The organism is Hymenobacter defluvii, from assembly GCF_017589435.1.
In the GTDB taxonomy this organism is placed as follows: Bacteria; Bacteroidota; Bacteroidia; order Cytophagales; family Hymenobacteraceae; genus Hymenobacter; species Hymenobacter profundi.
Genome location: NZ_JAGETX010000005.1, coordinates 57,672 through 173,014 on the forward strand (window position 1 = coordinate 57,672; position 115,343 = coordinate 173,014).

A 115,343-nucleotide genomic window follows, 5' to 3' on the forward strand; every position below is an offset into this window, starting at 1 on the left:
TAGCGACATTGCCGGCGGGCGCTTGTTGCTGCGTACGCGCAGTTTCCCGGCTGCCAGCTGCGATGAGCCAGCCATGCTACCCGCACCGCTCACCCGGTTTACCGCCACTGGCCCCATCCTCACCTGGACCACCCGCGACGAGTGCTTTATACAGGAGTTTGTAGTCGAGCGTACCAGCGCAGATACCACTGCTCGCAACTGGCAAACTCTGGCTACCATAGCTGCTGGCGCCACCGGCAACAACTATGGCTATGCCGATGCGCAAGCGCCTACCAGCAGCTTGCTCTACTACCGCCTGCGCATACGCCGCCCCGATGGCTCACTGGACACCACCACACCCATTGCCACCACTTCCGACGCCTCATCCCTCACGGGCCTGGCGCTCTACCCCAACCCGCTGAGCAACGGCCCCTTACAATTTCAATACAACACTGGCGCTGCCACCACCTTACGACTATACATCTACGATGCCCTTGGCCGGTACATCCAGGGTAGGGCTATTTCGCTGCAAACCGGCCTCAACTTATTTACCCTGAATGCAGATGGTCTGCACCCCGGCTGGTACGCCGTGCGCTGGACCGATGAAACCGGCCGCAAAGGCACCGTGCGCTTTATTCGGCTGTAAGTGAGTTGTTAGGTTGCCAGTAAGCAAAGAAGCGTCTGTCATCCTGAGCGCAGCGAAGGACCTTATCACGTCAGCACGATTCTCGTAACAACGACTCGTTCTACCATGAAAAGGTCCTTCGCTGCGCTCAGGATGACAGGCGCTTTTCTGCTTACTGGCAACATAACAACAACTTATTTTTCCAGCAGCATAGCGCCGTAGGAATAGCCACCGCCGAATACAGTGATGACTACCCGGTCGCCTTGTTGGAGGTTGGGCCAGGTATCGGCTAGGCCGATGGCGGCGCCGGCGCAGCCCGTGTTGCCCAGGAACTGAATATTGGATACGGCCCGGTCTTCGGGTAGGCCTAGCTGTTCTACCACATTGCGCGTGATGCGCAGGTTGGCCTGGTGCGGAATCAAGTAGCGCACGTCGCTAACGTTCAAGGTATTGCGCTCCAGCAACTGCGTGGTTACGCGGGCCATGTACTGGCAGGCATGAATAAACACGTCTTTGCCGAAGGGCATCACAATGCCTTTCTCCACCGGCTTCAGCGTGACGGCAGTGCTGGCTTTGCCACGGGTAGCGGCGCCACCGGTCATCACGTCCACAATACGAATATCATCTGGGCTCAGGCGCTCTTTGCTGATGAGTAGGGTAGCGGCCCCATCGCCCCAGAGGTGGCCGGCCATGGTATCCTGCTCGTTGTTGTAGGCCGTGTTGTGTTCCGACACTACTACAATGGCGCGTGTGGCTTTGCCCATGGCAAAATAGCCTTCTACAATTTCCACCGCATTCAGCAGGGAAGAGCAAGCCGAGGAAATACTTACCGTCGGGATATCATCGACGCCCACGGCTATTTGCACGGCGTGCGCTACCGTGAAAATGGTGTCGTGGGGCGTGTAGGTGGCGCCCACAATAAGATCGAGACCGGCCGCAAAGTCCGGCGCGGCAGCCAGGGCACGCTCGGTGGCCTCTACGGCCATGGTATTGGTATTTTCGCCGGGAGCCGCTTTGCGTCGCTCCCGAATGCCAGTGCGCTCAATAATCCACTCGTCCGACAGCCCGTTGAGTTGAGTGAAATGCTCGTTGGTTACTACTTGCGTCGGTAGATAGGTGGCTACCTGATGAATATACACGGGAAAGGAACTAGGGAAAGCAAGAAAAAAAGAAGGGGCCACACATCAAATCAGACCCAGGGCATCGTTTTGCCGAAGCGGCCCGTACTTTGTAGGCTCCGCCCCAACAAACGCCACTCCCTAGGCTGAGTTCACGCTTTGCCGTTACAAGATTATGACTTTTCCCGCTTTCCCCCCACGTATTGCCCTAATTCTATTCATGCTACTGCTGGGCGTGGCGCCAGCGGCACGGGCGCAGAAATACCGCACAGCAGCCGGCGTGCGTTTGGGAGCCGGCAACTACGGCCTCACCCTACAGCAGAAAATCTTTGAAAAAACAACTCTGGAAGGACTTGGTTTGGTAGGCAACCGCGAGGTGAGTGCCGCGCTACTGGCTGAGCGTCACTTCGGTATCCTGGGGCCTAGCCTCAACTACTATCTGGGCGCAGGCGGCCACGTAGGCAACCACAAAGACGACGGGGCCTTTGGCGGCGTAGATGTTATTGTGGGCTTGGAATACAAATTGCCCATTACCCGGCTGGTTTTGTCCGCCGATTTCAAGCCCAGCGTGGAGTTCGGCTCCTCCGACTGGGCCCGCTTTCCCACAGCTATTTCAGTCCGCTACATTTTGGTGAAGGAAAGGAAAACCGGCTTCCTCAACAATGTTTTCGGCGGAGATAAAGACAAGAAAAAGTCGAGAAGCCGGGAGAAAAGCGGCACCCGCCGCGGCCTGTTCGATTTTTAACGAGCGTGACCCTACCCCCAGCCCCTCCCCTCCGGGAGAGGGGTGCCAGGCGTAAAGGAGAACTTGTGGAATTGTGAGGAGTGAGTTTTCACTTTTCACAACGTTACTACTACTAGACCCCACCCCTCTCCCGGAGGGAAGGAGCCGGGGGTGGGGTCACGCCGTCCTACCCTTAGCTGCGGTGCACGCGGCCGCTGCCGGCTACGGAACTGCTCACTTGCGGATTGCCGCTCACGTATACGCTGCCCGAACCGGCGATGCGAGCGTCCAGCGTTTTGGAGGCATACACGCGGGCATTGCCCGAACCGGCAATACGCACGCCGCACGTTTCGGCGCGCAGCTTGGTGGCCTGAATGCTGCCCGAGCCACTGATGCTCACGTTGGTATCGGTGCTGACGCCTGCTACGTTTACGCTGCCCGAGCCCGAGATGGAAATATCCGTTTTGTCGGCCTGCATTTCGGGCAGTTCAATGTCGCCCGAGCCGCTAATGGACAGTGCCAACACGTGGCTTTGCACATCAGTCATGGCCTTGATGCTACCCGAACCGCTCACGGCCAGCGCGTTGATGTCGGGCATGGTGATGTAGACGGTGATTTTGCCCTGGTAGTCGCGGCCGCGGAAGTTGTTTTCTGGCTTGCGCCGAATGCGCAGGCGTTTGCCTTCGACGATAGTTTCGAGGCGTGCTATGTCTTCGGAGCTGCCTTCTACCTCTACCTTTTGGGGGCTACCCTGGCGCAGTATCACGTTGGCTGAGCCTCCCAACCCAATTTCAGAAAAAGCGCTTACCTGCCGCGTTTCGCGGGTATCGGCTAGCGCTGGCTGCGTCAGGAAGGCAGCAAATAAGAGCAGGCAAAGAAAGGTCAGCGTTTTCATGGGGGTACGGTTAGTGGTGAGGTATGTTTGGTAGATGCAACTACTTGCACAAGGGTTGCCCCGCTATTTTACAGCAGGTACGTATTCAACTCCAAAAGCCTATTGCACCCCGCTTTCTACCTTTCTCTACCATGTCTCTCCTTACCCTACTGCTGCTCAATGGCGCCCTTACGGCCTATCTCACCGGCGTTATCTGGACGGTGCAGCTGGTGGTGTATCCCGCGTTTGCGGAGGTAGCGCCGGAGCGGTTTGCGGCGTTTCACCAGCGGCACTCCACCCGCATCAGTTGGGTGGTGCTGGCCCCAATGGTGGCCGAGCTGGGCCTGGCCTTGTGGCTGGCGTGGCAAGGACGGGCTACCCTAGGCGCGGCGGGTTGGGTAGGGCTGGCGCTGGTGGTAGCCATTTGGGCCGCCACGTTTTTTGTGTCGGTGCCGTTTCACAACCGGCTGGGGCAGCACGGTTACGATTACGTGACCATTGATGGGCTGATACGCACCAACTGGCTGCGCACGGTGCTCTGGAGGGTGCGGCTGGCACTGCTGGGCTGGTTGCTGATGCAGTACCTCGTCGTATAATTCAGTATGGGGTAGGCCACAAGATTTTCGTCCCACTTCCCTACCTTCCAGCGCTTAATTCACCTGCTATGGTTTTCCGCTGGATCAAGTTTGCCGTTGCTTTTGTCATCACCATTGCCCTCACGTGGGTGCTGCATACCAGCCACGGTACTGTGCCACCGTTTGGCAAGTTTCTGAGTCCGTATGTGGGTTTTTGGCGCGAGGGCGAAACGGCGGCCGACTTTCCCAAGCGGCAGGAGCTGGCCCTACCTGCCCTGGAGCAACCAGTACAAGTGCGCTTCGACGACCAGCGCGTGGCGCACGTATTCGCCCAAAACGACCACGACCTGTACTACACCCAAGGCTACCTCACAGCCCGCGACCGGCTCTGGCAGATGGACTTTATGACCCACGTGGCGGCCGGCCGGCTGGCTGAGATTGTGGGGCCGGAGCGCCTGGAGATGGACCGCTTTTTCCGGCGCATGGGCATGGTCTACGGCGCGCAACGCTCCCTCGACTCGATGCTGGTGGACCCGCGCACCCGGCTGGCCCTCACGGCCTACTCCGATGGGGTGAATGCCTACATCAACGTCCTCAATCCCAAAGACTACCCCTTCGAGTATAAGCTCTTGAACTACGCCCCCGAGCCGTGGGCGCCGCTGAAAAGTGCGTTGCTGCTCAAGCTGATGGCCTTCGATTTGAGCGGCCGCTCCGATGATTTGCGCCTGAGCAACGCGCTGGGCAAATACGGGCCGGAGGTAGTGAAAGACCTGTTTCCGGACTATCCGCGGCTGGAAGACCCGATTGTACCGGTAGGCTCGCCCCGCAACTTCACGCCGGTGCCGGTGCCGCCTACCCCGGCAGGGTTCGAGGCGGCTATGTCGGGGAAGGTACCGCAGCATGAGCCGGCGCCGGATTTGGGCTCCAACAACTTTGCGGTGGGCGCGGCGAAGTCGGCCACGGGCTACCCCATCTTGGCCAACGACCCGCACTTGCAGCTGAATCTGCCCAGCATTTGGTACCAGATGCAGCTCTCGGCGCCGGGCGTAAACGTGTACGGCGTGTCGATTCCGGGGGCGCCTACCCTCATTATCGGCTTCAACCAGGATGTAGCCTGGGGCGTGACCAACACCGGCGCCGACGTGATGGACTGGTACCAGATCAAGTTTAAAGACGCTACCAAGCGCGAATATCAATACGCTGGCCGCTGGCTGCCGGTGCGCCGGGTGGTAGAGCGCATCCAGATAAAAGGGCAGCCCGACCGCCTCGACACGGTGCTCTACACCCGCCACGGCCCCATCGTGTACGACCACGACGAGAAGCCCTTCTCGCCCCAAACGCCCGTGCACCACGCCCTGCGCTGGACCGCCCACGACGGCGCCAACGAGGTGCTCACCTTCTACCTGCTCAACCGCGCCCACGCCTACCCCGACTACCTGGCAGCCCTCACGCACTACGGCTCACCGGCCCAGAACTTCATCTTTGCCAGCAACCAGAAGGACATTGCCATCCGGCCCAATGGTCGTTTTCCGTTGAAGTGGAACGATCAGGGCAAGTTTATTCTGGATGGTACCGACTCGGCCTACGACTGGCACGGCTGGATTCCGGCCCAGCAGAACCCATTGTCGTACAACCCGAAGCGCGGGTTTGTGTCGTCGGCCAACCAGACGCCGGTGGGGCCGGACTACCCCTACTACCTGGGGTGGCAGTTTTCGCTTTGGGACCGGGGGCACCGCATCAACGAGCGCCTGGCCCGCATGCAGCGCGCTACCCCCGACAGCCTGCGCCTGTTGCAGCTCGACAACTTCGGCATCAACGCCCAGCTGATGCTGCCGCGGATGCTGGCGTTGGTAGCGCCGGGCCAGCTGAAACCCGCGGAGCAGCGCGTATACCAGGAGCTGCAACGTTGGAACTTCTCTTATGACGCCGACGCGCTGGGGCCGAGCATCTACGAGCTGTGGTATAATCAACTTATCAAACGCATCTGGGAGGATGATTTCGGCAAGCAAACCGGCCTAGAAATGCGCTACCCCAACCGCGACCGGACGAACACGCTCATCCTGCAACAACCCAACTCACCGTGGATCGATGACAAGCTGACGCCGGAAAAGGAAACCCTACCCGACCTCGCCCTGCAATCGTTGCGCTGGGCCACCGACTCGCTCACGCGCAAGTTTGGCCCTCTGAACGACGACTGGCACTGGGCCAACCAAAAAAGCACCGACATCCTGCACCTGGCCCAGCTCCCCGGCTTCGGGCATATGAATTTGAACGTGGGCGGCGGCGTGGGCATTGTGAATGCCATCACGGAGCGCAACGGCCCCTCCTGGCGCATGGTGGTAGCGCTGGGGCCGCAGCCCAAGGCCTACGGCCTATTTCCCGGTGGGCAAAGCGGCAACCCCGGCTCGCGCTACTATGACAACATGATTGCTCCCTGGGTGCAGGGCAAGCTGCCAGAACTGGTGTTTCTGCAAAAACCCAACGAACGCAACGAACGAATCCGCGCTGCCTGGAAACTGACAACGAAATAAGATGCTTCTCTTCCTTCTGATTCTCATTGTAGCCACCGTGGCGCAGGTTTTCCTACCCTGGTGGTGCATAGTGCCCGTGGCGTTTGTGCTGGCGCTGCTAGTAGGCCGTACCGGTGGCAAGGCCTTTCTGGCGGGCTTTTTCGGGGTAGGGCTGGGCTGGCTGGTGCTAGCCATCTGGCTGAATGGACAGAACAATAGCGTGTTGGCGCATCGCGTGGCTGAGTTACTACCCCTCAGCGGCAGCATCGCACTGCTGCTGCTCGTGACGATGGTGGTAGGCGGACTGGTAGGCGGCTTGGCCGCGCTGTCGGGCTGCTGGCTGCGGCAGGCGCTGTGGCCAATTCAGCCGCCAGTTGCACCGGTTGTTGAGATGGAGCCGAAGTAGAAGATTCCACTTATTTGTCATTCTAAATTTTCTGTGTCATCCTGAGTGGAGCGAAGGACCTTTTGCCAGTTGAATGACAAGCGTAATAACGACTCGTTTCAACGTGATAAGGTCCTTCGCTCCGCTCAGGATGACAGAAAATTTAGAATCACAGATGGTGAGTGAATTATTCACTCAGCGACGAAATCCACTGGTTTTCCCTACCCCACGTTTCGTTCGGGGTGTCGCTGGCCACGAACACCAGTGAGCCACCCGCCGACAGTTCTTTGTGTGTAAGCCAGTTACGCTCCAAGGGTTTGCCATTCAGGCGGGCGCTTTGGATGTAGCGGCGAGTAGGCGTGTAATTTTCTACCTGCATTACCAGCTGCTTTTTATCCGCCACTTGCACCTTCACTTCCCGGAATAAGGGTAGGTTAAGGTAGTACACGGGCTGCCCCACGCAAGCAGGCATCACGCCGCAGGCCGTCAGGACAAACCACGCCGACATGGCGCCCGCATCGTCGTCCATGGTGCGCAGGTAGGCTTTGGGCTGGTTCTGGTAGATGCGGCCCACGTAGGGGTCGATGCCGCGGCTGTTGTCGTTGAAGTAGTGCTGCACCACCGTATCGACGGCCAGTTGGTGCATGAGCGCCTGCGACTGCCAGGGCTGGCGGGTGGCGTTATAGAGGGTAGGCGCTTGCAGGTCGGTTTCGTTGGCGTGGTTGTAGTAGTCGCCGCCGAAAAACGTATCGAGCTGCTGGCGAAATGCCGCCTCACCGCCTACCATCTCTTGTAAGCCTTTGATGTCGTAGGGCACGTTCCAGCGGTATTGCCAGATGGTGCCCTGGTACATGCCGCGGGCGGGTAGGCGGTCCACGTCGGAGCGGGTCATATCCAGGAAATCCTTCTTCCAATACTCTTTGTATTCCAGCGCTTTGCGTCGATACTGCGCACTCAGGGTTTTATCTTTCAGAATGCCCAGCAGCTCGCTCAGTGCCCAGGCGTCGTACGACGACTCCAGCGCCTTATCGGGGTGGGAGTAGTCGAGGCGGTTGACTTCCCGGATTAGCGAGTCGCGGATGCCGCGCAGGTCTACCCGGTAGCCTTTGCGCACGGCGTCGAGCAGCACCACAATGGCGTGCTCCGTACGCACAGTAGGCGAGGGCTCGTGCTGGGTCGCAAAGTCATTCTTGCCGTAGCGATACAAGCCCGCCAACGACGTGGCCACATCCTGAAACTCGGTGGGGTAGGCCAGCGAAAACAGCGGCAGCTGCGTGTGGTAGTTGTCCCAGATAGCCCACCCGTTATACACCGGCCGCTTCGATTTCTGCACCGACCCATCGGTGGCCCGGTAGCGCCCATCCGCCTCCGACACCACGTACGGCGACTGCAACGTGCGGTAGAGCAGCGAGTAAAACAGCTTTTCGCGGTCGGCATCGCCTTGCACCTGCACGCGGGTGAGCAGCGCGTTCCAAGCCTGACTGGCCGCGCGGCGCACTTCCGCCAACGAAGCTCTTGCCTGCCCTTGCACCGTGGCACGGGCATCATCCGCACTCATGGACGAGAAGGCCACGCGCACCTCTACGTCGGCGGTGCCGTTGGGTAAGCGGGCTACTACTTTGTGCTCACCCGCTGTTTCCCATTGCACGGGTTGGTTGATTTCGAGGAAGTAGTAGAGCCGGTATTTGCCCGCGCTACAGGTGGTACCGGCTTCAATCCAACCCGTAAGGGTAGCGTTTTGCGTCGTGTGTTCCTCTTGCTTGAAACCGTTGGCGAAGGAATGGCTCAGGTTGAAGAACAACCCTGGCGCGGCCCCGCTTGGAAAATGGTAGCGGTGCAACCCGAAGCGCTGCCCTACCGTCAGCTCAGCCCCTACCCCGTTGGCAAACGTGACGGCGTAGTAGCCCGGCTCGGCGTGCTCAGTCTTTTTCAGGAGTTGCGTTTGCGCCGGGTCACTCCCCAGAAATGGTTTCACCAGCAGATTGCCGCCCGCGCCCTGGCACCCTACTCCCTCAAACCGCGTGTGCGTGAAGCCCAGAAAGGTGCGGGCCAAGTGCTCATAGCCGGCGTGCAAATTAGGGTAGGTCTGCGGCCCCAGGCTCAGCATGGAAAATGGGTAGGACGCGGCGGGCGACATCTGACCATGGTCGCCGGATGAACCCAGAAAAACGTTGACCTGCTCGGTAGGCGACGTTTGGGCCAGCGCTGGCAGAGAGCAAAGAGCGAAAAAGAGCCAGAATAAGTGCTTCATGCGGAAAAATTACGCGATACAGGGTTATCTACTAGTTGCCAGCTTTATGGATCGAGCGGGTCAAACGGGTTGGGCTGGCGGGCCTCGGGCACCGGCAGGTAGCTGTTTTCTGTATCGGAGAGGCGTTGTAGGTCGCGGTAGGGCACATAGCCCAGCTCGCGGCGGCAGCGCTCGGCCATGTTCAGGATGTAGCGGCTCTGGCTGGCGTCGGTGACGGTCAGCACGGGCTTATCCGTGGGGAAGCCAAAGGCATAGAGCATCCGGCTAACGTTGCGCAGATTGGTGGTGGTGTGGCGGGCGTGGGGCTCAATGAACACTGCCGCATCGGGCAGCCCCAGCGTTCCGACCATGTATTTCTTCATCTCCACGGCCTCGCAGAAGGGCGTCTTGTTGGGGTGCACGTGCCCGCCCGACACCACCACAAACGGCGCCTGTCCCGCCCGGTAGCGCGCCGCCGCCATGCGGCAACGTAGCGCACTCATCGAGTCCAGTGCCACGCCGGGCTGCTCGGGTCCCATGCCCGGCACCAAGATCATGGTATAGGGGAAACGCGCCCACTCGGTGCCGGCCACGGCGGCGCTGGGAGCCGCATTAAGGCCCGCGCCAAGCGGCTCGTAGCGGGCGGCTTCGTCGCGGCCGTTCAGACGCAGTGCGGCCAAGGTAGCGTGTAGGGGCACCTCATAGAACGTAGCGGGCTGGCGGCGTTTCCGTAACGGCAATAGCTGTTGCTGTAGCGCCTGGGCAAACGCAGCATCCTGGCGCGGAAAGCTAATGGAGTCGATGACGGGGTAGCGCGGGCGCATGCTGGCCACGTACACTTGCAACGTGCGGTTGAGGCCCTGCACAGCATCTTGCCAGGCCAGGCGCAAGGTGGTCGTATCGGGTTGAGCAGCGTAGAGTGGGTAGCCTCCGCCTGAACCAAGCAACGGCTGCACCGCCACTTTAAACGCCTTGTCGGCCACATACAACCGCTGTAGCTCCTGCCCGATAGCGCGAATCTCCCGTGGCTGCCACACCAGCGAATCGACGTAGCGCTGCACGTTGGCGGGGCGCGCCGCGAGCAACGGGTAGCTGCGTTGGGCCTGCCGTTGCGCTACGCGTTGCAACACCTTATCGGCCTGTACTATTTTTCGCAGGGCTGGCTTTGCCTCCAGTAAGGCCAGCAGCGGGTAGGTTTTCGCCACCAACACCGAGTCGGTGCGTTGGGCCGGCGGTGGTGCCTGGGCGTAGCCGAAACGGCTGAGTAGCACCAACAGTAGAAAGGCAGAAGGTAGTCGCCACATCATCAAGAACTGTTTTTACGTTGTGTATTACACCTTTCCTTTAAGCGAAAACGTCATGCAGAAAGCTTCCCTGCATGACGTTTTCGCTTAGCGGCTGTTTGCGTTAACTAGCGTCTGGTCGTTCGCACTACCAGACCGACTTTCGTTCAACGACAAGACGCAAGTATGCGTCTCTACATCGTTCACTGGGTAACACAAACGGCTTAAAAGTAAAGAGGCTTAGTTATACCCTGGGTTCTGCGTCAATTGCCCTTTGCTCAGGTTGATTTGCGACTGCGGAATGGGCCAGTACTCGTGCGTGCCTTTTATGAAGCGCGCCGTGGACATAAACGTGCGGCGGCTTTTCTCGCGGTTGAAGTGGTCGTTCATCACCTCGTCGGCAATGCCCCAGCGCACTAGGTCGAAGAAGCGGTGGCCTTCCAGCGCCAGCTCCAGGCGGCGCTCGGTGCGTACGGCCTGGCGGGCAATGGCCGGGTCGGTCCAGGGAGTGGTGTACTCGGCCACATTGTAGGTAGCGGCGGGCGTGCCGTTGGCGCTCAGCACCTTATCGTTGTTGGCTCGCCGCCGAATCTGGTTCACAATGGCGCGGGCGCCCTCCAGGTTGCCGGTTTCCACCTGGGCTTCGGCCTTCAGCAGCAGCACATCGGCCAGCCGGATGATGTCGTAGTTCAGGGCACTCACCCACGGAAACTGGTTGAGGTAGAACGTGGAGCGGGAACTCACCATGCGCTTCTTGAAGCTGAACACCCCGTAGGTACCAGCGTCGCGGGCCCAGCTGGCAGCATACGGCGCCAGGTCCAGAAACTGAATGCCGGGCCGGGCCACCGCGTGGTCGAGGCGTGGGTCTACGGAGTCAGCAGCGCCCACGTCCGACTTATCGGTTTGGGGTAGGCCGGCGGCGGTGGTTTTGTAGGCATTCACCAGGTCCTGGCTCGGCATATCGAAGCCGTAGACGGGGTAGTATGGGCCACCAGGGTTCAGCAGGCGCTCATCCAGGCTACCCCGAAAGTTGCTGGGCGTACCGTCGCGGATGGAGCGCTCAATGGCAAACAGGCTCTCCGGGCCGTGCTCTTTGGTGGGGTCGAAGTTGTCGTGGTAGTTGTCGTTGAGGCGGTAGAGGCCCGAGGCCAGCACCGCATCGGCGGCGGCAATCACCTTGGGGTAGTCCTTGGTGTAGGCGTAGAGCTTGGCCAGGTAGGCCGTAGCGGCGCCCTTGCTCACGCGGCCCAGGTCAGTTTGTTTGGCGGGTAGGTTGGCTTGGGCCAGCAGAAAGTCGTTTTCAATGTTCTTCCACAGCGCCGCATCCGAGAGGTTGTTCGGAATGTCGTATTCCGTAATGTCCCGCGCCGTTTCGTCCACCCACGGTATGCGGTTGTAGATCTTTTTCAGATCGAAGTAGTAGTGCCCGCGCAGCAGGTGCAGCTCACCCAGCCGAATCTTTTTCAAGTCTTCGCTCATGCCCGCAAACCCATCCACGGCCCGAATAGCGCGGTTGGCGCGGGCAATGCCCTCGTAGCAAGCACGCCACTTCCGCTCCACATCAATGATGTTGGAGTTCGTAAGGAAAATCTCCATCAGGTGCATGCCGTTCTGGTCGCCTACCCCGCCGCCGCCTTTGTAGGCGTCGTCCGACACTACATCGCCAAACGTCCAGTTGGTACCGGGCGAGTTGAAAGCGTTGTTGGCATCGTCAATCTGTCCGCCCAGCGGCGCGTAGGCGGCCGTAATGAGGGCCTCTACTGCGGCCAAGTTATTCAGGTCCGTGGAGGAAAGGCTGGCGCGGGGCTGTTCGTCCAGGAAATCTTTATTGCAGCTAGCCAGCGACGTTGCCAGGGCCAGCAGGAGTACTTTATTTTTCATGACAAAGAGAAGGAGCGTGGAAGGTTAGAACCGAGCGTTGATGCCAAACAGCACCGCGCGGGGCTGCGGGTAGTAGCCACGGTCCACGTTCTGGTCGAGGTTGCGGTCCACGGCGCTGTAGTTTTGCAGGTTCACCTCGGGGTCCATGCCCGTGTAGTTGGTGATAGTGAAGAGGTTCTGCGCCTGCACGTACACCCGCACGCTGCTGGCCCGAATGGCCGAGGTCCAGGCCACCGGAATGGTGTAGCCCAACTGAATGTTTTTCAGGCGAGCGTAGGAGCCATTTTCAACGAAGTAGGTAGACGGCCGCAGTTCGTCGTTGGAGTTGGTTTTGCTGAGCTGGGGCAGCGAAGCGCCTGGGTTCTCGGGCGTCCAGGAGTCCAGAATGCGCGTGTTTTTGTTGAAGGGATCGAAGGCAAAATCAGTGTTGTACTTGCTGAAATTGTAAATATCGATGCCCTGCACCCCCTGGATGAACAAGCTCAGATCGAGGTTCTTGTAGGCGGCGTTGAAGTTGATGCCGTAGGTTAAATCAGGCTGAGGCTTGCCAATCTGCTGCTGGTCCTGCTCGTTCACGGTGCCGTCGCCGTTCAAATCCTGGTAGCGCCAACGGCCAATACCTTTGCCGCGCTGGGCCGGCGCCGCGTCCACCTCGGCTTGGTTCTGGAAGATGCCATCCACTACGTAGCCGTAGAAATACGCCACCGGCTTGCCTACCTCCGTGCGCGAGAGCGACAGGCCCCGCGTGAGGTTGTTGCTCACATAGCCCGGAATAAAGGAGTTGCCCTCGCCCAGCGACAGCACCTTGTTGCGTATCACCGACCCGTTGGCCGACACGCCCCAAGTGAAGTCCTTGGCGGCGTCGCTCTGGTAGCTGGCCTGAAACTCCAGGCCGCGGTTGCGGATGCGGCCCGCGTTTTCGTACGGCACCAGCACCTCGCCCGCCAGGGCCGGACGCGGCACCCGCACCAGCACGTCTTTGGTTACTTTATCGAAGAAATCGACACTGAAATTCAAGCGATTGCGCAGCACCCCGAAGTCCAGCCCGATATCGGTTTGAGTGGAGGTTTCCCACTTCAGGTTGGGGTTGCCAATGGCGCGGGCCGCGTAGCCGGTTTGCACCGTGCCGTTGCTACCCGTGATGGGGTAGTTGGTGTTGGTCGGGCTGATGCCGTAGATATCGAAGGCCGGGTAGTTACCGATTTCCTGGTTGCCGCTCTGCCCCCACGAGGCGCGCAGCTTCAAGTTGCTCAGCCAGTTCACCTCTTTAAAGAACGTTTCCTCCGACAAGCGCCAGCCCGCCGAGAAAGCCGGGAATACGGCGTAGCGGTTGTTGCTCGGGAAGCGGCTGGAGCCGTCGCGGCGCACCGAGGCCGAGGCCAGGTACTTGCTGGCAAAGTTGTAGTCGAGGCGGCCGAACTGCGAGAACAGGGCCCAGGCCGAGCCAGTACCGCTGTTGGTTTGCAGGCCCTGGCCCGCATCGAGGTAGCGGAAGTTGGGGTCGCTGATCAGGAAGTTTTCCCGGTAGGCCGCAAAGCCTTCGTTGGTGTTCCGAATGGCTTCCGTACCCACCACCGCGGCCAGATTATGCTTCCCAAAGTCGCGGCTGTAGCGCGCAATATTGGTCCACGTCCAGTTGATGGTGTAGGCGTTGTTGACGTTCAGGTTGGAAATGGGGTTGTTGGCAATGCCCTCGGTGTAGCTCGGCGAAAAACCCCGGAAGTTGCTCGACAGGTAGTCAATGCCGATGGACGAGCGCACGAACAGGTTATCGAGCACTTCCAGCTCGGCGTAGGCGTTGCCCAGGGCGCGCAGGTTGCGCGAGGCGTTGTCGCGGTTGTTGTAGAGGGCGCGCAGCGGGTTACCGGCGTCGCCCAGGCCCGCGGCCGGACCGGCAAAGTTGCCGTTTTCGTCGCGCACGGGCACAATAGAGGGTAGGCGGTAGGCGTCGTAGATGATGCCCCCGTTCACGGCATTGGAACCCGCCTGCACCGAGCGGGCGTAGCTGGTGGTAAAGTTCTCGCCTACCTTCAGCCGTTTCAGCACCGTGTACTCCGTGTTCACACGCAGCGACACGCGCTTGAAACCCGTGTAATCCAGGATACCATCTTGCCCGAAGTAGGTGAGGTTGATGGCGTGCCGGCTGGTTTCGCTCCCGCCCGATAAGCCCAGCGAGTAGTTCTGGATAGGTGCCGTGCGGAAGATGGTCTTAAACCAGTTGGTGCCGGCCACGTTGGCCCGCACATTGGGGTTGCGCTGCAAAAACTCGGGTAGCACAGGTTGCGCGCCGTTGCCGTACTGCGGGTGGCTGGGCGTCTGGCCGCTGTTGCGCTGGGCATCGAACTCCACCTGCGCCAGCTGGGTAGGCGACACCATGTCGGGCAGGTTGTACACCGATTGCAAGCCATAGTAAGAATCGAAGCTCAGCTGCGTCTTGCCCGATTTGCCCTGCCGGGTGGTGATAACCACTACCCCGTTGGAAGCCCGCGCCCCGTAGATGGCCGTGGAAGATGCATCCTTCAGCACCTGCATCGACTCAATGTCGTTGGGGTTCAACTGATTGATACCGTTCTTGGTAGGCACACCGTCGATGATATACAGCGGGTCGCTGTCGCCGAGCGTGCCAAGGCCGCGCACCCGCACCACGGCGCCACCACCGGGCGCGCCATCGGTGCTCACCTGCACGCCTGCCACCTGGCCTTGCAGCAGTTTCTCGGGGCTGGCTACCGGGAAGTTCTTCACCCGATCCAGCGGCAGTACGCCCACGGCGCCGGTCACGTCTTTTGCTTCCTGCGTGGTGTAGCCTACCACTACTACCTGATCCAGCGCGGTGGTGCTTTCGCGCATCGTTACGGCCAGGGTAGTCTGGTTGCCTACCTGCACCTCCTGGTTTTCGTAGCCAATGAAGGAGAATACCAGCGTGGGCTGCCCTACCTCGTCGGGAATGCTGAGCTGGAAGTTACCTGCGGCATCCGTTACGGTGCCTTGCGCGGTGCCTTTCAGGGAGATGGATACGCCCGGCAAAGCTTGCCCGTTGGTGTCCTTCACCTGTCCCTGAACAGTGCGGGCCACCACAGTTGCGGGGCGCACGGCATGCGTGGCGGGAAGCAGGACGGGTTTGGCCGTGGCGAGTGTGGTCCAGCTTAGCGCCAGCGCTACCCCGGTCAGGTAGTAGGGCCGGCGGTAGCCGGAACGTTTGGGTAGGGAGTGTTGCATGCAGGGAAAGGGTTTTGGTGGTGGAAGAAAGCAGCTGCGTAACCTCTAGGAAAGCGGGCACCTACCTATACTATGCAATAGGCCATTGACAGGCGCGTATCCGGCAACAGGCTGCGAATAGCAGCTATAAGTTGCACGATTATTCCCAGTAAGTGCGCCGCCGATTTGGTTGCTGGTTGGTTGCCACGTGTTGGCCACTACCGCGCTACTGGCTGTAGACAACCCGCTCTTGCGTGTTCACTTCGTCTCTACAGCTGCCTGGATTGGCTATTGGCGGCACAAAAGAAGCCCGTCTGGTTTTCGTTATTGTTCCCGACATGTTACCAAACTGTTGCCATGACCTGTAGCCATAGCCTTCCCTCTATCACGCATGCATCAAGAAACTGTACAACTATTTGATAATCAAATCCTATATTGTTACTTGCCGCTCCACTTTCTTTCGCCCGCATGAAGCAGAAAATACTAGCCTTCCTCCTGTTTCTGCCCGGCCTTGGCTACCATGCGGCCGCCCAAACCGGCTGCACCGATGCGCGGGCCACCAATTTTGCCCCCTCGGCCACTAGCAACGATGGTTCCTGCGTCTACCCTACCACCACTGCGCCCTTACCCAGCCGGGCTACCCTACCCTCGGAGGTACACGAAACCTCCGGCCTGATCTACACCAATCAGCAACTCTGGACGATCAACGACAGCGGCAACGAGCCCGTGCTCTACCGCCTCGACGCGGCCACCGGCGCCGTGCAGCAGCGCGTACGCATCAGCAATTTTGCTAACGTGGACTGGGAGGACCTGACTGCCGATGACCGCTACTTGTACATCGGCGATTTTGGCAACAACGCAGGCAACCGGCGCGATTTGCGCGTTTTACGCGTCCCGAAAGCGGCCATTGGCACCGCGCCCGATATAACCGTAGCGGCAGAGCCAATTGCCTTTTCCTACCCCCAGCAGACCAACTTTCAGCCTCCTGTCAATCAGCACAATTTCGATGCGGAGGCGTTTTTCGTCGCCAACGACTCCTTGCATATTTTCACGAAGAACTGGGCCGATCAGCAAACCAGCTACTACACCGTGCCGGCCACGCCGGGCACCTACGCGGCCCGATACCGTGCCATGCTCAACGTAAACGGCCTCGTGACCGGGGCCGCGCTCAATGCCGCAGGTACGGAGGCTACGCTATTGGGCTACACCGCCACGGGTGCTACGTTTGCCTGGCTGCTTTTTGATTTCCCAACGGGTCGCGTGCTGCAAGGCAACAAGCGCCGTATCGACCTTCCCTCGGCCCTGCTGGTAGGACAGGTAGAGGCCCTCACGTTCACCGACCGCTACTCGGTGCTGGTGTCCAACGAACGCCTCGCTACGTCTTTCCTCACGGTGCCGCCCCGCCTGTATTCGCTGGCGCTAGGCGAGTGGCTGGCGCCGGTGGCTACCACCAGCAATCAGTCGGCCGGAACGGCTAGTTTTGCCCTATACCCCAACCCGGCGCGCCACGTGCTGCGCGTGCAAACGCTGGCGCCTACCCCCGAAGACAGCCAGCTGACCGTGCACGACTCCAGCGGCCGCCTTGTGCTAGCAGCTCAGTTGCACGCCCGCAACCAGTCCCACGAGTTGAACCTTGCGCACCTGGCACCCGGTCTGTATGCTGTGCGTATCACCTCCGCGCACGCCACCTACTCGCAAACGTTGCTGATTGAGTAAGCAGCGTTGCGTCCTGTTTACACACCATAAGTGTATAGCAGGCTTCAGGTAGAAAAGAAACCCCTACCTTCTCAACACAGCCCACACTTTCTGCTGCTCTCTGGTTTAGTGTTCTGGGAGAGTTGACGGTTGCAAGCGGTCTGCTTGTAATTGTTGGTAGAGCAGCTTGGCAGCGGCTTCGAGCAACGGTTGGTCGGTGGTGCGCTCCTGGCAGCGCTGCATATCGTAGTGACACAGCGTACCAAAGGGCTGACCCTGAGCATCGCGCACGAGCACCCCGCAATAGGAAATGACAGGCGTATCAATCAGGCCCAACACGTGCGGGTCAATGGTAGCATCTGTTATTTCCAATGGCGCCTGCTGCCGCCCTACCAGGGAACAGTACGTAACGGCCATGGGCACATCGTCGCCCCGCCGCATGGCAGGTTGGTAGCGGTCAAACAAGGCCTCGTTGCGCAATACCTCCCCATCGAACCGAAATAGGCCCGTGTAGCGGTGCGGGGTCCGACTGTTGAGGTACTCCAACGCCGCATGTAGGCCCTGCTGCTGCATCACTTGCCCGAATACGCTGATTTCGTCCCGCATAGAATTTAGTGGTCAAAGGATACTACGTGTAAAGGTACGGTTTGCCTCTCCGAAGGCAGCGTTATATTAGGTTTGCCCCCTGAGCACAACCGTTTTTGCACCCTTGGCAACGACGGATCCGGAGGCGAGCATTTTCAACTTTTACCACGATGCCTTTCAGTCCGGCCAGCTGGAGCTGTGCCAGAAACTGCATTAGATGGCTTAGATGGTTGTCGCCTACCGGTCGGACGCCCTACGGCGTCGGACCGGTAGGCGACGTGAATGGTGGCTTCATCCGCTACACGCTAATACTGCGCAATGAACGCGTAGGCGGACAGCGTGTACACCGCCGCGGCCGTGAAGTGGTTGCCGCCTTCGATGGGGTGTAGCTCCACCTGGGTAGCCCCGCGGGCGCGCATGGCTTTGTAGGCATCTTCGGAATTGAAGAAGGGCACGTAGTCGTCGGCGGTGCCGTGGAAGAGGGCTACGGGCGCTGTGGGCTTCCAGTCGTAGATGTCGTTGTCGGTGAGGGTAGCAGACAGGGGCGCGTCGGTGCCGTTCAGTACCGCGTCACGGAAAGTAGTCGAGAACAGCTGGCTGGGCAGTTGCGGCACAGCGCTAAACTGATTGGCCTTTAACTGCGCGGCATACGGTGCTTTGTAGTAGTAGTCGAATGGCCGGTTCAGCTTATACACCCGGTCGTAGGTGCTCAGCACCCACACGTAGGTACTCAGAAAGTTTAGCGGCTGGTCGCTGCTGAGGATATAGCGCGCAAAGGCCGATTTGTGGTAGGCGCCCGCGCCGGGGGCGCTGGCCGTCACGGTAAACTCCTGGCTATTTTTCTCCTCGATGAGCTTGTGCAAGGCCATGGTTGCAAAGCCGCCCTCGGAGTAACCTACCAGAAAGTTCTTGTCGTTGCGCTGGATTTTCTGCTGGGCGCAGAACTCCCGCGCCGCCCGCAGCATATCCAACGACGAGGATGCCAGCGAGGCCGCGTGCTCGTAGGGGTGCGGCAGGTTTTTGCTGGCGCCGTAGCCAATATAATCCGGGGCCGCTACAATGTAGCCCGTGGAGGCCAGCACCGACACTGCCGAATACACTTCGCTGCTCTGGCTATAGTAAGAGGGTGCCCGGTTCTCATCGGCGGGGCGCAGGGTGCCGTGCTGGTAGCTGAGGAGCGGCAAGGCCACAGGCGCTGTAGGCACTAGCAGCGCCCCGGAGGCCGTCACGGTCTGGCCGTCGGTGTTTTGGGTGGTGTAGGTGAGCCGGTATACTTTGATAGGATATTTGGCCAGCGCCCCCACCAGCGGCACCTGCGACACGCGGCCGGCCAACGCCTGGGTGCTGTACTCGCCAATGAGCTTGCTGCCCACTAAATGGGTAGCGGCCGCCGGAGCCTCGGGGGTTTCGGTGGAGGTGGTAGGGGTAGGCGAATCGGAATTGCAACTGACGGCCGTACCAGCGCCCAGGGCAATACCCAGGAAACCAGTCAGCCACGCAAATCGGGTAGCAAGCTTAGGAAAACGCACGATACAGAATAGAATGAATTAAAGGTCTTTGTATAACACTGGGGCGCCCAAAAGATTCGATTTCGTAGTGGTAAGTCAGAACCACGGATTCGCTCGGATTTTTCGGATGACACCGATTTTGGGAATGATAGAAGATGTATGCCATGCACGAAATCGGTGTCATCCGAAAAATCCGAGCGAATCCGTGGTTCAGATTCCTCGCTGCGCTCGGAATGGCAGGCTACTTTTATTCTTTCATCTAAAAAATTAGTTGTATAACTAAAATATTAGTTATACCTTACTCTCCTTAACCACTGCTTATGGAAAATCTACCCGAACTCACCCGCGCCGAGGAGCAAGTCATGCAAGTGCTGTGGCAGCGGGGGCCATCGTTTGTGAAGGACATGCTGCCGGAGCTGCCCACTCCTACCCCCGCCTACACCACGGTGTCCACTATCATCCGCATTCTGGAGCAGAAGGGCTTTGTGGGGCACGAGGCCTTTGGGCGCACGCACCGCTACTATGCCCTGGTAGCACAGGATGCCTACCGGCGCTTCTCGCTCACCAAGCTGCTGGGCGGCTACTTCGGTGGGTCGTTCAGCCGGTTGGTCAGCTTCTTTGCCCAGGAGGAAAACCTGGATGCCCGCCAGCTCGACGAGCTGCTGCGCCACGCCCAGCAGGACCTCCCCCCTACCCCCTCGGACTCGCCCGATGACGACGCCCCAGCTGCTTAACTGGCTTCTGCTGAACACGCTCACGCTGGGCGCGCTGTGGCTGCTCTACCACTTGGCCCTGCGCCGCGAGCGGTGCTTCCAGTACAACCGCGCCTTGCTGCTGATGGCCCCGCCGCTGGCGGCGCTGTTGCCCCTGGTGCATCTGCCTGCCGCCTGGCTTCCGGCAACTCCCACGGCCCAGGCGCCCCTGCGCCTGCTGCTGCCAACCGTGACGGTAGGCGCTTCGGCTACCAGTGCGCCCGTTGTGCCGCTGCTGTTCTGGGTGCTGCTACTGTACGGCGCCGGTGTGGCCCTACTACTAGGTAGGCTAAGCTGGCAATTGCTGCTGCTTTGGCGCTTCACGCGCACGCTCCCTGCCGAGCAAAACGCAGAGTACACGCTGTACCGCACCGGCGGCCAGCGGCCTACCGGCTCCTTCGGTCGCGCCGTGTACTGGGACGATACCCTACCCCTCTCTACCGCCGAGGCTGCCCACGTGCTGCGCCACGAGCTGGTGCACGTGCGCCAGCATCACACCCTCGACCGGCTCTGGCTGCGCGTGTGGCAGGCCGTGCTCTGGCCCAACCTCTTCGTGCACCTGCTGCCCCGTGCCCTCGACCTCACCCACGAATACCTCGCCGACGCGGCCGTGGCTCCTACGGCTCCTACCGATTACATCCGTCTGCTGGCTCGCCAAGCTACCGGCTGGCTAGCGCCGGCGCCTACCCTTGCGCATTCCTTCTTTTCATCCTCCACCTTAACTCGTATTGCCATGCTGAACCGTTCGTCGTCTGTACCCCGCCGCTGGAAGCAGTGGCTGGCATTGCCCGTGTGTGCCGGGTCGTTGGTTATGGTTGCCTATGCGAAAAACACAGTAGCAGGTGAGGCAACCGTGCGCACGATGTATCCTAATCATCAAGCGCAAGCATCGATGCCGGCACCGCCCCTACCCCCAGCCCTGTATACTGCTGTTGATCAGATGCCTCAACCCGTAGGCGGGATGGATCAATTACTAAAATACTTTACGCAGAACATCCGCTACCCGGAAGCTGCAAAAGCACAGCATTTGGAAGGTAAAGTGCTCGTAAGCTTTATTGTGACTACCAATGGAAGCGTGCAGGCTGTAAAGATTCACGAGGGAATAGAGAAGGACCTCGACGCAAAAGCTACTCTAAATAAGTTGGTGGTAGTTGGCTACACGGCAACTAACGCTAAGCCTGGAACGGTGAATGCATCATCGGGTGCAAGGCAAGCCATGAATGAGGAGGCATTACGAATGGTACGGGCCATGCCTCAGCAGTGGAAACCCGGGCAGCAGAATGGAAAGCCCGTGGCCGTATTGCTTACGCTACCAATAGTTTATGTCCTGAGATAAACAGGTGTGCTAGTGCTTCACGCGCCCTAAATTATCTTCTCTTTTATTCCTTTCTGACTATGCTATTTCACTGGCTTTGGCTGAGCACCCTGCTGCTCGGTGCCCTCTGGCTGTTCTACTACCTCGGGCTGCGGCGCGAGCAAAGTTTCCGCTACAACCGGGTGCTACTGGTGCTGGCGCCGCTGCTGGCTGCCACGCTGCCGCTGCTGCCCCTACCCGCCCTGGAGCTGAGCACCCCACTGGCAGCGCAACAACCGTTGCAGTTTCTGCTGCCCGAGGCAACGGCCAACGCCGAGGCCAGCCATTCGGTGGCTACTGCCGTGCCATGGTTGGTGCTCTGCTATGGCATAGGAGTGGCGCTGCTGTTGGCGCGCCTGGGCGGGCAGCTCTGGCAGCTTTGGCGCTTCGCGCAGTCGCTACCAGTAGAGCAGCGTACGGGCTATACGCTGCGCCGCACCAGCGGCCGGCGCCCTACCAGCTCTTTCGGCCGCACCGTGTTTTGGGACGATTCCCTACCTCTCACGCCCGCCGAGGGCCGGCAGATACTGGCCCACGAGCTAGCCCACGTGCGCCAGCACCACACCCTCGACCGGCTTTGGCTGCGCGTGTGGCAGGCCGTGCTCTGGCCCAACCCCTTCGTGCACCTGCTGCCGCCCGCGCTGCACCTCACCCACGAGTACCTCGCCGACGAGGCCGCCGCGGCTACCGCGCCCACCCACTACGTTGGGTTGCTGGCCCGGCAGGCCACGCGCTGGTTGGGGCAGACGCCTACCCTTGCACATTCTTTCTTTTCATCTTCCACCTTAACCCGTATTGCTATGCTGAACCGTCCGTCCGTTACCCGCCGCTGGAAGCAGTGGCTGGCCCTACCCCTTGGCTGCGTCCTGCTGGGCGTAGTAGCCTGTGAGAAGAACACGCCCGCTGATGACGCTGCGCTTTCGCAGACTGCCAGTCAAGCCGCCTCAATGCCAGCACCGCCCCCACCACCGCCACCTGTTGTGCGAAACGCAAAAGGCGAACAGATTTATAACTACGTCGAGCAAATGCCGGAGCCCCCAGGCGGCATGGGAGGCTTATTGAAATATATCGGCGAAAACATTCAATATCCAAAAGCTGCTATGGCGGCAAAGCTGGAAGGAAGGTCATTTGTCAGCTTCACGATTAACAAGGAAGGCGATATAGAAAACGTGTATATTCAGAAAGGCATTTTCTCTCCCGAACACGAAGCAGCAGCTCAGGCGATGAATGATGAAGCTATGCGCGTCGTCAAACAACTGCCCCGCTGGACACCCGGCAAGCAAGACGGGCAGCCTGTGAATGTGTCTTTCACCATCCCCGTCACATATATGCTAGAGAAGTGAATGATTTATTGATCCGTATTAAACTCTATCCAGTATGCTTACTCTATCATTAGCAACTGATTTATCCCATTGGTTTTGGCTCAGCACGCTAGTGCTGGGCCTATTTTGGGTCTTCTATTATCTAGTATTAAGACACGAGCGACTCTTTCTCTACAACCGGGTGCTGCTACTGATGGCCCCTTTAGTAGCGGCTATATGGCCACTACTAAAGGTATCTGCTACCTACTTACCGACTATAGTAGATGCCACTACGAGTACAGAGTCATCGTTACCCTTGTTGCTTCCGGAGGCAACTATCGGAATTGAGCTGACAGCACCCACCCCTATATCGTGGTCGCTGCTCATCTACAGTGCAGGTGTAGTTTTTATGCTGGCGCGATTGATTTGGCAACTCTGGCAGTTGTGGCGCTTTACCTACTCCCTACCCACCGAGTACTACGAGGGCTACACATTGCGTCGCACTGGCGGCCGGCGGTCCACCGGCTCCTTTAGTCGCACGGTATATTGGGATGAAACTGCTCCGCTTACGCCAGCCGAAGCCAGCCAGGTACTTCGCCACGAGCTAGTACACGTGTATCAACGACATACGCTAGACCGATTGTGGTTACGCGTATGGCAGGCCCTGCTCTGGCCAAATCCCTTTATACACTTGTGTCTCCACGCCCTCGACCTCACCCATGAATATCTCGCCGATGCTGTCGTATCGGCTTCAGCTCCTGCTGGGCATTACGTCCGCCTATTAGCTGGTCAGGCCATTGGCTGGCGTAATCGCACGCCTATTCTCACGCATTCTTTCTTTTCATCCTCCACCTTAACCCGCATCGCTATGCTGAATCGCCTGTCCGCTCCTCATCGCTGGAAACAGTGGTTACTTCTACCTCTTGGCTGTGTATTATTAGGTTTGGTTGCCTGCGAGAAGAATAAGTCAATCGACAAGCAAAAGGCAGTTGATAAATACAACGCTAATTTATTCATGTCAACTATCGAAATAAAAGACCAACCCTTAATGCAAACGATAGAAGTACGCCGAGCACCTACTAGCAGTAAATACAGTACAACAAAGGGAGAAAGAAGAAAAATAGGCGCTCATAAAGATGACCTTATCACTATAATTGACGGTAAATCGGTACTAAATGGGCGGATTACCAATAGAATGCTAACGCGTTTTTCCACCCAACCCATGAGTGCGGATACAGGAGTTTATTCGGCTAGATTACCAGTCCCGGCAGGTGGCGTATCCAATTTATTGCAGTTTGTGGAGCAGAGCATTACCTATCCTAGGAGCGGTATAGATGCGAGATTAGAGGGGAAAGTTTGGGTTAATTTCATAGTCAATAAATATGGTCAGGTAACAGAGACAAGCATACGCCGTGGAATTTCTTCTTCAGAGCATCCCGAAGCCGCGGAGGAAATGAATGCAGAAGCGTTACGCGTTATAAAGTCATTTCCTAGATGGGTACCAGGTACATGTGATGGCGAACCAGTTGGCGTAGCATTCACCATTCCTGTCACCTACGCTTTGGAGTAGCCGTTTGCCCGCTACCCTGTCTGCATGGATAGGGTAGCGGGCAAACTTTATTCTCTACCTCCCGGAACGTCCTTTCTATGCAGCGCGTATCTTTAGCTTCCATATCAGCGCGTTCGTGGCATCTATCCGGCTTTTCTTTCTTTCTCCTACCCACTTATGCTGTTGGGTAGTATGGTTGCTGCTGAGTAGTAGTTGCTCGTCGCCGCAGAAGAAGTCCCGGCAGCCCAGCGCCGCCGAGCTGGCGCTAGCTCGGCAGCAGCAGCTACACCAAGACTCCCTACAGGCCGATTCTGTTGCCAAGGTGCACGGCGAGCTGCCGGGCGCCATTCTACCCGAATCGCGCATTGTGGCCTACTATGGCAACCCGTTGCACAAAAGCATGGGCATTTTGGGGCAGTACCCGCAGGATGAGATGCTACGCCGCCTCAGCGAGCAGATAGAAGAGTGGGAAGCCGCCGACCCCAAGCGCCCCGTGCGCCCGGCCCTGCACCTCACGGCCATCATCGCCCAGCGCGACTCCGGCGCCGATGGCAAGTACCGCGCGTCTCTACCCGATAGCACTATCCAGCGCATGATTGCGCTGGGCCGCCAGCAGCACGCGCTGGTATTTCTGGATGTGCAAGTGGGCTTGAGCACCTTGCCCGAGGAGTTGCCCCGCTTGGCGCCCTACCTGCGCCTACCCTTCGTGCACCTGGGCATCGACCCGGAGTTTTCGATGAAATCGGGCCGGCGACCGGGCACGGAGGTGGGCGAGTTTGATGCCCAGGACGTGAACTACGCCCGCCGCTTTCTGGCCGATATCGTGAGCGAAAACCACCTACCGCCCAAAGTGCTGGTGGTGCACCGCTTCCGCCAGGATATGGTGACCAACTACCAAGATATCAAAACCGACCCGCGCGTGCAGATTGTGATGGACATGGACGGCTGGGGCACGCCCAAAATCAAGCGCGGCTCCTACCGCAAGTTCATCAAGCAGCAACCCGTAGAGTTTGCCGGTTTCAAGCTCTTCTACAAAAACGACCAGCGCCCCGGCTCCCGCCTCATGACCCCCGCCGAAGTGGCCGCCCTCGACCCCAAGCCACTGTATATTCAGTATCAATAAATGGTGAAGTTGTGAATAGTCTGTCATCCTGAACGCAGTGAAGGACCTTCTCACGAGAGAACGAGTCGTTAATACGATTGTCGTTCACACGTGAGAAGGTCCTTCACTGCGTTCAGGATGACAGACTATTCACAACTTCACAAACTCACAACTTCACTACTCCTACCCTATCAACAAAAAGCCCTTACACCCGCACCGGTCTAAGGGCTTTTTATACCAGCAGGGTTGCTTCTTGCAGGACGAATGGTTTAGCTCGTCCGTAACCGGCGCGCCATGGCAACATCCTCAGCCACTTACCGAAGCTACATATCCTTATTCCTTGATCAATAGAATTTTTTGTTATCGAACTTCCTAGCTTTATGCCCGTAGCCCTATCATTTTGCCCCAACTACTCGCTGTGTTTGCATTCATATCTCGCCCAATTTTACCTGCGTTCTTTGTTAGCTCCGGTTTACTACTTGCCTTAACTGGCTGCGGCTCCCGCCAGGAGCGCGCCAACCCCGATGCCGCATCCACAGCCAGCGTGGAGCAGGTAGCCTCTACCCCGCCGCCCGTCGACTCGGTGCAACTGAAGCTGGAAGCCATGCGCCGCGATTCGCTGTGGGCCGACTCGGTGGCCCGCGTGAACGGGCAGCTACCGGGCGCCATTTTGCCGGGGCACCGTATTGTGGCTTTCTACGGTAACATCCGGGCGAAGGGCATGGGTATTTTGGGACGTGAGCCCAAGGAGCAAATGTTCCGCAAGTTTGATGGGGTGCTGAAGGAGTGGCAAGACGCCGACACTACCCTACCCGTGATGCCGGCGCTGCATAGCGTGACTATCACGGCCCAGGGCGCCCCCGGCAAGGACGGCAAATACCGCCTCATGAACTCCAAAGCCACCATTGAGGAAACCATGCGCTGGGCCAAGGAAAAGAACGCCATTCTGTTTCTGGACGTGCAAGTGGGTCTGAGCGACCTAGAGCACGAACTACCTAAGCTGGAGCCCTACCTCAAAGACCCCACTATCCACCTAGGCATCGACCCGGAGTTTGCTATGGCCACTAAAGGCGTGCGGCCGGGTAAGAAAATCGGCACCTACGATGCCAAGGACGTGAACTACGCCATCAGGTTCCTGACGCGCATTGTGCGCGAAAACAAGCTACCTCCCAAGATTCTGATGGTGCACCGCTTCACGCAGGGCATGGTCACGAACTACAAAAACATCAAGCTCGACCCGCACGTGCAGGTGGTGATGGACATGGATGGATGGGGCAACCCCATCCTGAAAAAGGATTCTTACAAAGCCTACATACAAAAGCAGCCTGTGCAGTACACCGGCTTCAAACTGTTCTACGAGTACGATGCCCGGCCGGCCCCCCACCATATCATGACGCCCAAGGAAGTCCTAGCCGAGTTGGACCCCAAGCCGCTGTATATTCAGTATCAATAGGGTAAGAGCGTGTAAGGGTAGGGGGGGTTTGAGTGTAAGAAGCGTGTCATCCTGAGCGCAGCGAAGGACCTTATGACAATAGAACGAGTCGTTATTACACTTGTCGTTCTATTGCCATAAGGTCCTTCGCTGCGCTCAGGATGACACGCTTCTTTTTCAACGCGCCTATAAACTCACAATTTCACAAACTCACCATTTAGTGTGCGGCGTTCAGGTCTACTTTCTCGCCGGGTTTGGCGCGCTTGATGAGTAGCACCAACGGCACGCAGATGAGGAAGAAGCCCCCGATCATCAGGAAGATTTCGGAGTAGGTGATGATGGACGTTTGTTTCATCAGGGTGCCTTCGAGAGCGGCGTAGGCCATTTGCTGTGCCTGTACCAGGTCGGCACCCTTGGCGCGGAAGTTGGCAATGAAGGCGTTGAGACGCGTTACCGTTTCGGGGTTGTAGAGCGAGATATTGGGCAGCAATGCGTTGCGGTTCTGGAAGATAGCGCGCTCCAAGTACGTACCGACCAGGGCTACCCCAAACGAGCCGCCCAATTGGCGAATCATACCGGTGAGGCCAGCTGCTTGGCCCGCATCTTTCCCACTCAGGCCGGCTAGCGACATGGTGGTGATGGGTAGGAACAACATGCTCAGGCCAAAACCACGCAGCATCAGCGGCCAAAAGAAGTCGCCCTCGCCAGCGGTGGGCGTGAGGCGCACGCTCATCCAATAAGAGAAGATAAAAAACACGGTGAAGCCCACCGGCAGGATAAATTTCTGCGAGATGCCCCGCTGAATCATCTTGCCCATCACCGGCATCATCAGGCCCGACACCACGGCACCGGGTAGGAGAATGTAGCCCGTTTGCTCGGCCGAGAAGCCCAGAATGCGCTGGCAGAAAATGGGAAACACGAACACCGAAGCGAACAAACCGAAGCCCAGCACAAACGATAGAAACGCGCCGATGGACAGGTTGCGGCTTTTAGTGAGCACGCGCAAATCCACGATGGGTTGCTTGGCCGTCATCTCGCGCACCACAAAGCCTACCAAGCCGATGATGGCCAGAATGGTACCCAGCACAATGTAGGGCGTCTCAAACCACTCTTCCCGCTCGCCTTGCTCCAGCACCAGCTGCAACGCGCCCACGCCCATAATCAGCAGGATAATGCCCGCCCAGTCGATTTGACGCAGAGGCCGCGGAATGGCGTTTTTAATACGCTCGGGGTCGCGGATAAACAAGAGGGTGAAGATGCTGGCCAGAATGCCCACGGGCACGTTCACGTAGAAAATCCAGGGCCAGTCGTAGTTGTCCACAATAAAGCCGCCGAGGGTAGGGCCAATAGTAGGCCCGATAATCACGCCCATACCAAACAAGGCCTGACCCAGGGCCAACTCCTCGGGCGGGAACGTATCAACCAGGATAGCCTGCGACGTAGCCATCAGGGCACCGCCGCCTACCCCCTGGATAAAGCGAAACGCCACCAGCTCCCAGATGTTGGTGCTCTGCCCGCAGGCCATGGAGGCCAGGGTGAAAAGAATAACGGAGGCGAGGTAGTAGTTTTTGCGCCCAAACTGCTCGGCCAGGAAGCCGGTCATGGGAATCACAATCACGTTGGCAATGGCGTAGCTCGCCACCACCCAGCTCACCTCCTGCTGCGTGGCCGACAGGTTGCCCATCATCTGGGTCAGGGCCACGTTCACGATGCTGGTATCAATCAGCTCCAGCAAGCAGCACATCACCACCGTAATGACGATGATCCACTTGGTAAATCCGGTTTCCATGAGGTAGTGTTTAAACTGTCATCCTGAGCTTGCGAAGGACCTTCTCACGTCAGATAGTACCTATCTATCGTTAGTTGTTCTCATGTGAGAAGGTCCTTCGCAAGCTCAGGATGACAAATAATTTTCCAGCTTATCTATTTCACCGCTACGGTGGCCGTCACGCTCATGCCGGCGCGCAGGGGGTGTTCGGGGTCTACTTTGTCGAGGGCGATTTTGACGGGCACACGCTGCGTTACCTTCACGAAGTTGCCGGTCGAGTTGTCGGGGGGCAGCAGGGCGAAGCGGGCGCCCGTAGCAGCCGACAGTGACTCCACGTGGCCTTCGAACTCCTCGTTGGGGTAGGCGTCTACCTCAATATTCACCTTCTGGCCCACTTTCATGTTTTCCAGCTGGGTTTCTTTGAAGTTGGCTACCACCCACGTACGGTCGCTGGCCACCAGGCCAAACAACTGCTGACCGGGCGCTACCACTTGGCCGGGCTGCACGTTCTTGCGGCTTACCACGCCGTTGGCAGGGGCCGTAATGGTGGTGTAGCTCAGTTGCAGCTTGGCGTTGTCGAGGTCGGCTTGGCGCTGCTTCACCACGGCTTGCGCCACGGCTACCTGCTGCTCGGCCGCGGCCACTTGCTGCCGGGCTACGGCTACTTGCTGCTCGGCGGTAGCGCGCTGGGCGGTAGTGGCTTGCAGGTTGGCCTGCACGGCGTCGTAGTCGCTCTGCGGAATGATATCCTCTTTGCGCAGGAAAGTGCTACGCTTCAGGTCTTTTTGGAGGCGGGCACGGTTGGCCGAACTCACACCAATGGTCGCCTGGGCGGCTTTCACATTGGCCTGCGCCGTACCAATGGAGGTGCGGGCAGCTACTACGTTGGCTTGGGCAGCAGCCAGGGCAGCCTCGGCAGCATTTACACGCTGCTGGTAGTCGGCGGGGTCGATGGTAACTACCACGTCGCCTTTCTTCACGACCTGGTTATCGTCGATTTTCACGTCGAGCACGGGGCCACCCACGCGCGGAATCACGGGATATACGTCGCCCTCTACCTGGGCGTCGTCGGTGTCTTCGTGGGCTTGGCCGAACTGGTAGCGCTGATAGCCAAAGTAGCCGCCCACCAGTAGTACAAGCGCCAAAATAATAAGGATAATCGGGCGCCGCGAACTGCTTTGCGGCTGCTCGTCGGTAGGCGTTACTACGGCGGCGTCTTGGTGAACAGAAGTTGCCATTAGAAAAGGGAGCTTAGAAAATGAGTATTGAATACAAAGTGACGTGAGTGCGACAAGCTGCGAAGTGCTACCGCCGCTACCCTACTGGTTAGGCCGATTGGCGGTATTCATCAGCCTGACAGTTCTTTACGAGAAGTGTGGCACAAGGGGCAGTGCGTACCACGGCTTCGGCGGTGCTACCCATCAGGAAGCGCGTGAGTCCGGTGCGGCCGTGCGCCCCAATCAGGATCAGGTCGGCGGGGTGGCGCCGGGCTTCGGCCACGATTTCCGTGGCCGCATCGCCCTGCACAATAGCTGTGCTAACCGCTACCCCTTCCTGTTCCGCCAGTAGTCGGTAGTTGGCCAACTGCAAGGCAATATCCAAGTCGAGGGGGCGCGCCAGTCCGGCCATGGGCAGCTCCGGCTGGGCTTCCAGCACGTGCAGCAACCGCAGCTCGGCACCGGTGGCCGCCGCCAGCGTTGTGGCGTACCGCACCAGCGGCGCCGAAGCAACCGAGAAATCAAGCGGACACAAAACGGTGGTGAGGGTCATCTGGTGAATTAGTGAGAGGATGCTATGGTGAGTGGCTCGTAGTATGGGTGAGAAGATGGGGTTTATCGTTACCGGAACGACAACTCACCCGTTCACTATTTCGCCGCTTCCCAAATCTGCTCGCCGGTGGCACGGCGGAGCTGGTATTGACCAATGGTGTAGTTGTAGATGGCTTGCAGGCGGGAGAGGCGCGACTGGGCCAACTGCGTTTCGGCATCCAGCACATCGAGGTTGTTGCCTACCCCGTAGCGGTAGCGGGCCTTGGCGCGGGTGAGGGCGTCGGTGGCCTGCCCAATCTGCACTTCCGAGTTATCGTAGCGAGCAGTGCTGGCCTGCATGTTGTTCACGGCTTGCAGCACATCGGCGCGCACTTGCTCCTGCGTGTCTTGGGTACGAGCTTGGGCCCCTTTGATGGCCGATTGCGCTTCGGCACGCTGCGTTTTGTTGCGGCCGCCGTCGTAAATCGGAATGGAAAGCTGAGCGCCGGCTACCGTGTTGAAGCGGAAGCGGTTCAGGTTGGGCACGATGTAGCCATTTTTGCCGCCGGCCTGGGCCAGCACGTTCAGTTGCGGCTTGTTGCTTACCTCAGCTACCCGCAACTGCGCCGTGGCTGTGGCTTCGTTGTCCCTGGCCAGCTTCACCTCGGGGCGGTTGGCAGCGCCAGCTTCTAGTGCCGCCTGCACATTCACGGTCTCCGGGTTGTATTCGAAGCGGCCGCGCACCGGCACCACCGCCGTTTCGGATTTGTGCAGCAGGCGAGCCAGCTGTACTTCCTGGTTGCGAAGCTGATTTTGCAGGTCAATCTTCTTGTCCTGGGCCTGCGCGATACGTACCTGCGTGGTAGTCACATCGAACTGCGTGCTCACGCCACCTTCTACCCGGCGCTGCATTTCGCGCTCGTGCTGTCGCAACGAGGCAATCTGCGCGTCCTGCACCCGAATGGCCTCGCGGGCAAACAAGATGCTGTAGTAGCTCTGCGCGGCGGCGTAGGCCAAGTCGCGGCGGGTCACGTCGATGTTGTCGGTGGCAGTAAGGGTACGGCTGCGGGCGGCTTCAATAGCGGCATTGGCCCGCCCGAAGTCCAGCAGCGTATACTGCGCGGCCACGTGGGTGTCGTAGTTGTTGTTGGGCGCCAGCTGGAAAGGCGCCTGCTCGGGGGTAAGGTTCAGCTTCACCTGCGGGTCAATGCGGGTATAGCTGGCCGTACCCGTTACCACTGGTTTGAGGTAGGTGCGCTGTTGAGCCAAGCGGCTCTGGGCCTGGTTTACTTCCTCCTGCAAGGCATTGATGGAAGGGTTGGCATCCAGCACCGAGCGGATGGTGGTTTCCAACGACAGCGAATCGCCAGCGGTGGCCGTAGATATAGGTACCTGCGCGTAGGCGGCGCTACCAATCAGCAACCCTAGAGTTGTGAGTAGCGGCGCAGCAAAGGTTGGTCGGAGATGCATAAGAAAACAGCGTATGGATGCTGCCCCTTATCCGAAAGATGTGCCAAGTGCTGATGTCCTCGTATACCAGCCTAAAAAGTAGTGTTTAAAGCCAAATGAAGCCGTTTTTGGATAGTAATGGCTGATAAACGGACTTGTGCCAAACTGCTATATTTCCTGATATTTTAGGAATACCTCATTTTTATTTCCTCATATATAAGGAAATAAGCACGTTTATTTTGTTGTTGCTTCGGTCATTTCGCCCTCCATTATGCCCCAGACTAACAGTCAGGACGAGTCGTTGCTGCTCTACCTCAACGATGCCATTGCGACTACCCGCAACAAGGAAGCTCTATTTCAGACCGTCACGGAAAAGCTACGGCTGATTTTCCCGTTCGACGCCATCACCATCATCACCCTCGACAACGAGCAGCAGTACCGGCGGGTATTTTTGCGCGACTACCTGGGCGAGACGCTACCCCCCATGGCTAACTTTCGCAAGTCCATTACGGGCTCGCCTATTTCGGAGTTTGTGGGCAGTGCCACCCAGCTTCGGCAATACGACCTGACGGAGTTGTTGCCGCGCTACAACAACTACGAGCCGCTAGCCCAAATGCTCAAGAAGGGCCTGCGCTACTTCACAGTGGTGCCGCTGCGCACGGGCGGGCGGTTGATTGGGCTGTTGTCGTTGGTGGCGCGGCGCCACCCGGCCTTCTCCCCCGACGACGTTTCGCTGCTCGAAAAGATTGGTAGTCTGGTAGCGGTGGCCGTGAACAACACGCTGGCGTTTGAGGACGTGGCACGGCGGGAGCAGGAGAAAAGCATGCAGCTAGCGCTTACCAATGCGCTGCTCACCATTAAAGAGCGCGGCGAGCTGTTTCAGCGTATTGCCACCGAAATAAACCGCGTGGTGCCGTGCACCTACTTTGGGGTGCGCGTGCAAGAAGCTGATGGCCCGATTCAGGTGTTTGCTGAGTTTATGAAGCAACCCGACGGCACGTTCCTCCCCACCGACCCTACCCGCTGGGACCACCTACCCGAATACCCCCAGCTGCAACAGCAGATAGCGCCGCTATTCTCGAAGCCGGGCGTGTACGCGGGGGCCGAGTTTCAGGCGCTGGCGGCGCGCTACCCCCTCATGCGCCACATCTGGGAGCAGCGCGGCACCCGTGCCCTTCTGTGCATGCCCCTCTGGGTGCGCGACGACCAAAGCGCCACGCTTATTCTATCCAGCAAGCAGGAAGATACCTCGCTGACCGAAGACGACCTCCGCCTGATCCGGCTACTGGTGCCCCAGCTCACGCTGGCCATTCAAAACGTGTTTGCTTTCGAGCAGATCGAGCACCTGCGCGCCCAGCTGGAGCGGGAGCGCACCTACCTCATCGACGAGATTAACACCACCGCCGCTGCCCGTTTCGCCGATTTTGTGGGCGGCAGCGAGGCCATGCAAGGCGTTTTCCAGCGCATCATGCAAGTAGCCCCCACCGACTCTACTGTACTGGTAACGGGCGAAACGGGCACCGGCAAGGAACTGGTAGCGCGCGCCGTGCACCAACAGAGTCCGCGCCGGACGCGGGCCTTGGTGAAGGTGAACTGCGCCGCCCTACCCGCCCAGCTCATCGAAAGTGAGCTGTTTGGGCACGAGAAAGGCGCGTTTACGGGTGCCATCGACCGGCGTATTGGCAAGTTTGAGGTGGCCGATGGTGGGAGCATTTTTCTGGATGAGGTAGGCGAATTGCCGCTGGATTTGCAGGCCAAGCTTTTGCGCGTGTTGCAGGAAAAGGAGTTTGAGCGCCTGGGCGGGCAGCGCGTGTTGAAGGCCGATGTACGCGTGATTGCCGCCACCAACCGCGTGTTGGAAGACGAGGTAGCCGCCGGCCGTTTCCGCGCCGATTTGTACTACCGCCTCAATGTATTTCCGGTGCGCCTACCCGCCTTGCGCGAGCGGCCCGAGGACATTGAACCCCTCACGCGTCACTTTCTGGAGCGCTTCACCAAGCAGATGGGCAAGCCCGTGCGCAACCTGCGCGAGCAGGACTTGCGCGCCCTGCGCGCGTATGCCTGGCCCGGCAACGTGCGCGAGTTGGAGCACGTGGTAGAGCAGGCCGTGATTGTATCCAGCGGACAGTTCCTGGATTTTGGCGGCTTTGCGGCGGCCCTGCACCCGACCACCTCCGAAGCCATAGCCCTACCCATAGCCAGCAATCAACCCCTCAAAACCCTGAAAGACCAGGAGCGCGACCACATCCTGGCGGCGCTGCACCACACCGGCGGCCGCGTGAGTGGCCCTAGCGGCGCGGCCATGTTGCTCGACATCAACCCCAAAACGCTGGAAGCCCGCATGAAAAAGCTGGGCATCCGGCGTACGGTGGGGGTAGGGTAGCCCGTTTCAAAGCACACCTGTTTCATTGATTATCCGTAGAACAACGGCACCTTTCCACCTGCTTTCACAAGACGCATGCATAAACCCTACTTCCCCCTAGGCGACTGGCGCCGCAACCTGTTGCTGGCCGCCGCCGCGGCCAGCCTGGGCATAGCCCTACCCGCCTGCTCCAGCAGCTCAGAACCCGACCGCACTACCACCGAAACCGGCAGCTGGGACAATGCCGCCGATTCCTACTCCCAGGGCGTTATCACGGAGCTGACGGAGGTGCAGCCCGATAAGTGGCAGATTACCGCCGAGCGCCCCGCCGGCAAAGAAGAAGTGGCGGCCATTCTGAAGCACTTCGATGGCAAGGTAGACACCCTGCAAGGTCAAGCCCTGCAACAGCAGATGCGCCAATACAGCCAGCAACACCCCGAAAACCAAACAGTGAGCAGCGGCGGGGGCGGCCTCATGAATATCCTGATGTGGAGCAGCTTAGGCTACATGGCCGGGCGGTTTCTCACGCCCCAGCCCGCCGCCTACGCCAACCCCGGACTGATACGCCAAAACCAGGGCTGGCGCAGCCAGGTAGCGCAGGAGCGTGCTCAGGGCCGTGGCTTTTTTGGGCGGGGCTTTACTGGTACGCGCGCCGCGGCGGGCAGCAACGGCATTCGGCCTAGCACTAGCGTAGTGCGCTCTACGGGCTACGGTAGCCGCAGCACGATGCGCACCAGTGCTCCCTCGGGGCGGCGCTCTGGCTTTGGCAGCCGCGGCTATGGCGGCCGCGGGTTTGGCGGGTAGGCCCGGCCGCTGGTCGCATTTCCCTTGCATTTCTTTTCCTACCCTCTTTTATGCCTGCCATTCAAACGGTACCCCTTGCCGGTACTATTGCCCCTACCCTACGCAACTTAGGCTGGGACTGGGCCGTGGAGGACGTGTGCCAGCACTACGTGGCGCAAGAAGCCGTGCAGCTCCCCGAGGAGCAGGCCGACGCTCTGCTGGAAGCCGCCGATACGCTCTACGATATGCTGGTGCAAGCCGTACCCGACGAGCTGCCCGACGACTTTTTGCGGCGCCTAGCTATTCCGGAGATACTGTGGGATGCCGTGCGGCACTCCTGGGCCGATGACCGCCACTGGCACCTCTACGGCCGCTTCGACCTAGCCCAAACGCCCGATGGCCCTAAGCTCCTCGAATTCAACGCCGATACGGCCACCAGCCTACCCGAAGCGGCCGTGGTGCAGTGGGCCAGCCTGGTAGCGGCCGGCCTCAGCGAGAAAGACCGCCAGGCCAATGGTTTGTTTGAGGGCTTGCAGGCCCAGCTCACGCACTGGCTAGAACTGAACGACGACCTGGCCCCTACCCTGCTACTAGTGCATTTGCCAGGCAGCGCGGAAGATGCCACCAACTGCGCCGTGGTAGCCGAGGCCGCGCTGGCGGCCGGCTTCGAGCTAACCCACCTCTGCGAGGCCGATGCCATGACGGTTTCCGTAACGGGCGCCGACCGGGGCGCCTGGGCCGAGGTAGAGCCCGGCCAGTGGCAAAAGTTTGACTTTGTATTCAAGCTGGTGCCCTGGGAGATTTTGGCCGAGGAAGAACCGGAGCTGACCACCGACCTCACGCAGCTCATGCAGTCGCGGGATGTGGTGGTGGCCAATCCGGCCTATTCGCTTCTTTTTCAGAGCAAAGCCATGCTGGCCTGGCTGTGGCAGGAGTTCCCGCACCACCCGTTGTTGCTGGAGGCTTCGTTCGAGGAGCTGGCCGGCCACAGCGTGCGCAAACCCGTGTTTGGGCGCGAAGGGCAGAATGTGACGGAGCTACACGCCGGCCAACCGGGCCAAGCCGTGGAGGGCGACTTTGCCCAGCAGCCCCAGGTATACCAACGCTACGCCGCCCTACCCCAGGACGCCCACGGCCGATACTACCAGGCGGGCGTGTTCTGGGCGGGCCAGGCCTGCGCCATCGGCTACCGCCGCGACACCGGTTTTATGACTAACCTATCGGAATTCGTGCCCCACGTACTGCTGTAGTTCAGTCAAACAGAAGCGGATGCCGTACACAGCGTACACCTCAACCAAAACTTCCATGGCTAATCCTACCAGCACTCCGACCCACACCGATCCGGCTACCAAGAATAAGGAGAAGGAAAACGAAACCACCGTGAAGGACAAACCCGACGGTAAGAAGAAAACCACACAGAAGAAGTAACCCTTAAGAAGCTAGTTGAGCTAAATATGAACGGTGTAGAGACGCATACTTGCGTCTTATCGTTGAACGAAATGCGGTCTGATGGCGCGGACGACTACACCGTTCACTAATGAATGCAAACAGCTTACTAGTACTAGTATAGAAAAAGGCCCTGACTTACGCAGTCAAGGCCTTTTTGCTATTCGCCGGGGTAGTGCACGCCCAGTTGCTGCCGGATATCATCGAGCGTTGCTATCAGCTTTTCGCTGAATGCGAGCGGCACTAGCGGGCTTTCCGTCAGGCCTTGCGCCAGGCACTCCTGCACGTGCTGGGCTTCGTAGCGGTAGCCGTAACCGTCCTCCTCAAAGTGAAAGTCCTGGTGTTCCTCGCCAGTGCGGTGTAGGGTGATGCGGTCGGCGTGATGAAACTTGTGATGCAAATGCAGCTTGCCCTCGGTACCGTAAATGGTGCAGGTGGTATCGGTGGTGGCAGCCAGGGTGGAGTAGAGGCTGGACGTGGCGCCGCCAGGGTAAGCCAGCGCCAGGCTGCACGTTAGGTCGACGCCGGTTTCGGTGAGGGTGCCCACGGCTTTCACCTGGGTAGGCTCGCCCAGGAAAAACTTGCTGAAGAACACGGGGTAGATGCCAATATCCAGCAACGAGCCGCCCGCTAGCGCCGGATCGAACAGGCGGCTGGTGGGGTTGTAGTCGGCGGCAAAACCGAAGTCGGCTACCATGTGTACCGGGCGGCCGATAGCGCCGGCGCCTACCAACTCCAGGGCTTTGCGGGTGGCGGGCATGAAGCGCGTCCAAAGGGCTTCCATCAGAAACACCTGTTTCTCGCGGGCCACGGCTATCATTTCGGCTACCTCGGCGGCGTTGCGGGCAAAGGCTTTTTCGCAAAGCACGGCCACGCCAGCCCGTAGGCACAGCAGCGTATGCGCATGGTGCTCGGAGTGCGGAGTAGCCACGTACACGGCATCCAGATCGGGCAGTTGCACTAGTTCCTCGTAGCTGCCGAGGGCGTGCGGCGCGCCGTACTGCGCGGCAAACGCTTGGGCTTTCTCCAAGGTGCGCGAGGCCACGGCGTGCAGGCGGGCGCCCGGCACCAAGGCCAAGTCCTGGGCAAACTTGTGGGCAATCTTGCCGGGGCCGATAATGCCCCAATTCGTAGTGTTCATAGGATGCTGATTTGCGAGCGACACGCCTGCGCAGAGGTACGCGGGGAGTGTGTAGAAGTTCTTCGGCTGCAATATGGGCGTTGCTCCCGAACATCAAAAAGCCCACAGGAAGGATAGGTGCGCTGTGTGCGGCGCGTTATAACCCCACAGGGGTAAGCTTCGTCGTTCTAGTCTGCGGCGTAATACACCTACTTTCAACTATTCCGTTAGCTTTACGCTCTTCACCAACGTGAAGTAAGTCCTTGACTGCATTCACGCTATGTACAGCCCACCGCCTTCGCACCACGAGCAGCGCCACGACGATGACGTGGCCTTGTGGCAGGCGTTTCGGGCAGGGCAGCAAGCGGCGCTGGGGGCCTTGTTTGATCGATACGCGCAGCAGCTTTTTTCCTACGGCTACCACCTAATCCACGACGCAGAAGTGGTGAAAGACGCTATCCAAACCGTGTTTGTGCACCTCTGGGCGCGGCGCGACCACCTAGGCGAAGTGACGACGGTGAAGTTCTACCTCTATCGCAGCCTCAAAAACGAGTTGCTGCGCATAGCCAGCTCGGCCCGACCAGCCAAAGAGCAGGTTATTGAAGACTACGAGCCTTCCATCGAGCAGTCGTTGGTTGATACCGAAGAGGAACACCAGCGGGCCATGCGCTTACGGTTGTCGTTGGCGCAGCTTTCGGGTAGGGAGAAGGAAATCATCAACCTAAAGTATTTCAGCAACTTCAAGATTCGGGAGATTGCGACCATGCTGCAACTCAACGAGCAGACCGTCGCGAATCTGTTGTTGCGGGCACTCAAAAAGCTACGCCAATCGCTGTTGGTGAGCGTGTTGCTGTGGCTGCTGGGGTAGTAGGCACTTTGTTTTTGTCTGTCATCCTGAACGCAGTGAAGGACCTTCTCGCGTAACAACGACTCGTTCTAACGCGAGAAGGTCCTTCACTGCGTTCAGGATGACAGATAATTTTATTATTATAATACGTTAATAATCAATAAAATATAAACAAAACAACCTTCTTCCGAAAAAATATTTTCTCTTAACGTGGTAGTAAACTCCCAATAGCCCCTCTTCCATATACTACCACCTACCCCATGCCCGACTACCCGCACTTTTGCGCCGAAGAGTTTGCCCAGGACGAGTTTTTCGTTCGGTGGGTGCTGCGGCCCGATGCGGAAACGGAGGCGTTTTGGCAGCAGTGGCTTGCCACGTTTGCGTTTCGGCGCGACGAGGTAGAGGCCGCGCGCCAGTTGGTGCTGGGGCTGCACCAACTTCCCCAGGCCCGGCTGTCGTCGGCGGAGAAGATGGCGTTGCGGCAGCGCATTTTTGAGGAGATAGACACGCTGGAAGCTCCTGCGCCGGATGCGCATCACCGTTGGCTGGTTCCTACCTGGCAGTGGGCGGCGGCGGCTAGTGTGCTCTTGATGCTGCTGGGCATTGGGCAGCTATGGCAGCTGCAACAGCCCGTTTCGGCGTCGGGCTACCGGGCGCTGCTGGCGCAAGCCCGGCGGGAAGCCGGCACCCTGCGCGACATCGACAACCCCACGGCAGGCACCCGCCTGGTGTCGCTGCCCGACGGCAGTTCTGTGCTGCTGCGGCCGCATAGCCGGCTGGCGTTTCCGGTGCGTTTTGTGGGCACTACCCGCCCGGTATACCTGGAGGGTTCGGCCTTTTTTGAGGTAGCGAAGAATCCGGAAAAGCCTTTCTTCGTGAATACGGCTTCCCTGGTTACCAAAGTGCTGGGCACCAGCTTCGAGGTGCAGGCAGTGGCCAAGTCGCCCCGCGTGGTAGTGACGGTGAAAACCGGGCGCGTCTCGGTGTATCCGCAGGGCGGGGAGCAAGCTCAGTTGCAAGCCCGTACACAACGGTTGGAAGGCGTTGTGCTGACGCCCAACCAGCAAGCTACCTACCGCCTCGCCGACCACCAGCTTAAGCGTACGCTGCTGGCGCAACCGGCCCTGGCAGGCGGCGCGGCGGCCGTATTCGAGTATGAGGAAACGCCTATCCACGAGGTCTTTACACAATTGGAGAAAGCCTACGGCGTGTCCATTGTATACGACAAGGCAGTGCTGGGCAACTGCCCCCTCACGGCGTCCTTCACCGATGAGCCTTTGTTTGAGAAGCTCCGCCTGATCTGTAAAGCCACGCGTGCCCACTACGAGGTGCTCGACGCCCAGATTGTAGTCACCGGGCCAGGTTGTAGATAATTCCGCTTCGCTTTTTTCAGCCGTTCGCCCGCAAACGATTTCGGCTTTCTCATACACCCGCTTTCCTACCCTGCGCAGGGTAGAGGGTGCTTGTGGTGCTTCCTGTTCTACTTCCAATTCCCTATCCTATGCTTTCACTCCTACCTCATCCAATTTGGCGGCGAGGCGTTGCGCGGCTTTTGTGGTTGACCACGCTGCTCGTGGTCATCGGCACTGCGCAAACTACGGCGGCGCCTGCCTCCCACCAAGACCCCGCCAACCGGCGCATCAGCGTGCAAGTCAGCAATCAAGCGCTGAAGACGGCTTTGCACCTGATTGGGCAGCAGGCCGGTGTGAAGTTCGTGTACAGCCCGCGCCTGATTGACCCGCAGCAGCGCGTGACGCTGCGGGCGCACGAGCAGCCCCTACCCGACGTGCTCCAACAGCTGCTTGCCCCACTTCATCTCGACTTCGAGATTTTGCAAAAGCAGGTGGTGATTAGCCGGGCGACGGCAACGGGCGCGGTGCCACCGCCTACCCTAGAGGCGCGCAACACCCGCCCCGTGCCCGTAGAAACGACTATCACGGGTCGCGTAACGCAGGCCAACGGCGAGGGCCTACCCGGCGTGACGGTGGTAGTGAAAGGCACTACCAATGGCACCACCTCCGACGCCGACGGCAACTTCACCCTCAGCCTCCCCGACGCTTCGGGCACGCTGGTGGTATCGGCCATTGGCTTTATCACGCAAGAAGTGGCCTTACAGGGCCGTACGCAAGTGAGCGTGATGCTGCAAACCGATGTAAAATCCTTGGATGATGTGGTGGTGATTGGCTACACCACCCAGCGCAAAGCCGACCTCACGGGTGCGGTATCGCAGGTGAACCAAGCGGACATCAACGGCTTGCCCGTGACGGGGCCCGCCCAGATTTTGCAGGGCAAAGCGGCGGGCGTGGCCATTACGCAGGCCACCGGCGCCCCCGGCGAAAACATTGCCGTGCGCATTCGGGGGGTAGGCACCATCAACGACAACGACCCGCTCTACATCATCGACGGGGTGCCCACCAAGACCGGCATCAACCAGATTTCGCCCAATGATATTGAGAGTATCAACATTCTGAAAGATGCATCCTCGGCGGCCATTTATGGGGCGCGGGCCTCAAACGGCGTGGTGATTATCACCACCAAGCGCGGCAAGGCCGGCAAGCCGCGTCTCACGGCCAGCGCCTACGCGGGGGTACAAACGGCTTCCAATCTGATTAATATGGCCAACACCAGTCAGTACGTGGCGGCCTACAATGTGGCGGCGCAGAACGACGGCCGCGAGCAGATTCCGGCCGACGTGGCGGCTACCCTACCCGATGTGAACTGGCTGAAAGAGGTGCTGAAGCCGGCCCGCCAATACAACGGCCAACTCGACGTGAGCGGCGGCACCGAAAACTCCCAGTACATCGTGTCGGGCAGCTATTTGAAGCAAGATGGTTTGATTGACAACTCCTCGTTTGACCGCTACAATCTGCGCACGGCGGTGAATACGACCTTGTCGCGGTTTGTGAAGATTGGGACCAACGCCAACCTGTCGTACAGCAAAACCCGGCAGGTAGGCACCTCTGGCGACGGATTCGGCGACGGCAACCCGGGAGCCAGCATTGTGCGCTTTGCGCTGTTCCGGACGCCAGGTACGCCGGTACGCAACAACCAGGGCCAATTTGTGGACCTGCCCCGCACGCCCGATGGCGCGCTGGCCACGGCCTTTCTGGGCGACGGCATCAACCCCGTGGCCCTGGCCGACGCTGCCGACCGCAACTTCAACCGCTACAATCTGCTGGGTAATGCCTATATAGAAATCACGCCCGTAGAGCGCCTGCGCATCCGCTCCGACTACGGCGTAACGTTTCTGATTACTGATTACAAGCAGTTTTTCAAGACGTTCGGCATTGACCGGTCGTTCAACTCGCCCGCCCAGCTGGCGCAGTCCAACACCAAGGAGTTCAACTACAACTGGACCAACACCGCCGTATACGACTTGCCGGTGGGCAAAAGCACCTTCAACTTTTTACTGGGCACGGAGGCCATCAAAAACAACGTGACGGCTATTTCAGCCTCGCGCCGCGGCTATGTAGACCAGTCGCCTACCTTCCAGTACCTCGACAATGGCACGGGGGTGCAGCAGAACGGTGGCGGTGAGGCGCACTCGGCGCTGTTCTCGGGCTTTGCCCGCCTGAGCTACGACTACGACAGCCGCTACCTGGCCAGCTTCAACTTCCGCCGCGACGGTTCCTCACAGTTCATTCCGGGTAGGCGGGCCGAGAGCTTCTACTCCGGCTCGGTGGGCTGGAACCTGGCCCAGGAGCGTTTCCTGCGCGATGTGTCGGCGCTGTCGTTGCTGAAACTGCGCGCCAGTGTGGGGCAGTTGGGCAACTCGTCTATCGGCAACTACCCCTACGCCTCGCTGGTAGGCGGCAACTTTTACTACCCCTTCGGTGGGGTTTCTACGCAAGGCCTGAGCGTAGTGAGCAAGGGCAACCCCAACCTGCGGTGGGAAACCAGCACCCAGAGCGACGTGGGCTTGGACATTGGCCTGTTGCAGGGCGCTTTGCAGCTGACGTTGGATTATTTCGTGAAGAATACCTCCAACGTGCTCTTGTTCCTACCCCAGCCCAGCAGCGCTGGCAACGGCGGCAACCCGGCCGTGAATGCCGGCAAAATCCGCAACCAGGGCTTCGAGCTGGAGCTGTCGTACCGCAACACCATCGGCAACGATTGGAGCTATAACTTGAGTGGCAACCTGGCTACCCTGAAAAACGAGGTGCGCGACCTGGGCGGCACCCCGCCCAGCGTGGGCGGCCGCATCGACAACAACTACTTTGCTACCCTCACCGACGTAGGCCGCCCCATTGGCTCTTTCTACCTGTTGCAGGCTGATGGCATTTTCCAGACCGCCGAGGAGGTGTTTACGCACGCCTACCAGGGTCCCGGCATTCAGCCCGGCGACGTGAAGTTCAAGGACATCAGCGGCCCCAACGGCGTGCCCGATGGCGTGATTGACGGTAACGACCGCACCTTCGTGGGCAGCCCCATCCCCAAGCTCACCTACGGCCTGACCGGCAACCTGCGCTACAAGAGCCTCGACCTAAGCGCGTTCTTCCAGGGCGTGCAGGGCAACAAGCTCTACAACCAAGTGAACACCGACATCGAGGGCTTCTACCGCGCCTTCAACCTGACGGAGCGGGCGGCCACCAATTACTGGACCGGCCCCGGCAGCACCAACGAGTTTCCGCGCCTGTCGTGGGTAGGGGCTTCGAACAATAAGCAGCCTTCCACCCGCTTTCTGGAAGACGGTTCCTACCTGCGCCTCAAGAACATTCAGCTGGGCTACACCTTCGGCGACAAGCTACTCTCGCCGCTGAAAGTAGCGTCGGTGCGGCTCTACGTGAGCGCGCAAAACCTGCTGACCTTCACCAAGTACACCGGCCTCGACCCCGAGCAGGGCACCAACAGCAACTCCCTCGGCGACGGCGTGCGCGCCACCGGCATCGACTTCGGCACCTACCCCTCGGCTCGCACCTTCACGGTGGGGATTAACGCGGGTTTCTAATCTTCTTGCATCACACGATATGAAACGCAATTATCTTTTGATCAGCGGATTGACTGCCCTCCTGCTCACCACCGCCGGGTGCGACAGTTTCCTGGACCAGCCGGTGCTGGGGCAGTACGAGGCGGGGCAGTTTTTCACGTCTGACACCAACGCCATTCTGGCCGTGAATGCTGCCTACGTGCCACTGTCGTTCCGCGACGCGGGCTCCAACACTATCTGGGTGCTGGGCGATGTGGCCTCCGACGATGCCGTGAAGGGTAGCAACCCCGGCGACCAGGCCGACTTCGAGAACATCGATATCTTCAACATTACGCCCATCAACGCGGCTGTGGAGGCCCAGTGGCGCCGCGACTACGACGGCATTTTCAAGTGCAATGTGGTGCTCGATGGCCTACCTGAGAGCAACACCAACATCAGCGCCACTGTGCGCCAGCAGGCCCGAGGGCAGGCACTGTTTCTCAGGGCGTATTACTACTTCGAGCTGACCAACCTCTATGGCAACATCCCGTTGCGCGTGAAGGTGGAAACGCCCGAGGAACTGCAAAGCCCGGCCGTGCCACAGGCACAGATTTACGCCCAGATTGAGGCCGACTGCCAAGCCGCCGCCGACGCCCTACCCGCCACCTGGACCGGCACTGACGTAGGCCGCGCCACCAAGGGCGCGGCGCTGGCCCTGCTCACCAAAGCCTATCTGTTTCAGAAAAAATGGGCGCCGGCCGCCCAAACCGCCCAGGCCGTGGGGGCACTGGGCTACAAGCTGCAACCCGTGTTTGCTGACAACTTCCGGGCAGCCACCGACAACAACCAGGAAATCATTTTCTCGGTGCAGCACACCACCGGCCTCAGCCCCAACCAGGGTAGCGGCCTCAACCAATGGTTTGCCCCGCGCCCGCAAAACGGCTACGGCTTTTTTCTGCCTACCCAAAGCCTGGTCGATAACTTCGAACGGACCTCGGACGGGGTGGTAGACCCGCGGCTGGACTACACGCTGGGAAGGGCCGGGCAGTCGTTTTTTGGGGTAGCGTTTGATCCGGGTTGGACCTCTACCGGCTACGTCTCGAAGAAGCACTTGCAGCCGCTGACGGAGATTCCGGCCACCATCAAGGGCGACGGCAACCTGAACTACCAGCCTCTGCGCTACGCCGATGTGCTGCTGATGCAGGCCGAGGCCCTAAACGAATCGGGCAACGGCGCGGGGGCGCTAATGGCTCTCAACCAGGTGCGCAAGCGCGCCCGCGAGAGCTACCTCTACGACACCTCCCTACCCAACGCAGGCACCGTACCCGATGGCCTCCTACCCGACATCACCACCACCGACCAAAGCCAATTGCGCGAGCTGATTCGGCGTGAGCGACGCTCGGAGCTGGCCCTGGAGTTTCATCGCTACTTCGACATCATCCGCTACGGTGAGGCCTACGCCCGCCAGGCCCTCGCCGACCGGCCTAACTTCAACTACGCGCGCAACCAGTTTTACCCCATTCCGCAGAGCGAGCGGGACACCAACCGCAACCTGGGCTTGTAGCCGCGCTGCTGTCTTTTTCCTACCCTTTTTGCTTCTCTGTTTATGAAAAGGTACTTTTTTTTATTGCTCCTACCCTGGCTGCTAGGGGGCACCGCGGTGCTGTCGGCCTGCTCCGACTCCGACGACGACACGCCCCAGGTAGCCGCCGACACCAGCCGCCTGGCCGCCCTGATTGACTCTGTGACCGTGGGCTACAACGCCGCTGTGGAGGGCAACAAGCCCGGCAACTACGCCACCGGCTCGAAAGCTCCTCTGAAAACGGCCCTCGATCTGGCTACCAGCACAAGAGGCAACAACCAGTACACCCAACTGCAAATCGACAATGCCACGGCCAACCTGCGCCGCGCTGTGGCGGCTTTTCGGGGTAGCCTGATTGAGGATGTATCGGTGGCGAATCTGGTGGCGCAGTGGAAGTTTGAGGGCAACGCCAACGACGCCACCGCCAACGGCCACAATGGCACCCCCAAAACCGGCCCCACCGGCCCCGGCGCCGCCCCCGGCGACGGCGCTACTCTCCCCAAGCTAGTAGCCGACCGCTTCAACCGCCCCAACCAGGCCTATGAGTTCACCAACGGCGCCTACATCGAGGTGCCCTACGCGGCAGCGTTCAACCCGCCAGCCATGACCATCAGCCTATGGTGCAAGCGCTTCGACTCGAACGACGCCAATTATTTGTTGTCGCTGAACCGCTGGAACGGCTTCAAGTTTCAGCTGCAAGGCGCAGGCAAACCTTTCCTGACGGCCACTACCACCACCGGCATTTTCGACCGGGACGCTGAATCGGGTGTGGTGGCTGTGAACACCTGGACGCACGTGGTAACCAGCTACGTAGACGGCACCCTGAAATTCTACCTCAACGGTGCGCTGGTGAAAACCTGGACCAACGTGCAGGGTCCCATGAAGACTATTCCCGAGCCCGTACCGCTGGCTATCGGCCAGCAGCTGCCCAAGGAAACTTACAACCGCGCCCCCACCGCCGGCCAGGCCGCCGGCTATTTCGAGTACTACGGCCCGGCGTTTTTCAAAGGCCAAATCGACGACATTCGCTTTTACAACCGCGCCCTGACGGATGCGGAAGTGACGTCTATCTATACGATTGAGAATACGCTGTGACCTCACCCCCCGGCCCCCTCTCCTCGGGGAGAGGGGGAGCCAAACGAACTTCTTTTTCTTTCTAGTATGATTCTACAACCACGCCGCCGTGGCTCCCCCTCTCCCCGAGGAGAGGGGGCCGGGGGGTGAGGTCCCACACACCAGCACGCATGACAATCCGCCCCTATCCCCTCGCCCTACTCCTTGCCGCTCTCACTAGCTGCAACTCCGCTGACAAAGCTGATACTACGGCCACTCCTCCCGTCAAACCCAAGGAGTGGAGCATGCTCAACTTCACGAAGGTCGACAGCGCCAACCCGATTATGGGTCCGAGTCCGGTGGGCGTATTCACTGACCCCATTCTGAAGCAGCAGGTACAGTGGGAAGAAAAAGACGTGTTTAACCCGGCTGTGGTGGTGCGCCACGACACCATTTATATGCTGTATCGGGCCGAGAACCTGGTGAAGGGCGCCGTGGGCAAAGCGTCGCGTATTGGCCTGGCTGCCAGCACCGATGGCATTCATTTCACGCGGCGCAAGGAGCCCGTGTTCTACCCCGATAACGACGCCCAGAAAAAATACGAGTGGCCCGGCGGCACTGAGGACCCGCGCGTAGTGGAAGACGCCAATGGCGTGTACTTTATGACTTACACCGCCTACGACGGCGACAAAGCCCGCCTGCACGTGGCCTCCTCCCCCGACCTGGTGCACTGGACCAAGTACGGCAATGCCTTTACTGGGGCCAAAAACGGCGAGTACGTGCCGAAATGGAGTAAGTCGGGCGCCATTGTGTCGCGCTACGAGCCCGACGGACGCATTGTGGCCACCAAAATCAACGGCAAGTACTGGATGTATTGGGGTGATGCGCAAATCTGGGCGGCCACTTCCGACGACCTTATTCACTGGACGCCCGTGGAGATGGCGCCCGGCGAGAAACCGCCCGTGCCCCTGCGCGCCCAGGCCCAAACCCTACCCAACCTGAAGATTGTGCTACCTACCCGCGAGGGTAAGTTTGATAGTGACCTGGTAGAATCGGGTCCGCCCGCCATGCTCACCGACCAAGGTATTCTGCTGATTTACAACAGCCGCAACGTACCCGCCATCGGCGACAAGTCCCTACCCGAAGGCACCTACACCGCCGCCCAGGCCCTGTTCGACAAGAACGACCCCACCAAGCTGCTCCTCCGCACCGACACGTATTTCATGCGTCCCGAGAAGCCCTACGAAACCACTGGCCAAGTGAACCAGGTGGTTTTCCTGGAAGGTCTGGCCCGCCTGCACAATACGTGGTTCCTGTACTATGGCACCGCCGACTCGAAAATAGCCGTGGCCACCCGCCCTGTGGAGTAGTGTTGTGAGTTGTCAGGGGGTAGTTGTCAGTTATCGGGAGGCACGGAGTAGTTGTTAGTTGTCAGAATAAACCTAACTTCCTCGCTAATACCTACTCCCTGAGACAACCGACAAATCCTTCCTGACAACTGATAACTCTCTCCTAACAACTAACTATCCCCCACCGCATGCAACCAACTGCTCCGGCTACCACCGCCTCAGCCCCCTTCACCGAAAAACGCTACCTCGTCACGCTAGTATTCGTCACCTCCTTATTCTTGCTCTGGGGCGTGGCTATTACGATGGGCGACGTGCTGAACAAGCACTTCCAAAACGTGCTCAGCGTAAGCAAGGCCGACTCGGGGCTGGTGCAGTTTTCCATCTTTGGCGCCTACGCCATCATGGGTATTCCGGCCGGCTTGTTTATGAAGCGGTTTGGGTATAAAAATGGCGTGCTCTTGGGGCTGGGTCTGTATGCGCTGGGGGCATTTCTGTTTGTACCAGCCGCCAATGCGCAGTCGTTCAACTTCTTCCGCGGGGCGCTGTTTGTGCTGGCCTGCGGCTTGGCTACCCTAGAGGCCGTAGCGCACCCCTTCATGGGCGCCCTGGGCCACCCCGACACCAGCGACCAGCGCATCAATTTTGCGCAGTCGTTCAATGGCTTAGGCGCCGTGATTGGGCCGCTGTTGGGCAGTTTTTTCATTCTGAACGGCGTACACGCCGATGGTGATTTGTCGTCGGTGAAGACCCTCTACCTTTCTATTGGCAGTGTTATTCTATTCATCGGGGTGTGCTTTGCCTTTGTGAAGGTGCCCGCCCTGCAAGACGCTCACGCCGTTGACGTATCGGCTGAGCCGGAGGCGGGTTTTTACAGCGGTACGGCCGAGGAAGTACCCGAGGCCAAGGGTCTGTTCAACCGTCCGCACTTTGTGTGGGCCGTGGTGGCGCAGTTTTTCAACGTGGCGGCGCAGGGCGGCACCTGGGCGTTCTTCATCAACTACGGCGCCGAGAAAATGGGCCTTACCGACTCCGTGGCCTCGCGTTACTTTGCTCTCAGCATGGTGATGATGATGATTGGCCGCTTCGTGGGTACGTTCTTGATGCGCTTTATTGCGCCCAACAAGCTGCTGGCCACGTTTGCCTTCGCAAATATTATATTGTGCCTCATCATTGCCCAAAGCTGGGGCTGGCCGTCGTTTATTGCGCTCTTAGGGCTGAACTTCTTCTTCAGCATCATGTTCCCCACCATCTTCTCGCTGGGCCTCAAAGACCTGGGTACCAAGACCCAGCAAGGCTCCTCCTTCCTGGTGATGACGGTGGCCGGCGGCGCCATCTTCCCCTACCTGATGGGCAAAGTCGCCAACGAAGACGTAGCCCACGCCTACTACCTACCCATCATCTGCTACCTCGTCATCTTCCTGTTCGGCGCCCGCCTGTATAAGGTACGGTAGAGGTGAACTTGTAACCTCACCCCCCGGCCCCCTCTCCCCGAGGAGAGGGGGCCGGGGGGTGAGGTCCGCCGCATGAACGAACCGTCAGGCAGTCCGTAACGTTTTGCTCGTATCTTTTGCTTGCATGACGGCTGATCCTACCCCTTTCCTCCCCGAACACCTCACCCACGCGCACGTACTGGACGCCCTGCGCCACATCGAGCAGAACGGCTTGCGCCTGGCGCCCGGCACCGTGTACGATCTGGTGTTTGAAAGCCGCCGCTACCCGCCGCGGGCGGTGGCGCAACTGGCCTACCGCCTGGCTAGCCAGCAGCCCGATATCCGTTGGCCGCTGGCTAGCGGCACGCCTACCAACGCTCTGCTCGAACGCCTTGACTTCACCATTGCCACCAAGCGCCCTACCCTCGCCAACTCGCCCCAGGACGGCAACGTGGCCGAGCAGGAACAGTTACCCGCCAATCTCTACCCCGGCCGACCCGCCGAAAAGCCCGCTCCTGGTAAACTAGCTCTCGACGACGCGCCCGCTACTCCAGCCATAGCAGCCGAGCCAATTATTCCTTACCCCACCGCGCCCGCGCCCCGGCCCTACTCGCGTGCGCAGGCCTTGGCCGAGCTGTTTATCAGCGAGGAGCAGTTGGATGCGGCTTTGGCGGCCCTGTACCGCCGCCGCAATTTGCTGCTGCAAGGTCCGCCCGGCACGGGCAAGACGTTTCTGGCCCAGCGCCTGGCATGGCTGGAACTGGGTGCCGTAGACGAAAACCGCATCGAGCGGGTGCAGTTTCACCCTAGCTACAGCTATGAGGACTTTGTGCAGGGCTTCCGGCCCGATGCGGCGGGCACGTTTCGGTTGCAGGATGGGGTGTTGGTAGACGTGTGCCGCCGCGCCGCCGCCGTGCCCGATCAGCCGTTTTTTCTGCTGATTGACGAACTGAACCGCGGCCACGTGGCTCGCATCTTCGGGGAGCTGCTGTTGCTACTGGAAGCCGACAAGCGCGGCCCCGCCCACGCCGTGCGCCTACCCTACTCTCCCGCCGAGGACCCGCACTTTTTCGTGCCTGAGAACCTCTACGTTATTGGCACGCTGAACACCGCCGACCGCTCGCTCACGCCTCTTGACTATGCCCTGCGCCGCCGCTTCGCATTCGTAGGGCTGACCCCGGAGTTTGGGCCAAAGCTGCAAGCCTTCCTGCTCGACAACGGCTTGTCGGCTACGCTGGTAGAACGCTTGGTCACGCGCCTCAACGCCCTCAACGAAATCATTGCCGACGACCCCGAGCTAGGCGCGGAGTTTCGCGTTGGGCACAGCTATTTCTGTCAGCCTCCCGCTGGCACTGAGGCCGAAGCGTGGTTTCAATTGATTGTAGAACAAGAAATTGGGCCGCTATTGGAAGAATATTGGCAGGAAGATTCCGCCAAAGCCGCCGCGGAACTGAAGCGACTCTTGATGTGATGGTTTTGTTGGATCAATGCGTCTGTCATCCTGAGCGCAACGCAGTGGAGCGAAGGATCTTATCACGGCTGAACGACTAGCATACCAACGACTCGTTCTAGCGTGATAAGGTCCTTCGCTCCACTGCGTTGCGCTCAGGATGACAGATGTATGCTTTCACAAATTCACTACTCACAACTTCACCACTCCCCATGATTCCTGTTCACAACCTCTACTACCTGCTCTGCTATGCCTGGCACCGGCTGCCGGACCCGGCCGAGGCACAGGCGGTGGAGGCGCAGGAGTTTCATCGGCCGCTGGCGCTGCTGACGCATCTGCTGTTGCAAGCCACCCGGCGGCAGTTGCGGCGCGGCTTGTCGGTGGGATATACTGAGCAGGAAGCCGAGTTGACGGAACTGCGCGGGCGGGTGCAACTGGCCCCTACCCTCGCCCGCGACCTGCTGCGGCGGGGCCGCGCCGTGTGCACCTACGACGAGCTTGGCCCCAATACACCACTCAACCAACTGCTGGTGGGCACACTCGCGCAGCTGAGCCGTACGCGTGCCCTACCCGCTGCCACGCGCCAGCAGGTACGGCAGGTGCTGGGGCGCTTTCCCTCCACGGTGCACCCTACTCCGCCTACCAGCCAAGCGCTGCTTCTGCTACGGCGGCAGCGGTTGCAGGGGGCACAGGCGTTTCTACTGCATCTCTGCGACTTACTGCACCACTGTGCCCTACCCGTACCGGATGAGGCGGGCCGCCACCGCTTCCGCGACTTCCGCCGCGACGAGGTGCTAATGGCGCGGCTGTTCGAACAGTTCGTGCGCAACTTCTACCGCCTGGAGCAGCGCCGCTACCGCGTACGCTCCGAAACCATTGCATGGCAGGCCGTCGCTGATACCGCTGAAGACCTAGCCCTGCTCCCGACGATGATTACAGACACCTCCCTGGAAGCTGCCGACCGCAAAATCATCCTCGATACCAAATACTACGCCGCCGCCCTGCGCACTCGCCACAACCGTCAGCGCCTGATTGCGCCCCACCTCTACCAGCTCTACGCCTACCTTCAAAACCAGCCTGCCACGCCGGGCCAGCAGCTAGAGGGCGTGCTGCTCTACCCCGCCGCCACGCAGGAAGTGGACGTGCGCTACACACTGGGCGGCCATCCGGTGCGCGTGGTTACGCTGGACTTAGCGCAGCCTTGGCCGGATATTGCCGCGGCTTTACTGAATTTAATATTTTAAGGGTCGTCACTAATAGTAATTAGTCTAAATAAAATTAGGAAAATGATTGTGTCCCGCTGAACTTTGCAGCCTAGCCAGTACACAATCTATGACCTCTTCTCTACCCCCTTCTCGCTTGACAACGCATGTAGCGTTGTTTCTTTTTTTCTTGCTGCTGGGCCACTTGGCGCAGGCCCAGACCCTACTTACCGGCCGCGTAACCAACGCGGCCGGCGCCCCACTATCTGGCGCTTCCGTTGGCGTGCAGGGCACCAACGTGGGCACCGATACCGATAGCAATGGCGATTATACCCTCACGCTCAGCCAGGGCGGCACCTATGTGGTAGGGGTGCGCCTGCTGGGGTACCTCAACCAAGAGCACCGCGTGACGGTGAAAGCCGGCGAAAAGCAAACACGTAATTTCATCCTGGTCCCAGGCGACCGGCAACTGGAGGAAGTAACCGTGCAGGGCGACCGTACCAACAAATTCTCGCGCAAATCGAGCGAGTACGTGGGCAAAATGCCGCTTTCGAACCTCGAAAACCCGCAGGTATATGCTACCGTGGGCAAGGAATTACTCACGGAGCAGTTGGTATTCTCAGTGGACGATGCTACACGCAACGCGCCGGGTTTGCAAAAAATGTGGGAGCCCACCGGCCGCAGCGGCGACGGCGGCTCGTTCTACGCCTCGCGGGGCTTCGTGGTATCTAGCCAGCTGCGCAACGGGGTAGCTGGCGGTGTTACGAGCACCATTGATGCGGCCAACCTAGAGAAACTGGAAGTTATCAAAGGCCCATCGGCCACACTCTACGGCAGCGCCCTGACCTCGTATGGCGGCCTGCTGAACCGCGTGACCAAGAAGCCTTACGAAACGTTCGGGGGCGAAGTGGCTTTGTCGGCCGGCAGCTACGGTTTTCACCGGGCCAGTGTGGATGTGAACACGCCGCTGAACTCGACCAAGACGCTGGCTTTCCGCCTAAACGGTGCTTACACCTACGAAGACAGCTGGCAGAACCGCGGCTACGCGGGCTTTGCGAAAGACATAGCCATTGCCCCAAGTCTGCAATTTCAACCCACCGACCGGCTGACTATTAATCTGGATGCGGAGGTGTACCGCAGCACCAACGTGGGCAAGCAGCTCATTTACATTCCTTTCGACGATAAAGTCGAGAATTTCGGCTTCTCGCGGGCCGATCAAGCCCCGCTCGACTACCGTCAGTCGTACCAAGGACCCGGCCTGACGCAGGATTCGCGCAGCACCAACCTGTTTGCGCAGGTGCGCTACCGCATTTCGCCTAGCTTCACTTCTACTACCTACCTCTCATCGAGCCGCAGCTATTCGCAGGGTAGAGGTCCCTATTTCTACATGATATCGGATATTACTCTTGCGGCGCGAGACAGCATTACCCTTACTACACCCGGCGTCAGCACCCTACTTCGGAATGACCAGTCGACGCGAGACAGCCGCCGTCAGACGTATCAGGTACAACAACTATTCAACGGCGACTTCCAATTGGCCGGCTTACGCAACCGTGTGGTACTAGGCCTGGACTTCCTGCGCCTGGATTCTAACATCGAATTCTTCGGGGGGCAAATCGATGCAGTGCCAATCAACGCACTGGACTATAATTACCGCACCTTCAACAAAAGTGCGGTAGATGCGGCTTACGCTGCGAGTACTCCACCAAGTTACCCCGTGACAACCAAAATCAATACATACAGTGCTTTCGCCTCGGATGTATTGAATGTAACGAATAAGCTCAGTGTTTTGGCCGCTATCCGAGTTGACCGATACGATAACGAGGGCGGACTTCTGTACTTCCCGGTAAACAGCTATAAACAGACGGCTGTTTCGCCTAAGTTTGGCGTGGTGTATCAACCCGTGAAAGACCGCGTAGCTCTGTTTGCCAACTACCAGAACAGCTTCAACAACCAGAACAGCTCTTTCCTGGACGCTCAAGGCCAATTGAGCGTAACCAAACCGGAGCGTGCTAATCAAGCGGAAGCGGGCGTGAAGCTTGATGCAGCTGGCGGCCTGATAAGCGCTACCGTCAGCTATTATGACATCCGAGTACAGAATGTTCTACGCATCGTAGGCATGAATGAGGCTGGCCTCGCCATCAGCGCTCAGGATGGTACGCAATGGAGCCGGGGCGCTGAGTTGAACCTGACAGCCAACCCTGTTCAAGGGCTGAACATTGTGGGCGGCTTTGCTTACAACTACTCCAAAGCTGTCGATACCGACCCAAACTTTAATGGTCGGCGGCCAGAAACAGCTTCTTCGCCTTACTTGGCCAACGGCTGGGTGAGCTACCGTCAGCCTACTGGCGCCCTCAGAGGCCTCGGCCTGGGCTTCGGGGGTAACTATGCCAGCGACAATAAGATTGTTAACAAAGCTTCGCAGGGCGTATTCACCCTACCTAGCTATACTGTTCTCAACGCTAGTGCTTTCTATGACCTCCCGCACTACCGCTTCGCTGTGAAAATGGATAACCTCACCAATGAGCATTATTGGATCGGCTACACCACCATCAATGCACAGAAGCTGCGAAGCATTATCGGCAGCATCGCGTATAAGTTCTAACCCCAACATTCCCGCCTATGACGGTTAAGCAGCTCGTTGGCAAACTTCACCTCTGGCTCGGACTTGCGTCCGGGCTAGTTGTGTTTATTGTGAGTCTCACCGGCGCCATCTTCGTTTTCCAGGACGACATCCGGGATGTGACGGAGCCCTGGCGCAAGGTGGAGGCCCAGGCTACGGCCATGGCCCTACCCTCGCAGCTGCAAGCCGCCGCGCTGGCCCCGCACCCTGGCCAGGCCACTCCCGCCGATACCTGGGTGACGTACTTCGGCCCCGAGCGCTCGGCTACCGTGTTCTTCACCGACAAAGCGGGCAACCCGATACAGGTGTACCTAAACCCCTACACCGGGCAGGTGCTGAAGGAGCAAAATTTGCGCACGCATTTCTTCACCATTGTGCAGGAAATACACATGCACCTGCTGCTGCCCGAGGCCATAGCCAAGTGGGTGGTAGGAGGCTCGGTCATCATCTTTGTGGTGATGCTACTCACGGGCTTGGTGCTGTGGTGGCCCAAGCGCAAACACGAGCGGAAGCAACGCTTCACCATTAAGTGGGGAGCCCGCTGGCGGCGCGTTAACTACGATTTGCACAATGTGTTGGGCTTCTATGCGGCCAGCATTGGGCTGGTGCTGGCGCTGACGGGCCTGGTCATGATTTTTCCCTGGATGCTGGAGTCGGTCCAGCTGGCAGTTGATGGTGGCAAGGTGGCTCCCCCAGAGATTATGACCACGAAGCTCGACACTCTACAAACTGTATCGGCCGCTACTCAGCCGCTGCCCGACGTTGTGTACCGCAACGTGCGCCGCCTGTCGCCTACCCACGAAATGATTCTGATTGGGCCAACCGGCACGGGCAAAACGCCTGCCTACTGCTGGACCTACCAGAAGGCCCTGCACTATTACCACCGCGACGAGTACGCGTTTCATCCTGTTTCGGGGGAGCTACTAGAGTCCCGCTTTCACGCCACCAAAAGCGCTGGCACCAAGATTTCCGACATGAATTACGACCTACACACGGGCCAGATTCTGGGGTTCGGGGGCAAGCTGGTGGCCTTTCTCGCCAGCCTGATTTCGGCCAGCCTACCCGTTACGGGTACCGTTATCTGGTGGGGTAGGCGCCACAAAAAAACTCCTCATAAGCGCCCCGTGCGGGTAGCCGTGGGCTGATCTACTTTACCTAGTAGCTGTTGGCTGTTAGTTGTTGGCTTTTGTTCTAAACAAGCCAACAATTAACAGCCTTTTTGATGGTATCAGCTTCGTTCAAAACCGAGAGCTAACAGCTAGCGGCCAATAGCTGACAGCTTTTTCAAAAACATGCAGCCCCGCGGCGCTACGTGCGTCCTTCTTGTGAAGTTTCACGATTTATTGGTAAACTTCCGATCAACCTATCACCAAAACCACAACCTGCTTGAAAAGACGTGACTTTGTGGGCTTGACCGGCTTGGCCACCGGCGCCCTGTTCCTACCTTCTATTCCGGGCTTTGGCGGTGCGCTAGTAACACCGGAGCGTTTGCTGGAAACCGTGGACGTAGCCGTGAAAAAACGCCTGGCCGATGCCGCCCTGAACGCAGCTAAATCGGCGGGGGCTACCTATGCCGACGCGCGCATTGGGCGCTACCTCAACCAAAGCATTTTCACCCGCGAAAAGCAGGTGCAGAACATTGCCAACGGCGAAAGCTACGGCGCCGGGGTGCGCGTACTGGCCAACGGCACCTGGGGCTTTGCCTCCACCAACGACGTAACGGAAGCCGGCTTGGCCAAAGCTGCCCAGCTAGCTGTGGCCATTGCCAAAGCCAACAGCAAGGTGCAGAAAGACCCCGTGAAGCTGGCCGCCCAGAAGGGCTACGGCGAGGTGGTTTGGAAAACGCCCATCGTGCAAAGCGCCTTCGAGGTGCCCATCACGCAGAAGGTAGACCTGCTGCTGTCGGCCAACGCCAAGGCGCTGGAAGGCGGCGCGTCGTTCGTCAATTCGTCGCTGTTTCAGATCAACGAGCAGAAGTACTTTGCTAGCACCGAGGGCTCGTATATCGACCAGGATATTCACCGCATCTGGCCAACCTTCACGGTGTCGGCAGTGGACCGGGCTTCGGGCAAGTTCCGCTCGCGGCAGGCTCTGAGCGCACCGATGGGCATGGGCTACGAGTACCTGGTGCCCAAAGCCAAAGATAAAATTGCCGGCCCCAGCGGCTCGGGGCTGGTAGGCTACAAGATGAGCTACGATTTGCTGGAAGACATTACGGCCGCTACCCGCGAGGCCAAGCAGAAAATCACGGCCAAATCGGTGACGCCGGGCAAGTACGACCTCGTGCTCGACCCCAACCACCTGGGCCTGACCATTCACGAGAGCATCGGCCACGCTACGGAGCTGGACCGCGTGCTGGGCTACGAGGCCAACTATGCTGGCACCTCGTTCGCTACCCTGGACTGGAAAGCGCAGAAGAAGCCCTATGGCTCGAAGGTGGTGAACATTGTGGCCGATAAGCTGCAACCCGGCTCGCTGGGTGCCGTGGGCTACGACGACGAAGGGGTAAAAACCGGCCAGTGGGACATCATCAAGGACGGTATGCTGGTGGACTACCAGAAAACCCGCGACCAGGCGCACATCGTGAACCAGGACCACTCCGATGGCTGCTGCTACGCCGACTCCTGGGATTCGGTGCAGTTTCAGCGCATGGCCAACATCAGCCTGCAACCCAACAAGCAGAAGATGAGCGTGGACGACATGGTGAAGAACGTGGACAAAGGCATCTACATTGCCGGGCGCGGGTCGTTCTCCATCGACCAGCAGCGCTACAACTTCCAGTTTGGCGGCACCACCTTCTATGCTATTGAGAAAGGCAAAATTGCCGGGATGTTGGAAGACGTGGCCTACCAGGCTAACACGCAGGAATTCTGGAACAGTTGCGCCGCTACCTGCGACAAAGACGATTACCGCTTGTTCGGCTCGTTCTTCGACGGCAAGGGCCAGCCCGCGCAGGTGTCGGCCGTGAGCCACGGCTCGGCTACTACCCGCTTCAACGGCGTGAACGTGATTAATACGGCCCGCAAAATCGGATAATTTCTTTACGCTGCTAGCTATTAGCTGCTGGCTGATAACCCTCGTTTCAGAGTTCAGATCAGAAAGCTAACAGCTAGCAGCCAACGGCTAATAGCTCTCTAAAAAATATGGCAATTCTCTCCCAATCAGAAGCGCAGGCCATTCTGACCAAAGTGCTTAGCTTCAGCAAAGCCGATGAGTGCGAGGCGTCGCTCTCGGGCAACCTCGGCGGCAACGTGCGCACGGCGCGCAACACCATCAGCACCAGCGGCGCCAACGACAATGTGTCGCTGGCCGTAGAGTCGCGGTTTGGCAAACGCTCGGGCGTGGCTACCTGCAACCAGTTCGACGACGCTACCCTGCGCAACTGCGTGCAGCGGGCCGAGGAAATCGCCCGGCTGGCGCCCGAAAGCCCTGAGTACATGCCCCTGCTCGGGCCGCAGCAGTACGTGGCGGCTCCCGATTCGTTTTCGCAGCGCACCGCCGCTATCAACCCCGACTACCGCGCTACCCAGGTAGCCGCCGGTATGCAGCTCTGCGACCAGCAGAAGTTGTCGTCGGCTGCTTTTCTGGAAGATTCGGCCGGGTTCCGGGCTGTGCGCAACAGCAAGGGCTTGCAAGCCTACCAGCAGCGCAGCGGCATCACCTACAGCGTAACCGTCCGCACGCCCGACGGCACCGGCTCGGGCTACGCCACCGCCGACTACAACGATGCCAGCAAGCTCGATACTACCGCCCTAACGGCTACGGCCGCCAAGAAAGCGGCTATGTCGCGCGAGGCCAAGGCCATTGAGCCCGGCAAGTACACCGTGATTATGGAGCCCGCTGCGCTGGTAGCCAACACCGATGCCTCGTTGCTGGCTGCGCTGATGGGCGCCCTCGACGCCCGCAACGCCGACGAAGGTCGCTCCTTCCTGAGCAAAAAAGGCGGCGGCAACAAGAAAGGCGAGAAGCTCTTTGACGAGCGCGTGACCATCTACTCGGACCCCACGAACCCCGAAATTGCTGACCTCACCTTCTCCGGCGACGGCCGCCCGCACCAGAAAACTACCTGGATTGAGAAGGGGGTAGTGAAGAACCTCTACACCTCGCGCTACTGGGCCCAAAAAGCCGGCATTCCCGACATTCCGCGCCCCACCGGCTGGATTATGGAAGGCGGCACACAGAGCTTGGAAGACATGATTAAGGGCACAGCGAAGGGCATTCTGGTGACGCGCCTGTGGTACATCCGTCCCGTGGACCCGCAAACGCTGCTCTACACCGGCCTGACGCGTGACGGAACGTTCTACATCGAGAACGGCAAGATCAAGCATCCGGTGAAGAACTTCCGCTTCAACGAGTCGCCCATTATCATGCTCAACAACCTGGAGGCCATTGGCAAGCCGGTGCGCATGGGCGGCAATCTGGTGCCCCCGCTCAAGATTCGGGACTTCACCTTCACTAGCCTGTCGGACGCGGTGTAGCGTGTCATTCCGAGCGTAGCGAGGAATCTGAGTGATAAGTATAAGTATGCATTCAGATTCCTCTCTTCACTCAACAGCATATCACACTATATGCGACACCATCACTACTACGTTTACTTGGTTACCAATCCCAAACGAACTACTCTTTACATAGGAGTCACAAACGACTTAGTGCGTCGTTTGGACCAGCATACAAGCAATGAAGGACAGCGACACACATTTGCGGGTCGCTATTTCTGCAACTTACTGGTGTACTGGGAACAGTTTGGCGATATCAACCAGGCAATTGCTCGTGAAAAGGAAATAAAGGGCTGGCGACGCGAGAAAAAAGACGCATTGATTGCCAGCTTCAATCCGGATTGGCGGGATCTGACAACGGAAGTAACTCCCTAAACAACTTGTCATGCAGCAGCGGTGGAGAACATAGATTGCCTACATGGCACCTCAGATTCCTCGCTGCGCTCGGAATGACAACTTAACCCCTACCTCTTTGAAACGTCGTGATTTTGTGGGACTGACCGGCTTAGCGGCCGGCTCCCTTTTACTACCCAGCATCCCCGGTTTCGGTAGCGGGCTGCTGGTGCCTGCGGAGCGCCTGCTGGAGCCCGGCATGGACGTGGCTTTGAAAAAGCGCTTGGCCGATGTGGCCCTGAACGCGGCCAAATCGGCAGGAGCCACCTACGCCGACGTGCGCATCGGGCGCTACCTTAACCAAGGCATTTTTACCCGCGAAAAGCAGGTGCAGAACATTGCCAGCAGCGAAAGCCAGGGCGTGGGCGTGCGCGTCATTGCCAACGGCACATGGGGTTTTGCCTCTACCAACCAGATAACGGACGAAGGCATTGCCAAGGCGGCGCAACTGGCCGTGGCCATTGCCAAGGCCAACAGCAAGGTGCAGAAAGAGCCCGTGAAACTGGTACCCCAAAAAGGCTACGGAGTGGTGTCGTGGAAAACGCCGATTACGCAGAATGCCTTCGAGGTACCCATTGCGCAGAAGGTAGACCTGCTGATGGAAACCAACGCCAAGGCCCTGGCCGGCGGCGCGTCTTTCGTGAATTCGGCGCTGTTCCAAGTGAATGAGCAGAAATACTTTGCCAGCACCGACGGCTCCTACATCGACCAAGACGTGCACCGCATCTGGCCTACCTTCACCGTCACGGCCATCGACCGGGGCACGGGCAAGTTCCGCTCGCGCCCCTCGATGAGTGCGTCTATGGGCCTGGGCTACGAGTACCTGACGCCCAGCGCGAAGGAGAAAATTGCCGGTCCCGCTGGCTCCGACGTTATCGGCTACAAGCAGCGCTATGACATCCTGGAAGACGTGACCAACGCCACCAAACAGGTAAAGCAGAAGCTCACGGCCAAGTCGGTAACGCCCGGTAAATACGACCTCGTGCTGGACCCGCACCACTTGGGCCTGACCATTCACGAGTCGGTAGGGCACCCCTTGGAGCTGGACCGCGTGCTGGGCTACGAGGCCAACTACGCCGGTACCAGCTTCGCCGATCTGGCCTGGAAGGCGAAAAACATTCCGTACGGCTCGAAGGCCGTCAACATTGTGGCCGACAAGCTACAACCCGGCTCCTTGGGCGCCGTGGGCTACGACGACGAGGGCGTGAAAACCGGCCAATGGAACCTCATCGAGCAAGGCAAGCTCGTTGACTACCAGAAAATCCGCGACCAAGCACACATGGTAGGCCAGGACCACTCCGACGGCTGCTGCTACGCGCAGTCGTGGCAGGATGTGCAGTTCCAGCGCATGCCCAACGTGAGCCTACAGCCCGGCAAAGCCAAAAGGAGCGTGGACGACATGGTACGCGGGGTAGACAAAGGCATCTACATCGCCGGCAACGGCTCGTTCTCCATCGACCAGCAACGCTACAACTTTCAGTTCGGCGGCATCGTGTTCTATGCCATCGAGAAAGGCAAAATAACAGGCATGCTGGAAGACGTGGCCTACCAGGCCAACACCCAGGAGTTCTGGAACAGCTGCGCCGCCAGCTGCGACGAGTCGGACTACCGCCTCGTGGGCTTCTTCAATGACGGCAAGGGCCAGCCTTCGCAAAGCTCAGCCGTGAGCCACGGCTCGGCCACTACCCGCTTCAACGGCGTGAACGTGATTAACACGGCCCGCAAGATTGGGTAGGGGCACCCCACCCCCCGGCCCCCTCCCCTCCGGGAGAGGGGGAGCCGAGAGGAATTACGAATGGTCGTCGAACGACACTTAACATTTAGAACTTAACATTCAGCACTCCAAGCGTCTGGCTCCCCCTCTCCCGGAGGGGAGGGGGCAGGGGGGTAGGGTCAATCAGTAGAACTATGCGTCGTCGTGATTTTGTGGGGCTGACTGGTCTGGCGACCGGAGCCTTGTTCCTACCCTCGCTGCCAGGGTTCGGTGGTACGCTGGTGACGCCAGAGCGCCTGCTAGAAGGCGTGGACGTAGCCGTGAAAAAACGCCTGGCTGATGCGGCCCTGAACGCCGCCAAATCGGCGGGCGCGAGCTACGCCGATGCGCGGGTAGGGCGCTACCTCAACCAGTATGTGTTCACCCGCGAGAAGCAGGTGCAGAACATTGTGAACACCGAAAGCTACGGGGTAGGCGTGCGCGTGCTGGTGAACGGCGCCTGGGGCTTTGCGGCCACTAACGACGTGAGCGAGGCCGCTGTGGCCCAGGCTGCCCGCGATGCTGTGGCGATTGCCAAGGCCAACGCCAAAATCCAGAAAACACCGGTGCAACTGGCTCCGCAGCGCGGCTACGGCGAAGTGAGCTGGAAAACGCCCATCGAGCAGAACGCCTTTGAGGTGCCGGTGAAGCAAAAGGCTGATTTCCTGCTGGCTGTGAACGCCAAAGCCCTGGACAACGGCGCGAGCTACGTTAGCTCCAACCTGTTTCAGGTGAACGAGCAGAAGTACTTTGCCAGCACCGACGGCTCCTACATTGACCAGGACGTGCACCGCATCTGGCCTACCTTCGATGTGACGGTGATAGACCGTGCCTCGGGCAAATTCCGCTCCCGCGACTCGCTGGGCACCTCCATGGGTATGGGCTACGAGTACCTCACGCCCCGCGCCCAAGACAAGGTGGCCGGTCCGGCCGGCACCGGCGTGATTGGCTACAAGCAGCGCTACGACATGCTGGAAGATGCTGCCCTGGCCGCCAAGCAGGCCAAGGCCAAGCTCACGGCCAAATCGGTGGTGCCCGGCAAGTACGACTTGGTGCTTGACCCCGACCACCTGGGCCTAACCATTCACGAGTCGGTAGGGCACCCCTTGGAACTGGACCGCGTGCTGGGCTACGAGGCCAACTACGCTGGCACCAGCTTCGCTACCCTCGACAAGCTGAAATCGGGCAACTTCAAGTACGGCTCGCCGGCCGTGAACATTGTAGCCGACAAGCTGCAACCTGGCACCCTGGGCGCAGTGGGCTACGACGACGAAGGCGTGAAAACCGGCGAGTGGGACCTGATAAAGGGCGGCGTTTTGGTGAACTACGAAAAGATCCGCGACCAGGCCGGGGTAGTTGGTCAGGACCACTCCGACGGCTGCTGCTACGCCGACTCCTGGAGCAACGTGCAGTTCCAGCGGATGCCCAACGTAAGCCTGCGCCCCAACGCCAAGAAAATGAGCGTGGATGACATGATTAAAGGTGTCGACAAGGGCATTTACATTGTAGGTGCCGGCTCCTACTCCATCGACCAGCAACGCTACAACTTTCAGTTCGGTGGTAAGCTGTTCTACGCCATCGAGAAGGGTAAGATTACGGGGCAGATTGAGGATGTAGCTTACCAGTCGAACACCCAGGAGTTCTGGAACAGCTGCGCCGCCACCTGCGACCAGTCGGACTACCGTTTCCTGGGCACCTTCTTCGACGGGAAGGGCCAGCCGCCGCAGGTGTCGGCCGTGAGCCACGGCTCCAGCACCACGCGCTTCAATGGCGTGAATGTGATTAATACGGCGCGGAAAGTATAACCAACGATTCACCCCACCCCCCGGCCCCCTCCCCTCCGGGAGAGGAGGAGCCGAGAGGAAAGCTGTTAGCTGATGGCTGTCAGCCTTTAGCCTCGTTCAACAGAAGCTACCAGCTAATCGCTAACCCGTCTGGCTCCCCCTCTCCCGGAGGGGAGGGGGCCGGGGGGTGGAGTAACGAAACCAACTATTATGGCAATCCTTACCCAAGAACAAGCCCAGGCTATCCTACAAAAAGTCCTCAGCTTCAGCACCGCCGATGAGTGCCAGGCCACGCTGTCGGGTCGTACGGCAGGCAATATTCGCTATGCTCGTAATGCCGTGAGCACGGCCGGCAAGTCTGATAACGTGTCGCTGGCCGTGGAGTCGCGGTTTGGTAAACGCTCGGGCGTGGCTACCTGCAATCAGTTTGATGATGCTACCCTGAAACGCTGCGTGCAGCGGGCCGAGGAAACCGCCAAGCTGGCGCCCGAAGATCCCGAGTACATGCCCCTGCTCGGGCCGCAGCAGTACCTCACGCCTAACGCCTTTGCCGCCAGCACCGCCGCCGATACCGCCGACGCCCGCGCCCAGGCCGCCGGCGACAGCATTGCGCTATGCGAGGCCAAAAAGCTGACGGCCGCCGGCTTCTTGGAAAACAGCAGCAGCTTCCGGGCCCTACGCAACAGCAAAGGTCTGCAAGCCTACCAGCCCGATACCTACGTCGACTTTTCGGTGACGGTGCGCACGGCCGACGGCATGGGCTCGGGCTACGCCGTGGCCGATTTTACAGATATTAAGCAGTTCGATGCGAAGGTATTGACGGAGCGCGCCGCCAGCAAAGCGGCCGGCTCGGTGGGCGCCCGCGCCATTGAGCCCGGCAAATACACCGTGATTTTGGAACCGGCCGCGCTGGTGTCGGACGAAGGCTTGCTCAACAACCTCATGTACTCGCTCGACGCCCGCTCGGCCGACGAAGGCCGCTCTTTTCTGAGTAAGAAAGGCGGTGGCACCAAGAAGGGCGAAAAGCTCTTTGATGAGCGCGTGACCATCTATACCGACCCTACCAACCCCGCCGCGCCCAGCAGCGTGTTCGACGGCGAGGGCCTACCCGTGAAGCGCATCAATTGGATCAACAAAGGCAAGGTCGACAACCTGTACTACTCGCGCTATTGGGCCCAGAAAAACAACGTGGCCCCTACCCCCTTCCCCGGCAATTTCATCATGGAAGGCGGCACGCAGAGCCTGGAGGAGATGATCAAAGGCACGCAGAAAGGCATTCTAGTAACGCGCCTGTGGTACATCCGCGGTGTAGACCCGCAGACGCTCCTCTTCACCGGCCTGACGCGCGACGGCACGTTCTACATTGAAAACGGTAAGGTGAAGTTCCCGGTGAAAAACCTTCGCTTCAACGAGTCGCCCATTATCATGCTGAACAACTTAGAAACCATTGGTAAACAGCAGCGTCTGGGCGGCAATTTGGTGCCGCCGCTCAAGATTCGGGACTTCACATTCACCAGTCTCTCGGACGCGGTGTAAGGTCATATCTTCGTGGAATTACAGTAAAATGGCTCGTATTTGGCTTTCGCCGAATACGAGCCATTTTTCATCCTATTTATCATGAAGAAGTTATTCTGCTTTCTGTTTTTAGTGCCTACCCTATTGCACTGCGCCTATGCACAACAAGCGCTTACTGATACCACGACATGGCACGACACTAATGCAAAGGCCAAACATGGCTTAGCCGTTATCAAATTAGTGGACAATCGCACTGTTCACGCCTATTTGCCTACCAATGCGATTGGCTACATTAATACTATCGATTATTTCCGAAAAAATCCGGAGGTGCGGCCCTTCCCTAAGATTCAATACATCCCCGTTAATGACCTGGAAGTAGTAGAGATGCGCGGCTTCCATCTGGAAAACATGCGTGCTGCCGGTCATCCTGATATCTTGGCCATGCGTGTGTTGGAAGGTCCGGTAGAGCTATTTATGATGAGCGGAAAAATCACCGATAATCTACCGGGGGTTGTCTTTGTGGCTTCCGGTCTTAGCTTATTCACTACAGCTGCCTTTCTAAGCGGTGCAGCAGTGGAAAATAACCGCTGGTTTGTGCGCCGTAATGGTCAGCTGATTGCCTTGAAACATAGCAATTTCCGAGAGCAAATGGGTCAATACACTGCTGACTGCCTAGGAATTAGCACACAGGTGAAACAGGGCATGGATGGTTTCCGGTACAAGGATACGCCCAACATTATCAAGCTGTACAACGAGTTCTTACAGCAACGTGCAACGAACTAGCGCCCTACTCAGCAGCCCACAGCTGCTGAGTAGGGCGCTAGTTCGTGGTTGGTATACAGGCCAGCTTAAATAGATATTAAACTTGCGTTCTTATCATAGAAAAAACGAAAAAGGACGTGCTGCCAGATTTTACAGGCCATTCCTAATTTAGAAATGAGGCTTACGCACAAGAAATGAATGTTCCGCTGCATTAGCTCCTACCGATGCAACAGGACAGGACATTCATTTTTCCTACCCACCTAGCTGGTAGCTCACCGACGCCTGCGCTACCTGGTTTCGCAAATGGTTATCGTCAATAGTAGTTTGAGTATCACGGGCAATCGGAATAAGGCCTGTGCTAGCCCGTATTCCCACCGCGAATCCGGCGGGTAGCTTCACCCCGATGCCAGCGCATATGCCAACATCAAACCGCCGAAAGTCAGCCGTTGCCGAGCGGTCGAAATACGTGGTGTTATCTGGTCCCATATAGCTGCTTAGGTAGGAAAGGGTCCGTTCCTGCCCTTTTTCGCGCGCCGCAAGTAAGAACCCAGCTTGCGGCCCAGCTTCTAAGTAGAACCTACCAAAATGGGTTCGCAGCATTATAGGTATCGTTAGGTAGGATAGCTTGAGTTGATACTGAGCATGATAATCCTCTGCTGGAAAATTAAAGCGCACCACCTCCGCATCTAGTTGTTGCCGACTGAACTGCACTTCGGGAACCAATGAAAAGCGGCCCGCCAGATTTTGTTCATAAAATACGCCTACCTGATAGCCTACTCTACCCTTAGGGTGTATGTAATTACTCGACTTATTTTCTTTGGAAAGAGTAGCATAGTTAGCACCAGCCTTCACACCGAATTGAGCTTGCGCGGTGCTTACCAGCAGCAAGCTGGCAAGTAGGAGTAAGGGTTGTTTCATAATAGAATAGATAGGAACCGTAGAAAACAAACGGGCTGGCTCTGTAGAGAGCCAGCCCGTTGCCTAAACGTTGCATGTCCTTCTGACACTGCTAATGGCCTAGCTGAAGCGCCACGTAGCCTTGAAACACGCGGTTTTTGAGGCGGGCGTCGTTTACGCCGGTAAGGTTATCCACGTCGTTCACGTCGTTGAGGCCGGCGTTGAAGCGGGCACCGATGAGGAGGGCTGAGAACTTAAGGCCCACCCCGGCGCACAGGCTGAAGTCACCGCGCTTGAAGTCGCTGGTGGCGCCGCGCTTGTAGTCGTTGTAGGTGGCTGCGCCGCCGGTGCCTTGCACACGCTGGGTTCCTTCTTTGGTGGCATCGAGGAGGAAAGAGAACTGCGGGCCCGCCTCCACAAACAGCGGCCCTACGTGTACTTTCGCCAGCACCGGCACCGTGAAGTAGTGCATCTTGGTGTCGAAGTCCTCGAACTGGTTCTTGATGTTACCGCCCTGCGAAGAGTACAGCAGTTCCGGCTGCACCGATAATGGGCCAATCAGTTTGGCCTCGTAAAAAAACCCCGCATGGTAGGAAGTATTGTAGCTGGTGCTCCCGTCGATGTTTTCACCATTGAGCACAGACTGGTTGACGCCGGCTTTCACGCCGAGTTGGGCATAGGCTCCGCTGCTTAGCAGCAGGCTGAACAGTAGGAAGAAGAATTGTTTCATGGCAGGTGAAGCGTGTTTGTTACAGTTTTAGAGTGAAGCTGTTTCCTTAAACGTTAGCCGGGCCGCGCAGTATATCTGGCGGCCTATTATTTTGGCAACTGCTGGGCTTCAGACCTTGACCCAATCCCGCGAAGCGCCATTCATTGCAATGTCAATTAGGTTTTTTTGCGTTTTTAGCAAAAACCGATGCCACCCTCTGCCAGCTTGCCGCGTCCTTGCCTCGGCTTCTGCCTTTTTAATTCTTCATTATTAATTTTTAATTCCCTCTTGCCTACCCCCTTCACGTTCGTTCGGCTCAGCTACCACTCCGGCGACTGGGATGCCGTGGATGAGCGAATGCCCAGCAACCTGCTGCACTCGCTGGTGCAATACACCACAGTGCCCGTAGAGCAGAAAGAGAAAGTGGTGGCATTGGACTCGCCGGAGCTGTTTCGCTACCCTTTTTGCTACCTCTCGGGGCACCGGTTGGTGCAGTTCAGCGAGGCCGAAAAGAAGAACTTCACGCAGTACGTGCGCAACGGCGGATTCGTGTTTGTAGACGATTGCAACCACGACATCGACGGGCTGTTTGCGCGCTCCTTCGAGGAGCAGATGCGCGTGTGCTTCGGGGCGGGCGCGCTCAAGAAGTTGCCCAAAACCCATCCCATCTATTCGCAGTTTTTCAAGTTTCCGGACGGCCCGCCGCCTACCGGCTTCGAGCTAAACGGCTGGGGCGACGACCTCGTGCATGACTACCTGAAAGGCGTGGAAACCAACGGCCGCTTAGGCGTGCTCTACTCCAACAAAGATTACGGCTGCGAGTGGGACTACGACTTCCGCAACAAGCGCTTTCTGGCCGAGGATAACACAAAGTTTGGCGTCAATATTTTGCTATATGCCCTAACAGCGTGACGGTGTAGTAAAACGCCTTGCAGGTACTCTTCTATTGAACGACAAGCTATATACTTTCTACTCTAACACAACCTCAGCAACGATGGGCTCCTACCAAGCGCCCCTACAACATGACCGAACAAGACGTAAAACGCCTGCTTGCCAAACTGCCGCCCCTGCGCGAGGAAATTGCCAAAGTCATTGTGGGGCAAACGCAAGTGCTGGATGAAGTGCTGGTGGCCCTGCTGGCCGGCGGCCACGCCCTGCTAGAAGGCGTGCCGGGCCTAGCTAAAACCTTGCTGGTGCGCACCCTGGCCTCGGCCACCGACCTACCCTTCCGCCGCATTCAGTTCACGCCCGACCTAATGCCGACGGACATTCTCGGCACCGAAGTTCTGGAGGAAGACCACGGCACAGGGCACCGCTCGTTCAAGTTCAACGAAGGGCCGATTTTCGCTAGCCTGGTGCTGGCCGATGAAATCAACCGGACGCCGCCCAAGACGCAGGCGGCTTTGCTGGAAGCCATGCAGGAAGGCCACGTGACCTACGCCGGCCAGGAGCACGCCCTACCTAAGCCGTTCTTTTTGCTGGCCACGCAGAATCCCATCGAGCAGAGCGGCACCTACCCGCTACCCGAGGCCCAGCTCGACCGTTTTCTGCTCTACATTCGCATTGGCTACCCCACCGAGCAGGAAGAACTGGCCGTGCTGAGCGGCACCACCGGCATCAACAAAGCCCAAGTGCAGCCCGTGCTGGGCGGCGACGACATCCGGCAGTTGCAGCAACTGGTGCGTCAGGTGAGTCTGAGTCCTGAGCTGCTGAGCTTCGTGAACCGGCTGGTGCGCGCTACCCGCCCGGCTACCTCGGAGGTGAAGTTCATTCAGGACTACGGGCGCTGGGGTGCGGGGCCGCGTGCTGGTCAGGCTCTCATTCTGTGCGCTAAAGCGCGGGCGTTGCTGCAAGGCCGCTTCGCCGCTACCCTCGACGATATTAAGGCTCTGGCCCCGGCCGTGCTGCGCCACCGCGTGCTGTTGAATTTCAACGCCGAAGCCGAAAACCTGACGCCAGATAATGCCGTGCAGGAGCTGCTGAAGGCCGTGGCGGTGTAATTCTGCTGTCATCCTGAGCTTGCCGAAGGACCTTATCCTGTTAGGGCGACCAAGCGTCTGCCAGCAACTCTATCCTGTTATCCTGAGCTTGCGGACGTCTTCATACCAAGTAGTTACTACCTAATGCATGGTCGTCCCAGCGGGATAAGGTCCTTCACTCCGCTCAGGATGCCACATAAAATATCAACTAAAAACCATGCTCAGCCCCGAACAACTCTACGCCCTGCGCAACCTACCCCTAGCCGCCAAACAGGTAGCCGAGGGCTTTTTGCACGGCCAGCATTTGAGCCGGCGGCGGGGCGTGGGTATGGAGTTCAGCCAGTACCGCCCCTACCAGCCCGGCGACGACCTGCGCCGCCTCGACTGGCGCTTGGCCGCCCGCTCCGACCGCTATTACATTCGCGAGTCGGAGGTGGATACCAGCCTCACGGTGCATTTGCTGCTGGACGCCACCGCCAGCATGAACCACCGCGACAACAACGGCCTCAGCAAGCTCGACTACGGCCGGCTGCTGCTGGCGGCGTTGGCCTACCTGGCGGTAAATCAAGGCGATGCCGTGGCCCTTACCATTCTGCGTCCCAATGGCCTGCAACACCTGCCGCCCCGCGCCGACCCGCGTCAGCTTACGCGCATCTTTCATACCCTGGAAAACGCCACGGCCACTGGTCGCTTCCCGGTGGCGGCCGAGTTGGCGCCCCTCACCGCCCGACGGCAGCGCGCCCTTACCATCTGCGTGAGCGATTTGTATGAGGAAGACGGGGAGATTGACACGCTCCTGACGCGCCTGCGCACCACCAGCGGCGAGGTACTGCTGCTGCATCTGCTGGCCCGCAACGAACTGGACTTCACCTACCGCGGCGCCGTCACCTTTGAGGACTTGGAAACCGGCCGCACGCTTCAACTCAACGCCGACCAGCAACGCCGCGCCTGGCAGGAACACCTGCAAAACTGGCTGCGTGAAGCCGCTACCCAGGCCCGCCGCCATGGCTTCGAGTATGCTCAACTAAGCACCGCCGAGCCGCTGGACCGAGCCCTGCGCGAATTTTTGAAACGACGGTAGGGGCGCCTTGCAGGCGCCCCTACCGTCGCAACAGATGGTTCTATTTTTCATCCTTTGATGCATACACCACACCGAGCTCCCTAAGCGGAAACGCAACAGTCTGTACCCCTACAACCGCCTGCGTATCACTGGGCGCCTGCCAGGCGCCCCTACCTTTTGCCTCATGCTTGCACTGTCCCTATCAACGTTTCACGTATTGCACCCCACGGCCGGCCTGTTGGCGCTGCTGGGGGTGCTGGTGCCGCTGCTGGTTTACCTCTGGAACCGGCGCCCCGCCCGGGTGGTACAGGTAGGCAGCCTGCGCTGGCTGGAAACGGCCGCCAACCGCCGTCTGCGCCGCCTGAAGCCTGAGCAGCTGCTGTTATTCTTGCTGCGGGCCACATTGGTGGGCGTGTTGGCGCTGGCCGTGGCGGGCCTGAGCTGGCAGGAGCCCGCGCCGCCCGTGCGGGGACAAGTCCTGCTGAGCCCCGACTTGCTGGCCTCATCGGCCCTAGCCGCCGTGCGCCCTGGCATCGATTCACTGCGCCAGCAAGGCTACGAGTTGCGCCAACTGCGGCGCGGCTTTCCGCAGGTGCCGGCCCGCACCTGGGCGCGCTTGGCCTCGCCTACCCCTTCGCTTACCGATTCGCTCCGGGCATTGCTTCCAGCTGATAACTTGTGGATGCGCGCCCAGCAAGCCGCCGACTCCTTCCCCAACCGACCACTCCGCGTATTTTCGACGGCGGCGTTGCGGCGGTTTGAGGGCCCACGCCCAGCGCTACCCGCCACTTTGCGCTGGCAACTGGTCCCTACCCCTGATTCGGCCCATTGGCTACAGGCTGCGGCCTTGGTTGGCACCGACAGCCTGCGCTTGCTGGTGGGCCGTAGCACCGAGGAAGCCAGCACCTTCCGCAGCCTGACAGTGCGACGCCCCGCCAACGGCGCTTCCGTGCGGGTGACGGGCTTACCGGGTATTTCCTACCAAACCACAGCCAACGGCGCCCAACTGCGCACACTTGATTCTACCATCGTACCGGTACGCACTACGCCGGTGCGCGCGTGGCTGCTCACGGATGCCGCGTATGCGCTGGAGGCCCGCTATTGGCGGGCGGCGGTGCAGGCTGTCTCCGTCGGGTTGGTGGCTCCGCTGCAACTTACGGCCGCTACCCTAGCGCCTGCCGGGCCGCTGCCCGATGTGGTTATCTGGCTGAAAGACGCGCCGCTGCCCGCTGCCTGGCAACAAGCAGCCGTGCCGGGTACGCAGGTGTGGCGGGTAGGGCGCGGGGGCGGCCGCGCCGTTGGCGGCACATTCATTCCTACTAACACACAAAACACTGTTGCTATTCGGCGCCTCGATTCGCTGACGGTGGCGGCGGCCGAAACCGTGTGGCAGGATGCTGCCGGCCGACCGTTGCTCGTCCGGCAGGCGCTGGGTGCGGGCACGTTGTATCACCTCCGCACCCGGCTGCACCCAAGCTGGAGCGCGTTGGGCGAAAGTCCGGCCTTGCCAGGGCTGCTGCTGCCACTGCTCCAGCCGCCCGTAGCGCCTACCCGCTTGCTTGCCCACGATCAGCGTACCCTCGATCCGCACCAGCTACTGACCACGACCGCGCCAGCCGCTGCGTCTGTTTCCGTAGCTAATGATGCTCCGCCCGCTACGGATCTGCGGCCGTGGGTGGTGCTGGCGGCCGTGCTGCTGTTTGGGCTGGAACGGTTGCTCTCCTGGCGCGCTGCCGGGCGCCCTCTCACTACTGCTACTGCTTCCGTATGAGCATTTCCGTAACTTCTGCTGCCGTTGCGCCGGGCCTGTTGCGCCGCGTGGCGCGTTCGTACGCCAGCCGCCGCACAGTACAGATTCTGCTGCCTTTCTTAGCGGCTAGCGGCGCGGCGCTGGTAGCCGCAGAGCGGTGGCCGCAGGCGGGGCCAGCCTTGCTAGTGTTGCTAGCCGTGGGCGTTATAGCACTGGTAGTGTGGCTGGTACGCTTGTGGAAATTCCGGCCCGAGCCACTGGCTCGCCGCCTCGACCGGGAGTTTGCGGAGCTGGAGGACAGCACCGGCCTGCTCCTACGCCCTACCCCCAACCTCAACCTATTGGAGCAACTACAGCAGCAGCACGTAGCCGAGCGCCTCGATGCGCTGACGGCCGCTACCCCCGCGCTACTGCCCACGCCGTGGCGCACCTCATTGCTGCTTACCAGCCTGTTTCTGGTGGTAGCCGGCGTGTGTTGGGTGGTACCAAAATCAGCCGCACAGCCAGCCACTACGGTTGCTACGGCGCCCGCCGTGCCCTTGCGGTTTGTGGGTAAACCGGCGCCAGCCAAGGCCCCACGTATTCAGGAATTGAAGCTGCTGGTGACGCCGCCGGCCTACACACGCCGGGCGGCTTTTGCGGCGGCACAACCGTCGTTTCAGGCGCCGGCCGGGTCGCGGGTGCGTTGGCGGGTACGTGTAAGCCGCCGCGCCGCCGCGCCGGTGCTGGAATTGGGCAAGCGGCGGGTACCGCTACGGCCCGTGGCCAGCGATTCGCTGGCGTTTGAGGCTGAACAAGTAGTGAACAGCTCGGTGCTCTACCGGCTGCGGTTTGCAGGACAAACTTCTGAGGATTATGCCCTTGAAGTCATTCCTGACCGGGCACCTACCCTCCAACTCATCACACCGAAACCCTATACCCTGGTAGAGTTTGGGCAGAAGCCCCAGGTAGGCGTGCGCGTAACCGTGCGCGACGACTATGGCCTAAGCCGGGCCCGCGTGGTAGCTACCGTGGCCAAGGGCGAGGGCGAGGCGGTGAAGTTTACGGAAGTTGCCACTGACCTCAGCGCTCAGCTGCGCGGTCAGCCTACCCAACACCAGCTTACCTACACCCTGCAACTACGCCAGCTGGGTCTCACTTACGGCGACGAGGTATATTTCTACGTGCAGGCCTGGGACAACCACCGGCAAATGGCCCGTACCGACACCTACCTGGTGCAGTGGGAAGACACCACTATTGACGCTTCCGGGGCGGATATTTCGCTGGGTGTGAACGTGGTGCCGGCCTACTTCCGCAGTCAGCGCCAGGTAATTATCGATACGGAAAAGCTGCTTTCGGAGCGCAAAGGGCTGGATCAGTCCACATTTGCCAGCCGTGCCAACGACATCGGGCACGACCAAAAGGTGCTGCGTATGCGCTACGGTAAGTTTATGGGCGAGGAATTCGAGGAAAGCATCGGCCAGGCCAATGCCATACCGGAGGGCGAAAAAGAGGAGCACCACGAGGGCGACGGCCACGACCACGGCCATGAGCACGGAGCCCCGTCAACCAACGCCAACCCCTCGTCGCTGGAAACCACGGCCGCCCTCATGGACCCCTACATGCACAAGCACGACGACGCCGAAACCGCCGATTTCCTGGAGCCGGCCGTGAAAGCCAAGCTCAGCGTAGTGCTCAGTCAGATGTGGGAAGCCGAGCTGCGCCTGCGCACCGCTCGTCCCGCCGAGGCCCTACCCTACGAGTACAAGGCCCTGCGCCTCTTGAAGGAAGTGCAGCAGCAAACCCGCGTCTACGTCAAAAAAGCCGGCTACACCCCGCCGCCCATGCCCGAAGCCACCGTGCGCCTCACGGGCGAGCTAGAAGGCGCCGCCACTCCTCAGCGTCGCGCCGATGTGGCAGCGCCGGCTTCCCAACCAGCCGTGCGGGCTGCCCTGGGCCTACTGAGTCGCTTGCGTCGCGGTCAACCCGCCGCCCCTGACGATGCCGCCCTGCTCGACCGTGCCGGGTCGCAACTGGCCCAGGCGGCCCTGCAACGCCCTGGCGCCTACCTCACCGCCCTGCGCGACCTGCGCCAGCTCAGCGCCGCTTTGCGCGCCAGGCAGCCGGTGCCTTGCCCCGAGTGCCTGCCTGTAGTAGAGCGCGCTCTTACGGCCCTGCTGCCTACTCCTACCTCCGCGCCTACCCCTGCTCCTTCGCCTAACCGCCTGGCTCGGCGCTACTTGCAGGCGCTGGGTCAGCCGTAGCGCCGCCTTATTATTTGATTTGATTGTTTGCCTTTACTTCAGCTCCTTGTCTGCCTTCACCCCGAACTTTCTTTTCTACGCGCTGCTCATTTTCTGTCTGCTGCTGGCTGTTGGGCTGAGCGTGGCCGCCTGGCGCCGTCCCAACCGGCAACGGCTGGCTTTGCGTCTAGTAGCGGGCTGGGTGGCCGCGGCCGCTTTGTGGCTGATAGCCTACCCGCCTGCCCGCACCATACCCGGTAGTCGGCAGCAAGCTATCCTGCTAATGCCTGGTTACCAACCCGACTCGCTGCAAGCTTTACTGCGCCAGCTGGGTGCAGGCACCCAACTGTGGCGCTACGGCGCGGCCCCTACCCCCGACACGCCTACCCTGCACAGCCTAGTAGCCCTGCGCGAGCAGTTGCCCCACCTCCGGCAGCTGCACGTGCTGGGGCGGGGCCTGCCCTCAGATGCCGCCTCTGTTGCTGACTCGCTTCACCTGATTCGGCACGGTGGCGCGGCGGTGGCTGGCTTTCGGGTGGCGCAGTGGGCGCGGCAGGTGGCGCTAGGGAAAACGTTGCAGCTGAATGGCTCCTTTGCGGCGGCCACCGCAGATAAAGCGCCGGTGTGGGTAGGGCTGCGCGCCGCCGGCAAAACCCGCGACTCGGTGCAGCTAAAGAGCGGGCGTGGTGCTTTCCAGCTTCGCTACGTACCCAAAGCCACTGGCTTGGCCGAGTACGAATTGTGGGCGCGGCGCGGCACGCAGGTCGTAGCCCGCGAGACGGTGCCCGTGGAGGTAATGGCAATAGCACCTTTACGCGTACTGCTACTCACCACCACACCCGGTTTCGAATTCAACTTTCTCAAAAACTACCTGGGCACCCAACAACACCGCGTGGCGCTGCGCACGCAAGTCAGCAAAGGCCTCACCCAGACAGCTTTCCTCAACCAGCCAACCCACGACCTGCGTCGCCTCTCGCCTACCCTACTGGCTCGCTACGATGTGGTAATAGCCGACAATGGCACTCTCACCAGCCTCGCTCCCGCCGAAGCCCAGGCCATGCGCGCGGCCATACAAAACCAAGGCTTGGGCTTATTGCTACTAGCTGAGCCAGGCGCCCTACCCCGTGCGCTACCCGGTCGCGCCGCCTTTAGCCTGCTGCCCCGCCCCACCGGCGCCGACCTCCCCCAGCCCGTGCGCTGGCCCGATGCGCCGGCCTCGCTGGCCGCCCCGCTCGCTGCCGAGCTGCGGCTCCAGGCAGGTAGCACCGCTCTGGCTACCGATGCCCGCCAACGCCCGGTGGTGGGCGTAACGCGGGTAGGGCTAGGGCACGTGATAGTCAGCACGCTGGCCGCCACCTACCCTTGGCAGCTGCAAACGACTAACACAGCTGGCTATGCGGCTTTTTGGAGTCGCCTGCTGGCCGCGGTGGCCCGCCCAGTGCCCGTGGCAGCGCAGTGGCAAGTGGTAGATGCCTGGCCCCGCCCACATCAGCCCACTACTCTACGCCTAGAATCGGCCACGCTTCCGGCTACGCTGCCCAGTATTACCACAGCTAAGCAACCAGCCGTCCGCCTACCCATGCAGCAGGATACGCGCCTGCCGGAGTGGTCTACGGGGCAGTTTTGGCCCGCCGCCGCGGGCTGGCACCAGGTGCAGGGCCCCGGCGCTACCCGGCAGTGGTTCTACGTGTTTGCGCCCACTGCCTGGCAGGCTACGGAGCGCGAAGCATACCAAGCGCCGACTGCTGTAGCAACCGACAACCTCCCCCCCGCTACTACCCGGCAGCCGTGGGCAGTAGGCTGGTTTGTGGCCCTCTTTGTACTGGCGGCGGGCACGCTCTGGCTGGAGGAAAAGCTGTAGCACCTCACCGCTCGCCCGGCCGCTTTCCTGCGTAACCGCTACTTTTGTGCCTGCTTGGGTAGGCTACAACAAAAAAGGTCCGTACCCTCCCGGAGGAAGATACGGACCTTTCGTTTGCTGGCGTTGTGGGTACAACGCCAGCAAATAGTATGGTTTACTCAGCCGTGGTGGTAGTAGTCGACATGGTCGAGGTCGAATCAGCCATCGGAGCGGTTCCTTCCATCGTCGAGGTCGAGTCGTTGCTCATCATGGGCGCCGTCTCGGTGGTCGTAGTTTCCGTCGTGGTCGTGGTTTCAGCAGGCTTCGACTCGCACGAAGCGAGGCCAGCAGCGAATACGATAGCCAGGGCAGATACTTTCAGTAGGTTTTTCATCTTTGGGGTTGGGTTGATTTTTCGTCTGAAAACGCTCTTAATCCCTGCTTCGAAGAAAAGTAACCCGAGTTGAGAATATTTATTTTTGATGGGTTACGTAAGAGCCCCATCCGTATTAAAACAAGAAGTATAGCGAATGGGTAAGGGACTTCCTTCCTACACCGATGCAGAGTTCGTGGCGGCCATCCGTCAGGGCGACGACCGGGCGCTGGCGCAGCTCTACCGCTTGCACCTCCCCATGGTTCTTCACTTGGTACAGCAAAACAGCGGTACCGAGGACGAGGCCAAGGATGTGTATCAGGAGGGCGTGATGGTGTTCTACGAGAAGGTGCGCGATGGCTCTTTGGAGCTAAGCTGCCAGATCAAGACCTACCTCTACGCCGTGTGCCGCCGGTTGTGGTTGAAACGGCTGGCCGAGAAAAACCGCTTTGGCGGCAGCCTCACCGACCACGAACCCTACCTCGAAACGGGCGCCGAGCAGGATTTGCTCGACGCCCAGGAGCGCGACCGGCAGTTTGGCCTGATGGGCGAGGCGCTGGAACGCATCGGGGAGCCATGCCGTTCGCTACTCGAAGGTTTTTACCTGCTGGATAAATCTATGCAGGAGCTTACAACGGAGTTTGGCTACACCAATGCCGACAACGCCAAGAATCAGAAATATAAATGCTTGGTGCGCCTGAAAAAGCTGTTTTTCACCCATTATCAGGAGGAAGAATCGTTTTAGCAGCCTGCACCCTATTGCCCTGGCGGCCTTAACCCAGCCGCTTCCTGTATGAAAACAGAAGCTGATTATTACGCGCTATTTGAGGCCTACCGAGCCGGCGAACTGGCTGCGCCTGCCCGCCAGGAGCTGGAGCGCCGCCTCGCCGCCGACCCTAGCTTTGCCCAGCAGCTCACCGATTTCGACCTGCTGAACGGCACCCTGCGCGGCTACGGCGAACGACTGCGCACGCGCCGCAAGCTGCAAGCCTTCCAAGCCACGCTAGATGCCGAAGCCACCGCCGAAGAAACCTACCAGACCGGCAACCCGCTGATGCCGACGATGCATATCTCTGGGATAGAGCGCACGCTGCGCGAGTTCTGGGGTAGCCACCGCGCTACCATTGCCGTAGCCGCTTCGGTAGCCATTATGGCGGTGTTTGGCACCTTGCTGGGTATTGAGTGGTGGAAAGCCGCCCAAAAACCGGCTCCTACCTACGGTTACACCATGCTGCGCCGCGAGGTGGAGCGCATCAAGCGCACGCAGCGGGCCATGAATCGCGCCATCACGCAGATCGACGAAACCAAGGCCGAAGATATTAACCCTGGCAAGTTCAGCGGCACGGGCTTCGCGCTGTCGCCCAACGGCTACCTGGTGACCAGCTACCACGTTATTCAGGGCGCCGATTCGCTGCTGGTGGAGAGCCGCACGCACGACCATTACCACGCCGAGCCGGTATTCACCGATGTGGCCCGCGACTTGGCTATTTTGCGCATCGTCGATAAAGACTTCCACGGCTTCGGCCGCCTGCCCTACTCCTTCAAGCGCACCACCGCCGACCTGGGCGAGCGGGTATATACGCTGGGCTACCCCCGCGAAGACCTGGTGTTTAACGATGGCTCCCTGAGCGCCCGCTCGGGCTTCGAGGGCGACACGGGCTTCTACCAGATTTCGATTCCGGTGAACCCCGGCAACTCTGGTGGGCCAGTGCTGGACGACCGAGGCAACCTGATTGGTATTGTCAGCGGCAAGCAGTCGGATGTGCAGAGCGCAGCGTTTGCCACTAAGTCGTCCTACCTCACCCGCCTCGTCGACTCGCTGCAAACGGCTGCTGTATCGCACGATATTACGCTACCCCGCACCAATTTGCTGACCGGCACCTCCCGCCCGCAGCAGATTCGCAAATTGCAGAATTACGTTTTTGTAGTAAAGGTATACGAATAGAAAATGACCTTCCTATAGCCTAGTAAGCTCCGCCATTCGGCGGAGCTTTTTCTTTTTACCAGCAAAAATCAACAAAAAGAGGCAGCCCGCGCCGCCTTTTTCCCGTAGGAGTATCGGTAGCGCTTTTACTGGCGTGCCACTTGATTTCCCGTAACTTTCTCTCCACTCTTTCCTATGGCCAACGACATCCAATCTCTAGACAAAATCACTCCCGAAGACATTGCTCGCACGTTTGAAAGTGCCTACCATGTATTTCAGGGCGACCATGAACACATGGAGGACCTGTTCAAGAACGGGGCAGGCTTGCTTCAGAAATCCGCGCAGAAGTTCACTTCCACCCAACTGGTACTAGGCATCGCGGCCATTGCTGGTGTAGCCATCTTCTTCATCAACCGCGCCGACAAGAACTAGTCGTTCTGTTCGCAGGTAAATAAAAAGTCCCCAACTACGGAAAGTAGTCGGGGATTTTTTATTTGTGAAATGCGTCACTTTCACTCAGCACAACGGTCAGCTATTCCTCTCGCAGCTCATAGCCGCAATGAAAGCAGTGGTAACGGATGCCGCGCAGGGAATAGATCAGACGGGTGAAGAAGCGCGAGGCTGTTGGGGCGCCAGGGCGCACCTCGGCAGTGGCAATGTCGGGGGAGCCGCAGCGGGCACAGGTAAGCGCGGTGCCCTCCTGCGTATCAGGGTCGGGCAGGATGGTCATGGGCACGGTTTCTTCCAGCAGGGCCGTGCGCGCCGCCTCGGCATCTTGCTGGCGCACGTGCAGGCGCACCCCACCCGAAATAGGGCCGTAGGGCCGGTTTTCGTTGCTTACGAAGCAGGGAATTTCCTCAGCATCGAGGCGGCTTTTGGCCAGGTGTGCGGCAATAGAATCAGGGAAAGAGGCCAACAGAATAATGCGGTCGGCAGAAGGAACAACGGAGGCCATAGTGGTGGGGTGCGAAGCGGCAGCAAATAACAGAAAAGCCCAGGAGGAAGTTGTGCACAGCGCACGACCATTCTACCTACCTAAACAAAAAGCGCACCCAGAGAGTGCGCTTTTTGTTGTCTGTTGATCAGCCGCTTAGCTATTAAACAAGGCCAGCGCTTTGATAAATGTTTGGGAAACCCCCCAAAGTAGGGGTACCCCAACAAAAAGCCAGGCCAAGACAAGGGCGCCACCGCTCGAAGCGGTTTCGGGGGCGGAAGTGTTTCGTGAGTCCATATAGTCAGGAAGAAAAGTATAAGGTGAGGGCCGGCTTAGTGGCCGCCGGCTTCAATCGTAACAGGGCCTTTTTCGTGGTACTGTTCTTTTACGGGGCGCACGGCCAGGTTGGCCAGCAGCCCTACCACCAGCACGCCAGCCATGGTGTAGAATACGTTCTGGTAGGCGGCGGCGCCTGCCAGATTCTGCTCTTTGGCGTGCTCACTGAGGGTGTGCACAATCAACGGCCCCAGTACCCCGGCCGTACTCCAGGCCGTGAGCAAGCGCCCGTGAATAGCGCCTACCTGGTACTTGCCAAACAGGTCGGAGAGGTAGGCTGGTGCGGTGGCGAAGCCGCCGCCGTACATGCTAATAATTATGCAAGCAGCCACCACATACAATGTCAGTTGCAGGCCCGCTCCCAGCGTTGGGATGAAGGCGTACAGGATGATGCCTAGGATGAAGTAGATGGCGTAGGTGGTTTTGCGGCCCAGCTTATCGGAAGCCGACGACCAGAAGAAGCGCCCGAGCAGGTTGAACAAGCTCAAAAGCCCCACAAAACCCGCGGCAGCGGCGGCTGTTACGCCCCGGCCCGCGCCCATGGCCGCATCCGAGAACGTATTCTGAATCAGAGGCGAAGCCGTTTCGAGTACGCCGATACCGGCCGTTACGTTGGTGAGCAGCACCACCCACAGCAGCCAGAACTGCGGCGTTTTGATGGCGTTATCAGCCGATACGTTGGCCGTCGTAATCATGGCGTCATGCTCGGTGCTGGGCACGTAGCCCTCCGGCGCCCAGTCGTCGGCGGGCACCCGGATGGTCCACACCCCGAACTGCATGAACAGCAGATAGATAATGCCCATCACAATGAAGGTAGGCGCCACACCTTGCGGTGCCGAACCTTTAAAGTGGTCCATGAGGGCCACGGCCAGCGGAGAGCCAATCATGGCGCCGCCGCCAAAGCCCATAATGGCCATGCCCGTCGCCACGCCTTTGCGGTCGGGAAACCACTTAATCAGCGTACTAACTGGTGAAATGTAGCCAATGCCCAACCCAATACCGCCCACTACGCCGTAGCCCAGGTACAGCAGCGCCAGCGAGTGCAGGTGTACGCCCAGCGAGCCAATTAGGAAGCCGCCGCCGAAGCACAGGGAAGCAGCCATCATGGCTTTGCGCGGTCCTACCCGTTCCAGCCACTTGCCAAACACGGCCGCCGAGAGCCCCAGCAGCACAATGGCAATAGAAAACGTCCAGCCGATCTGGCCGGGGGTCCAGTCGTCGGGGGCGGGGTTGGCAGGGTCGCCGCTAATGAGGGAGCCCAGCGGCTTGTTGAACACGCTGAACGCGTAGGCCTGCCCGATAGCCAAGTGGATAGCCAGCGCCGCAGGCGGAATCAGCCAGCGGTTGTAGCCCGGGCCAGCTATGGTGCGGCTGCGGTCCAGTAGAGAAGTTTCTGCCATACGAGGGGTAGGAATTTGGGTGATGAGAGGAGATGAAGTGCCGCAACCAGTTCGCTTCTAACGGGCTATTGCATTGGCTACGCAGCAGTAAATAGCTGCTTTTACGCGCCAAAATCAATTTGACACGATTATTTTTTGCTAAATAGATATAGTCATATGAAGCCTTGATGAACTACTGCACAGCTGGTTTTCCAAACAACCATCCTTTCAATCCCTTGGCCCGCGTACCGCGCACAAATTCCTGCACGCCCGCGGCCATGCGCACCGCCATTCCCTGCTGAAATTTGGGGTCGATGAGACGCCGCTCGTCCTCGGGGTTGGACACGAAGGCTGTTTCGACCAACGCGTTGGGATATTCGGTAGGGCCGTTCAGGCCGAAGTTGAAGCTGCCCACGTTGCCGGCGCCGCGCAGGCCGGTGCGGTGCATCTGCCCATACAGCGCCTCCGACAGCGGCCGAAACGCCACGTAGCGGTAGTAAGTGCTGGTGCCCTGCGTAGCGGTATTGCCGGAGGAATTGACGTGAATACTGACCAACAAATTAGGTCGCGCCCGCCGCAGCTGCCGCACCCGGTCGCTGATTTCGAGGCTGGCGTCGTCGGTGCGGGTCATGACGACGCGGGCGCCCCGTCGCTCCAATTCCTGCTGTAGCTGGCGGGCAATGGCCAGGGTCAGGTCTTTTTCGCGGGCGCCGGTGCTGCCCACGGCACCCACATTGGTACCGCCGTGGCCAGCATCTATGGCCACCACCAACCCGCGCAGCCGAAGCTTGGCGGGCGGGCGGCGCACTTGTATTTCCAATATATTTCCCTTGTAGCCAATATGGTAGCCCCAGCTCTGTGCGTGCTTCAGCAACAGCACCAACCGAAATACGTCGGGAGCCCCCTGCTCGTAGTGCACATCACCGAGGGCTTGCAGACCGTCGCGCTGGGTTATCCAATTAGTGTTCGAGGTGGCCCCAAAAATATCGACCTCCAGGCGGGTAGGGTTGGTGAGGAGTTGGGAACGGTAGGGTAGGCGGGCCGTGAGTGGCACCCGCACGTAGTCGAACAGAGAGTCGCCGCGCACGTCCCAGGAGCCCGTGAGCGAGGTAGGCACGAAGCCGCCGGGCGGCATTAGCTGCACCTGCTCTTGCGGTATCCAGGCGGTTTGGGATTCGGCCAGGCGCACGCGGTAGAGGTTGCCTACCCTGCCCGTGAGGTGCAGCACCACGGCTGAGTCGAGGTAGCACATTTTGGCGCCGCCAAGGCGGTCTTCGCCTAGGCCGTAGTTGAGGTAGGAAAGGTTGGACGTGGTTTGTGCCAGTTGGGGCTCGTTCAGGTTCAGCAGGCGCACCCGGTTTTTGCTGGTGGCTGTGGCGCGGGTACTATCAGTAGCCACCAGCTGAAAGGTGATGGGCCGATTAGCGAGCGTATCGCCGGGCTGTACCACGTACGTTGCCTGGTAGGTACCGCGCTGGTTGGGCAGCTCCGTGAGCCGCTGGCCGCGGTAGAACGTAACGCGACTCCCAGGCCTACCCTTGAGACGCACTTGCAGCTGGTCGCCGGGTTGCAGCCATTGGTCGGCGGCGGGTACGGTGGTAACGCTTTCAATCAGCTGCTGCGCCGGGGCTGCCAAGGGGAGCAGCCAAAACAGTAGCACTACGAAACGCGCAGACAGGAAATGCATCATGAGCAGCAAGCAATGGGATTTCAACACAAAAGCCTCGTCAGATGGCGAGGCTTTAAGTAAGGTAGAGAGGTCAGTAAGTAGTCTATGCCTCGCATTGTATCGGAATAGCCTACCAACCAAGGATTCGAGATGCCAGGCTCAACCTACTGCTTATTGCCCACGGCTTCGCCCATGTCTTTCACGTCGCGGCCGGTTTCCAGAGCCGTAAACTCGGTTTGCAGCGCCCGGATATGGATTTCGTCGCGGCCTTTCACATCCAGGCGCACTGCCCGAAACTGTTCGTTGAGGCGGCGGTAGATGGCCGTGGCGTAATCCCAATCGCGCTGGGTCCAGGCGCGACGCTGGGCACGCACTTGCTGCAAAAACTGCGTGTAGGCGGGCTCAATAGTAGTAGCCGTTAGAGCACCAATATCTGCGTAGGTGCCCAGCAACTGCGTGGTGAAAGTGGCCTCCGCGGCGGGGTCGAGGGGCTGGCGGTTCCGAACGCGGGAGGCAGAGTCGTAGCGGGCGGCACGGCCGGCGGCGGCGTTTATTTTGTTGCCGGCGCGGTCGGCTATAGTATCCAGTCTGTTCACACCTTTTTCCAGGGCAGCTTGCCGCTCGCGAGGCGTGCTGTCGCAGGCAGTTAGCAGGCTGAGGGGTAGGGCCACCAGGGCCACGGTTTTGCTTAGCGTACGAAGTAGCATCATGCCCGCATGTACGCAGATTGGCGCCCCCAAGTTGACTACCGCAACAGCCAGCACCCCGCGTTACTCGCGTAGCTTGTACACGAATGGCAACTCGTATACCACTGGCACCGACCGGCCATTTTTCCGGGCCGGAAGCCATTCGTTCGGAATCGTGCGGCACACCCGCAGGGCTTCCTCATCGCAGCCCCCACCCACACTCTGGATGATCTGGTAATTGCTGGCTTGGCCCAGCGTATCAATCACGAAGGAAATGAGCACACGGCCCTGTAGCTTTTTATTCTGAGCAGCCTGCGGGTAGTTCAGCTTGGCAGTGTACGTCGCCAACCGGGCATCTCCCCCAAGAAACATGGGCTGCCGGTCGAGATGCACTGCGGTCCATTTGCCGGGCATAAGCTCCGCACGGTAGGGCACGTCGCTCAGCGGGCGGTACTCCAATAGTTTGCGCTCAGTATGGTCGTATTTCTGCACTACTAGCTGGGTGCCAGCACGGTTGTAGGCGTAATATTCCCATACGCCTACCTTTTCGCCTTTGTCCATCATGCCTTTCTCCCACTGCGTTTCGCGTAGGCGTTGCGCGTACGAAAGGCTAGGCAGTAGGAAGAGGAATCCGTATAGTAGCTTTTTTTTCATGGGTGGAATATGGGTGGAGAGAAGATCAGAACAGAGTGGGTAGGACTGGATAAAGCACTAGTATAAACCAATAATAATTATATTATTTATTACATCTGCAACATTTGATTACTCACTAAATCTAACCAAAATAACAAATGTATAGCCTTATAGCCTAATCAGCGCTTATAGGGCATGCTTCGCCTTTGCAGAAAATATACAATTCTCTTGCAGCAGACAAAAACCTTGCTAATCAGGGATTCAGCTGTCCAGTTGGTCGCGCAGGTCGCGTAGATCTTCCTGCAAGCCGGGCCACTGCGGGCACAGTGCTTCGAGGCGGCGCAACACATGCAACGCGCCCCGATGATGGCCGAGTTGGCGCAGAATCATGGCCCAGCCGCTCAGCGCCCCAAAGTGGCGCGGCTCACGGCGTAGGGTTTCCTCAATATCGGTTAGGGAAGCGCGGTACTCGCCCCGCATGAAGTAGGCGGTGGCGCGCTTGTTCCAGCCCTCGGCCCAATCGGGACGGGCGGTAATCAACTCCGTGAAGCAGGCAATAGCCCGCGTGTACTCCTCGGCGGCCAGCGCCCGCATTCCTGCCTCTAGCTGCTTGTCTAGCGCTTGCTCGCCGGTAGTCAGCCACAGCTGCCAGATTCCGTTGCGCAGGGCCTCAATTTCGGCTGGTGCCGTGGCCACGCGCAGCTGCGCAAATAACTCGTCGAGAGAGGTCAAAGGGTGAAATGGTGAAGTTGTGAAATGGTGAGTTTGACGTTCAGTGTCCTCTCTGTGTACGGCATGCGCTGCCAGCACGTTAAACTCACCATTTCACAATTTCACAATTTCACTATTCTAAAACAGCGCAGCGGCTACCTTACGCACAGACTCAGATTTGCCCATGCTGTAGTAGTGTAAGCACGGCACGCCGTGAGCCATCAGCTCGCGGCTCTGATTGATGCACCACTCAATGCCGATCTGGCGGGCGGCGGCGTTGTCGGGAGCCAAGTGCACGGCTTCGCTCAGCTCCTCCGGGATGTTCAAGTAGAACGAGCGGGGTAGGGCCGTGAGCTGGCTTTTGGTGGTCATGGGCTTCAGCCCCGGAATAATGGGCACCGTAATGCCCGCCGCGCGGCAGCGACTTTCGAAGTTGAAAAACTGCTCGTTGTCGAAAAACATCTGCGTCACGATGTAGTCGGCGCCGCGGTCTACTTTGTGCTTGAGGTAGCGAATATCGGCGCCGGAATTGGGCGACTCGAAGTGCTTCTCGGGGTAGCCGGCCGTGCCGATGCAGAAGTTGGTGGCGGAGGTTTCGTCCTGCTCCTCGTCGAGGTAGGCTCCTTTGTTCAGGTCGGACACCTGCCCAATCAGGTCGCAGGCGTAGGCGTGGCCGTCGGGCTCGGGTTTGAACTGACCTTCGCTCTTGATGGGGTCGCCGCGCAGGGCCAGCACCGTATCAATTCCCAGGAAGTGCAGGTCGATAAGGGCGTTTTCGGTTTCTTCCTTCGTGAAGCCGCCGCAAATGAGGTGGGGCACGGTATCGACATCAAACCGGTTCTTGATGGCCGCACAGATGCCTACCGTACCCGGCCGGCGGCGCACGGTGTGCTTCTCCAGCAAGCCGTTGGTGTGTTTGCGGTACACATACTCCTCGCGGTGGTAGGTAACGTCGATAAACGGCGGCTTGAACTCCATCAGCGGCTCGATGTTGGAGAACAGCGTTTTAATATTCTCGCCCTTTTTCGGAGGTAGCACCTCGAAGGAGAAGAGGGTTTTGCCGTGGGCGTTGGAGAGGTGTTCGGTGACTTTCATATACGTTGACCCCACCCCCCGACCCCCTCCCCTCCGGGAGAGGGGGAGCCAGACGGTGCGGTATTAGCAGAAGTGCTTAGCTCCGGATAAGCTTTGGAATAGAACAATCGTCTGGCTCCCCCTCTCCCGGAGGGGAGGGGGTCGGGGGGTGGGGTAAGCCTACAACGCCGTAACCGGCACGGCCGTAGGGTCATAGTTCAGGTTGGGGGCCAGCCAGCGTTCCAGGTCTGCCAGCGGCATGGCCTTACGCTCAGCAATGTCTTCTACCTGGTCTTTGCCGATGCGGCCCAGGCCGAAGTAACGCGAGGCAGGGTGCGCGTAGTACAGGCCGCTCACCGACGAAGCCGGGTACATGGCCAGGTTTTCGGTGAGGTGAATGCCCGTTTTGTTTTCCGCATCCAGCAGCTCAAAGAGCGTGATTTTCTCCGTGTGGTCAGGGCAGCCGGGGTAGCCGGGGGCGGGGCGCACGCCGCGGTATTGCTCCTTGATGAGGTCTTCGTTGGAAAGCTTTTCGTCCGAGGCATAGCCCCAGAACTCCTCCCGCACGCGCTGGTGCAGGCGCTCGGCGAAGGCCTCGGCCAGACGGTCGGCCAGGGCTTTAATCATAATGCTGGAATAGTCGTCGTGGTCTTGCTCAAACTGATCGAGCAGCTTTTCGATGCCAAGGCCGGCCGTTACGGCGAAGCCGCCGATGTAGTCGGCGCGGCCGGTTTCCAGCGGGGCCACGTAGTCGGAGAAGGCCACGTTGGGGATGTTCTTGCCCTTTTCGCCTTGCTGACGTAGGGTAAAGAACTCCGTTTCTACTTCTTGCCGGGTATCGTCCTTAAACACCTGAATGGTGTCGTAATCGACAGTATTGGCGGGCCAGAAGCCGAACACGGCGCGGGCCGTCAGCAGTTTCTCGTCGATGACTTTGCGCAGCAGCGCTTGCGCATCTTCGAATAGCTTGGTGGCGGCTTCGCCCAAGGTTTCGTCTTCCAAGATGCGCGGATAGCGGCCTTTCAGCTCCCAGGTGTGGAAGAAGGGCGTCCAGTCGATGTAAGTGGCTAGCTCGGCCAAGTCGTAGTCTTCCAGCACCTTCGTTCCCAAGAAGGTAGGCTTGGTAATCGGCGTTTCTTCCCAATCGGCCTTAAAGCCATTTTCGCGGGCTTGCTCGATGGTGAGGTAGCGTTTGTCGCGCTGGCGGCCAGCGTAGTCGTTGCGCAGAGTCTCGTACTCGTCGCGCACGGTATGGGCGTAGGTTTCCTTGGCTGAGCCCAGCAGGCCTGCCGCTACCCCCACCGAGCGAGAGGCGTCGTTCACGTGCACCACGGGTCCGGTGTAGGCGGGCGCAATCTTCACGGCGGCGTGCAGGCGCGAGGTAGTGGCGCCGCCAATGAGCAGGGGCGTTTGCAGGCCGCGCCGCTCCATTTCCTGCGCTACGTACACCATCTCATCGAGCGAAGGCGTAATCAGGCCACTCAGGCCAATGATGTCGACCTGTTGCTTTTCGGCTTCGTCCAGAATCTTTTCCAGCGGCACCATCACGCCCAGGTCCACAATATCAAAGTTGTTGCAGGCCAGCACCACGCCCACAATGTTTTTGCCGATGTCGTGCACGTCGCCCTTCACCGTGGCCAGCAGGATTTTACCGGCGGTTTGCCGGTCGCCGCTTTGCTTGTCGGCCAGCAGGTAAGGCTCTAGGTAGGCCACGGCCTTCTTCATCACGCGGGCCGATTTCACGACCTGCGGCAGGAACATTTTACCGGCCCCAAACAGGTCGCCTACTACGTTCATACCGGCCATCAAGGGGCCTTCAATTACCTCCAATGGGCGCCCTACCTGCTGGCGCACTTCCTCGGTATCTTGGTCAATAAACTCCGTGATGCCGCGCACCAAGGCGTGTTGCAGGCGCTCCTGCACGGGTAGGCTGCGCCAAGCGTCGGCCACTACCTCCACCTTTTCCTTCTGCTTCACCGTTTCGGCAAAGTCCACAAGGCGCTCGGTGGCATCGGGGCGGCGGTTCAGCAGGACGTCCTCGCAGAGTTCGAGCAGGTCTTTTGGCACCTCATCGTACACGCCCAGCTGGCTGGGGTTCACGATGCCCATATCCAGGCCCGCCTTGATGGCGTGGTAGAGGAAGGCCGAGTGCATGGCCTCACGCACTACGTCGTTGCCACGGTAGGAGAAGCTGATGTTCGAAACGCCGCCGCTGGTGAGGGCGCCGGGCAGGTTCTGCTTGATCCAGCGCACCGCCTCGATGAAGTCCAGCGCATAGTTGCGGTGTTCCTCCATGCCGGTGCCTACCGTCAAGATGTTAGGGTCGAAGATGATGTCTTCGGGCGCAAACTCTACCTCGTTCACCAAGATATCATAGCTGCGTTGGCAGATTTCGATGCGGCGCTCGTAGCTGTCGGCCTGGCCGTTTTCATCAAAGGCCATGACCACCACGGCCGCGCCGTACTGGCGCACCGTGCGGGCGCGGGCCTTGAACACTTCTTCCCCTTCCTTGAGGGAAATGGAGTTGACGATGCTTTTGCCCTGCACGCACTTCAGGCCGGCTTCCAGCACGCTCCACTTCGAGGAGTCAATCATGACGGGCACGCGGGCAATGTCGGGCTCGGAGGCAATCAGATTGAGGAAGGTGGTCATGGCCTGCTCCGAGTCGAGCATGCCTTCGTCCATATTCACGTCGATGACTTGGGCGCCGCCTTCTACCTGGTCGCGGGCTACCGCCAGGGCAGCTTCGTAGTTGCCGGTACGAATGAGGCGGGCGAAGGCGCGCGAGCCGGTCACGTTGCACCGCTCGCCCACGTTCACAAATAAGCTCTGCTCGGTGATGCCGAACGGCTCCAACCCGCTCAGGCGGGTAGCGGGCGGCACCTCGGGTAGGACGCGCGGCTTGTACTTGTCGGCCAGGCGGGCCAGCTCGGCAATGTGCTGGGGCGTGGTGCCGCAGCAGCCGCCTACCACCGTCACGAGGCCATCGGTGAGGTAGCCTTCCACCAAACCCGCAAACTCCTCGGCCGACTCATCATACCCACCAAAGGCGTTGGGTAGGCCAGCGTTGGGGTAGGCGGAAATGTGCACGTCGGCAATGCGGCTCAACTCCTTCACATATACTTTAAGCTGATCGGCACCGAGGGCGCAGTTCAGGCCCACGCTGAGTAGGGGCAGGTGACGAATGGAGTTCCAGAACGCCTCTACCGTCTGGCCGCTCAGGGTCCGACCCGAAGCGTCGGTGATGGTACCGGAAATCATAATGGGCACCTGCCGGCCGCCTTCGTCGAAGAACTGCTGCACCGCGTACAGGGCCGCCTTGGCGTTCAGCGTGTCGAAGATGGTTTCGATGAGCAGCGCATCGGAGCCACCGTCTACCAGTCCACGCACTTGCTCGTGGTAGGCGTGGGCCAGCTCGTCGAATGTCACGGCTCGGAAGCCGGGACGGTTTACATCGGGCGAGAGGGAGGCGGTGCGGTTGGTTGGGCCAATAGCGCCGGCCACGAAGCGCGGCTTGCTGGGGTCTTTGGCCGTAAACTCGTCGGCTACTTCGCGGGCCAGCCGCGCCGACTCATAGTTCAGCTCATACACAATGTGTTCCAGCGCGTAATCGGCCTGGGCGATGGTGGTGCCGGAGAAGGTGTTGGTTTCCACCATGTCGGCACCAGCGGCAAAGTACTCCGCGTGGATGCTTTTGATGATATCGGGGCGCGTGAGCGAGAGCAGGTCGTTGTTGCCGCGCAGGGGCTTGGCGTGGTCGGCAAACCGCGGGCCGCGAAAGTCCTCCTCCGTCAGCGTGTGCCGCTGAATCATGGTGCCCATGGCGCCGTCCAGAATTAGGAGGCGGCGTTGGAGGATGTCGTAGAGCGGGGAGTCGGGGCAGGTCGTCTTCATGGATTTTCCTTCGGGAAAGCAGCGGGTACGAAAGCTTATCCAGAAAGAGAAAACCGCCGAAGCAGGTTCCTGTACTTATCTTCTTCCGCCCGATAGGTAGGGCGAAATGGGAGTTGGCACCTTGTAATATGTCAGGTTGCCAAGACGTCACAGGGCCCAATCCCTCGGTCTTTCTGGATAAGTAATACGCAAAGATACAGCTCAAAGCTCAGATTACAACCGTCCTGGCTTTTCTGCTGAGGCTGCTGCGCGAGGTTGGCTTGGTAGATCGAAAATCTTGTTTGATGAGCAGGAGGCGCCACTCTGTTGAAAAAATCGTCACGGCTTTTACTTCTGCCGCATTTTGTATCATCAGCGGCTAGTAACCCAGAGCATCTATCCCCCGCTGGTTTCGTGGTTATGCACCTTATGCGGATTTTCCTCCTGCTTTCTGGTTTCCTGCTCAGCCGCGCGGTGTTAGCGCAGACTATTATGCCGCCTTCTGCCGGCATGGGCTTGCGGGGACAGTACTATGCTGGGCGCGACTTTGAGAAGCTGGTACTCACTCGCCTCGATAAGAATATCGACTTCGACTGGACCTACGGCCCGCCTACCCCCGGCCGACCATCGGAGCGGTATGTGTCGCCGGGGCCGGGGGTGCCGGGCCAGTGGTTTTCGGTACGCTGGACGGGCTACCTCTACGCTCCTTCGACGGGCACTTACAAATTCAAGATTGCTACTGACGATGGAATGCGCGTATGGATTGGGCAGCAGCAGATCTTGGACTCCTGGCAATATCAGCCAGTTACCATGTCTTCTACGCATATGGTCTTGAAGGCTGGGCGCTACTACCCTATACGAGTGGAGTACTTTCAGGCAAACTTCGACACCCGAGCGCTGCTGGCCTGGCAAACGCCACCTCTCACGGAGCCTTCGTGGTGGGATAAGGTGCGTGAGGCCGTAGGCTTTAGCGAAACTGACTCGGTGCCCATTCCTACGCGCTACCTCTACCCTTCTTTACCGGCTAAGGCCGCGCCGCGCTCTACCCCTGCTCCGCCGCCAGCGGTGGCCGCCGCACCTATCGCACCGCCGACCACCCCCGTTCCTAAAGCAACAACCGTCACCAAGGTCCGACAAACCAGACGGGCAACACTTCGCCCAGCGACCATCCAGCCGCTTACGGCGCTGCGCCCCAAGGCAGCCGCAGCCGATGCTGTAGCACCAACTCCTGTTCTACCTACCCTGAGCATGCTCACGAAAGGTGAGACACTTACACTGCCCAACCTCTACTTCACTCGCAGTACGGCGGCGCTGCTGCCTACCTCCTACCCTACCCTGAACGCGTTAGCCCACACCCTACAGCAACAGCCCACACTCCGCTTAACAATAGCCGGCCACACCGATAACATTGGCGATGCGACGCTCAACCAAAAGCTTTCCGAGCAACGTGCCCAAGTAGTGCGGCGCTACCTAGTGCAGCAAGGCATCGACTCGCTCCGGCTAGCGGCGGTGGGCTATGGCGGCACCCGGCCAGTGGCTGATAACCGCGACCCGCGCCAGCGGCCTCGCAACCGGCGGGTAGAGGTGGTAGTGGAGTAGGGCGATAGATAGTAATACCAGCGAGCAAGATGGCGCGGTAGCATGAGCGTGTTAAGATTCGATAACCTCTGCACCAGCCAAAACATTCGTGTACAAACATGAGTTGTAGACACCGATACGCGCAGCGCCTTTGCTGCAGCTGTACACCCACTCAACATGACACAGACAACCCATCTTTTCTCGCCCTTCACCATGGGCGCCCTTTCCCTACCCAACCGCCTTGTGATGGCGCCCATGACGCGCAGCCGCGCCGACAACGACGCGCACAAGCCTACCGATATGCACGTGGAATACTACGTGCAGCGCGCTTCGGCGGGCCTGATTATCACGGAGGGCTCGCAGGTATCGGAGCAGGGCGTGGGCTACATCAACACGCCCGGCATCTACTCTGAGGAGCAGGTGGCCGGCTGGAAAAAGGTAACCGACGCGGTGCACGAAGCAGGCGGGCGCATCTACATTCAACTGTGGCACGTGGGTCGGGTGTCGCACCCGTTTTTTCATAATGGCGAGCTGCCGGTGGCCCCGTCGGCCATCAAGCCGGAGGGCGCCAAGGCCTTCACGGGCAAGGGCATGGAAGAAGTGCCTACCCCACGGGCACTGGAGTTGAGCGAGATTCCCGGTGTGGTAGACCAGTTCCGCCAGGCTGCCCGCAACGCCAAAGCCGCTGGTTTTGACGGCGCCGAGATTCACGGCGCCAACGGCTACTTGCTCGACCAGTTCCTGCAAGACGGCTCCAACCAGCGTACCGACGAGTATGGCGGCAGCGTAGAAAACCGCAGCCGCTTTGTGCTGGAAGTGGTGCAGGCCGTGGTAGACGAGCTGGGCGCCGACCGCGTGGGCATCCGCTTCTCGCCCCAGGGTAGCGCCAGCATTCAGGATTCCGATCCAGTGGCGACGTTCAGCTATGTAACGGAGCAACTGAACCAGTTCAACCTAGCCTACCTGCACGTGATTGAGGCCCTACCCGGCCACCCCATGGCCCAGCCTAGCCGGCCGGCCGTGGCCGCCAAGCTGCACGAAATTTTCAACGGCACCTTTATCCTGAACGGTGGCTACACCCAGGAAACTGCGGAGGCAGCCTTGGCTAACAACGAAGCCGATCTGATTGCCTTCGGTGTGCCGTTCATTGCCAACCCCGATCTGGTGGAGCGCTTCGAGCAAGGTGCCGCCCTCAACACCCCCGATCCTACCACGTTCTACGTGGCCGGCGAGAAGGGCTACACGGATTATCCTTCGTTGCAAGAAACCAAGGAAGCGGCACAGGACATCGAGCAAAAGTAAGCGTTGCTCGGTTTTCGTTTTGAAGACCAAGTACCGAACGCAGGCACTCCGTTTTCGACTGCCTACAACGTAATCTAGCTATACCAAGGAAAGCCTACTGCTCGGAGCGGTAGGCTTTCCTGTTTTCAGGGCGAGTTACATTCCGGAACGGATTTCTAAACACAACAACTTTTTGGCCTACCCCTGACCTTCCGCCCTACCCTGCGTATCCCTTACCAACCTAAACTATTCTGACCATGAGCACTGACCCCAACGAACCTCGTCCTACCAATAGCGAAATTGACCCCAAACCTACCTCCTACCCCACCAGCGAAGAGGGCATGGATGTGAAGCCCGACTGGAATATGTCGAGCTACAACCCGGCCAATAAACTGGCCGGCAAAGTGGCTCTCATTACGGGCGGCGACTCCGGCATTGGTCGGGCCGTAGCGCTGGCGTTTGCCATGGAAGGCGCCGACGTAGCCGTTATTTATCACACCAACGCCGAAGACGCTGAAGTAGTAGGCCAGGCCGTACGCGCTCAGGGCCGCAAGTTTTTGTCGATTCAGTGCGATGTGCGCTCAGCAGAAGCCTGCCGCGACGCCGTGCGCCGCACCCACGCCGAGCTGGGCGGCTTCAACATTCTGGTAAACAACGCCGCCTACCAGATGGGCTACGAAAACTTCGAGACGATACCAGAGGAGAACATCCACATCACCTTCGACACCAACATCAAGGGCTACTTCTTTATGGCCCAGGCGGCCATTCCGTTCCTGAAGGAAGGTGATTCCATCATCAACACGGGTAGCATTGTAGGCCTGGTAGGCAACAAGCACCAGATCGACTACGCCTCTACCAAAGGCGCTATTCATACTTTCACCAAGAGCCTGGCGCAGTACCTGGGCGACAAGAAAATCCGGGTAAACGCTGTGCTGCCTGGCCCTATTTGGACGCCCTTCATTCCTGGTGGCATGTTGAAAGAAGACTTGAAAACCTTCGGCGACGCTACCATGCTGGGCCGCCCCGGTCAGCCCGAAGAGCTGGCTCCGGCCTACGTGTATTTCGCTTCGACTGACGGTAGCTACTCCACGGGTAGCCTGCTGGAAGTAACGGGCGGCATGCCCAAAGGCGGCTGAGTTTGCCGCGTCTCTGCGCGAGGCGCGGTGCCCATAACGGCCTTCCCAAAAGCTTCCGCCGGCCGTGCCGGTCGGAAGCTTTTTTCTGGGCGCAGCTTCCGCCAACCGCCGTGCTTTTGCGTATTCCTACTCACCAACCCTTCCTACCTTAACCTAAACTCCTATGAGCACTGAATTTCGCCCTACCTCGGACGATATGAAAGCCGAAAAGCTGCCCTACCCGGCCAAACAGGCCGATATGAAGCAGCAGCCCGACTCCGACCTTTCCTACTACAAGCCAGCCGGCAAGCTAGAGGGTAAAGTAGCCCTCATCACCGGCGCCGACTCCGGCATTGGCCGGGCCGTGGCCCTGGGCTTTGCCATGGAAGGTGCCGATGTGGCCATCCTTTACAACGAAAACGACGAAGACGCCGAGAAAACCAAGTCGATGGTGGAAGGCACGGGCCGCCGCTGCCTGGTGCTGAAATACGACGTGCGCGAGCCCGAAAACTGCCTTTCGGCCGTGCGCCGCACCCGCGACGAGTTGGGCGGCCTGAACGTTTTGGTGAACAACGCCGCCTATCAGATGTCGCAGGAGAAGTTCGAGGACATTCCGGTGGAGCAAATCCGGCGCACCTTTGAAACCAACATCATGGGCTACATTTTTATGGCCCAGGCCGCCGTGCCGCACCTGCAAAAAGGCGACTGCATCATCAACACGGGTAGCATTGTGGGCCAAACCGGCAACAAGATTCTCATCGACTACGCTTCGTCGAAGGGCGCTATTCACGCCTTCACCAAGTCGCTGGCGCTGAGCTTGGGCGAGAAGGGTATTCGGGTGAATGCCGTGCTGCCCGGCCCCATCTGGACACCCAACATCCCCGGCACCATGCCTGCTTCTGAAATCGACAAGTACGGCCACGAGGTAGCCTTGCAGCGCCCCGGCCAACCCGAGGAACTGGTAGGCGCCTACGTACTGCTGGCCTCACAAGACGGCTCCTTCATGACGGGCGCCTTCATTCCCGTAACGGGCGGCAAGACCAGCAGCGACGAGTAAGAAATTGTCTTTTTCGCAGAAGCACCCCGCAGCCCAGGGCAAATGCTCTGGGCTGTTTGTTTGATGCATATAAATTCTACGGTTTAGCTTGAAACAGGCACCCTGTTTTGTATTTCTCCGTAGAAACTGATGTTAACTGTCGGTACACTGATTGGTGCCGCATTTCTCCTCCTTATGGCCTCTCCTCATTACCCAGAAGGCACCGTACGGGCGCTGCTGGCTACCGACCTCGTGACCGATGCTACCCGCGACGCGCTGCAAGCCCGCCTCGATGCGCCCGTGTACGAGCCGCAGTACCTCGATGGTGCCACCTACGAGCTGCTGCGCGCCGTGGCGGCCCGCCTGTTTCCGCAGCCCGACCGCCCCGACAACCCCATTGAGCTGGCTCCGGCCGTAGATAAGCGCCTGCTGGAAGGCGGCTCCGACGGCTGGCGCTACGACGCCCTACCCCCCGACCGCGAAGCCTACCGCATGGGCCTGGGCGGCATCCGCGACAGCGCCGAAACCATGTTCGGGCAGAAGTTTCTGTCGCTCAGCGACGAGCAGAAAGACCAAGTGCTTTCGGCGGTGCAGCAAGGCACCGCGCCCGGCGACGTGTGGCAGGAAATGTCTGGGGTTCGCTTTTTCGAGGAACTGCTAGCTGAACTCACCGAGAACTACTACGCCCACCCCTTGGCGCAGGAAGAAATCGGCTACGTCGGCATGGCCGATGTACCCGGCTGGCACCACCTCCAACTCAACGAATTAGACCCCCGCGAGCCGGAAGAACAGGTGAAGTTGTAAAAGGTGAAGTTGTGAAGGTAGGATTGCCTATCGTCATGCTGACGCACGCAATCCCTATCAGCAACTTACCCACAGCTTGCTCTCACTATTCACAAATTCACGACTCACACTTTCACCTTTCCCTTTATGCCTGAGGAAGAAGTAGCTGAAGAAGGCGTTTTGAATCCCCTCCAACCCGAGATTCAGGATCCGCTTCTCAAAGAAATAATCGAAGAAAACGACTTGCAGGCTGACCCCAGCCGCGACCCGCTGGAACAACCCGCCCCCCTCCCCGACCCCGACGAGGTAGTGGATTGCGTGGTGATTGGTACCGGCGCGGGCGGCGCGCCTCTGTTGGCCCGCCTGGCTATGGCCGGCCTGAAGGTAGTGGCCCTAGAAGCCGGCCCCTGGCACGACCCACGTAAGGATTTCGCCACCGACGAGAAAGCACAAGCGTTCTTGTTTTGGAACGATGAGCGGCTGTCGGCCGGCGAGGACCCGATTGCCTTTGGTCGCAACAACTCCGGCATTGGGGTAGGCGGCTCTACCCTGCACTACACCGCCTACACCCCCCGCGCCCAGGACGACGACTTCCGCCTGCAACGCGACTTTGGCGTGGGCAAGGACTGGCCCATCGGCTACGAAGACCTGGAGGCGTATTACGACGAGCTGGAGCAGTTTTTGGGCATCTCTGGCCCCAAGAACTACCCCTGGGGCCCTACCCGTAAGCACAGCTACCCCCTGGCTCCCCTACCCCTGAACGGGGCTGCACAACTGATGCAGCGCGGCTGCGAGCAGCTGGGCATCAAGACCTCTCCGGCGGCTAATGCGGCGTTGTCGGCGCGGTACTATCAAGAGGGCATTGGCTGGCGCGAGGCATGCACCAACCGGGGTTTTTGCCAGGCGGGCTGCAACATCGGCGCCAAGGCTAGCATGGACGTTACCTTCCTACCCCTGGCTGCCAACTACGGCGCCGATATTCGGCCTAACAGCTACGTTACGGAGATTGAGCGCGATGCTAGTGGCGCCATCACGGGCGTGGTGTATGAGCAAAACGGCATCACACTGCGCCAAAAGTGCCGCAATCTGTTTTTGTGCGCGGGCGCTATCGAAACGCCTCGCTTGCTGCTGCTGAACGAGTTGGCGTTGAACAGCGGCCAGGTAGGGCGCAACTTCACGGCGCATACAGGCGTGCAGGTGTGGGGCACTTTCCCCGAGGATGTACGGCCTTACAAGGGCATTCCGGGCGCGCTGATTTCGGAGGATACGCACCGCCCCAAGGACGCTGATTTTGTGGGCGGCTACTTACTGCAAAGCATTGGGGTGATGCCCGTTACGTTTGCTTCGCAGGCGGCGCGGGCGCGCAAGCTCTGGGGCCAGGCAGGCCGCGACTACATGCGCAACTACAACCACATTGCCGGCATCAACATATTGGGCGACTGCCTACCCCACGACAGCAACTACTTGGAGCTGGCCGAGGAAAAAGACGCCCGCGGTGTGGCCAAACCCCGCATTCACTTCACGGCCCAGGAAAACGAAAAGCGCATGACGGCCCACGCCGAGAACATTATGCGCCAGATCTGGGAAGCGGCCGGCGCCACCGATATCTGGGCGTTTCCGCGCTATGCCCACACCATCGGCACAGCGCGCATGGGCCACAGCGGCGACGACGCGGTAGTAGACGCCAACGGTCGTGCCTTCGACGTGCCGAACCTATACATCTGTGATAACTCTGTATTTCCGAGCGCCTTGAGCGTCAATCCGGCGCTGACGATTATGGCGTTGAGTCTGCGCACAGCCGATAAGTTTTTGGAGAAAGCCCGGTAAGGGCGCGTTGCACGCGCCTGTCGTTGAACGTTTGCGTTGAACGGCCTCGCCTACTCACCGTTCAATCTTTCAACGATGGACGCCCGCAAAGCGTCCTACCCTTCATGGCACAGGACTTTTTAAAACACATCAAAAAGAAATTCGGCAACGGCACGTACGAAGGCGACCAATTTGGGGGCGCAGATGGCCGCGACGGAAGCGGTCTGCCTACCAAATCACCCCGCAACTTCATGTTTGCGACGGGCATTGAGTGCTCCTACCCTACCATCGACCACGGCAAAACCCGCCGCGACCTGCTTGAGGAAACCGACCACTACAACCGCTATAAGGAAGACCTGGGCCTGGTGAAGGAGATGGGGCTGAACGTGCTGCGCTACAATCTGCCTTACTACAAAATTCAGAAGGCACCGGGCAAGTACGACTGGGAGTTTGCGGATGCTGCTATGGCCGAAATCAAACGCCTGGGCATCACGCCTATTCTGGACCTGATGCACTTTGGCGTGCCCGACTGGTTGGAGAACTTTCAGAACCCTGAGCTGCCGGTGCACTTTGCCGAGTACTGCGGCGCCGTGGCCCAGCGCTACCCCTGGGTGCGTTTCTATACGCCCGTCAACGAAATTTACGTGACGGCCCGCGCCAGTGCTAAAGACGGCATCTGGAACGAACAATTGAAATCCGACAAGGGGTTTGTGACGGCCATGAAGCACTGCGTGGCTGCCAGCATCATGGGCAACCATCAAATTGCCAAGTACCGCCCCGACTGCGTGATTGTGCAGAGCGAATCGGCGGAGTACATTCACGAGATGCGGGCGGTGGAAAGTGACCATACGCGCCTCACCAACAAGCTGCGCTTTCTGTCGCTGGATTTGCTCTACGCCCATACCATCGATGCCGAAGTGCTGCTGTATTGCCTCGACAACGGTATGACCCGCGAGGAGCTAAAGTGGTTTATGGCCGGCGAACCTCCCGGATACCAGATCATGGGCAACGACTACTACGGCCGCAACGAGAAGATTATCAAGCCCAACGGCGACCTGTGCTCTGCTGAGGACGTGCTGGGCTGGTACACCATGACCAAGCAATACTACGAGCGGTACCGCAAGCCCGTGTTCCACACCGAAACCAACACCTTCAACGCCCTAGATGCCGAATGCTGGCTCTGGAAGCAGTGGGTGAACGTGACCCGCATCCGTCAGGACGGCGTGCCGGTGGTCGGCTTCACGTGGTATTCCCTCCTCGACCAGATCGATTGGGACATTTCACTGGCCGAAAAGCGCGGTTTCGTAAATCCTTGCGGCCTCTACGACCTCAACCGCCAAATTCGCCCCGTGGGGGAGAGCTACAAGATGCTGCTGAAAGAGTTTGGTCAGATTACAATGGTGCCCCACGGCGAAATCTTCCAGATTACAAAGCGGCCCGCAGAACTGAAGGTAGAGGTATAAAGGCTGCTATTGTCTTGAAGGAAGTGAGAAATCTGTGTGATTCATTGAAGTCGCTTCTCATAGATTCCTCACTTTCCTCAGCTTAGCGCAGCTTCTGTTATTCAATTAGCTGATGCAACCTCGCTGTAGCATAGACAGCTATTATATTTGTGCATGACGTTGCAGCAGTTGGAATATATTGTAGCTCTCGACGCGCACCAGCAATTTGTATTGGCTGCTGATAAGTGCTGTGTCACGCAGCCTACCCTGAGCATGCAGGTGCAGAAGCTGGAAGATGAGTTAGGCGTGCTACTCTTTGACCGTACCCGCAAAGGCGTGGTACCCACAGCCGTAGGTAGCAAGGTGATAGAAAAAGCCCGCGAGATTCTGCGCATTTCCCAGCAATTGCGCGAGACAGTGCAGGTGGAAAAAGGAGAGTTGGTAGGCGAGTTGCGCCTGGGCATCATTCCTACCCTGGCGCCCTACCTAGTGCCGTTGTTTCTAGTAGAACTGGTAGAGCGTCACCCACAATTGCGCGTGCAGGTGGAAGAAATGCAGTCGGCCGACATCATGCAGCGGCTGAAGGAAAACCAACTGGACGTGGGGTTGCTCGTAACGCCCCTCGATGACCGCCAGTTGCGGGAAATCCCACTCCTGGAAGAACCCTTTCTGGGCTACGTATCCGAAGGCCATAGCCTCTACCCGCAGGCCACCATCAGCCCCACTGACTTGGACGCGCCGGGCTTGTGGCTGTTGCAGCAGGGCCATTGCTTTCGCCACCAAGTGCTCAACATCTGCTCGCCCTCGCCCGTAGCCGACAGCCAGCCGTTTGCCTACGAAAGCGGCTCCATCGAAACCCTGAAAGAACTGGTACGCCACAACCACGGCTACACGCTGGTGCCGGAGCTGTCGGTGCTGAATGAGTTGGACAACCCCATGGTGAAGCGCTTTGAGGCGCCCGAGCCGGTCCGCGAAATCAGCTTGGTGGTGCACCACGGCTTTGTGCGCCTACCTTTGCTGCATAGCCTGCGCGAGCTGGTGCTGGCAAAGGTGCCCCCGCGCCTGCATGCTGGGCAAGCGGGGAAGAAGATTCGGTGGCGGTAGCGTGAGTTGTACAAAGTAATGTGATGCAAAACTATCGTCGGTTTCTCGTTGATTGGCTGCCGTGGCTTGTGCTGGCAGCCGTAGTCTTTATTCCGGCCCTGCGTGTGCCAGTAGTGGGCACCTTGCAGCGCGGGTTGCTGGCCACCGGCCTGCTACGCCCTACCCTACCCCAAGCATCAACTCCGGCGCCGGCCCAACCCACTGCCGCTACAGGCGCCGCCTACCCCGATGTGCCGTTGCTTACCCTTGATGGCCACCCCACCAACCTACGTGCCTTGCGCGGCAAGGTGGTCTTCGTGAATTTGTGGGCTACCTGGTGCCCGCCGTGCGTAGCCGAGCTGCCCAGCATTCAGGCGCTGGCGGCGCGGGTAGATACGCAGCGGGTAGCTTTTGCACTGGTATCATTGGATCAGAATCCGCGGCGGGCGCAAGTGTTTGCGCAGCGGCGAGGTCTCACGCTGCCCATCTACTTCCCGGCCGCGCCCCTGCCCGCGCCCTTCGAGACAGATGCCATACCTGCCACCTTTGTGCTCACGCCCGACGGCCGCGTGGATTTCCACCACGAGGGCATGGCCGATTACGACTCCCAGAAGGTAAAGGCCTATCTGGAGGGCCTGGCTCAACCGTAGTGCCATCGCAAAAGCCAGCGCTTTCTGCCCTATTGCCGTACACAAGCGGAGCCGCCACATAGGCGGCTGCTAACCGTTGCGCAATGGCTTCTTCCAACTTTCCTACCCTCCTCTACCTCCATTACTGGGCGGGCGCTGGCCACGCCTGGCAGGGCGTGGCCAGCGCCCTCGGCCCCAACTATCCCTCGCTGGCGCCCGATTTGGGCGGTTTTGGCGGCGCACCCGCCCCGGCGGGAGGCTATTCTGTGGATGCCTACGCCGATTCGGTGGCGGCGTATATCCACGACAAACAGTTGACGCGTTACGTCTTGGTGGGCCATAGCATGGGCGGAAAAATTGCGTTGGCACTAGCAGCGCGGCAGCCCGCAGGGCTGATGGGCGTTGCCTTATTGTCGCCTTCGCCGCCCACCGCCGAACCCATGACGGAGCAAGACCGCCAGGATAGCCTGAAAGCCTATGGCAAACCCGATCAGGCCGAAAAAACCTTCCAGACCATCACGACTCGGCCGCAGCCGCCTGCTATCAAAGAGCAGATTATCAACGACAACCTGCGCAGCAGCAAAGGCGCTTGGGATGCTTGGCTGCTGCACGGCAGCCGCGAAAACATTGCGGCTCGCCTGTGCGATATACAGGTACCTTGTGCTATCCTGGCTGGCGACCAGGACCAGATTATGTCGCCCTCAGTGCACGGCCTGGAAACCCTACCCCTACTACCCGACGATACGCCGCTGGAAATCATTGGCGGGGCCGGCCACCTCCTACCCTACGATGCCCCCGAGGAGGTAGCCGCGCTCCTGCATGATTTCATTTCGCGCCTACCTTTGCGGTAGACGACGACGTGAGAACGTGTCGTCTGTACTTCCCTACCCCCAACGCTTCCCTCATGCAGAACTTCACCTCCTTCGCCGATGCGGGCGACTACAAAGCCCTCCTCGCTAAGGCGCTCGAAATCAAGCAAAACCCATACGGTTACCAGCAGATCGGTAAGAACAAGACCGTGGGGCTGATTTTTTTTAATCCTAGCCTGCGCACGCGCCTGAGCAGTGTGAAAGCCGCCTACAACCTGGGCGCGCAAGCCTGGGTGCTCAACGCCGGCGCCGATTCGTGGACCTTGGAAATGGCCGATGGTGCCGTGATGAATGGCGGAACGCAGGAGCATATCAAGGAAGCCATTGCCGTGATGAGTCAGTATTGCGATGTGCTGGGCGTGCGCACTTTTCCTACCCTGAAGGACCGCGAGGAAGACTACAACGAGGTGGTGTTCAAGAAGATTATGCAATACGCCACAGTGCCCGTAGTGAGTCTCGAAAGCGCTACGCTGCACCCGTTGCAGTCGTTTGCCGACCTGATTACGGTGGCCGAGCACAAGCAGAAAGAGCGCGTGAAAGTGGTGCTGACTTGGGCACCGCACGTGCGCGCCCTACCCCAATGCGTGCCCAATTCCTTTGCCGACTGGTTTTCGGAAGTGGACTGGGTGGATTTCGTGATTACCCACCCCGAGGGCTACGAGCTGGACCCAAAGTTCACGAAAGGCGCCCGCATCGAGTACGACCAAAAGAAAGCTCTGGAGGGTGCCGATTTTGTGCAGGCCAAAAACTGGAGCAGCTATAAGGATTACGGCCAGGTCATCAGCAACGACCCCAGCTGGATGCTTACGCCCGAGCACATGACGGGTACCAACGACGCTAAATTCCTGCACTGCCTCCCCGTGCGCCGCAACGTAGAAGTATCCGACGCCATCCTAGACTCACCTAACTCCCTGGTGATTCAGGAAGCCGGTAACCGCGTCTTCTCCATGCAAACCGTACTGCACGAGTTGTTGAAATAAGTAATGAAGTGGTGAATACTATTACGCTATATGCTCAGCATGACAGGCGTAATAGTATTCACCACTTCACAAACTCACTGTTTCACCTTACAGCGGATCGGCGGTGACTTTGAAGCGGGAGTCGGCGCGGATGGTGATGTCGCGGGTGATGGCCTTGGCAATGGTAGCCTTGGTGGTTAGCGTATAGCTTTCTGCTTTGATGTAGCTGTCGAGTTTGGCCTTGGTGGGCGTGAGTGTGATACTCTGCACGCCAGTCGGGACATTGCTCAGCGAGGCTAATAGAATCTGGTCGTTGCCGTTGCCCGTGCTGATGTAGATTTCAATGCTGCGCAGGAAATTGAAATTTTCGCTGTTGGGGTCGGCAATGGTGAGCGTGAGCCGATCTAGGCTTACATCCTTCACCAAGTCGGCGCGGGTATTGTTGTTCTTGAATTTGGAAGACGACTGCGTAGGCACAGCCACTGGCGACAAGGGCGCGGCTATTCCTACCGGGAAGCTAGAGGCAATTTTGATGTTTTGGCTGTCTTCAATATAGAAGGTCAGGAGCTTGTCAATCTCCTTACAGCCAACAACGAACAAACCAAAAAAGAGGGTAGCGAGTAACAGGACTTTTTTCATGTGAATTGAATTTTGTCCAGAACCTACGCAACCACTACGCCAAACAGATTGCCGTTCGGCTACTCCTTCAACTTATTTTGGGCATTCTTCCCGTGTCAGCTGCTCGTTGATGACAATGCCTGCCTTGGAGCCATCGGCGGCGGCCATAATGGCCTGCTGCTGACCGGGCGTAAGGTCGCCAGCAGCGTAGAGGCCGGTCACGGAGGTCTGCTGCTTTTTATCGACCCACACGGCTCCTTTCTTCGTGAAGCGGCACCCTAGCTGCTTGGCAAACGAGGCGCGCTGGTGTTGGGGCGCGTGCAGAAACAGTGCATGACACTCTAGTGGCTCGCCCGTTTCAAACTCCACGCAACGCAGCATCCCATCGGGGTTGCCTACCAATCGTTGCACGCACTCTTCACGCACAGCAATGCCCTGCTGGCGCAAACGGCGCCGGGCATTGTTGGTGAGGTGGCCCGGCCCGTCGGTGCACACCGTTATGTGGCTCGACCACCGACTGACCAGTAGGGCCAGTCCCGTTACGGTTTTGCCGCGGCCGTAGACGGCCAGCGGTTGATTACGCACCTCCCAGCCGTGGCAGTAGGGGCAGTGTAATACCCCCCTACCCCAGAACTCGCGCATACCATCCAGGGGTGGCAACTCGTCTTCTACCCCCGTTGCCAGTATCACTTTGCGCGCTGTTACCACGGTAGTGCGGTTGGACTCGGTATCGGCCTCCACCCGAAAATGGCCGTTCTCTTTCGTGATAGATGTTACGCGCAGCTCGCGCACTTCCACCGATTCGTAGGGCGTGAGCTGGCTGCGGCCAATGCGCAATAACTCCTCGGGGGCGGTGCAGTCGCGGGTGAAGAAGCCCTGCACGGCGGGCGAGGTGACGTTGCGTGGGGCACCGGCATCGCACACCAGCACGCGGCGCATACTACGTCCTAGTATCAGCGCCGCGCTCAAACCGGCGCTGCCAGCGCCCACAATTACCACGTCATAGTCAGTGGAAGTCAGCAGCTTGTGGGCGGGGCGTACGGTGGCAATGGTTGGCTTCATGAAACAAATAAAAGAGCAGCGCAACAGCCAATACCGGTGTGGTGCAGGCCTACCTGCGGGAAAGCTGACAACACGCAGAAATGGTGCTTTCAGATAGAAAGAGCCTTTTGTACCGAAGTTTCGGGCAATTGGTTTTTAGCTCTCTGCACAGGACAGTTTCCTGGTTCTTATTTTTATCACTATTCCTGCTGCTTCAAATAAGAACCTGATTGACATAAAACAAAAAGCCTCTCCCACCGGAGAGGCTTTTTGTTTGCTTGCGCGAAGCGTTTGCCGCAGGGCTTATTGCTTCACGAGGCGCAGCACGTGGCGCTCGTTGGTGCCTTGCACCAGCACCACGTACGTACCCACGGGCAGTTGCTGCACGTCCAGCGACGACTCCAAGCCACCGCTTACCGAGTAGCTAGCCACCGTACGGCCAGCCATGTCTACCACGCTTACTTGGTAGCTACCAGTTGCCAGACCGCGTAGGTCCAGCGTGGTGCGCGTGGTGGTTGGGTTGGGATACAGCGTTGGGGCTTGCGCCACTACCTCACCCGTGAACACCACCGTGCGTACCGGCGACAGCGACTCCGTGCCGTCGTGGTCTACCTGGCGCAGGCGGTAGTATACCGTGCCGGTGTGTGGTACCTTAGCATCTACCAGCCCATATACGTGTGCCTGGCTGGTGCTACCCTGACCGGCCACCCGGCCTACCGCCGTGAAGGTAAAGCCATCGAAGGAGCGCTCTACTACGAAGTAGGCATTGTTCTTCTCCGAGGCCGTGCTCCAGCTCAGCACTGCGTTCTGCTGCACTGCCTGCACCGCGAAGGCTACCAGCTCAACCGGCAGCGGCGTATTTTGCTGTATCAGAACATTGCCCGAAAATTCGGAGGTGATGAGACCACTCGCGGTGGCTGTTGCCGTCAGGCGTGCGCTAGCGTTTATGACGGCGGTTCGTTGCTCAGTCGTAAGGCTGCTAAGTGGCAGACTGAACGTGAAGCGAGTTGCATTCGTCTCGCTACCCTGATCCAGACCATTAATGACGCCGCTGTAGCTTCCTGTATCTCCATTGCTATCGGTAACGCTAGTAAGCGTACCACCCTCCAATGCCGAGAACAGGTACGTTTTTCCCTGCCCAAAAGCGGTGCTCGTACGGTCAGCCAAGAAGAATTCAATTGTGCTACCAGCTGGCGCAAAGCCCGTAACCTGTAAGAATCCATTCGTTGTGTTTGTTACAACAGCTTTCATGATAACCGGAAAGTTTAACAACCCGTTGGCGCCACTGCTCGCCGTTTTGCCAGTGGCATTCAGAGAAGCATAAGCACTGGTGCCCCTACCAGCATCATCCGTAGATTTCAGCAAATCAATCCCAAGCTGCCCGGTAGCAGCATTCCCGTTGGCTGCCGTTATGGTGCCATTATTCAAAGTGGAATTTTGGCTGATGATGGTGTTGGCGGCATCGCTAGCCACCATGATACCCGCACCATAGTTTGCATTCAAAATATTATTTACTAATCGGTTAGCAGAACCCCCTACGCGTACACCCGCCGTTTCAGTTGGCGCTGTGTTGGTGAGCCCAACCCCATTACCCGAGATAGTATTGCTAACGATTGTAACAGCGCCAGCACTGCTGACCATGTCAATTCCATTGCCGGCATTACTCGAAATAAGATTACTGGTTACGATAGCGCCGCTGCCTAGAATGGTGATGCCATCTGCTGCTACACTGGTCCGCCCATTAGTACTTACTTCATTACTAGTAATAGTCACCGTGGTAGCACCGCTACCCACTACAATGCCCGATTGCCCAGCGTAAAGAACCAGGTTGTTGTTGATCGTTGTGCCGTTGCCTCCGGTAATGCTTATTTGCGAGCCTGTTGTACGCGCTGTGGTGCCAAGGTCTGTTGTAGCACGAGCAGTCACGCCTAAAACGTTGTTGCTGATATTAGCATTACTACCGCTAATCGTGAGTGCATTACCATTGGATCCATAGAGTGCCAGGCCTGTCATGTCTACGTCGGAGGCGGTGATAGACAAGCCCGCCAGTGATGTGCTTACCTTGATTTCCACTTCGGGAGCATCTACGCGACTGAACGTAGTAGCCATAGTACCTACCGTGCCGCTAGTTCCTAGCGTGGCCGTATTCGTGTTGCCCACGTTGTAGGTCTGCGTGGTGCCGTCGAGGCGAGTATTGGGACCCGTGATGGCTGGCAGCGCCGTTGCCGGCGTAATAACGGCCACTCCATTTACCAAACCGGAGGTTAAATCACTTCGCTGTCCAGCGGGCACGCTGGTAGTGGCGCCACTGGGAATCATAAAAATGCTCGTTTCCTTGCCCGCAGGCAGCGCACCGGCGGCATTCGAGCCGGCCTGCACTAATTGACCTTCACCGCCCAATGCGTTGCTATTCACAATAAACTGCCGCAATGAGCCCTGGCCGGTATTGTTGGTATTTACAACCGTATCGAAGTTATAGCCGAAGTCTACCCCTAACCTTGGCCCTGCTGTTGGGGTCAATACCTTTGTTATCGACTGTATTGCCTGGGTAGTACTTGCTACAGGTAGCGTTGTTGTTGTGGTATTGCCGTAGTCTACCTTATTAGGCACTTCGCCTCCTACCCGATCAGTTACGGGCGTAGTAGTTGCTGTAGAAACATCGGTGCGGTACGTTTGTACGGATACCAGACCACTCGTGCTACCACCGCTACGGTTGCTAACCACCGTGTTATTCACTACCCGAACAGCGTATGTAGTATTGGCTGCTAATGCGGTAGTGCCGTTCGTTGTCGTGAAAGTGTAATTACCGTTCGCATCCGAAGTAGTAGCCTGCAGATAGGTATAGGTATCGACATTATTAGTAGTAGATACGGAAAACAGTTCTACCCGAGCACCAGTCACGCCCAATCCATTGCTTGTTGCTTGCGAGCGGCCACTACCACCACCATAGTTTACGTCTTCAAATACATTGCCCAGAATGGCCGTCTGGAAATAAATCGGACTAGGAGTAGGACTATCTTCGTTGGGGTTGGCGGGCAATGCTCCGCTATCCGTAGAGGCATCTGTGGCTTGCAAGTTGCCGTTTGTAGGCGAAACGAGGTTACCCTGTGCGCTTAGTTTGTATCCCCCGTTGGCACTGGTAGCACCACCAAGTGCCGAAGCATAGGCTTGATTATCAACCGGGGTAGTTGGTACGTTGGTTGTGGCAGCATACCCTACTGTCACTGTCAGATTAATCGTAGCGCTTTGACCAGCCGTTAGACTTTGTGTTCCCGTAAGCAACCCTGCTCGAATAGGAGTAGTCGTGTTAGACACTCCTGTATAGCTGGTTGTCGTATTGGCAGCTAGTGTAGCAGAGCCATCGTTTGTTACGCTCAGGCTGTTCACCGTAACGCTTTGCGCACGCGTAGCGTCAGCACCAGAAAAGGTAGAGCCTACTTGCGTAGTACTCGCATTACCACTCCACAAAAAGTCAGACACCTGCACTTTATCAAGTGTTTGGGTACCCGTGTTTTTCACTTTGAACTGAAAGGAAACCGTATAGCTGGTTGCGCTGTTCCGCACAACGTTGGTAACGCTCTTCACTACATCCAAATAATAAGAAGGGTTAATGCAACTGGCCCCATCACTCACGCTAGCCGGGTCAATAGTACTGAGTTGGGTATAGGCTCCGGTATTCACGTCAACTTGAAAAAAAATACCAGAGCTAGCGGTACCCACCGTACCATTAGTGTACACAAACAGGTTACCAGCCACGTCAAAGAAGGACGTACCCACGGCCTGCGTATTGATTGATGTTCCTCTAATTACCGTTACAAGTGCCTGACCAGTACTCGCGTTGGTATAAGGATCGATGCGCCACAGCGTACCGTTCTGGAATACGCCGTAGAGCAGATTATCATTAGGATTAAGCGCCAGATCATAGAAGGTTACATTCAGGTCGGCAGTATTATTTGCTGAGCGTAGGCGTAGCGCTGAGGCAACTAACGGCGTAGCGGAGTTCAGATCGTAGCGATATAAATTGTAGTTCGCCGTACCAGCCGAGTTTTGGCTGCTTACATAGTAGCGGCCGTTTTTATCAATTGTACCAGCGGCTACCTGAATGTTTGGCATCCCGGATATAACACCCATGTTTACAATGCCGCCTTGCCCAATTTTATACATACTTATACTCGTGGGCAGTGTGCCTGAGCTGCCGGTAGTAGAAAGCGCGTACATGTAGCCATCCTGGGAGTTGTATGCTAAGCCGTTGAGTAGGACCCCCATGTCATTGGTGGGCGTACCATTTACCGTACGCACGTTTACGGGCACTGTTGTGTACGTACTAGCCGAACGGTCTACTCGGTATAAGCTAGAGGTGGTGCCTACTTGCCGAATTTGATAAAAGGTGCCGTCGCAGGAGAAAGCAGCTCCTTGTGCCCATGCTGCTGCCGAACCGAGTACTAGCCAGGCAAGAAGTAGAATGGCAAAGTGTAGAGTTGTTTTCATATACATGAATGTGTGGTGTGACCTTCCAAGCAGTTGGTTATGATTACTCAGCAAGTAGCTACTGTCGATTGAATACCATAGCAAACCTACCTTGTCTCTTCACCTTTTATGGTATTTTTTCGACAAATGCATTTCTCTACTCGGTGAGTAGATTGCTCGTTTATGGAATCCCTTTCTAATATTGAGATTGAAAGTTTCATGCCAATATCCTCTATTAGACAGTCTAAAGGGAGTTTTACAATTAGATATAGGTTACATCCAATGTTCTATCGGTCTCAAAAAGAGATTTTATAGGTTACTTATAGCGAATATATTATTATAATTATTTTTGTTTTATTTATAAAATACGCGTTATCTACTACTCCTCATATCTTTCTTCGTTATGATTGTCTTTAACTACCTCGTCTTGCTTCAGAACACGGCCATAAGCTCGACACTAGTAAGCAGTGGTTAGTAGATTATCCGTTTCGGGAAGGCACAAAAAAGGCCCCTCTGAGACAGAGGGGCCTTTTCGCCTGTTGATGCGAAGAGAATTTCTATTCCTTCATAAAGCGTAATACGTGGCGCCCTTCAGCACCTTGCACCAGTACGGTATAAGAACCCGTTGGCAATTGTTGTATCTGAAGCTGCGACTGTAGGCCACCGCTCACAGTACAGGTAGCAACCGTACGGCCGGCCATATCTACCACCGTTACCTGGTAAGGACCTAACGGCAGACCACTCAAATCGAGTTTGGTGCTCGTATTGGCAGGGTTTGGATACAGGGTGGGAGCAGTTGCTACCTCTCTGGCAAATGTCACGGTACGCACCGGCGAGAGCGACTCCGTCCCATCCTGATCTACTTGCCGCAGGCGGTAATAGAGTTGCTGCGCTACCCGGGCAGCGCCCACGTCCGTCAGGTGGTAGTCGTGGGCAGCGGAGGTGGAGCCGTTGCCTTTCACGGTGCCTACCGTCACAAACGTGAGACCATCTATGGAGCGCTCTACCACAAAGTGGTCGTTGTTTTTCTCCGAAGCCGTACGCCAGGTTAGTCCCGCATTCTGCTGCGCTGCTTTAGCTGCAAAGCTCACTAGCTCTACTGGCAGCGGCTGCCCGCCAATGGTGAAGGCCAATGCCTGCGTAGTGATACCACCATTGGCATCTGTTGTCGTGATGTTTGTGGTGTAGCTACCCGCCCGCAGCTTGGTGCGGTCCAGCACATAGAGGCGTCCTGTGGCAGGATCGAGCGCCATACCCAACGCGCTGAGCTGCTCGACACTGGTCTGGTCAGCTGCTACCGCTTGGCGCACCCCGTTGTCGATTATGCCCTGCGGCGTGGCAGCGTTGTATACGCCCCCGTTCACATCGAATACAGATGCAATAACATCGTCATTCTGGTAGAGCTCGTTACTACCCTTCATAGCGGCAAGTGTGTACACCGCGGCATTATCGCGCCCAACTACTATCTGATACAGTGCAGGAGCCGATACGGTACTCGCGTTATCCGTGGCTGTGTAGGTGAAAAACACGTTACCCACGTAGCCGGCAGCCGGATCAAACGTTAGCTTTTCTGCATCCATTGCAAAGATGAGTTGGTTGTTCGCCACTGGATTACCATTCAGATACAATACCCCTTGTGCTGCAGTCGGGCGCGATGTGATGGTATAGAACGCAATCTGTCCATCGGCATCGCGGCCGCTTAGTGCCGTAATGGCCAGGCGGCCGGCCGTATTGCCCTGCGGTGACTGTCGGCTGTTTACCACCGTGTTGGCAACCGGCGCTTGATTGGATAGCGCCGTTGTCTGCGTTGAGGTATTGTTGTTAAGGTTCACATCCGTTGTGGCCGACGTTACCGAACTGGTTACATCGAAGCTTGGCTCGGGCGCCGTGAAGGTGATGCTGTTGGTCACCTGTCCGGCTACCCCAGCCGCTTGCGAGGCAATGGTCGGGAAGGTCACCACATCGCCGTTTCGGGTAGCGCCAGCTGGCAGTACAACGTTGGTCACGTTGGCCGGTAGCGTAACGGTTTGCACCACATTTGCGGCGGCCGACGGACCGTTGTTTAGTGTTACGACACTATACGTAACCGTGGCGCCGGGCAGTGCGGTTGCAGGTCCGCTCACGGTCGTTGCCACATCCGCGCGGGCGCTGATGGTCACGCTGGTCGTGGCGAAGTTGTTGGCTGGCGCAGCATCCGGATTGTCGGTTGATACGCTAGCGCGAGCCACCAACGGACCAGCACCGGGTGCGTTCACCGTAATCGTGCGGCTGCGGGTAGTACCCGCGGGCTGCGTGCTCAGCCTTGCAAACGTCACCAGACCTGACTGCGGATCATACGCGCCGTCCTCTACCGTTACGTTAGTCAAACCAGCGGGCAATGCCACTTGCTGCACTACATTGGTAGCTTCCGTGGTAGTGCTGGCGTTGGTTGTAGTCACCGTGAAGACAATGGGCTGCCCCGCCGTCTGGCTGGTTACGTTGGCCGTAATGGTCGTTTGCGCATCTACCTGTGCAAGAGTAGCCGTTCCTACGGTGGTGCTGATCACCGCCGTGTTGTTGCCCAGGCTCGGGTCGTTGGTGCCTGCTACGGTTGCAGCGTTGGCCGATATGGTTAGTTGCGCTACGTCGGGCACCAGGAATGTAATGGTATTGGTGATGGTACCCGCTGCGCCAACGGCCTGTTCCGTTACAGCCGGGAAGGTCACAACACCGGTTGTATTATTGTAGGTGCCGCCGCCCGTGATGGTCACGTTGCCTGCGCCCAGGCCGGCGGGTAGCCGCACCGTTGTAGTTTGACCAGCAGCAATCGACGGCCCGATGTTGGTGGTCGTCACGGCATAGGTGGCGGGGTTGCCTACTACCGTAGTAGCGGGACCTGTTAGGAACACGGCTACGTCTGAATTGCGCTGGGTAGCGGTGGTCATGGAGGCCGTATTATTGGTTTGTACGGCATCTGGGGTAGCGGCGCTTACGTAGGCCGTACTCGTGAACGAGCCAGTAGCCGGAGCAGTAAACGTGATGCTACTCGTAACCGTGCTGCCAACCGCCTGACTGGCAATAGCCGGGAAGGTAATGATGCCCGTTGTGGCATCGTAAATACCGGCGCCGGCATTCACCCCCGCCAAACCAGCCGGAATCTGCACGAGCTGCACCACGTTGGATGCCACTGCCGCGCCATTGTTGGAGGTAGTCACGGTGTAGGTCACCGACTGTCCTGCCACGGTCGATTGTGGCCCTTGCAGCGTGGTAGCTACATCGGCCTGCGGCGTTACAACGGCTGCCGCCGAGGCGGCGTTGTTTGCCAGCATAGGGTCTGATATAGTTGAGCTAACGCTGGCCACAGCCAGCACGGTACCGGCCGCAGGGGCTGTTAGCATAATCATCTGCGAGGTAGCGGTGCCACTAGCGAGGCTGGCAGCGGGGAAGGATACAATACCCGTTGTGCGGTCGTAGGTGCCGCCACCTGTTACCTGCACGTTGTTCAGTCCAACCGGCAACGCTACTTGCTGTACCACATCGGTGGCCGTAGCGGGGCCCGCGTTACCCGTTGCCACGGTGAAAATCACTGCATCGCCTGGAGCCACATTAACCACAGGCAGCGTAATGTTCGTGTACACGTTGGCTTGCGCGCTGGTAGCTGGTGCTACAGTAGTAGCCGGAGCGGCCGCGCTGTTGTTGTTCGGAAATAAGTCGCCGGCAGTGGGTGTCACATTGGCCGTGGCCGTGAAGCCCGTTGCGGGTGCCGCGAAGCTGATGATATTGTTTACGCTCACACCATTGGCCAGCGTTGCCAACGTGGGGAAGGTGACAATACCGGAAGTACCGTCGTAGGTCCCGTTATTCGACACGAATACGTCCCTTAGCCCGGCAGGAAGCTGCACGAACTGCGTTACGCCGCTGGCGGGCGAGGGGCCAGCGTTGGTCGTCAGCACCGTGAAGGTAGTAAGGGTTCCTGCCACCGTAGAGGTAGGGCCCGAAATACTGGTAGCCAGGTCGAAGGCAGGCGTGATGTTGAGCATGATGGTGGCCACGTTATTCGCCGTCTGCCCAGCCTCGTAGGTGGTTGTGCCAATGGTGGCGGTAGCGGTTACCGGACCCGTAGCGGGCGCTGTAAAGGTAATGGCCGATGTAGCCGAAAAGCCGCTGGCCAACGCTTCGTTCCCGTTCGGGAAAGTATACGTCACAAGGCCCGTGGTTGGGTTGTACGTTCCCGCTACCCCGTTTGTGCCGGTTACATTCACTCCCATCAGGCCGGCCGGCAGCTGTAGTTGCGCCGTAGGCGAAGAGGCAGCGCTTGTACCCACGTTTGAAAGCGTCACGTTGAACGTACCTGTTTGCCCAGCCGTAACCGGGTTAGTGGGTGTAGCTACCGTAATGGCGACGTCGGCGGCCATGTTTAGCGTGGCTGTCAGGGTAGCCTGATTGGCGGCTGCATTCACGCCCTCGCTTGTGGTGGTGCTTACATTGCTTATCAGCATCAGGTCGCCGGTTTGCTTGGGTGTCGTAAAGCTAAACTGATAGGGATTGCTGGCCCGGCTGCTCAGCGTAATACCCGTCATGCTCACAAAGGTGATAACACGCGTTGTCGGATTATACATAGCACCGTCGGGTACCAGCACGCTCGTTACACCGGCAGGCAGCGTTACGGTTTGTACTACTCCATTGGCCGTAGCAGTGCCTACGTTGGTAAACGTTACTGTGTAGTTGCCCGAAGGCTGACCAGGATTCAGGCGGGTAGGCCCGTCCAGGGTAGTCGTTACGTCGGCCGCGCACGTGGTGCCCACTGTGCTGTTGGCAATGCTGCCATTGATTTGCGCGTTGCTTACGCCCACGCTGCCTGCTGCTGCCCCAAAGGCATTGCTGCTCGAGGTTAAGCCATTGGCCGCACCTGCTGCGCTTGAAGCGGCAGCTACCGCACCATTTGCCAGTACTACCCCGCCACCGCCGCCGCCGCCCGGGCCGTGGTAGCCCGTGGTGCCACTGCCCGTGTTGGTGCCACCGGTACCACCGTTTGCCGTCAGCGTCACGTTGGCCAAGCCGCTGGTATTCACGGCCGTTAGTAGGATAGAGCCGCCCGCGCCACCACCACCGCTGCCATCGTCGGCTACGGTGTTGTTGGCGGCGGCTCCGTTTGCAATCAATGAGCCTGTTCCTATTACAGAACCAGTGCGCACCATGATGATACCGCCACCGATGGCACCGCTGCTGGCCAAGCCGTTGGCAGGCGTGCCGCTGTTGTTATTGGTGCTACCGGCACCGCCGCCACCGCCCATAATCAGACGGCTGCTTCTAACTTCCGCAAAGGATGCGCCCGGCTCGCCACCGATAGCTAAGTTGCTGGCGAAATTATTGCCACCGCGGCCACCGCGGCCACCGTTGCCGCCGCCGCCGCCGCCACTGTTGTCAATGTTATCGTTGCCGCCGCCGCCCGCGTTGCCAGGGGCGCCACGGCCGTTGCTACCGCTAGGGTACCCATCGGCCCCGGTATTGACCAATGCCGTCCCGTTGAAGACGTATTGGGGAGTGCCCGCAATGCCTTCGCCTTTCTGCCCGTTGTTATTAGAAGCCGACGTAGTAACGTACGCCAGATCTCCTCTATTCGCGTTGGTCTGCGTGCGGCCTGCACCGCCACGGAAGCCAGCCGCCGTGGCATTGATGGTAAAGCCATTCAGGTTCAGCACCCCCGCCACATCCATGACCAGGATACCACCCGTAGAACCATTCCAGGCTGCCGCCGAGATGGTAGCGCCTAGCGTTAGGTTGCCGTACTGCGGAACGCGCACCACTTGGAAGCGCCGCTGCCCGGCCGTGGTGGTAGCCGCCGCATTCTGATAGCCATTCACCAGCGGGGTAGCCAATTGAATGGTACCGCCCGCCGCTGCCGTTACGGTGCTACTGGCCACCACGTATTCGTACGTGCCCGCCGTGAAGCTAGCCGTGCTGAGGTAGCCGCTTGCGCCGCCGCCAGTCACCCCATCGCCGTAGGCATCGGTGTTGGTAGAGTTGATGTCAGCCCCTTGCATCTGAATAACTAGGAGCAGGTCGCCGGCCTCAATGTTAGTTAGGGTAGTACCCGTAGCGGCGCCCACTGCAATAGAGGTAGCACCTGCATTCAGGGTTTGGGGGGCTGTGCTGGGGTAGTACGTGTCGGGGTTCACCGTTAGGCTGGCCACCGAGCCATCTTTGCCGGGCGTAGCACAGGGAGCCGGTGTACCGCTAGCGCCGGTAGCCGTTACGGGAATGGTGTAGGTGGCCGGCGTCGCGTCCGACGTACCGCTGTCGTCGGTCACGGTGTAGGCGAAGCTAGCGTTGCCGCTGAAAGTAGCCGCCGGCGCAAAAAAGAGCTGCGTTGCCTGCGTTGGCGTCAGCACCAACCCGGGGAAGTTGGTGGTGTTTAGTACGGTGTTGTTTACGTAGAGCGCGCCCTGCGCACTGGCAGGCAGCGCCGTAATCCTATACGACTGAATGGTACCATCAGCCGAGCCGGTCAGGTTTGCAATGCGGGTGGCCCCAATGCCTCCCGGCAGGCTCGTATTCGTGATGTCGTTGGCAATAGGCTCGACACGGCACCAGCTCATATCATTGATACCAATAGCCTGGGTGGTGAAGGTTGCCGTAGTAGTCACGTTGCGGTACGTGAGCGTGATAGACGTAACGGGCATCGGAAAGGTAACCGTGACCGAAGCGTCGTTGGAACTTGCGTTCCGACCCGCAGCGACTACGCCGGTGGCAACGTTATTGGCAACGTTTACATAAATAGAAGCAGGATTCACCTTGTCTACGGCCGGCACTACGTTAACGCCGTTGTTGTTGCCCATAAAGGTTACCTCATCCGTAAAACCAGACGTTCCAATACCTAGCAAACCACCATTGGCAATGGCATCTATGTCCTGCACATTTAGGCGAAGGTTGGCAACAGGCCGATCAAAGTTGTAGGTAACAGTAGAAGTATTATTTGCTCTGTTGCCGCTGGTGTAGTTAGCGTTCCAAACCAGTGTTTGCACATTGTTCAGTGTTCCTACCTGTAGCGTGCTGATGTTGTCGTTGGAAGTATAGGTAGTGCTTGCCCGCGTAACGGAGCTGGCAGTGGGCACTCCCTGCAACGCCCGGTTGCGCCAATCTTCTCCCGTAGCACGGGTGGCGTAGTTTAGTGCAACCGTATTGTTACAAGTTGCCGTAACTGCCAACTCCAGCACAGCAGAGTTATTAGCTACCGGGTCGCTTGAGGTGGTACCTGATACGGCTGCCACGTTATCATATTTTCCTATCGCAGCAGGTACTCTATAGGCATACGTAAACGATTGACTGGCTCCTGATGCAAGAGAAGGCACTGTACCAAAGTTGATGGTATTGCCTGATACGGTGCCGCCCCCGTTGCTGGTCACCACTGCGCCAGTGGGTAGCGTTACGGTGCGGGCTACGTTTGTAGCAGCCGCATCCGGACCGTTGTTGCCGAACTGCACGGTGTAGGTAGCGGTTCCACCGGACACAACTGAGGGAGAGCCGCTTGTATACAGTGCATAAATATCGCTCTGCGCACACCACGCAACAGAGTTGATGCCCAGCGTTTGCAAGCGACTATTCCCAGCCGTGTAAGGAGACGTGTTGCTGTAGCGAACAACCAACTTGGTAAGGCCATTGGGCATGCTAGCCGTTACGTTGGCAGCCGTATTGCCTGCCGGCGTGTTAACCGTACCACGAACCTGACCACCACTTACATATTCGTTGTTAGTCCCCGTAATAAAGTTGCTACTGGTTAGGGTAGTCGGCTCCGTGCTCCCGTTGATATATGCCTCAAACGTTAGGTCGTCGATAAAGTCGCTCCCCCCGTTGCTGATAGTACCCGCGTCAATGTTCTGCAAAACCATTGTCAGGCCATTCACCGGACGAGTGAAAGTCATGGTGACCGACGAGGTATTCGCCCCAGCGTTGTTGGTGTTGTCCTGCTGCCAGATCAGCGACTGCCCGCTGAGCTGGGCAGTTGTGCCTACTGAAAACAAATTTGTTTGCCCACTAGGTACGCTGCTAGCATAGCCACTGTATGTGAACGACGTACCTGCTGACGTTTCAGTGGCGGTACGTCGGTCGCCAGTACTGGCCGTTGCGTAG

83 protein-coding genes and 1 riboswitch (2 of these 84 cut by a window edge) are annotated in these 115,343 nt (G+C 58.8%); of the genes, 54 read left to right on the forward strand and 29 right to left on the reverse strand.

Annotated features, from left to right (window positions below):
• A protein-coding gene (locus tag J4D97_RS10715; RefSeq protein ID WP_208307581.1) for a T9SS type A sorting domain-containing protein crosses the window boundary here: on the forward strand, positions 1-625 show its end. The gene continues 1,493 nt to the left of window position 1, outside the view; 625 of the gene's 2,118 nt are visible here — the last part of the coding sequence; the start codon falls outside the window, past its left edge; it ends in the stop codon at positions 623-625.
• Positions 626-798: 173 nt separating this feature from the next.
• Here the strand turns inward: J4D97_RS10715 and J4D97_RS10720 are convergent, their stop codons facing one another.
• Positions 799-1,743, reverse strand: a complete 945-nt coding sequence (locus tag J4D97_RS10720) for a 3-oxoacyl-ACP synthase III family protein (RefSeq protein WP_185282182.1) — start codon at positions 1,741-1,743, stop codon at positions 799-801.
• A gap of 154 nt (positions 1,744-1,897) precedes the next feature.
• Here J4D97_RS10720 and J4D97_RS10725 point away from each other — a divergent pair, with 154 nt between their 5' ends.
• On the forward strand, positions 1,898-2,467 hold the full coding sequence (locus J4D97_RS10725; protein WP_208307582.1) for a hypothetical protein: 570 nt from the start codon (positions 1,898-1,900) through the stop codon (positions 2,465-2,467).
• Positions 2,468-2,639: 172 nt separating this feature from the next.
• Here J4D97_RS10725 and J4D97_RS10730 read toward each other — a convergent pair whose 3' ends face one another.
• Complete coding sequence (locus J4D97_RS10730) at positions 2,640-3,341, reverse strand: head GIN domain-containing protein (RefSeq protein ID WP_208307583.1); 702 nt, start codon at positions 3,339-3,341, stop codon at positions 2,640-2,642.
• Between the two features lie 131 nt (positions 3,342-3,472).
• Between J4D97_RS10730 and J4D97_RS10735 the strand changes: the two genes are divergently transcribed.
• The 3 genes from J4D97_RS10735 to J4D97_RS10745 all read left to right on the forward strand — a co-directional run bounded on the left by J4D97_RS10735 (position 3,473) and on the right by J4D97_RS10745 (position 6,811).
• Positions 3,473-3,916, forward strand: coding sequence for a hypothetical protein (locus J4D97_RS10735; protein WP_208307584.1), 444 nt, complete (start codon positions 3,473-3,475; stop codon positions 3,914-3,916).
• A gap of 68 nt (positions 3,917-3,984) precedes the next feature.
• The gene (locus tag J4D97_RS10740; RefSeq protein ID WP_208307585.1) at positions 3,985-6,426 is read left to right on the forward strand and encodes a penicillin acylase family protein; all 2,442 of its coding nucleotides are present in this window, start codon (positions 3,985-3,987) and stop codon (positions 6,424-6,426) included.
• 1 nt (position 6,427) lies between these two features.
• Complete coding sequence (locus tag J4D97_RS10745; RefSeq protein ID WP_208307586.1) at positions 6,428-6,811, forward strand: hypothetical protein; 384 nt, start codon at positions 6,428-6,430, stop codon at positions 6,809-6,811.
• A gap of 166 nt (positions 6,812-6,977) precedes the next feature.
• Here the strand turns inward: J4D97_RS10745 and J4D97_RS10750 are convergent, their stop codons facing one another.
• From J4D97_RS10750 to J4D97_RS10765, 4 genes are all read right to left on the reverse strand, one after another.
• Positions 6,978-9,041, reverse strand: a complete 2,064-nt coding sequence (locus tag J4D97_RS10750) for a glycoside hydrolase domain-containing protein (protein WP_208307587.1) — start codon at positions 9,039-9,041, stop codon at positions 6,978-6,980.
• A 44-nt stretch (positions 9,042-9,085) separates the two neighbouring features.
• Complete coding sequence (locus J4D97_RS10755) at positions 9,086-10,327, reverse strand: YdcF family protein (RefSeq protein ID WP_185282175.1); 1,242 nt, start codon at positions 10,325-10,327, stop codon at positions 9,086-9,088.
• A gap of 216 nt (positions 10,328-10,543) precedes the next feature.
• Entirely contained in the window at positions 10,544-12,184 is a 1,641-nt protein-coding gene (locus J4D97_RS10760) for a RagB/SusD family nutrient uptake outer membrane protein (RefSeq protein WP_208307588.1), read from the reverse strand.
• A gap of 24 nt (positions 12,185-12,208) precedes the next feature.
• A complete protein-coding gene (locus J4D97_RS10765; RefSeq protein WP_208307589.1) occupies positions 12,209-15,400 on the reverse strand; it encodes a SusC/RagA family TonB-linked outer membrane protein in 3,192 nt (1,063 codons plus the stop codon).
• Between the two features lie 447 nt (positions 15,401-15,847).
• Between J4D97_RS10765 and J4D97_RS10770 the strand changes: the two genes are divergently transcribed.
• Positions 15,848-17,095 carry a T9SS type A sorting domain-containing protein gene (locus J4D97_RS10770; RefSeq protein WP_208307590.1) on the forward strand — a complete coding sequence of 416 codons (1,248 nt, stop codon included), beginning with the start codon at positions 15,848-15,850 and terminating at the stop codon, positions 17,093-17,095.
• A 105-nt stretch (positions 17,096-17,200) separates the two neighbouring features.
• On the opposite strand, the gene J4D97_RS10775 is transcribed toward J4D97_RS10770, so the two are convergent.
• Together J4D97_RS10775 and J4D97_RS10780 are read right to left on the reverse strand one after the other, a co-directional pair.
• A complete protein-coding gene (locus tag J4D97_RS10775) occupies positions 17,201-17,680 on the reverse strand; it encodes a GAF domain-containing protein (RefSeq protein ID WP_185282170.1) in 480 nt (159 codons plus the stop codon).
• 284 nt (positions 17,681-17,964) lie between these two features.
• On the reverse strand, positions 17,965-19,188 hold the full coding sequence (locus J4D97_RS10780; RefSeq protein ID WP_347879337.1) for an alpha/beta hydrolase family protein: 1,224 nt from the start codon (positions 19,186-19,188) through the stop codon (positions 17,965-17,967).
• A 299-nt stretch (positions 19,189-19,487) separates the two neighbouring features.
• Between J4D97_RS10780 and J4D97_RS10785 the strand changes: the two genes are divergently transcribed.
• The 6 genes from J4D97_RS10785 (at position 19,488) to J4D97_RS10810 (ending at position 26,678) form a co-directional block, all read left to right on the forward strand.
• Positions 19,488-19,901, forward strand: a complete 414-nt coding sequence (locus tag J4D97_RS10785; RefSeq protein ID WP_208307591.1) for a BlaI/MecI/CopY family transcriptional regulator — start codon at positions 19,488-19,490, stop codon at positions 19,899-19,901.
• On the forward strand, positions 19,879-21,255 hold the full coding sequence (locus tag J4D97_RS10790) for a TonB family protein (protein ID WP_208307592.1): 1,377 nt from the start codon (positions 19,879-19,881) through the stop codon (positions 21,253-21,255). Before J4D97_RS10785 ends, J4D97_RS10790 begins: the two co-directional genes overlap by 23 nt.
• A 59-nt stretch (positions 21,256-21,314) precedes the next feature.
• A complete protein-coding gene (locus J4D97_RS10795) occupies positions 21,315-22,616 on the forward strand; it encodes a M56 family metallopeptidase (protein ID WP_208307593.1) in 1,302 nt (433 codons plus the stop codon).
• An 826-nt stretch (positions 22,617-23,442) separates the two neighbouring features.
• Positions 23,443-24,144 (forward strand): TonB family protein, encoded by a 702-nt coding sequence (locus J4D97_RS10800; protein WP_208307594.1) that lies wholly within the window; start codon positions 23,443-23,445, stop codon positions 24,142-24,144.
• Positions 24,145-24,259: 115 nt separating this feature from the next.
• A complete protein-coding gene (locus tag J4D97_RS10805) occupies positions 24,260-25,246 on the forward strand; it encodes a hypothetical protein (RefSeq protein ID WP_208307595.1) in 987 nt (328 codons plus the stop codon).
• Positions 25,247-25,643: 397 nt separating this feature from the next.
• Positions 25,644-26,678, forward strand: coding sequence for a hypothetical protein (locus J4D97_RS10810; protein WP_347879338.1), 1,035 nt, complete (start codon positions 25,644-25,646; stop codon positions 26,676-26,678).
• 196 nt (positions 26,679-26,874) lie between these two features.
• Here J4D97_RS10810 and J4D97_RS10815 read toward each other — a convergent pair whose 3' ends face one another.
• The 4 genes from J4D97_RS10815 to J4D97_RS10830 form a co-directional block, all read right to left on the reverse strand.
• Entirely contained in the window at positions 26,875-28,446 is a 1,572-nt protein-coding gene (locus tag J4D97_RS10815; RefSeq protein ID WP_208307596.1) for a DHA2 family efflux MFS transporter permease subunit, read from the reverse strand.
• A 134-nt stretch (positions 28,447-28,580) separates the two neighbouring features.
• Positions 28,581-29,663, reverse strand: coding sequence for an HlyD family secretion protein (locus J4D97_RS10820; RefSeq protein ID WP_185282164.1), 1,083 nt, complete (start codon positions 29,661-29,663; stop codon positions 28,581-28,583).
• A gap of 88 nt (positions 29,664-29,751) precedes the next feature.
• Positions 29,752-30,195 (reverse strand): universal stress protein, encoded by a 444-nt coding sequence (locus J4D97_RS10825; RefSeq protein WP_208307597.1) that lies wholly within the window; start codon positions 30,193-30,195, stop codon positions 29,752-29,754.
• A 95-nt stretch (positions 30,196-30,290) separates the two neighbouring features.
• Positions 30,291-31,643, reverse strand: a complete 1,353-nt coding sequence (locus tag J4D97_RS10830) for a TolC family protein (protein WP_185282162.1) — start codon at positions 31,641-31,643, stop codon at positions 30,291-30,293.
• A gap of 250 nt (positions 31,644-31,893) precedes the next feature.
• On the opposite strand from J4D97_RS10830, the gene J4D97_RS10835 reads away from it, so the two are divergent.
• From J4D97_RS10835 to J4D97_RS23735, 4 genes are all read left to right on the forward strand, one after another.
• The gene (locus tag J4D97_RS10835; RefSeq protein WP_208307598.1) at positions 31,894-34,005 is read left to right on the forward strand and encodes a sigma 54-interacting transcriptional regulator; all 2,112 of its coding nucleotides are present in this window, start codon (positions 31,894-31,896) and stop codon (positions 34,003-34,005) included.
• A 75-nt stretch (positions 34,006-34,080) separates the two neighbouring features.
• On the forward strand, positions 34,081-34,788 hold the full coding sequence (locus J4D97_RS10840; RefSeq protein ID WP_208307599.1) for a hypothetical protein: 708 nt from the start codon (positions 34,081-34,083) through the stop codon (positions 34,786-34,788).
• Between the two features lie 50 nt (positions 34,789-34,838).
• A complete protein-coding gene (locus tag J4D97_RS10845; protein ID WP_208307600.1) occupies positions 34,839-36,017 on the forward strand; it encodes a glutathionylspermidine synthase family protein in 1,179 nt (392 codons plus the stop codon).
• 55 nt (positions 36,018-36,072) lie between these two features.
• Positions 36,073-36,195 (forward strand): hypothetical protein, encoded by a 123-nt coding sequence (locus tag J4D97_RS23735; RefSeq protein ID WP_258048964.1) that lies wholly within the window; start codon positions 36,073-36,075, stop codon positions 36,193-36,195.
• 178 nt (positions 36,196-36,373) lie between these two features.
• Here the strand turns inward: J4D97_RS23735 and J4D97_RS10850 are convergent, their stop codons facing one another.
• On the reverse strand, positions 36,374-37,354 hold the full coding sequence (locus J4D97_RS10850; protein ID WP_208307601.1) for a Gfo/Idh/MocA family protein: 981 nt from the start codon (positions 37,352-37,354) through the stop codon (positions 36,374-36,376).
• A gap of 259 nt (positions 37,355-37,613) precedes the next feature.
• On the opposite strand from J4D97_RS10850, the gene J4D97_RS10855 reads away from it, so the two are divergent.
• From J4D97_RS10855 to J4D97_RS10940, 18 genes are all read left to right on the forward strand, one after another.
• Positions 37,614-38,201, forward strand: coding sequence for an RNA polymerase sigma factor (locus J4D97_RS10855; RefSeq protein ID WP_208307602.1), 588 nt, complete (start codon positions 37,614-37,616; stop codon positions 38,199-38,201).
• A 239-nt stretch (positions 38,202-38,440) separates the two neighbouring features.
• Positions 38,441-39,553 carry a FecR family protein gene (locus J4D97_RS10860; protein WP_208307603.1) on the forward strand — a complete coding sequence of 371 codons (1,113 nt, stop codon included), beginning with the start codon at positions 38,441-38,443 and terminating at the stop codon, positions 39,551-39,553.
• 128 nt (positions 39,554-39,681) lie between these two features.
• The gene (locus tag J4D97_RS10865) at positions 39,682-43,128 is read left to right on the forward strand and encodes a TonB-dependent receptor (protein ID WP_208307604.1); all 3,447 of its coding nucleotides are present in this window, start codon (positions 39,682-39,684) and stop codon (positions 43,126-43,128) included.
• A 19-nt stretch (positions 43,129-43,147) separates the two neighbouring features.
• Entirely contained in the window at positions 43,148-44,650 is a 1,503-nt protein-coding gene (locus tag J4D97_RS10870; RefSeq protein ID WP_208307605.1) for a RagB/SusD family nutrient uptake outer membrane protein, read from the forward strand.
• Positions 44,651-44,692: 42 nt separating this feature from the next.
• Positions 44,693-45,763: a LamG domain-containing protein gene (locus J4D97_RS10875; RefSeq protein ID WP_208307606.1), complete on the forward strand. Its 1,071-nt coding sequence runs from the start codon at positions 44,693-44,695 to the stop codon at positions 45,761-45,763.
• 149 nt (positions 45,764-45,912) lie between these two features.
• On the forward strand, positions 45,913-47,091 hold the full coding sequence (locus tag J4D97_RS10880; protein WP_243900261.1) for a glycoside hydrolase family 130 protein: 1,179 nt from the start codon (positions 45,913-45,915) through the stop codon (positions 47,089-47,091).
• 167 nt (positions 47,092-47,258) lie between these two features.
• Positions 47,259-48,521 carry an L-fucose:H+ symporter permease gene (fucP, locus tag J4D97_RS10885; RefSeq protein WP_208307607.1) on the forward strand — a complete coding sequence of 421 codons (1,263 nt, stop codon included), beginning with the start codon at positions 47,259-47,261 and terminating at the stop codon, positions 48,519-48,521.
• 124 nt (positions 48,522-48,645) lie between these two features.
• On the forward strand, positions 48,646-49,971 hold the full coding sequence (locus tag J4D97_RS10890; RefSeq protein WP_208307608.1) for an AAA family ATPase: 1,326 nt from the start codon (positions 48,646-48,648) through the stop codon (positions 49,969-49,971).
• A 191-nt stretch (positions 49,972-50,162) separates the two neighbouring features.
• Positions 50,163-51,194 (forward strand): 5-methylcytosine restriction system specificity protein McrC, encoded by a 1,032-nt coding sequence (locus tag J4D97_RS10895; RefSeq protein ID WP_208307609.1) that lies wholly within the window; start codon positions 50,163-50,165, stop codon positions 51,192-51,194.
• 115 nt (positions 51,195-51,309) lie between these two features.
• Positions 51,310-53,757 (forward strand): TonB-dependent receptor, encoded by a 2,448-nt coding sequence (locus J4D97_RS10900; RefSeq protein WP_243900262.1) that lies wholly within the window; start codon positions 51,310-51,312, stop codon positions 53,755-53,757.
• Positions 53,758-53,774: 17 nt separating this feature from the next.
• Complete coding sequence (locus J4D97_RS10905) at positions 53,775-54,920, forward strand: PepSY-associated TM helix domain-containing protein (RefSeq protein WP_208307611.1); 1,146 nt, start codon at positions 53,775-53,777, stop codon at positions 54,918-54,920.
• Positions 54,921-55,161: 241 nt separating this feature from the next.
• Positions 55,162-56,811, forward strand: coding sequence for a TldD/PmbA family protein (locus J4D97_RS10910; RefSeq protein WP_208307612.1), 1,650 nt, complete (start codon positions 55,162-55,164; stop codon positions 56,809-56,811).
• Positions 56,812-56,918: 107 nt separating this feature from the next.
• Positions 56,919-58,253: a TldD/PmbA family protein gene (locus tag J4D97_RS10915; RefSeq protein WP_208307613.1), complete on the forward strand. Its 1,335-nt coding sequence runs from the start codon at positions 56,919-56,921 to the stop codon at positions 58,251-58,253.
• 117 nt (positions 58,254-58,370) lie between these two features.
• The gene (locus tag J4D97_RS10920) at positions 58,371-58,646 is read left to right on the forward strand and encodes a GIY-YIG nuclease family protein (protein WP_432207210.1); all 276 of its coding nucleotides are present in this window, start codon (positions 58,371-58,373) and stop codon (positions 58,644-58,646) included.
• Positions 58,647-58,743: 97 nt separating this feature from the next.
• The gene (locus J4D97_RS10925; protein WP_208307615.1) at positions 58,744-60,399 is read left to right on the forward strand and encodes a TldD/PmbA family protein; all 1,656 of its coding nucleotides are present in this window, start codon (positions 58,744-58,746) and stop codon (positions 60,397-60,399) included.
• A gap of 173 nt (positions 60,400-60,572) precedes the next feature.
• The gene (locus tag J4D97_RS10930; protein ID WP_208307616.1) at positions 60,573-62,222 is read left to right on the forward strand and encodes a TldD/PmbA family protein; all 1,650 of its coding nucleotides are present in this window, start codon (positions 60,573-60,575) and stop codon (positions 62,220-62,222) included.
• A 189-nt stretch (positions 62,223-62,411) separates the two neighbouring features.
• Positions 62,412-63,737 carry a TldD/PmbA family protein gene (locus J4D97_RS10935; protein ID WP_185282142.1) on the forward strand — a complete coding sequence of 442 codons (1,326 nt, stop codon included), beginning with the start codon at positions 62,412-62,414 and terminating at the stop codon, positions 63,735-63,737.
• A gap of 81 nt (positions 63,738-63,818) precedes the next feature.
• Positions 63,819-64,499 (forward strand): hypothetical protein, encoded by a 681-nt coding sequence (locus J4D97_RS10940; protein ID WP_185282141.1) that lies wholly within the window; start codon positions 63,819-63,821, stop codon positions 64,497-64,499.
• Between the two features lie 231 nt (positions 64,500-64,730).
• Here the strand turns inward: J4D97_RS10940 and J4D97_RS10945 are convergent, their stop codons facing one another.
• Together J4D97_RS10945 and J4D97_RS10950 are read right to left on the reverse strand one after the other, a co-directional pair.
• Positions 64,731-65,396 carry a porin family protein gene (locus tag J4D97_RS10945; RefSeq protein ID WP_208307617.1) on the reverse strand — a complete coding sequence of 222 codons (666 nt, stop codon included), beginning with the start codon at positions 65,394-65,396 and terminating at the stop codon, positions 64,731-64,733.
• 91 nt (positions 65,397-65,487) lie between these two features.
• Positions 65,488-66,105 carry a porin family protein gene (locus J4D97_RS10950; RefSeq protein ID WP_208307618.1) on the reverse strand — a complete coding sequence of 206 codons (618 nt, stop codon included), beginning with the start codon at positions 66,103-66,105 and terminating at the stop codon, positions 65,488-65,490.
• 267 nt (positions 66,106-66,372) lie between these two features.
• Between J4D97_RS10950 and J4D97_RS10955 the strand changes: the two genes are divergently transcribed.
• The 6 genes from J4D97_RS10955 (at position 66,373) to J4D97_RS10980 (ending at position 74,956) form a co-directional block, all read left to right on the forward strand.
• Positions 66,373-66,996 carry a DUF4159 domain-containing protein gene (locus J4D97_RS10955; RefSeq protein WP_243900263.1) on the forward strand — a complete coding sequence of 208 codons (624 nt, stop codon included), beginning with the start codon at positions 66,373-66,375 and terminating at the stop codon, positions 66,994-66,996.
• Between the two features lie 110 nt (positions 66,997-67,106).
• Positions 67,107-68,084 carry an AAA family ATPase gene (locus J4D97_RS10960; protein ID WP_208307620.1) on the forward strand — a complete coding sequence of 326 codons (978 nt, stop codon included), beginning with the start codon at positions 67,107-67,109 and terminating at the stop codon, positions 68,082-68,084.
• 196 nt (positions 68,085-68,280) lie between these two features.
• Complete coding sequence (locus J4D97_RS10965; protein WP_208307621.1) at positions 68,281-69,144, forward strand: DUF58 domain-containing protein; 864 nt, start codon at positions 68,281-68,283, stop codon at positions 69,142-69,144.
• 163 nt (positions 69,145-69,307) lie between these two features.
• Positions 69,308-70,894 carry a BatA domain-containing protein gene (locus J4D97_RS10970; protein WP_208307622.1) on the forward strand — a complete coding sequence of 529 codons (1,587 nt, stop codon included), beginning with the start codon at positions 69,308-69,310 and terminating at the stop codon, positions 70,892-70,894.
• Positions 70,891-73,116, forward strand: coding sequence for a DUF4175 family protein (locus J4D97_RS10975; protein ID WP_208307623.1), 2,226 nt, complete (start codon positions 70,891-70,893; stop codon positions 73,114-73,116). Before J4D97_RS10970 ends, J4D97_RS10975 begins: the two co-directional genes overlap by 4 nt.
• 46 nt (positions 73,117-73,162) lie before the next feature.
• Complete coding sequence (locus J4D97_RS10980) at positions 73,163-74,956, forward strand: hypothetical protein (protein WP_208307624.1); 1,794 nt, start codon at positions 73,163-73,165, stop codon at positions 74,954-74,956.
• Positions 74,957-75,110: 154 nt separating this feature from the next.
• Here the strand turns inward: J4D97_RS10980 and J4D97_RS10985 are convergent, their stop codons facing one another.
• Entirely contained in the window at positions 75,111-75,329 is a 219-nt protein-coding gene (locus J4D97_RS10985; protein WP_185282132.1) for a hypothetical protein, read from the reverse strand.
• Positions 75,330-75,465: 136 nt separating this feature from the next.
• On the opposite strand from J4D97_RS10985, the gene J4D97_RS10990 reads away from it, so the two are divergent.
• The 3 genes from J4D97_RS10990 (at position 75,466) to J4D97_RS11000 (ending at position 77,664) form a co-directional block, all read left to right on the forward strand.
• Positions 75,466-76,053, forward strand: coding sequence for an RNA polymerase sigma factor (locus J4D97_RS10990; RefSeq protein WP_208307625.1), 588 nt, complete (start codon positions 75,466-75,468; stop codon positions 76,051-76,053).
• Positions 76,054-76,101: 48 nt separating this feature from the next.
• On the forward strand, positions 76,102-77,253 hold the full coding sequence (locus J4D97_RS10995; RefSeq protein ID WP_208307626.1) for a S1 family peptidase: 1,152 nt from the start codon (positions 76,102-76,104) through the stop codon (positions 77,251-77,253).
• A gap of 174 nt (positions 77,254-77,427) precedes the next feature.
• Positions 77,428-77,664, forward strand: a complete 237-nt coding sequence (locus tag J4D97_RS11000) for a hypothetical protein (protein WP_185282129.1) — start codon at positions 77,428-77,430, stop codon at positions 77,662-77,664.
• Positions 77,665-77,764: 100 nt separating this feature from the next.
• On the opposite strand, the gene J4D97_RS11005 is transcribed toward J4D97_RS11000, so the two are convergent.
• The 9 genes from J4D97_RS11005 to metH form a co-directional block, all read right to left on the reverse strand.
• Positions 77,765-78,187, reverse strand: coding sequence for a DUF2007 domain-containing protein (locus J4D97_RS11005; protein WP_208307627.1), 423 nt, complete (start codon positions 78,185-78,187; stop codon positions 77,765-77,767).
• A 135-nt stretch (positions 78,188-78,322) separates the two neighbouring features.
• Positions 78,323-78,463, reverse strand: coding sequence for an MFS transporter small subunit (locus J4D97_RS23970; protein WP_425514699.1), 141 nt, complete (start codon positions 78,461-78,463; stop codon positions 78,323-78,325).
• Positions 78,464-78,498: 35 nt separating this feature from the next.
• Positions 78,499-79,902: an L-lactate MFS transporter gene (locus tag J4D97_RS11010; RefSeq protein WP_185282127.1), complete on the reverse strand. Its 1,404-nt coding sequence runs from the start codon at positions 79,900-79,902 to the stop codon at positions 78,499-78,501.
• A gap of 172 nt (positions 79,903-80,074) precedes the next feature.
• Positions 80,075-81,571: an N-acetylmuramoyl-L-alanine amidase gene (locus J4D97_RS11015; protein WP_208307628.1), complete on the reverse strand. Its 1,497-nt coding sequence runs from the start codon at positions 81,569-81,571 to the stop codon at positions 80,075-80,077.
• 143 nt (positions 81,572-81,714) lie between these two features.
• Positions 81,715-82,260, reverse strand: coding sequence for a hypothetical protein (locus J4D97_RS11020; RefSeq protein ID WP_185282125.1), 546 nt, complete (start codon positions 82,258-82,260; stop codon positions 81,715-81,717).
• 60 nt (positions 82,261-82,320) lie between these two features.
• Positions 82,321-82,890: an energy transducer TonB gene (locus J4D97_RS11025; RefSeq protein ID WP_208307629.1), complete on the reverse strand. Its 570-nt coding sequence runs from the start codon at positions 82,888-82,890 to the stop codon at positions 82,321-82,323.
• Positions 82,891-83,130: 240 nt separating this feature from the next.
• The gene (locus J4D97_RS11030) at positions 83,131-83,601 is read right to left on the reverse strand and encodes a tetratricopeptide repeat protein (RefSeq protein WP_185282123.1); all 471 of its coding nucleotides are present in this window, start codon (positions 83,599-83,601) and stop codon (positions 83,131-83,133) included.
• Positions 83,602-83,718: 117 nt separating this feature from the next.
• Positions 83,719-84,675, reverse strand: a complete 957-nt coding sequence (gene metF, locus J4D97_RS11035; RefSeq protein WP_208307630.1) for a methylenetetrahydrofolate reductase [NAD(P)H] — start codon at positions 84,673-84,675, stop codon at positions 83,719-83,721.
• A gap of 159 nt (positions 84,676-84,834) precedes the next feature.
• Complete coding sequence (gene metH / locus J4D97_RS11040; RefSeq protein ID WP_208307631.1) at positions 84,835-88,548, reverse strand: methionine synthase; 3,714 nt, start codon at positions 88,546-88,548, stop codon at positions 84,835-84,837.
• Positions 88,549-88,620: 72 nt separating this feature from the next.
• A riboswitch (SAM riboswitch) is annotated at positions 88,621-88,732 on the reverse strand.
• 224 nt (positions 88,733-88,956) lie between these two features.
• On the opposite strand from metH, the gene J4D97_RS11045 reads away from it, so the two are divergent.
• The 11 genes from J4D97_RS11045 (at position 88,957) to J4D97_RS11095 (ending at position 101,129) form a co-directional block, all read left to right on the forward strand.
• A complete protein-coding gene (locus J4D97_RS11045; protein WP_208307632.1) occupies positions 88,957-90,126 on the forward strand; it encodes a PA14 domain-containing protein in 1,170 nt (389 codons plus the stop codon).
• Between the two features lie 156 nt (positions 90,127-90,282).
• Positions 90,283-91,407, forward strand: a complete 1,125-nt coding sequence (locus tag J4D97_RS11050; protein ID WP_208307633.1) for an alkene reductase — start codon at positions 90,283-90,285, stop codon at positions 91,405-91,407.
• A 236-nt stretch (positions 91,408-91,643) separates the two neighbouring features.
• Positions 91,644-92,522: an SDR family oxidoreductase gene (locus tag J4D97_RS11055; protein WP_208307634.1), complete on the forward strand. Its 879-nt coding sequence runs from the start codon at positions 91,644-91,646 to the stop codon at positions 92,520-92,522.
• Between the two features lie 163 nt (positions 92,523-92,685).
• Positions 92,686-93,558 carry an SDR family oxidoreductase gene (locus J4D97_RS11060; RefSeq protein ID WP_187318709.1) on the forward strand — a complete coding sequence of 291 codons (873 nt, stop codon included), beginning with the start codon at positions 92,686-92,688 and terminating at the stop codon, positions 93,556-93,558.
• Between the two features lie 174 nt (positions 93,559-93,732).
• Positions 93,733-94,341, forward strand: coding sequence for a gluconate 2-dehydrogenase subunit 3 family protein (locus J4D97_RS11065; protein ID WP_208307635.1), 609 nt, complete (start codon positions 93,733-93,735; stop codon positions 94,339-94,341).
• A gap of 126 nt (positions 94,342-94,467) precedes the next feature.
• Complete coding sequence (locus J4D97_RS11070) at positions 94,468-96,147, forward strand: GMC family oxidoreductase (RefSeq protein ID WP_208307636.1); 1,680 nt, start codon at positions 94,468-94,470, stop codon at positions 96,145-96,147.
• 104 nt (positions 96,148-96,251) lie between these two features.
• The gene (locus tag J4D97_RS11075; protein ID WP_208307637.1) at positions 96,252-97,589 is read left to right on the forward strand and encodes a family 1 glycosylhydrolase; all 1,338 of its coding nucleotides are present in this window, start codon (positions 96,252-96,254) and stop codon (positions 97,587-97,589) included.
• 153 nt (positions 97,590-97,742) lie between these two features.
• Positions 97,743-98,672 carry a hydrogen peroxide-inducible genes activator gene (locus J4D97_RS11080; RefSeq protein ID WP_208307638.1) on the forward strand — a complete coding sequence of 310 codons (930 nt, stop codon included), beginning with the start codon at positions 97,743-97,745 and terminating at the stop codon, positions 98,670-98,672.
• A gap of 23 nt (positions 98,673-98,695) precedes the next feature.
• On the forward strand, positions 98,696-99,301 hold the full coding sequence (locus J4D97_RS11085) for a TlpA family protein disulfide reductase (protein ID WP_243900264.1): 606 nt from the start codon (positions 98,696-98,698) through the stop codon (positions 99,299-99,301).
• Positions 99,302-99,384: 83 nt separating this feature from the next.
• A complete protein-coding gene (locus tag J4D97_RS11090) occupies positions 99,385-100,131 on the forward strand; it encodes an alpha/beta fold hydrolase (RefSeq protein ID WP_208307639.1) in 747 nt (248 codons plus the stop codon).
• Between the two features lie 53 nt (positions 100,132-100,184).
• Entirely contained in the window at positions 100,185-101,129 is a 945-nt protein-coding gene (locus J4D97_RS11095) for an N-acetylornithine carbamoyltransferase (RefSeq protein ID WP_208307640.1), read from the forward strand.
• Positions 101,130-101,216: 87 nt separating this feature from the next.
• Here J4D97_RS11095 and J4D97_RS11100 read toward each other — a convergent pair whose 3' ends face one another.
• The 4 genes from J4D97_RS11100 to J4D97_RS11115 form a co-directional block, all read right to left on the reverse strand.
• Positions 101,217-101,747 (reverse strand): hypothetical protein, encoded by a 531-nt coding sequence (locus tag J4D97_RS11100; protein ID WP_185282111.1) that lies wholly within the window; start codon positions 101,745-101,747, stop codon positions 101,217-101,219.
• Between the two features lie 72 nt (positions 101,748-101,819).
• On the reverse strand, positions 101,820-102,788 hold the full coding sequence (locus tag J4D97_RS11105; protein WP_208307641.1) for an NAD(P)/FAD-dependent oxidoreductase: 969 nt from the start codon (positions 102,786-102,788) through the stop codon (positions 101,820-101,822).
• A gap of 282 nt (positions 102,789-103,070) precedes the next feature.
• Positions 103,071-107,255 carry a T9SS type A sorting domain-containing protein gene (locus J4D97_RS11110; protein WP_208307642.1) on the reverse strand — a complete coding sequence of 1,395 codons (4,185 nt, stop codon included), beginning with the start codon at positions 107,253-107,255 and terminating at the stop codon, positions 103,071-103,073.
• A gap of 536 nt (positions 107,256-107,791) precedes the next feature.
• A protein-coding gene (locus J4D97_RS11115) for a T9SS type A sorting domain-containing protein (RefSeq protein ID WP_208307643.1) crosses the window boundary here: on the reverse strand, positions 107,792-115,343 show its 3' portion. Its footprint extends 107 nt past the window's final position; 7,552 of the gene's 7,659 nt are visible here — the last part of the coding sequence; its start codon lies off the right edge, out of view; the stop codon is at positions 107,792-107,794.

What these genes read in the sequence shown, in the direction of transcription:
- J4D97_RS10725 (WP_208307582.1), top strand. Translation starts at nt 1,898, where the DNA reads ATGACTTTTCCCGCTTTCCCCCCACGTATTGCCCTAATTCTATTCATG.
- J4D97_RS10730 (WP_208307583.1), bottom strand. Translation starts at nt 3,341, where the DNA reads ATGAAAACGCTGACCTTTCTTTGCCTGCTCTTATTTGCTGCCTTCCTG.
- J4D97_RS10735 (WP_208307584.1), top strand. Translation starts at nt 3,473, where the DNA reads ATGTCTCTCCTTACCCTACTGCTGCTCAATGGCGCCCTTACGGCCTAT.
- J4D97_RS10740 (WP_208307585.1), top strand. Translation starts at nt 3,985, where the DNA reads ATGGTTTTCCGCTGGATCAAGTTTGCCGTTGCTTTTGTCATCACCATT.
- J4D97_RS10745 (WP_208307586.1), top strand. Translation starts at nt 6,428, where the DNA reads ATGCTTCTCTTCCTTCTGATTCTCATTGTAGCCACCGTGGCGCAGGTT.
- J4D97_RS10750 (WP_208307587.1), bottom strand. Translation starts at nt 9,041, where the DNA reads ATGAAGCACTTATTCTGGCTCTTTTTCGCTCTTTGCTCTCTGCCAGCG.
- J4D97_RS10755 (WP_185282175.1), bottom strand. Translation starts at nt 10,327, where the DNA reads ATGATGTGGCGACTACCTTCTGCCTTTCTACTGTTGGTGCTACTCAGC.
- J4D97_RS10760 (WP_208307588.1), bottom strand. Translation starts at nt 12,184, where the DNA reads ATGAAAAATAAAGTACTCCTGCTGGCCCTGGCAACGTCGCTGGCTAGC.
- J4D97_RS10765 (WP_208307589.1), bottom strand. Translation starts at nt 15,400, where the DNA reads ATGCAACACTCCCTACCCAAACGTTCCGGCTACCGCCGGCCCTACTAC.
- J4D97_RS10770 (WP_208307590.1), top strand. Translation starts at nt 15,848, where the DNA reads ATGAAGCAGAAAATACTAGCCTTCCTCCTGTTTCTGCCCGGCCTTGGC.
- J4D97_RS10775 (WP_185282170.1), bottom strand. Translation starts at nt 17,680, where the DNA reads ATGCGGGACGAAATCAGCGTATTCGGGCAAGTGATGCAGCAGCAGGGC.
- J4D97_RS10785 (WP_208307591.1), top strand. Translation starts at nt 19,488, where the DNA reads ATGGAAAATCTACCCGAACTCACCCGCGCCGAGGAGCAAGTCATGCAA.
- J4D97_RS10790 (WP_208307592.1), top strand. Translation starts at nt 19,879, where the DNA reads ATGACGACGCCCCAGCTGCTTAACTGGCTTCTGCTGAACACGCTCACG.
- J4D97_RS10795 (WP_208307593.1), top strand. Translation starts at nt 21,315, where the DNA reads ATGCTATTTCACTGGCTTTGGCTGAGCACCCTGCTGCTCGGTGCCCTC.
- J4D97_RS10800 (WP_208307594.1), top strand. Translation starts at nt 23,443, where the DNA reads ATGCTGAATCGCCTGTCCGCTCCTCATCGCTGGAAACAGTGGTTACTT.
- J4D97_RS10815 (WP_208307596.1), bottom strand. Translation starts at nt 28,446, where the DNA reads ATGGAAACCGGATTTACCAAGTGGATCATCGTCATTACGGTGGTGATG.
- J4D97_RS10820 (WP_185282164.1), bottom strand. Translation starts at nt 29,663, where the DNA reads ATGGCAACTTCTGTTCACCAAGACGCCGCCGTAGTAACGCCTACCGAC.
- J4D97_RS10825 (WP_208307597.1), bottom strand. Translation starts at nt 30,195, where the DNA reads ATGACCCTCACCACCGTTTTGTGTCCGCTTGATTTCTCGGTTGCTTCG.
- J4D97_RS10830 (WP_185282162.1), bottom strand. Translation starts at nt 31,643, where the DNA reads ATGCATCTCCGACCAACCTTTGCTGCGCCGCTACTCACAACTCTAGGG.
- J4D97_RS10835 (WP_208307598.1), top strand. Translation starts at nt 31,894, where the DNA reads ATGCCCCAGACTAACAGTCAGGACGAGTCGTTGCTGCTCTACCTCAAC.
- J4D97_RS10840 (WP_208307599.1), top strand. Translation starts at nt 34,081, where the DNA reads ATGCATAAACCCTACTTCCCCCTAGGCGACTGGCGCCGCAACCTGTTG.
- J4D97_RS10845 (WP_208307600.1), top strand. Translation starts at nt 34,839, where the DNA reads ATGCCTGCCATTCAAACGGTACCCCTTGCCGGTACTATTGCCCCTACC.
- J4D97_RS23735 (WP_258048964.1), top strand. Translation starts at nt 36,073, where the DNA reads ATGGCTAATCCTACCAGCACTCCGACCCACACCGATCCGGCTACCAAG.
- J4D97_RS10850 (WP_208307601.1), bottom strand. Translation starts at nt 37,354, where the DNA reads ATGAACACTACGAATTGGGGCATTATCGGCCCCGGCAAGATTGCCCAC.
- J4D97_RS10855 (WP_208307602.1), top strand. Translation starts at nt 37,614, where the DNA reads ATGTACAGCCCACCGCCTTCGCACCACGAGCAGCGCCACGACGATGAC.
- J4D97_RS10860 (WP_208307603.1), top strand. Translation starts at nt 38,441, where the DNA reads ATGCCCGACTACCCGCACTTTTGCGCCGAAGAGTTTGCCCAGGACGAG.
- J4D97_RS10865 (WP_208307604.1), top strand. Translation starts at nt 39,682, where the DNA reads ATGCTTTCACTCCTACCTCATCCAATTTGGCGGCGAGGCGTTGCGCGG.
- J4D97_RS10870 (WP_208307605.1), top strand. Translation starts at nt 43,148, where the DNA reads ATGAAACGCAATTATCTTTTGATCAGCGGATTGACTGCCCTCCTGCTC.
- J4D97_RS10875 (WP_208307606.1), top strand. Translation starts at nt 44,693, where the DNA reads ATGAAAAGGTACTTTTTTTTATTGCTCCTACCCTGGCTGCTAGGGGGC.
- J4D97_RS10880 (WP_243900261.1), top strand. Translation starts at nt 45,913, where the DNA reads ATGACAATCCGCCCCTATCCCCTCGCCCTACTCCTTGCCGCTCTCACT.
- fucP (WP_208307607.1), top strand. Translation starts at nt 47,259, where the DNA reads ATGCAACCAACTGCTCCGGCTACCACCGCCTCAGCCCCCTTCACCGAA.
- J4D97_RS10890 (WP_208307608.1), top strand. Translation starts at nt 48,646, where the DNA reads ATGACGGCTGATCCTACCCCTTTCCTCCCCGAACACCTCACCCACGCG.
- J4D97_RS10895 (WP_208307609.1), top strand. Translation starts at nt 50,163, where the DNA reads ATGATTCCTGTTCACAACCTCTACTACCTGCTCTGCTATGCCTGGCAC.
- J4D97_RS10905 (WP_208307611.1), top strand. Translation starts at nt 53,775, where the DNA reads ATGACGGTTAAGCAGCTCGTTGGCAAACTTCACCTCTGGCTCGGACTT.
- J4D97_RS10915 (WP_208307613.1), top strand. Translation starts at nt 56,919, where the DNA reads ATGGCAATTCTCTCCCAATCAGAAGCGCAGGCCATTCTGACCAAAGTG.
- J4D97_RS10930 (WP_208307616.1), top strand. Translation starts at nt 60,573, where the DNA reads ATGCGTCGTCGTGATTTTGTGGGGCTGACTGGTCTGGCGACCGGAGCC.
- J4D97_RS10935 (WP_185282142.1), top strand. Translation starts at nt 62,412, where the DNA reads ATGGCAATCCTTACCCAAGAACAAGCCCAGGCTATCCTACAAAAAGTC.
- J4D97_RS10940 (WP_185282141.1), top strand. Translation starts at nt 63,819, where the DNA reads ATGAAGAAGTTATTCTGCTTTCTGTTTTTAGTGCCTACCCTATTGCAC.
- J4D97_RS10945 (WP_208307617.1), bottom strand. Translation starts at nt 65,396, where the DNA reads ATGAAACAACCCTTACTCCTACTTGCCAGCTTGCTGCTGGTAAGCACC.
- J4D97_RS10950 (WP_208307618.1), bottom strand. Translation starts at nt 66,105, where the DNA reads ATGAAACAATTCTTCTTCCTACTGTTCAGCCTGCTGCTAAGCAGCGGA.
- J4D97_RS10960 (WP_208307620.1), top strand. Translation starts at nt 67,107, where the DNA reads ATGACCGAACAAGACGTAAAACGCCTGCTTGCCAAACTGCCGCCCCTG.
- J4D97_RS10965 (WP_208307621.1), top strand. Translation starts at nt 68,281, where the DNA reads ATGCTCAGCCCCGAACAACTCTACGCCCTGCGCAACCTACCCCTAGCC.
- J4D97_RS10970 (WP_208307622.1), top strand. Translation starts at nt 69,308, where the DNA reads ATGCTTGCACTGTCCCTATCAACGTTTCACGTATTGCACCCCACGGCC.
- J4D97_RS10975 (WP_208307623.1), top strand. Translation starts at nt 70,891, where the DNA reads ATGAGCATTTCCGTAACTTCTGCTGCCGTTGCGCCGGGCCTGTTGCGC.
- J4D97_RS10985 (WP_185282132.1), bottom strand. Translation starts at nt 75,329, where the DNA reads ATGAAAAACCTACTGAAAGTATCTGCCCTGGCTATCGTATTCGCTGCT.
- J4D97_RS10990 (WP_208307625.1), top strand. Translation starts at nt 75,466, where the DNA reads ATGGGTAAGGGACTTCCTTCCTACACCGATGCAGAGTTCGTGGCGGCC.
- J4D97_RS10995 (WP_208307626.1), top strand. Translation starts at nt 76,102, where the DNA reads ATGAAAACAGAAGCTGATTATTACGCGCTATTTGAGGCCTACCGAGCC.
- J4D97_RS11000 (WP_185282129.1), top strand. Translation starts at nt 77,428, where the DNA reads ATGGCCAACGACATCCAATCTCTAGACAAAATCACTCCCGAAGACATT.
- J4D97_RS11005 (WP_208307627.1), bottom strand. Translation starts at nt 78,187, where the DNA reads ATGGCCTCCGTTGTTCCTTCTGCCGACCGCATTATTCTGTTGGCCTCT.
- J4D97_RS23970 (WP_425514699.1), bottom strand. Translation starts at nt 78,463, where the DNA reads ATGGACTCACGAAACACTTCCGCCCCCGAAACCGCTTCGAGCGGTGGC.
- J4D97_RS11010 (WP_185282127.1), bottom strand. Translation starts at nt 79,902, where the DNA reads ATGGCAGAAACTTCTCTACTGGACCGCAGCCGCACCATAGCTGGCCCG.
- J4D97_RS11015 (WP_208307628.1), bottom strand. Translation starts at nt 81,571, where the DNA reads ATGATGCATTTCCTGTCTGCGCGTTTCGTAGTGCTACTGTTTTGGCTG.
- J4D97_RS11020 (WP_185282125.1), bottom strand. Translation starts at nt 82,260, where the DNA reads ATGATGCTACTTCGTACGCTAAGCAAAACCGTGGCCCTGGTGGCCCTA.
- J4D97_RS11025 (WP_208307629.1), bottom strand. Translation starts at nt 82,890, where the DNA reads ATGAAAAAAAAGCTACTATACGGATTCCTCTTCCTACTGCCTAGCCTT.
- metF (WP_208307630.1), bottom strand. Translation starts at nt 84,675, where the DNA reads ATGAAAGTCACCGAACACCTCTCCAACGCCCACGGCAAAACCCTCTTC.
- metH (WP_208307631.1), bottom strand. Translation starts at nt 88,548, where the DNA reads ATGAAGACGACCTGCCCCGACTCCCCGCTCTACGACATCCTCCAACGC.
- J4D97_RS11045 (WP_208307632.1), top strand. Translation starts at nt 88,957, where the DNA reads ATGCGGATTTTCCTCCTGCTTTCTGGTTTCCTGCTCAGCCGCGCGGTG.
- J4D97_RS11050 (WP_208307633.1), top strand. Translation starts at nt 90,283, where the DNA reads ATGACACAGACAACCCATCTTTTCTCGCCCTTCACCATGGGCGCCCTT.
- J4D97_RS11055 (WP_208307634.1), top strand. Translation starts at nt 91,644, where the DNA reads ATGAGCACTGACCCCAACGAACCTCGTCCTACCAATAGCGAAATTGAC.
- J4D97_RS11060 (WP_187318709.1), top strand. Translation starts at nt 92,686, where the DNA reads ATGAGCACTGAATTTCGCCCTACCTCGGACGATATGAAAGCCGAAAAG.
- J4D97_RS11065 (WP_208307635.1), top strand. Translation starts at nt 93,733, where the DNA reads ATGGCCTCTCCTCATTACCCAGAAGGCACCGTACGGGCGCTGCTGGCT.
- J4D97_RS11070 (WP_208307636.1), top strand. Translation starts at nt 94,468, where the DNA reads ATGCCTGAGGAAGAAGTAGCTGAAGAAGGCGTTTTGAATCCCCTCCAA.
- J4D97_RS11075 (WP_208307637.1), top strand. Translation starts at nt 96,252, where the DNA reads ATGGCACAGGACTTTTTAAAACACATCAAAAAGAAATTCGGCAACGGC.
- J4D97_RS11080 (WP_208307638.1), top strand. Translation starts at nt 97,743, where the DNA reads ATGACGTTGCAGCAGTTGGAATATATTGTAGCTCTCGACGCGCACCAG.
- J4D97_RS11085 (WP_243900264.1), top strand. Translation starts at nt 98,696, where the DNA reads ATGCAAAACTATCGTCGGTTTCTCGTTGATTGGCTGCCGTGGCTTGTG.
- J4D97_RS11090 (WP_208307639.1), top strand. Translation starts at nt 99,385, where the DNA reads ATGGCTTCTTCCAACTTTCCTACCCTCCTCTACCTCCATTACTGGGCG.
- J4D97_RS11095 (WP_208307640.1), top strand. Translation starts at nt 100,185, where the DNA reads ATGCAGAACTTCACCTCCTTCGCCGATGCGGGCGACTACAAAGCCCTC.
- J4D97_RS11100 (WP_185282111.1), bottom strand. Translation starts at nt 101,747, where the DNA reads ATGAAAAAAGTCCTGTTACTCGCTACCCTCTTTTTTGGTTTGTTCGTT.
- J4D97_RS11105 (WP_208307641.1), bottom strand. Translation starts at nt 102,788, where the DNA reads ATGAAGCCAACCATTGCCACCGTACGCCCCGCCCACAAGCTGCTGACT.
- J4D97_RS11110 (WP_208307642.1), bottom strand. Translation starts at nt 107,255, where the DNA reads ATGAAAACAACTCTACACTTTGCCATTCTACTTCTTGCCTGGCTAGTA.